We start from the raw sequence: 95279 nt of genomic DNA, 5'->3' as shown, positions 1-95279 counted from the left end.
TCGGTCCGCACGTCGGCGATGCCGGCACGGCGCAGCTCGGCCCCGAGGTCGTCCAGGCTCACGCTCATGCGCGCCATCCTCTCCCGGACCGCGGGGCCCGGCCCCCCCCCGCCCCCCCCCGGGGGCCCCCCCCCCCCCCCCCCCCCCCGGGGCGGGGGCCCCCCCCCCGGGGGGGGGGGGGGCCCCCCCCCCCCCCCCGCGCGCGGCTCGCGACGGGAGCGGTGGCGCGACGGATACCGTGACGCCCATGCGCCGACGCCCGCTGATCGCCCTGCTCCCGCTGGCCCTGCTCCTGCCCGCGTGCTCGGGCGGCGAGGAGGCGGCGGCGCCCGCGGACGCGATGCGCACGGCGCAGGAGCGCTTCGAGCAGGCCGGGGGAGTGCACATCGAGCTGAGCAGCTCTGGCCTGCCGCAGGGCCAGGACGGCGTCTCGAAGGCCAGCGGCGACGGCTCGGTCGACGCGAAGACCCCGGCCTTCTCGGGTGAGGTCACAGGGGTCATCGACGGCACCGCCGCGTCCGTCGAGATCATCGCCGTCGGGGCCAAGACGTGGATGTCCTTCTTCTCCTCCGACTTCAACCCCGTCGACATGAGCGACCTCGGCGCGCCCAACCCGGCGGAGTTCTTCCGCACCGGCTCCGGGGTCGGCCAGGTCGTCGCCGAGAGCACCGGCGTCACGGCCGGCGAGCGCACCCGGGACGGGGACGTCGTCCTGCAGTCCTACACCGGCAGCGTGCCCGCGAAGCCCGTCCAGGACCTCTTCCTCCTCGGCGAGGACGCCGACACCTTCGAGGTGACGTACGGCATCGAGCCGGGGTCGGGCGAGCTGCGCACCGCCGAGATCACCGGCGAGTTCTTCACGGGCGAGACCACGACGTACACCGTCGACCTCAGCGAGTACGGCAAGGACGTCGCCGTCGAGCCACCCGCGTGAGCGTCACCGCCGTGGGGCAGACCACCCGGCCCAGGGCGCTCCTCGCTCTCGCGTGCGCCGGCGTCGCCCTCGCGGCAGCCGACACCTACGTCGTCGTCCTCGCCCTCACCGACATGATGGCCGGCGTCGGCCTCACGCTCGACAGCCTGCAGCGGGCGACGCCGATCATCTCCGGCTTCCTCCTCGGCTACATCGCGGTGCTGCCGCTCATCGGACGCCTCGCCGACCTCGTGCCCCGCGGCCGGGTCCTCCTCGCCTGCCTCGTCCTCTTCGTCCTTGGCTCCGGCGTCACCGCGCTCGCCGTCGACCTCGACGTCCTCGTCGCCGGGCGGGTCGTCCAGGGGATCGGCGGCGGCGGTCTCGTCCCGGCGACCCTCGCGATCGTCGCCGACCTGTGGCCCGTGGGCCGCCGCGGCGTGCCGCTCGGGATGGTGGGCGCGGTCCAGGAGCTCGGCAGCGTCCTCGGGCCGGTCCTCGGCGCCGCCGTGCTCGCGGTCGCCGACTGGCGGGCGATCTTCTGGCTCAACGTCGTCCTCGCCCTCGTCCTCGCCGTCGCCCTGCGGGTCGTCGACCGGGAGGGGGCGAAGGGGGACCCGCTCACCCGCCCGGCCCGCCTGGGCCTCGCGCTCGGCGCGGTCGGGGTCGCCCTGCTGTGGCTGGCGCTCGCCGCGCCCCGACGGCTCGTCACCGACGTGACGCTCGGGCTCCCCTTCGTCCCCCTCGGGGATGCGGACCACCGCCTGGTCACGCCGGTGGGGGTGCTCGCGCTGGCACTCGGCGTGATCGCGCTCGCGGTCGCCCTGCGGCGGTGGTGGCCGACCCTGCGCGAGGGCGACCTCGTCGGGGCGCTGCTGCTCGGCACCGCCCTGGGCTGCGTCGTGCTCACCTTCGCCGCCGCCGACCCGGAGCGCGAGGTCGTCGGGCCGCTCGGCTACGCGCTGCTCCCGGTCGCGCTCGTCGCGGCAGGTCTCTTCGCGTGGCGTCAGCGCACCGCTCCGTCGCCGCTCGTGCCCCGCGGCACCCTCGGCGGACGGACCGGGTGGGCGCTCCTCGTCTCGGTGCTCGTCGGCGTCGCGCTCGTCTCCGTCGTCGTCGACGTGCCGCTGCTCGCGCGGCTGACGACCGACGGCGGCCAGACCCATGCGGCGATGGTGCTCCTGCGCTTCCTCGTCGCGGTGCCCGTCGGTGCGCTCGTCGGGGGCTGGCTGCTGCGCCACCTCGGAGCCGGACTTGTCGCGGGCACGGGCCTGGCGCTCATGGCCGCGGGGCTCGGGGCGATGTCGACGTGGGGGACCGGCTCGCTCGACGCGGTCGTCAGCTCGACCGCCGTCCTCGTCATGGCGGGTCTCGGCGCCGGCCTGGCCCTCGCGCCGGTCAACGACGCCGCCCTGGCCGACGCGCCGTCGTACGCCCACGGCACCGCGAGCTCGCTCGTCGTCGTCGCCCGGATGATCGGGATGGTGGTCGGCCTGGCCCTGCTGACAGGGGTCGGGCTGCACCGCTACTACGAGGCGGTCGCGGCGCTCAGCCCGGTCGACCGGACCTCGGCCGACGCGCTCGTCGGCGCGGCGATGGTGCAGGTCGAGACGGTCTTCGCCGGGGCCGCGCTGGCCGCGGGCCTGGGGGCCGTCGTCGCGGTGCTCACGCTGGGGCGCTCGCCCGAGCGGGTCAGGGCGTCGGCGAGCTCCTGAGCGGCCGGCCGAGGAGCAGGTCCTCGAGGTGCTCGACCACCCGGTCGGTGGCCTCGTAGGCGAGCATGTGCCCCGCGCGCGGCACGACGTCGAGCGCCGCCCCGGGGATGCGCTCGTGGTACATCCGGCTCCACCGCGCGGGGGTGAGCCGGTCGCGCTCACCCGCGAGGACGACGGTGGGGATGCCGGCGAAGACGCCCAGGGAGCCGATCTCGTCGTGGCCCTGCAGCGCGGAGAAGTACCGACCCGTCGCCCGCGCGCTCGTCGCCCGGCCCATGCTCACGACATGGGCGAGGTCGCGGGGGTCGGGCTCGTCCGCGCCGAAGGTGGCCCGGCGCACCATGTCGCGGGACATGGGCAGGGAGGGGACCGCCGAGGGCAGGACGGACTGCAGACCCATGACCACCCCTTCGCCCCGGATCGGGCGGCGCAGGGAGGCCAGCTCGGGGGTCGTCGCCATGAGCAGGACCCCGCGGGCGCGCTCGTGCAGCTCGTCGGGGTGCGCCCCGGCGTAGGCCATGACCGTCATGCCGCCCATCGAGTGGCCGCCGAGGACGAGAGGCCCGTCGGGGACCACCTCGCACAGGACCGCGCGCAGGGTCTCGCCGAGGTCGCGCACGGTGGCCCGACGCCCGCGCCCGAGCGTCGACAGCCCGTGGCCCGGCTGGTCGTAGGTGACGACGCGCACCGCGTGGCGCCGCTGCAGGGCGGAGACGACGCGCGCCCAGCTCGACTGGTCGAGCGTCCACCCGTGGGCGAGGACGAGCGTCGGCAGGTCGCCGTCGCCGGTCGTGCGGTGGTCGAGGACGTGGACCCGGGCGCCGTCCGGGCTGACGACCTCGCGGGTGACGACCTCGGAGGTGCCCGTCACGTCGGTCAGTCCTTCAGCTCGACGACGACGGGGGCGTGGTCGCTCGCGCCCTTGCCCTTGCGCTCCTCGCGGTCGATGGCCGCGCCGAGGACGCGGTCGGCGAGGGCGGGGGTGCCGAGGACGAAGTCGATGCGCATGCCGCGCTTCTTCGGGAAGGCGAGCTGCTGGTAGTCCCAGTAGGTGAAGGTGCCGGGGCCCGGTGCGTGCGGGCGCACGACGTCGACGAGGCCGTCGTCGAGGAAGGCCTGGAAGGCGGCCCGCTCGCGCGGGGAGACGTGGGTGCTGCCCTCGAAGGCCGACATGTCCCACACGTCCTCGTCGAAGGGGGCGATGTTGAAGTCGCCGCCGAGCGCGAGCGGCAGGTCGGGCTCGGCCGCCCGCCAGGCCGCGGTCTGGGCGCGCAGGGTCTCGAGCCACTGCAGCTTGTACTCGAGGTGCGGGTCGTCGAGGGTGCGCCCGTTGGGCACGTAGAGGCTCCACGCGCGCACGCCGCCGCACGTCGCGCCGATGGCGCGGGCCTCGGGGGCCGCGGGGTCGCCCCAGCCGGGGACGTCGGGGAAGCCGACCGAGACGTCGTCGAGCCCGACCCGCGAGGCAATGGCGACGCCGTTCCACTGGTTGAGGCCGTGGTGCGCGACCTCGTAGCCCAGCTCCTCGAAGCGGGCGAAGGGGAACTGCTCGTCCTTGGCCTTGGTCTCCTGCATGAGCAGGACGTCGGTCTCGGAGCGACCGAGCCAGTCGACCACCCGGTCGACACGAGAGCGGATGGAGTTGACGTTCCAGGTCGCGATGCGCACGGCCGCCACCCTACGCAGCCCTCCCGACAAGGGCCCGCCCCGTCGACGGTCGAGGGCGAAGGGGGAGCCGCTGCGCTGGTCGAGGTGCGACGAAGGGGCCGGTTGCTGGTCGAGGTGCGACGAAGGAGCCTCGAGACCACTGCACTCGCGCAGGTGGTCTCGAGGCTCGGGCGCTGCGCGCCCTTCGCACCTCGACCATCGAGGGCTCGACCATGACGACCTGACGTCGATCCGTGCACCTGGCACGGGACGTACCGCGTGCCAGGTGAGCACATCGCCGTCAGGCCGCCCGATCTTGCTGGTCGAGGCGCGACGAAGGAGCCTCGAGACCACTGCCCACGCGCCACTGGTCTCGAGGCTCGTGCGCTGCGCGCCCTTCGCACCTCGACCATCGAGGGCTCGACCGGCCACGACCCCTCGAGCGGAGACAGGGGCCGCCGCAGGCCGTAGCGTCGCTGTCATGCGACCCCTCATCGAGATCCCCGCCGCTGACGGCACCGCGGAGGCCGTCGTCGCCCGCCCGGACGCCGACGGCAGCTACCCGGGCGTCCTGCTGTGCATGGACGCCATCGGCCTGCGCCAGCAGATCGAGACCATGGCCGACCGCATCGCCTCCTGGGGCTACGTCGTCCTCGCGCCGAACACCTTCTACCGCTCCGGCACCGCCGCGCAGACGACGCCGACCGCTGACCTGCGCGACCCGGCCGAGCGCAAGGCCTACGGCCCGATCTCCATGGGCTACCTCGCCGAGCTGACGACCGAGCGCATCGAGGCCGACCTGCCCCACTACCTCGCCGCGCTGCGCGCCCTGCCCGGCGTCGCCGACGGCCCGGTCGGCGTCACCGGCTACTGCATGGGCGCCCGCCTGGCGACCATCGCCGCCGGCATCGACCAGGGCGTCGCGGCCGCGGCCGGCTTCCACGGCGCCCGCGTCGCCGTCGACGCGCCCGACAGCCCCCACCTGCGCCTGTCCGGTGCACGCGCCGACTTCGTCTACGGCCACGCCGACAACGACGGCGCCAACCCGCCCGAGGACGTGGCCCGTCTCGACGACGCGCTCGCCGAGCACGGCCTGTCCGCCCGCACCGCGGTCTACCCCGACGCCCCGCACGGCTTCACGATGGCCGACACGAGCAGCTATCAGGAGGCCGGCGCCGAGCGTCACTTCGACGAGCTGCGCGAGCTCTTCGCGCGCACCCTCGGCGGCCGATGAGCACCGCTCTCGTCACCGGCGCGACCGCCGGCATCGGGCACGAGTTCTGCGAGCAGCTCGCGGCGAAGGGGGACGACCTCGTCCTCGTCGCTCGCGACGCTGTCCGCCTCGAGCAGGTCGCCGACGAGCTGCGCGAGCGCCACGGCGTCGCCGTCGAGGTCCTCGTCGCGGACCTGTCCGACCGCGCCCAGCTGCAGCGGGTCGCCGACCGGCTGGGCGAGGCGGACCGGCCGGTCGACGTCCTCGTCAACAACGCGGGCTACGGGCTCGCCACCCCCTTCGCCCAGTCCGAGATCGCCGACGAGGAGCGTCTCCTCGACGTCCTCGTCCGCGCGGTCCTCGTCCTCTCGCACTCCGCCGCGCGGGCGATGACCACCCGCGGGCGCGGGCGCATCATCAACGTCTCGTCCGTCGCCGGCTACCTCGCCGGCGGGCCGTACTCCGCGGCCAAGGCGTACGTCACGACCCTCACCGAGTCGCTCTCGGGGCAGCTGCGCGGGACCGGTGTCACGGCTACGGCGGTGTGCCCGGGCTACGTCGTCACCGAGTTCCACGAGCGGGCCGGCATCGACCACGGCGCGCGGTCGGGGCCGTTGTGGCTGGACGCCGCCGACCTCGTGCGCGAGGCGCTCGCCGACGCCGAGCGCGGCCGCGCCGTGAGCGTCCCGAGCGTGCAGTACAAGGCGATCGCCACCGCGCTGCGCCACCTGCCGCGCGGCGTCGTGCGTCGCGCGACGACCCGCAGCCCGCGCGGCGGTCGCTGACGAAGGGGGACCCATCCCCCTTCGCCACCCCTCCTACAAAACCCTGCTGGCTGGGTCTTGACGAGCCACGACCCCTTCGAGAGGGTCCTGGCTCGTCGAAAGGCTGCTGGCAGGGTCTTGTAGGGGCGCCGCGGACCGGGCGACCCGGCCGGAGCGCGATCCCTAAACTCGACGACCATGACCGACATCGCTGCCGACCGCGCCCGCCTGCTCGAGATCGTCCGCGAGAAGGCGATCGTCCACGGACGGGTCACCCTCTCCTCGGGCAAGGAGGCCGACTACTACGTCGACCTGCGGCGGATCACCCTCGACGGCGAGGCCAGCCCGCTCGTCGGCCGGGTCATGCGTGACCTCGTCGCCGACCTCGACGTCGTCGCCGTCGGCGGCCTCACCCTCGGCGCCGACCCGGTCGCGACCTCGATGCTCCACGCCGCCGCGGCGGCGGGGGAGCGGCTCGACGCCTTCGTCGTTCGCAAGCAGGGCAAGGCGCACGGTCTCCAGCAGCGCATCGAGGGTCCCTCGGTCGCCGGCCGACGCGTCCTCGTCGTCGAGGACACGACGACGACGGGCGGCTCGCCCCTCGACGCCGTCGCCGCCGTGCGCGAGGCCGGCGGCGAGGTCGTCGCCGTCGCGACGATCGCCGATCGCGACACCGGGGCGGGGGCGCGCATCGAGGACGAGGCGGGCGTGCCCTACCGCTTCGTCTACTCGCTGGCGGACCTCGGTCTGGCCTGAGGGCGGGGCGCGGCGGGGACCAGCACGGTCCCGCTCCGCGGAACATCGGCGGACGAGACTTGCCTCGAGGGGTTAGGTCCTCCTAAGTTAGGCCTGCCTCACTGAGGCAGCGCTGACCTCGGCGCCCCGTCGTTCGTGAAGGAACCTCGCATGACCCGCCTCTCCCGCCGATCCTTCGTCGGTGCCGTCGCCCTCGCCCCCGTCGTCGCCCTCGGAGCCTGCTCGACCGGTCCGGGCGAGGACACCGCCGCTGCCGGCTCCGGCGCGAGCACCTCGGCCGCGGCCGACGCCTTCCCCGTGACCATCGAGCACGCCCTCGGCGAGACGACGATCGAGAAGGCCCCGACGAAGATCGCGACCGTCGGCTGGTCCGACCAGGACGTCGTCGCCTCCTTCGGCGTCGTGCCCGTCGGCGCGCCGGCCATCACCTGGGGCGGCAACAAGGACAAGTCGACCGACTGGTTCGACGCCGCCGTCGACGAGATCGACCCCGACGCCGAGATCGTGCGCTACGACGACGCGGACGGCGTCCCCGTCGACGAGATCGCCAAGCTCGCCCCCGACCTCGTCCTCGGCGTCAACTCCGGGATGTCGCAGGACGAGTACGACAAGCTGACGAAGATCGCCCCGACCGTCGCCTACCCGGGCGCCCCGTGGGGCACCTCGTGGGAGGACTCGGTCGAGCTCGTCGGCAAGGCCCTCGGCCAGGAGGACAAGGCGACGCAGATCACCGACGACCTCAACGCCGACATCGACGAGGCCGTCGCGAAGTACCCCGAGATCAAGGGCAAGTCCGCCGCCTGGATCTGGTTCACCCCCACCGACCTGTCGACGATCGGCGTCTACGCCAGCACCGACCTGCGCCCGCAGATGCTCGAGCGCTTCGGCATGACCGAGCCCGACTTCGTGGCGAAGGGGAGCAAGGACGGCGCCTTCAGCTTCGAGCTGTCCTCGGAGCGCTCGACCGACGTCGACGCCGACCTCGTCGTCTTCTACGTCGAGGAGGACGGCCAGGTCGAGAAGCTCAAGAAGGACCCGCTCCTCGGCAAGATCCCGGCCCTCAAGGACGACCACTACGTCGGCTCCGCCGACAACGCCACGGCGCTGTCGATGTCCTCGCCGACCCCGCTGTCGCTGCCGGTCGCGCTCGAGGACTTCCTGCCCAAGCTCGCGTCCGCGGCCGAGGGCAAGCCCGCGTCGTGACCTCGTCCGCGAAGACGACCGTCGTCGCGGCGAGCGGCCTCGTGCTGCTCGCCGCGACGGCGGCGCTCTCGCTGCTCGTCGGCTCCCAGGGGATCTCCCCGGCCGCCGTGCTCGGCGCCCTGCGCGGCGCCGGTGACGACCTCGCGAGCGGCATCGTCGCCGCCCGGGTCGACCGCACGCTCATCGCCGTCGTCGTCGGGGCGTGCATCGCCCTGGCCGGCGTCGTCCTGCAGGGCCTGACCCGCAACCCCATCGCCGAGCCCGGCATCCTCGGGCTCAACTCCGGCGCCGCCCTGCTCGTCGTCATCGGCATCCGGCTGGGCCTGCTCGACGACGTCGTCGACTACCTGTGGACCGCGCTCGTCGGCGTCGTCATCACCGGTCTCGTCGTGCACCTCATCACCCTCAGCGTGCCGGTGCAGCGTCAGCCGATGACGACCGCGCTCGCTGGCGCCGCGATCCTCGCGGCGACCTCGAGCATCATGGTCGGGCTGCTCGTCAGCGACGACGGGGCGCTCGACGTCTTCCGCTACTGGCAGGTGGGCTCGGTCGCCGGCAAGGACGCCTCGATCATCGGGCAGGTCCTGCCCTTCCTCCTCGTCGGCCTCGTGCTGACGCTCGCCTCGGGCCGCACGCTCAACACCATGGCCCTCGGCGACGACGTCGCCCGCGCGCTCGGCCAGCGGGTGCTGCTCGCCCGCGGCTCGGCCCTGGTCGGCGCGCTCCTGCTCACCGCCACCGCGTGCGCGCTCGCCGGCCCCATCGCCTTCGTCGGGCTCGCCGTGCCGCACGTCGTGCGCCTCCTCGGCGGCTCGGACAACCGCCGGGTGCTCCTCGGCTCCCTCCTGCTCGGCCCGAGCCTGCTCCTGCTCGCCGACAGCCTCGGCCGGGTCGTCAGCCCGCCCTCGGAGGTCCAGGTCGGCGTCATGACGGCGGTCATCGGCGCGCCGGCGCTCATCATCGTCGCCCGCCGGGCGGTGCGCGGATGAGCACCGCCCTCGCCCCCGCCGAGCAGGTCCGTCAGGTCCGCCGCTCGCGCTCGCGGCGGGCGCTGCGTCGCACCCTCGTGCTCCTCGTCCTCGTCGTCGCCGCCTTCGTCGTGCGCGTCACCCTCGGCGACTACACGGTGACGATCCCCGACACGCTGCGCATCATCGGCGGCGAGAGCATCCCCGGCGCGTCCTTCATCGTCATGGAGTCGAAGCTGCCGCGCGCGGTCCTCGCCCTCCTCGCCGGCGGCGCTCTCGCCGTCGCGGGCGCGCTCATGCAGGACCTCGTGCGCAACCCCCTCGCCAGCCCCGACATCCTCGGCGTGAGCGGCGGCGCGTCGACCGGCGCCCTCTTCGCGCTCGTCGTCCTCGGCTGGCAGGGCGGGGCGGTCAGCGCCGCAGGCTTCGCCGGGGCGGTCGTCGTCACCGCCCTCCTCCTCGTCCTCGGGCGGGGGGCGAAGGGGGGAGAGCAGGCGGTCATCGTCGTCGGCGTCGGCTGCGCCGCCCTCCTCGTCGCGCTCACCCACTGGGTGCTGCTCAAGGCCGACATCTACCGACTCACCGAGGCGATGTCGTGGCTGTCCGGCTCGGTGGCCCAGGGCACGTGGACCGACATCGGCCGTCTCGCCGTGGTCGTCGCGGTGCTGCTGCCCACCGTGCTGGTGCTCCACCGCGAGCTGCGCGTCGTCATGCTCGGCGACGACCTCGCCGCCGGGCTCGGCGTCCCGGTGGCCCGCCGCCGCGCCCTGGCCCTGCTGTGCATCGTGCTGCTCGTCGCGACGACGTGCGCGATCTGCGGGCCGATCGCCTTCGTCGCCCTGCTCGCCGGGCCGATCGGGCGGCGGCTGCACGGCGGCCGCACCCGGCTCGTCGACATCGCCCTCGTCGGCGCGCTCATGACGATCGTCGCCGACTACGTCGCCGCGTACCTCGTGCCCGGCGGCGCGAACCTGCCCGTGGGCGTCGTCACCGGTCTGGCCGGTGCGCCCTTCCTCCTGTGGCTCATCGCCACCCGATCCCGAGTGGAGCTGAGATGACGGTGACCGCTGCGCGACCGATCACGACCGAGCAGGCGGCCCCGACCGCCTCTCGTCTGCGTGCCGAAGGGGTGAGCCTGGGCTACCGCGACCGCACCGTGGTGCAGGGGCTCGACTTGTCGGTGCCCGACGGCCGGGTGAGCGCCATCGTCGGCCCCAACGGCTGCGGCAAGTCCACGCTGCTGCGCGGGCTCGTGCGTCTGCTCGCCCCGAGCGCGGGCCAGGTCGTGCTCGACGGCGAGGACATCTCTTCGATCCCGACGAAGGAGGTGGCGCGCCGCATCGGCCTGCTGCCGCAGGCGCCGCTGGCCCCGGAGGGCCTGAGCGTCGCCGAGCTCGTCGCCCACGGCCGGCACCCCCACCACTCGCTGCTGCGCCGCCCCGGCCCGCAGGACGACGCGATCGTCGCCGAGGCCCTCGAGCTCACCGACACCCTCTCGCTCGCCGACCGTGCGGTCGACGAGCTGAGCGGCGGCCAGCGCCAGCGCGTGTGGATCGCGCTCGCGCTCGCGCAGCAGCCGGGCATCCTCCTGCTCGACGAGCCGACGTCCTTCCTCGACATCGCCCACCAGGTCGAGGTGCTCGAGCTCGTGCGCCGGCTCAACGCCGAGCGCGGCACGACGTGCGTCATGGTCCTGCACGACCTCGCGATGGCCGCCCGCTACGCCGACCACGTCGTCGCCATGCGCGACGGCGAGGTCGTGGCGCAGGGCTCGCCGGTCGAGGTCGTCACCGAAGAGCTCGTCTCGAGCGTCTTCGACATCCGCTGCCGCATCCTCACCGACCCCGACACGGGGACCCCCGTCGTGCTCCCGCGCGGCATGCCGACCCCGACCGCGAAGGACCAGGAGATCTCATGACCGCGATCGTCACCAAGGCCGGCGCGAAGGTCCGCGACGCCCTGCTCGAGGGCGCCTCGAAGGCCTACGGCTCGGCGATGGCCCCGACCCGTGACCGGGACGGCCACGAGCAGCTCGAGATGACGGTGAGCCGGGTCGTCGACCTCAGCGCGTCGGTGCGGCGCCTGACCTTCACCTCCGAGGACCTGCGCCACTTCGAGCGGGTGGGTGCCGACGAGTACTTCGGGCTGCTCATGCCGCGCCGGGGCGTCCCGCTCGTCATGCCCGACCCGGAGCGCCGCGACTGCCGGGCCGCCGTCGCCGACATCGACGAGGACGTCCGCCCCGACCTGCGCTGGTACACGATCCGCGCCCACCGCCCCGAGCTCGGCGAGATCGACGTCGACGTCGTGACCCACGGCGACTCGGGCCCCGGGTCCTCCTGGGTGCGTCGGGCGACCGTCGGCGACCCGGCCGGCCTGCGCTCGGGTGGTGCCCTCTACCGCGGTGACGACGTCGCCGGGCCCCAGCTGCTCGTCGCCGACGAGACGGCGATCCCGGCCCTGCTCGCGATCCTCGACGATCGAGCCGCACGGGGGCTGACCGGCGAGGTCCGCATCCACGTCGAGGTGCCCGACGCCGAGACGGCGACCGCCATGGGCGTCCCCGCGGGGGTACACGTGCACGCGCGCGGCGAGGCGGCCCCCGGCACCGTCGTCCTCGAGGCGATCCGTGGCGAGCACGCCCGCGACACCCTCGACCTCGACTACGCCTGGCTGTGCGGCGAGTCCGGTCTCGTCACCTGCCTGCGTCGCCACCTCGTCAAGGAGCTCGGCGCCGAGCGACGCCGCGTCCTCTTCAGCGGCTACTGGAAGCTCGGGGCCGCCCGCCCCTGACCCGGGCTCGCCCCCCTTCGTGCCACCACTACCTCGAGCTACGGCGCAGTAGTGGTCGTGATCGCGACCAGTACTGCGCCGTAGCCGGAGGGGTAGCGGGGTGGGGGCACGAAGGGGGGTCAGCGCGCGGCGAGCGTGACGGCCGTCGCGAGCGCGGCGGTCACCGCCTCGTAGCCCTTGTCCTCGCTCGACCCCGGCAGGCCCGCGCGGTCGAGCGCCTGCTCGTCGGTGTCGCACGTGAGCACGCCGAAGCCGACGGGCACGCCGGTGCGCACGCTCACCTCGGTGAGCCCGACGGTCGCGGCCTGGCACACGTACTCGAAGTGGGGCGTGCCACCGCGCACGACGACCCCGAGCGCCACGAGCGCGTCGTGGTCCTGCGCCAGCCGCGCCGCGGCGACCGGCAGCTCGAAGGTCCCCGGCACCCGGACGACCTCGATCTCGGGCAGGCCGCAGTCGGCGGCACCGCGACGGGCCCCGTCGATCAGCCCGTCCATGACCTCCTCGTGCCAGCTCGCGGCGACGACGACGGCACGCAGGCCGCTCGCGTCGCAGGTGGTGCTGCTCGGTGCTCCGTGGCCGCTCATGCGGGCCTCCTGCTCGTCGTGCCGGCGGTGGGGTTGGTGCGGGGGGTCGCGGCGACCGGGCCGGCCCCGTCGGGTGGGGCGGTGTGCCCGAGCCGGTCCCGCTTCGTCGCGAGGTACCCGGCGTTGTCCGGGCCCTCGCCGACGTGGATCGGCACCCGGCGCACGGTGATCTCGCCGCGCTCGAGCGCCTCGACCTTCGCCGGGTTGTTCGTCATGAGCTCGACGTCGGTGAGCCCGAGGTCGTGCAGCACGGCGACGGCGGCGCCGTACTCACGGGCGTCGACGGGCAGGCCGAGCGCGATCTGCGCCTCGACCGTGTCGGCGCCGGCGTCCTGCTCGGCGTAGGCGCGCAGCTTGTCGAGCAGCCCGACGCCGCGGCCCTCGTGCCCGCGCAGGTAGACGACAGCACCGCCGTGCTCGGCGACCTCGGCGAGCGCGGCGTCGAGCTGGGGCCCGCAGTCGCAGCGTCGCGAGCCGAAGGCATCGCCGGTGAGGCACTCGGAGTGCACCCGGACCCGGGAGCCGCCCGGCCGCGTGAGCGCGACGTGCTCGGCGCCGGTGACGAGGTCGCGGTAGCCGTGGGCGACGAGCCGGCCGTGCCGGGTGGGCAGGGTCGTCGTCGTCACCCGCTCGACGCGGTCGTGCAGGTGGCGCCACGCGACGAGGTCGGCGATGGTGACGACCAGCAGGTCGTGCTCCGCGCCGAGCGCGAGCACCTCGGGGGTGCGCAGCATCGTCCCGTCGTCGGCCGTGAGCTCGCCGATGGCGCCGACCGGCTCGAGACCGGCGAGCCGGCACAGGTCGACCGTCGCCTCGGTGTGGCCACGGCGCACGAGGACGCCTCCGTCACGGGCGCGAAGGGGGACGACGTGCCCCGGGCGCACGAGGTCGCCGGGGGTGGCCGTGGGGTCGGCGAGCACGTGGAGGGTGCGGGTGCGGTCGGCGGCGCTGATGCCGGTCGTCACCTGGGCCGCGGCGTCGACGGTGATCGTGTACGCGGTGCGCAGCGAGTCCTCGTTGCGCGTCACCATGAGCGGCAGCTCGAGCCGGTCGGCGCGCTCCTCGGTCATCGGCGCGCAGATGTAGCCCGACGTGTACCGGATCGTCCACGCGAGCCACTCGGCGGTGGCCGTCTGCGCGGCGAGGACGACGTCGCCCTCGTCCTCGCGGTCGGCGTCGTCGAGCACGAGCACCGGGCGCCCGGCGCGCAGGGCCTCGAGGGCGTCGGGGATCGTCGCGAAGCCGCTCATGACGCGGCCTGACGGTCGCCGAGCAGCCCGGCCACGTACTTCGCGAGCACGTCGGTCTCGAGGTTGACCCGGTCGCCGACCGCCCGCCGGCCCAGCGTCGTCTCCGCGAGCGTCGTCGGTATGAGCGAGACCTCGAAGCCCGCGTCGGTCAGCCCGCTCACGGTGAGCGAGGTGCCGTCGACGGCGACCGAGCCCTTGCGCACGAGGTGGGGGCGCAGCTCCTCGGGCACGCTCACCTCGAGCACCTCCCAGCGCTCGTGCACGGTGCGCGCGACGACCTCGCCGACGCCGTCGACGTGGCCCTGGACGACGTGCCCGTCGAGCCGGCCGTCGGCGCGCAGCGCGCGCTCGAGGTTGACCGGGTCGCCCGGGGCGAGCCCGCCGAGGGTGGTCCAGCGCAGGGTCTCGCCCATGACGTCGGCGGTGAAGCGCTCGCCGTCGTGCTCGACGACGGTGAGGCACACCCCGCCGACGGCGATGGAGCACCCGGGACGGGCGTCGACGAGCACGCCCGGGCCCTCGATCGTCATCCGGGCGCTGCCGACGTCGGCCTCGCCCCCGTCACCGGGCTGCTCGTGCTCGACGGCGAGCACGGTCCCGACCTCCTCGATGATGCCGGTGAACATCAGTCCTCCTCGTGGTGCTGGTCGGAGCCGGCGGTGCCGACGCTCAGGTCGATGCGCACGTCGTCGCCGACGAGGCGCACGCCCTCGGTGCGCAGACGACGTGCCTGGGTGATGGTCGTGACGCCGAGATCGCCGAGCGCGGACGGGCCGGCGCCGAGCAGCGCGGGGGCGAGGTAGGCGATGACGTCGTCCACGCAGCCCGCGCGCCAGAAGGCCGCGGCGACGGTCGGCCCGCCCTCGAGCCACACCGAGCGCACGCCTCGGGCGTGCAGCTCGGCCAGCGCCGCCCGCACGTCATGGGTCGGCAGGTGCAGGGTCGGCGCGTCACCGTCGAGCACCCGCGCGCCGCGGGGGACGAGACGGTGCCCGAGCACGACCCGCAGCGGCTGCCGGGGGAGGAGCTCGCCGTCGGCGTCGCGCGCGGTGAGCTGGGGGTCGTCGGCGAGCACGGTGCCGACGCCGACGAGGACGGCGCCGTGCTGGGCCCGGGCCCGACCCACGTCGACCCGGGCCTCCCGCCCGGTGATCCACCGGCTCGTGCCGTCGGCGGCGGCCACGCGACCGTCGAGGGTCGACGCGTACTTCCACGTGACGCGGGGGCGGCCGTGCACGATCGCGAAGCGCCAGTCGCGCACGAGCGCGTCGGCCTCGTCGGCGAGCACGCCGCCGCGGACCTCGACCCCGGCGTCGCGCAGCACCTGCGCCCCGCCGCCGGACCGGGCCCCCGGGTCGCTGCTCGCGTGGACGACCCGCCCGACCCCGGCCGCCAACAGCGCCTCGGTGCACGGGCCGGTCCGGCCGGTGTGCGCGCACGGCTCGAGGCTCACGTAGGCGGTCGCGCCCCGTGCTCGCTCGCCGGCGGCCTCGAGCGCGACGACCTCGGCATGCGCGGTGCCCGCGCCGTGGTGCCAGCCCTCGCCGACCACCTGCGGGCCGTCGGGCCGGTCGGCCACGAGGACCGCGCCGACCCGGGGGTTGGGGTCGACGGCGGGGCCGCGCTCCGCCAGCTCGAGGGCGCGCCGCACCCACCGCTCGTCATCATCAGGCCCGGTCACCCTGGGTCCTCCTGCCGTCGCCGTCTCCAGGCTCCGGGGGGTCGCGCGAGGGTGCGCAGGCCACGGGTGCGCACAGCGCACCCGCCACCACGTGCTGCCTCCCATCCGGACTTTCACCGTCGGTCGAGGAATCTCACCTCGTCAACCGCTCGCTGGCTGCGAGCGGGTCGCGGACTGTCACCGCCGGCTCGGAATTGCACCGACCCCGGAGCACGTACCCCTCCACGGTAGCCCCCGCCGGGCGGGCCGGTCGAGACGTGTCAACGCCCGAGGGCGGTGAGCGGCGTCACGGCGGATAGGTTGCGGGCGTGGACGCGCACATGATCTGCCTCGACCTCGACGGCACGACGATCACGCACGAGGGGGTCCTGCGCCCCGCCGTCCGCGAGGCGGTGCGGGCGGTCCTCGCTGCCGGTCACCACGTCGTCGTCGCCACCGGTCGCGGCATCGTCGCGACGACCCCGATCCTCGACGCGCTCGGCCTGACGAAGGGGTGGGCGGTCTGCTCCAACGGCGCGGTGACGGTCCGTCTGGACCCCCGTGCCCCGCAGGGCTGGACGCTCGACGAGGACGACGTCGTCACCTTCGACCCCGCCCCGGTCCTCACCCGCCTGCGTCCCGTGCTGCCCGACGCGCTCGTCGCGGTCGAGGACCTCGGCGTCGGCTTTCGCCTCAGCGCCCCCTACCCGCCCGACGAGCTCGTCGGCGAGCAGACGGTCGTGCCGTGGGAGGAGCTCCTCGCGCACCCGACGACCCGTGTGACCCTGCGGATGCCGGAGGCGACGAGCGAGGAGTTCGCCGAGGCGGTCGACCGCGCCGGTCTGCACGGCGTCGCCTACTCGGTCGGCTTCTCGGCCTGGCTCGACATCAACCCCGAGGGCGTCTCGAAGGGGTCGGCGCTGGAGATCGTGCGCCGTCGCCTCCACGTCGAGCCGGGTCTGACCGTCGCCGTCGGCGACCAGCGCAACGACGTCGAGATGCTGCGCTGGGCCGCCCGGGGCGTCGCGATGGGCAACGCCCCCGCCGAGGTGCAGGATGTGGCCGACGAGGTCACCGGAGTCGTCGACGACGACGGGCTCGTCCCCGTCCTGAGGAGCCTGCTGTGAGCACGTCCGAGCACCGTCCCCGCCGCGCCTCCAGCCGCGCGGCCGACGCCGCCGACGAGGCCGTCGACGACGCGGTCGACGCGGTCGACGACGCGAGCTCGCACCCCGTCGTCATCGCGCTCGCCCGGGTCGGTCACGCCGTCAACGGCGTCCTCCACCTCGTCATCGCCGGCATCGCGCTCCAGCTCGCGTGGGGCGCGGCGGGCGGCGAGCAGGCCGACCAGTCCGGGGCTCTCGCCGCGCTCGCCGGCCAGCCCCTCGGGGCCGTGCTCCTGTGGGTCTTCGTCGTCGGCGGCACGGCGCTCGGCCTGTGGTACCTCGCCGAGGTCGTCGCGCCCTCGCCCGGCGACGGCGGCGCGTCCGAGCGCGCCAAGTCGGGTGCGAAGGGGGTCGTCTACCTCGCCATCGCGTGGTCGGCCTTCCGCTTCGCCACCGGGTCGGGCGAGTCCGGCTCGAGCGAGGACCAGACGCAGACCCTCACCCAGACGCTCATGCGCCAGCCCGCCGGTCAGTGGCTCGTCGCGGTCGTCGGCCTCGTCGTCGTCGCGGTCGGTGCGTACTACGTGCAGAAGGGCGTGCGTCAGCGCTTCATGAAGGACCTCACCCGTCACCCGGGGGTGTGGGCGGTGACCGCCGGCACCATCGGCTACCCGGCGAAGGGGGCCGTCCTCGCCCTCGTCGGCATCTTCTTCGTCGTCGCCGCCTGGCAGCACGACGCCGACGAGGCGCAGGGCCTCGACGGGGCGCTCAAGGCGGTTAAGGGCGCCGAGTACGGCCCCTACCTGCTCACCGCGATGGCGCTGGGCATCATCGCCTTCGGCATCTACTGCATCGCCCGCGCGCGCTACGCCCGGTTGGACTGAGGCGGGGCGGTCGGCCCCGGTCGGGGCCGCAGACCGATCGTCAGCGCGGCCGCGGTCATCGCGCTCCCCACGAGCACGCCGGCGAGGACGTCGGTCGGGTAGTGGACCCCGAGGTAGACGCGGTCGAGGCAGGTGAGCACGACGAGGGTCGCCGCGGCCACGACGAGCACCGTACGCGTCCACGTGCGGCGCGCGAGGGGCCACAGCAGGACGACGAGCAGGATCATCGCGATCGTGCTGCCCGTCGCGTGGCCGGAGGGGTAGCTGTAGCCGTCGGCGACGGTGATCGCCTCCGGCGGCACCGGGCGCGGGCGCCCGACGATGTACTTGCACGTGATCGACAGCCCCCAGCCGACGAGCCCCACGGGCACGACCCACAGGGCGCGGCGCCGAACGAGACCGCGCCAGTGCAGCACCCCCGCGAGCAGCGCGAGGACGAGGAAGAGCACCCACGGCTCGGTGAGATGGGCCCACAGCAGCAGGGCGTCGACGAGCCCGGGCCGCTCCAGTGCGTACCCGGTCGTCGCGTCGATGACCGAGGCGTCGCTGCGGCGGACCGAGCTCGACGCGAGGACGACCTGACGCCCGACGAAGGCGGTGACGAGCATCGCCGCCGCCATGACGAGCAGCGCGAGGAGCAGCCGCCCGGGCTCGGGCCTCCTGGGCTCGAGGTGCTGCGACGTCGACGTGTCCTCCAGCTGGCCGGGCATCGGCCCAGTGTGCGGCATCCTGGGTGGGCCATGGCTGATCTGCACATCACCTCCCCGTCCAACCCGCGCCTCAAGGAGCTCGTCGCGCTGCGCCGTCGGCGGGCTCGCGACGAGAGCGGCACGACCCTGCTCGAGGGCACCGAGGAGCTCCTCCTCGCGCTCGAGGCGGGGGTGACCCCCTTCGCCGTCTACCACTGCCCCGAGCTCATGCACGAGGCCGGACCGGGGGCCGTCGAGGCGGCCCGCGCCGCCGGCGCGGAGGTCGTCGAGCTCTCGCGGACCGCCTTCGACAAGGTCTCCTACCGCGAGGGGCCGGACGGCGTCCTCGCGAAGGTGCCCGCCCCCGGGCTGTCGTGGGACGACGTCGAGCTGGGGGACCACCCCTTCGTCCTGCTCGTCGAAGGGGTGGAGAAGCCGGGCAACCTCGGCGCGATGCTGCGCACGGCCGACGCCGCGGGTGTCGACCTCGTCGTCGCCGCCGACTGCGTCACCGACTGGGGCAACCCCAACGTCATCCGCGGGAGCAAGGGCACGGTCTTCTCGGTGCCGGTCGTCTCGACGACCCGCGCGCAGGCCTGGGCCCGTCTGACCGGGCACGGCGTGGCCGTCGTCGCGACGACGCCGGACACCGACGTCGTGCACACCGACGTCGACTACACCGGGGGCGTCGCGGTCGCCGTCGGCTCGGAGAAGTACGGGCTCACCGACGAGGCGCTCGCCGCCTCGACCCATCGCGTGCGCATCCCCATGGTCGGCCGGGCGAACTCGCTCAACGTCTCGACCTCCGCCGCGGTCGTCCTCTACGAGGCGGTGCGGCAGCGTACGCGGTGACCGGTCGGTACGCGACCGCTCGTCGGGGGTCGATTACGTCGTGAGACGCACCCCGTGCCACGATGCCCCTATGCGCGTCGACCACGTCTCTTTCGCCGCAGAGCCTGCAGGGCTGCAGGCCACCGCCAAGCGCCTCGCGGAGGCCATCGGGGTGGAACCGCTCGACGGCGGCATCCATCCTCGCTTCGGCACGCGCAACATGATCCTGCCGCTGGCTCACGAGCGCTACATCGAGGTCGTCGAGGTCCTCGACCACCCGAGCGCCGACAAGGCCCCCTTCGGCCAGGCCGTGCGCGCCCGCTCCGAGCAGGGCGGCGGCTGGATGGGCTGGGTCGTCGCGGTCGACGACCTCGGCGTCGTCGAGCAGCGCCTCGAGCGCGAGTCGGTCCCCGGGTCGCGCCGCATGCCCGACGGGCGTGAGTTCAGCTGGCGCCAGATCGGCGTCAAGGGCCTGATGTCGGACCCGCAGCTGCCCTTCTTCATCAAGTGGGACGAGGGCTCGGACCACCCGAGCGCCGACAACCACAGCGACGTCGTCATCGAGTCGCTCATGGTCGCGGGCGACCCCGAGCGGGTCCACGACTGGCTGGGCCTGCCCGCCACCGAGACCTCGTCGGTCATCACCTTCGAGTTCGTCGCCCCCCACGGTCAGCCGGGTCTGCTCTCGGTCACCCTGAGCACCCCCAAGGGCACCGTCACCATCTGAGGCATCACCCGCGACGACCTGCTGCCAGGTCGCACGACGAAGGGGGAGGGACCGGGTCACCCGGTCCCTCCCCCTTCGTCATGCCCGGGGCGAGCGCTACGCCCGGCGCAGCCGCAGGCTGCTGAGGACGACGCACACCGAGCTGAAGGCCATCGCCGCGCCCGCGATCATGGGGTTGAGCAGGCCCGCCATGGCGAGCGGGATCGCGAGCGTGTTGTAGCCGAAGGCCCACACGAGGTTCTGCTTGATGACCTGCAGCGTGCGTGCCGACAGCGCCATCGCCTCGGGCACGGAGGCGAGGTCGTCACGCACGAGGACGATGTCGGCGGACTCCATGGCGACGTCCGTGCCCGCCCCCATCGCCATGCCGAGATCTGCCTGCACCAGGGCGGCGGCGTCGTTGACGCCGTCGCCGACCATCGCGACGACCCGCCCGGACTCCTGCAGCTCGGCGATGCGGGCGTGCTTCTCGTGCGGCTTGACGCCGGCGACGACGTGCTCGGGCTCGATGCCGACCTTCGCCGCGACCGCCCGCGCGTTGATCTCGGTGTCGCCGCTGAGCAGCCAGGCCTCGAGCCCGGCGGCCCGCAGGTCGCGCACCGCCTGGGCGGAGGTCTCGCGGACGTCGTCGGCCACGGTGAGCGCGCCGCGGGCGCGGCCGTCCCACCCGACGAAGACGGTGGTCCCCGGCCGGTCCAGGGTCGCGAGCTCGGCGGGCACCTCGTCGAAGAGCTCGGGCAGGCCGACGGTCACCTCGGTGCCCCCGACGACGGCGCGGGCGCCTGAGCCGGGCAAGGCGACGAAGTCGCGGGCGTCGGGGATCTTCAGCCCCTTCTCCTCGGCGCGCGCGACGACCGCCCGGGCGACCGGGTGCTCGCTCCCGCGCTCGACGGCGGCCGCGGCGACGAGAGCGGCGAAGGGGTGCAGCCCGGGCTCGGCGGCCAGACCGGTGAGCCGGGTCCGGCCGGTCGTGATCGTGCCCGTCTTGTCCATGACGACGGTGTCGATGCTGCGGGTGTCCTCGAGGACCTGGGGGCCCTTGATGAGGATGCCCTTCTGCGCACCGCGCGAGGTGCCGACGAGCAGGGCGGTCGGCGTGGCGAGGCCGAGCGCGCAGGGGCAGGCGATGATGAGCACGGTGATGGCGACGCCGATCGCCGTCGTCGCGCTGCCGGACCCGATCCACCAGCCGACGAAGGTGAGCGCCGCCAGAGCGAGCACCACGGGCACGAAGACCGCGGAGACGCGGTCGGCGAGACGCTGAACGTCGGCCTTGCCGGTCTGGGCCTGCTCGACGAGCCGGGTGATCGCGGCGAGCGTCGTGTGCGCGCCGACCGCCGTCGCCTCGACGACGAGCCGGCCCGAGGTGTTGATCGTCCCCGCGTCGACCGTGCTGCCCGCTTCGACGTCGACGGGCACGGACTCGCCGGTGACGACGGAGGTGTCGATGGCCGAGACGCCGTCGACGACGATGCCGTCGGTCGCGACCTTCTCACCGGGTCGCACGACGAAGTGGTCGCCGACGCGCAGGTCGTCCACGGGGATGACGACCTCGGTCGTCGCTCGGGTGGTCGCCGAGATGCGCTGGACGGCGACCTCCTTGGCCCCGAGGTCCATGAGGGCGGTGAGCGCGGAGCGGCCCTGCGCCTTGGCCCGCGACTCGAGCCACCGGCCGAGGAGGAGGAAGGCGGTGACGACCGCTGCCGTCTCGAAGTAGTAGTGCCCCTCCTCGCGGGGGTGGTGGCCGGGGCCGACGACGAGCGCGACGCTCGACCACACGAAGGCGGCGGTGACGCCGAGGCTGACGAGCGTGTCCATCGTCGAGGTGCGGTGCCGGGCAGCGGCGACCGCCGCGCGGTGGAAGGGCCAGGCGCACCACACGACGACGGGGGCGGTGAGGACGAGCTGCAGCCACGGGTTGGCGGCGAAGGTCCACGGGCCCATGGCGAGCAGGACGACGACGAGCGCGAGCGGCCCGGCGACGAGCAGGCGGCGACGCAGGTCGTCCTCGCGCACGTGGGTGTGCTCGGGCGGCGTGAGCCGGGTGCCGGGGTCGAGGACGGTCGCGCCGTAGCCGCTGGCCTCGACGGCCCCGACGATCTCGTCGTGGGTGACGTGCCCCGGGTAGGTGACGTGCGCGCGCTCGGTCGCGAGGTTGACGCTCGCGCTCACGCCGTCGAGACGGCCCAGGCGCTTCTCGACGCGGGCGACGCACGACGCGCACGTCATGCCGGTGATGGCCAGGTCGACCTCGTGGACGTCTGCTGCGTCCGCCGTCGAGGGGTCGGCGTCGGTGGGGTGGGTGGTGCTCATCGCGGGGCGACCGTGTACCCGGCCTCGTCGACCGCGGCGGCGATGTCCTGCGGGCTCACGGGCCCCTCGCTCGTGAGGGTGACCGGCGAGCTGCCGCCGGCGACGAGCTCGACGGCCACGGCCGAGACCCCGGAGATCTCGCCGAGCTCCTCGGACACGTGCCGGACGCAGTTCTCGCAGGTCATGCCGTCGACGTAGATGGTGGTCTGCTCGCTCATGGTGGTGCTCCTTCGTCGATGGTGGGTGGTCTGGGGGAGGGGCGTCAGGAGCGCACGAGGCGCGCGATCGCCGCGCTGGCCTCGCGCACCTTCTCCTGGGCGGCCTCGTCGCTCTCGCGGGCGGCGTCGACGACGCAGTGCCCGACGTGGTCCTCGAGCAGGCCGAGGCTCACGGCCTGCAACGCCTTCGTCGCGGCGCTCACCTGGGTGAGGATGTCGATGCAGTACTCGTCGTCGTCGACCATGCGGGCGATGCCGCGCACCTGCCCCTCGATCCGCTTGAGACGCTTGAGGTAGGCGTCCTTGTCGGCGGCGTATCCGGCCACGGCGGTCTCCCTTCGTCCCCTCGAAGATACCCCCAAGGGGTATGAAGGGACAAGCCCCGGGCGGCTACTGGATGAAGCGGAAGAGCGGGCTCGAGGGGCGGATGCGCTCGATGCGCACCGGCGAGGCCTCCATCCGGCGCAGGAGGGGGTCGAGGTCCTCCGGGGCGCCGAGCTCGACGCCGACGAGGGCCGGCCCGGTCTCGCGGTTGCTGCGCTTGACGTACTCGAAGAGCGCGATGTCGTCGTCGGGCCCGAGGACCTCGTCGAGGAAGCGGCGCAGCGCCCCGGGCTCCTGAGGGAAGTCGACGAGGAAGTAGTGCTTGCGCCCCTGGTGCACGAGCGCCTTCTCGACGACCTCGGCGTAGCGGGAGACGTCGTTGTTGCCCCCGGAGACGACGGCGACGACGGTGCTGCCCGGCGTGACCCCGAGCTCGTCGAGGTCGATCGCGGCGAGGGCCGCGGTGGCCAGCGACCCCGCGGGCTCGGTGACGATGCCCTCGGTCTGGTAGAGCGCGAGCATCTCGACGGCGACCGCGCCCTCGGCGATCGAGTGCACGGGCGCGTCCGTGGCCGACACGGCTGCGTAGGTGAGCGCGCCGACCTCGCGCACCGCGGCGCCGTCGACGAAGGGGTCGACGTCACCGATCGCGACCGGTCGGCCCGCCTCGAGGGCGGCCGACATCGACGCCGCCCCGGAGGGCTCGATGCCGACGACCCTCGTCGCGGGGTGGTGCGCGGCGAACCACGTCGCCATCCCGCCGAGCAGCCCGCCCCCGCCGACGGGGACGAGGACGACGTCGGGGGCCCTGCCGAGCTGCTCGACGACCTCGAGGGCGACCGTGCCCTGACCGGCCATCGTGTCGACGTGGTCGAAGGCGGGCACGACCGTCGCCCCGCTCTCGCGGGCATGACGAAGGGCGGAGGCCGCCGCGTCGTCGTAGACGTCGCCGCCGACGACGACCTCGACGTGCTCGCCACCGAGGGCGGCGACGCGGTCGCGCTTCTGGCGGGGGGTGGTGCGCGGCAGGTAGATCCGGGCCTGCACGCCGAGGCGGGCGCAGGCGTACGCGACGCCCTGGGCGTGGTTGCCCGCGGAGGCTGCGACGACCCCCTTCGTCCGCTGCTCGGGGGAGAGGCGCGCGATGAGGGTGTAGGCGCCGCGGAGCTTGTAGCTGCGCACCGGCTGGAGGTCCTCGCGCTTGAGGAGCACGTGCGCGCCGGTGGCGGCGCTGTGTCGGGCGGAGGGCTGGAGGGGGGTGGGGTCGAGGAGGTCGTGCAGCAGGCCCGCGGCCGCCTCGACGTCCTCCGCGCGGATCGGAGAGCTCACGCTCGCAGGCTAGACCTCGTCGCCGGCGCCGTGCTGCGAGGTCCGCGCTGCGTCGCGTAGTGTCGGCACCGAGTCAGACGCACACCAGTGCAGAGGGAATCCGGTGAGAGTCCGGAGCTGTCGCGCAGCGGTATGGGTGACTGACGGGGTGAGATCCACTGGGCCACGAGGCCTGGGAAGGGACCCCGTCGGGACGACCCCGAGTCCGAAGACCTGCTGACTCGCTGGACCCCGACAGGGCCTCGCGATCCGGGCCCCCGACGCACCTGGAGACCCCCGTGTCCCACGACCGCCCCGGCGGCCGGCGGCTGCCCGTCGTGCCGCTGCTGCTCGTCCTGCTCGTCCTCACCGTCGTCAGCGGCGTCGTCTCGCTCGGCCTGGGCTCCGAGCCGCTGCCGCTGCGCGGGGTCGTCGACGTCCTGCGCGCCCGGGTCGGCGGCGCTGCGGGCCCGGACCCCGCCCTCGACACCATCGTGTGGGAGCTGCGCGCACCGCGTGCCGTCATGGCGATGGTCGTCGGCGCCGGCCTGGCCGTCGCCGGCGCGTGCATGCAGACCCTCGTGCGCAACCCGCTCGCCGACCCCTACCTCCTCGGGGTCTCGGCCGGGGCCGGCGTCGGCGCCACCCTCGTCATCCTCCTCGGCGCGCTCGCCGGGCTCGGGGTGTGGGCGCTCTCCCTCGGCGCCCTCGGCGGGGCTCTCGTCGCGACCGCCCTCGTCCTCGGCATCTCGCTGGCCCAGGGCGGGATCACCCCCCTTCGCCTCGTGCTCACCGGTGTCGTCATGTCGGCGGCCTTCTCCTCCGTCTCGAGCCTGCTCGTCTTCCTCAGCGCCGACCCGCGGGCGACGCAGTCGGTGCTCTTCTGGCTGCTCGGCAGCCTCTCCGGGTCGGTGTGGCAGCAGGTGCTCCCGCCCGTGCTCGTCGTCGTCGTGTCCGGCGTCGTCCTCCTCGCGCTGCACCGCTGGCTCGACGCGCTGGCGGCCGGCCCCGACGTCGCGGGCGGTCTCGGCGTCCCGGTCCGCGAGCTGCGGCTCGCGCTCTTCGTCCTCGTCTCGGTCCTCGTGGGGGTGCTCGTCGCGGTCTCCGGCGGCATCGGCTTCGTCGGGCTCGTCGTCCCGCACATCGCCCGCATCCTCGTCGGCGCACGGCACCGCTACGTGCTGCCCGTCGCGGCCGTCGGCGGCGCGCTCTTCCTGCTGTGGGTCGACGTCGCGGCGCGGACCGTCGTGCGCCCGCAGGAGATCCCGCTGAGCGTCGTCACCGGGCTCGTCGGGGCGCCGATCTTCCTCGTCCTGCTCGGCAGACGGCACTACTCGTACTCGGGGGGCGCCGGATGACCCACCTGTCCACGACCGGGCTCGCCGTCGAGATCGGCGGGCGCACGATCGTCTCCGGTGTCGACCTCGACGTCCCGCCCGGGTCGATGCTCGCCCTCGTCGGCCGCAACGGCAGCGGCAAGTCCACCCTCATCAGGTCGCTCGTCGGCCTGCGACCCCCGGCCGCCGGCAGGGTGCGCGTCGACGGGGTCGACCTCGCGCGCCTGTCGTCGCGGCGGCGGGCCACCCGGGTGGCCTACGTCGCACAGGAGGACGGGCCGCCCGAGGACCTCCTCGTCGGCGAGATGGTCGCGATGGGGCGCACCCCGCACCGACCGCCGTGGGCCGTCGACGAGCGCTCCGAGCGCGAGCTCGTGCTCGAGGCGCTGCGTCATGTCGGCATGGCCGCGAAGGTCGACCGCCCCTGCCAGCACCTCTCCGGGGGCGAGCGCCGCCGGGTGATGCTCGCCCGTGGCATCGCCCAGGGGTGCGACCTGCTCGTCCTCGACGAACCGACGAACCACCTCGACGTGCACCACCAGGACCAGCTGCTCCAGACGGTGCGTCGCCTCGGGTGCACGGTCGTCGCCGCGGTCCACGACCTCTCGCTCGCGGCCGCCCACTTCGACGCCGTCGCCGTGCTCCACGACGGCGCCGTCCACGCCCTCGGTCGTCCCCGCGACGTCCTCACCCCCGAGCTCGTGCGCGACGTCTTCGACGTCGGCGCCCGTCATCTCACCGACCCGGTCACCGGCCGGGTCCACCTCGTCCTCGGTGCCGGCGCCCCGCCGGTGCCCGCTCCTCGAGAGGCAGTCCTGTGACCCCCCTTCGCCCCGCCCGAGCCGCCCAGGCCCTATCCGCTGCCGTCCTGCTCGGCTCTCTCCTCGTCGGGTGCGGATCCGCGACGTCGACGGCCCGCAGCAGCGCGGACGACGCCGGCGAGGTGACGGTGTCGACGTGCGGTGAGGACGTGCGCTTCCCCTCGCCCGCGCAGCGGATGTACGTCGCCGGCGACGGCAACCTGCTCGCGATGGTGCTCGCCGTCGGGGCACAGGACCAGGTCGCCGGGGCGAGCGGCACGACGGACACGGCGCAGGCCCTCTCGCGGGTCTACGGGTCCGACGTCGTCGACAGCATCCCCGTCGCCACCCGCGACCAGCCGACGATGGAGAACGTCCTCGCCCAGCGGCCCGACGTCATGCTCGCCGGGTGGAGCTACGGCTACACCGAGGAGCGCCGGCTCACGCCCGAGCTGCTGAGCGGCCGGGGGATCGCGCCGTACGTGCTGTCGGAGAGCTGCCGGCAGGAGGACGGCGCGCGCGGCACGATGCCGCCGTGGGAGGCCCTGTCGGCCGACATCGAGGCGGTCGGGGCGATCACCGGGCACGTCGACGAGGCGGCCGAGGTCGACGCCGACATCACGCGCCGCCGGGAGGCGCTGGAGGCGGCGCCCCAGGCGGCCGAGCGCCCCACGGTCTTCCTCTTCGACTCGGGCACGAAGGAGATCTTCACCTCAGGAGCCTTCGGCGGGCCGCAGGCGATCATCGAGGCAGCGGGGGCGAAGAACGCCACGGCCGACGTCGACGACACGTGGACGACGGTGTCGTGGGAGCGGCTCGTGCGCTCGTCGCCGGACTTCATCGCCTTCGTCGACTACGACGGGCAGACCTTCGAGCAGAAGGTCGAGGTGCTGCGGACCAACCCGGCGACGAAGGACCTCCCCGCGGTGCGCGAGGAGCGCTTCCTCAACCTGCCGATCCCGGCGTGGACGAGCAGCCCGCTCAACATCGACGCGGCGGAGGCGCTGCGCGCCGAGCTCGAGGAGCACGACCTCGTGCCGGCGAGCGGGATCACGCCCGAGCACGACCTCGAGCCGTGACGCGTCCGACGCCCCGTGACCACGTGGTCCACGGGGCGTCGGCCGCCTGGGGGGAGGTTCTTACAGCAGGCCGTGCTCGACGAGCTCTTCTTGCGACATCAGCCGGGAGCGGATGAGGAAGCGCACCCCCTCGGGGGCCTCGACGGAGAAGCCGGACCCCCGTCCCGGCACGACGTCTACGGTGAGATGGGTGTGCTTCCAGTACTCGTACTGGCTCACGCTCATCCAGAACTCGACCGGTGTCGCCGACCCCACCTCGAGCGTGCCGAGGAGGATGTCGGCCTCGCTGGTGATGAAGTCACCCGCGGGGTAGCACATCGGCGATGACCCGTCGCAGCAGCCGCCGGACTGGTGGAACATCAGCGGCCCGTGGGTGCGCTCGAGGCGCTCGATGAGCTCGACCGCGGCGGGCGTGATGTCGACCTTGTCCGAGGGCATGGCTTAGAAGAAGCCGAGCTTGTCGGGGCTGTAGCTGACGAGGAGGTTCTTCGTCTGCTGGTAGTGGTCGAGCATCATCTTGTGGTTCTCGCGCCCGATGCCGGACTGCTTGTAGCCACCGAAGGCGGCGTGCGCCGGGTACTGGTGGTAGCAGTTCGTCCACACGCGGCCGGCCTTGATCGCCCGGCCCATCTCGAAGGTCGTGTGCGCGCTGCGCGACCACACCCCGGCGCCGAGGCCGTAGAGGGTGTCGTTGGCGATCTGCAGCGCCTCGGCCTGGTCGGCGAAGGAGGTGAGCGAGACGACGGGGCCGAAGATCTCCTCCTGGAAGACGCGCATCGAGTTCTTGCCCTCGAAGACGGTCGGCTGGATGTAGTAGCCGCCCGCGAGATCGCCCTCGAGCTCGAGCTTGTCGCCACCGGTGAGGACCTTCGCGCCCTCCTGCTTGCCGATGTCGAGATAGCTCATGATCTTCTCGAACTGGTCGTTGCTCGCCTGGGCGCCCATCATCGTGTCGGTGTCGAGCGGGTTGCCCTGCTTGACCGCCTTGACCCGCTCGAGGGCGTCGCCGACGAACTGGTCGTAGATCGAGCCCTGGACGAGCGCGCGCGACGGGCAGGTGCAGACCTCGCCCTGGTTGAGGGCGAACATCGCGAAGCCCTCGAGCGCCTTGTCGTAGAAGGCGTCCTTGCTGCTCGCGACGTCCTCGAAGAAGACGTTGGGGCTCTTGCCGCCGAGCTCGAGGGTCACCGGGATGATGTTCTGGCTCGCGTACTGCATGATCAGGCGGCCGGTCGTCGTCTCGCCGGTGAAGGCGATCTTGGCGATGCGGGGGCTGGAGGCCAGCGGCTTGCCGGCCTCGACGCCGAAGCCGTTGACGATGTTGAGCACGCCCTCGGGCAGCAGGTCGCCGATGAGCTCGGCGAGCTTGAGGATCGACCAGGGCGTCTGCTCGGCCGGCTTGAGGACGACGCAGTTGCCCGCGGCGAGGGCCGGCGCGAGCTTCCACACCGCCATGAGGATGGGGAAGTTCCACGGGATGATCTGCCCGACGACGCCGAGCGGCTCGTGGAAGTGGTAGGCCATCGTCGTCTCGTCGATCTCCGAGATGCCGCCCTCCTGGGCGCGGATCGCGCCGGCGAAGTAGCGGAAGTGGTCGACGGCGAGCGGGAGGTCGGCGGCGAGGGTCTCGCGGACCGCCTTGCCGTTGTCCCACGTCTCGATGACCGCGAGGTCCTCGAGGTTGTCCTCCATGCGCTGGGCGATCTTCAGCAGGATGTTCGAGCGCTCGGTGGTGCTCGTGCGGCCCCAGGCGCCCGCGGCGGAGTGCGCGGCGTCGAGGGCGGCGTCGATGTCCTCCGCGGTGCCGCGGGCGATGGACGTGAAGACCTGGCCGGTGACCGGCGTCGGGTTCTCGAAGTACTGACCACCCTTGGGTGCGACCCACGTGCCGCAGATGTAGTGGTCGTACTTCTCCTTGACCTCGATCGCGCTGTCGGCGCTCCCGGGCTGTGCGTAGACGGTCATGCGTGCCTCCGGCAACTCGTCGGCAGTGCCTCGTCGCGCTGCCGTTGCCCGGACCGTAGGTCGCCCCGGGTTGGTCGAAGGTTGGTCGGCTTGGTCCCCCTTCGCCCGGCGATGACCGGTAAACCCGACGCTGACCGGGCAACTCGCTGCTGACGCAGACATAACCCGGTCCGTCCTGGGTCTCTCGGACCGCCCGAGGCAACTCGGCCCACAGGCCGAGGCCGCGCGGACGCCCCCTTCGCCAGGTGACGAAGGGGGCGTCGTGGGCGCTGCACAGGTCAGTAGCGGATGACCACGCGCCCGTCGATCGCGCCGGCGCGCATCTCCTCGAAGACCGTGTTGATCTCGTCGAGCTCGCGCGCCTGCCAGGTGGGCTTGACGAGCCCCCGCGCGTAGAAGTCGATCGCCTCGACCATGTCCTGGCGGGTGCCGACGATGGAGCCGCGCACGGTGAGCGCCTTGAGGACGATGTCGAAGATCGGGGCGGGGAAGTCACCCGGCGGGAGCCCGTTGAAGACGATCGTGCCGCCGCGGCGCGTCATGCCGATGGCCTGCCCGAAGGCGGAGGGGTGCACGGCGGTGACGAGCACGCCGTGGGCGCCACCGGTGGCCTCCTGGATCGCCTCGACCGGGTCGGTGGTGCTGGCGTCGACGACGACCTCGGCGCCCAGGCGGGTGGCGAGGTCGAGCTTCGCCTGGGAGACGTCGACGGCGGCGACGCGCAGGCCCATCGCCACGGCGTACTGCACGGCGACGTGACCGAGCCCGCCGATGCCGGAGATGACGACCCACTGGCCGGGACGGGTGTCGGTGACCTTGAGGCCCTTGTAGACGGTGACGCCGGCGCACAGGATCGGCGCGACCTCGAGCGGGTCGACACCGGCGGGGATCCGCGCGGCGAAGCGCTCGTCGACGAGCATGTACTGCCCGAAGCTGCCGTCGACGGAGTAGCCGCCGTTGGTCTGCTCCTCGCACAGCGTCTCCCAGCCGGTGCGGCAGTGCTCGCACGTGCCGCACGCCGACCACAGCCAGGCGTTGCCGACCATGTCACCGACGGCGAGCGTGGTCACCCCGTCGCCGAGCTCGACGACCTCACCCACACCCTCGTGGCCCGGGACGAAGGGGGGCTGCGGCTTGACCGGCCAGTCGCCCTCGGCCGCGTGGAGGTCGGTGTGGCACACCCCGCTCGCGACGAGCCGGACGAGCGCCTGGCCCGGCCCGGGCCGGGGGACGTCGATCTGCGACACATCGAGCTTCTCGCCGAACTCACGGACCACTGCTGCCTGCATCGTGCTCATGCTGCGTCTCCTCATCTGGGTGAGGGGACTGACGGCTGCGGCCGGTGGCCGGACGCACCGTCGCGCCCCTGTCGTGGCGCAGACGCTAGGGAGCAGCGGGTAGGTCAGTGGTTGGGCGGTGCGTCACCGGTCGAGGGTGGTCTCGAGGCTTCGCTGGTCGAGGTGGTCTCGAGGCACCTGCGTCGCACCTCGACCATCCCGTGTCGCTGGTCGAGGTGCGAACGCCCGCCAGGGCGCGAGCCTCGAGACCACGTCGTCAAGATCGGACAGGCCGCCCCCGACGATGCCCCACCGCCAGCGAGACCACCTCGAACCTCGTGCTCACGTCAGGAGCGATCGCGCCCTGCCGCGTCGTTGCCTCCAGGCGCGCCCGGTCGCGCGACGCGTGCGCAGCCATGCCGTGCACCTCGCCGGCCGAGACCTGCAGCACGAGGTGCACCCGGCCGTCATCGGTGGTGTCGTCCGAGGACGCGGGCCGGAGCGGGTGGTGCTCGACCCGCGCCGTGCCGACGCCGGCTGTCGCGTCCTCGGCCTCCCGGTCGGACCCGACGACGGCGACGACATGTCCTGCCGCACGCCCGCCCCCGGCTCCGTCCAGCACGAGACGCACGACACCGTCGGGGAGGTCCCGATCAGGTCTGCCCGGCCAGGGCGCGAAGGGCCACCCGGCTCGGCGGTAGCCGATCTGCAGCGAGACGACGCTGAGGTCGCCCGAGGACGTGCCCCGGTCGCGCACGACGCGCTCGGCCGCCCCGCGGGTCGATCGCACGGCGATCCCGATCGGGCCCGCCAGCTCGTCCGGTGCGTCGGGCATCCCCAGCTCTGGAGCACCCAGGAGCACGACGTGCACGACGCCCTCGGTGGGCACGGGCCCGTCGGTGTCGTGCGTCTCCCACGACATCGAGGACGTGGGGTGCCGGGCGACGACGGAGCGCTCGAGGCCTGCTGCCTCGCTCTCGTCGGTGACGACAGCGACGAGAGGCTCCACGACGTCCTCGCCGTCGCCGGGCCCGGAACGGGCGAAGACGAGGTAGACCGTCGTGACCGGCGGTGCCTGGGAGGGCCGCCTCACCCCCCGAGCACGTCGTCCACGAGCGCCTTCGCGTCCGCCTGCACCTGCGCGAGGTGCTCAGGCCCGCGGAAGGACTCGGCGTAGATCTTGTAGACGTCCTCGGTGCCGCTCGGGCGGGCGGCGAACCACGCCGACTCCGTCGTCACCTTGAGCCCGCCGACGGCGGCTCCGTTGCCCGGGGCCTCGGTGAGCTTGGCGGTGATCGGCTCGCCGGCGACGGAGTCAGCGGTCACGGCGTCCGGGCTGAGCGAGGACAGCCGCGCCTTCTGCTCGCGGTCGGCGGGTGCGTCGATGCGGGCGTACGCCGGGTCGCCGTGCGCCGCGACGAGGTCGGCGTAGTGCTCCGACGGCGAGCGCCCCGTCTTCGCCTGGATCTCCGAGGCGAGGAGGGCGAGGATGATGCCGTCCTTGTCGGTCGTCCACACCGTGCCGTCGGTGCGCAGGAAGGACGCACCGGCCGACTCCTCGCCGCCGAAGCCGACGGACCCGTCGAGCAGCCCGGGGACGAACCACTTGAAGCCGACGGGCACCTCCCACAGCTCCTTGCCGAGGTCGGCGGCGACGCGGTCGATCATCGAGCTCGACACGAGCGTCTTGCCGATCCGCTCGCTGCGCCAGCCCGGTCGGGCCCCGCCGTAGAGGTACTGGATCGCCACCGCGAGGTAGTGGTTGGGGTTCATCAGCCCGCCGTCGGGCGTGACGATGCCGTGCCGGTCGGAGTCGGCGTCGTTGCCCGTCGCGATGTCGTACTCGTCCTTGCGCGCGACGAGCGAGGCCATCGCCGACGGCGAGGAGCAGTCCATCCGGATCTTGCCGTCCCAGTCGAGCGTCATGAAGCGCCACGTCGGGTCGACGACCGGGTTGACGACGGTGAGGTCGAGGCGGTGCCGCTCGGCGATCGCCTCCCAGTAGTGCACAGCAGCGCCACCGAGCGGGTCGGCGCCGATGCGCACCCCCGCGTCACGGATCGCGTCGATGTCGAGCACCGACGGCAGGTCGTCGACGTACGTGCCGAGGAAGTCGTAACGACCCACCTGCGTGATCGCCCGGGCGAAGGGGGTGCGCCCCACCCCGTCGAGACCCCGCCGGAGGTAGTCGTTGGCCGCGGCCGCGATGACCTTCGTCGCGTCCGAGTCGGCCGGCCCGCCGTGCGGAGGGTTGTACTTGAAGCCGCCGTCTCCCGGCGGGTTGTGCGACGGGGTGACGACGATCCCGTCGGCGAGACCCGCCCCCTTCGCGCCGAGGTCCTTGCCACGGTTCGCCCGGAGGATCGCGTGCGAGACGGCCGGGGTGGGTACGACCCCGTCCTGGCTGTCGACGAGCACGGTGACCCCGGCGGCGACGAGGACCTCGATCGCCGTCGTCCAGGCCGGCCCGGACAGCGCGTGCGTGTCGGCGCCGAGGAAGAGCGGTCCGTCGACCCCCTGCTCACGGCGGTAGTCGACGATCGCCTGCGTCGTCGCGAGGATGTGCTGCTCGTTGAAGGAGGTCTTCAGCGAGCTGCCGCGGTGCCCGGAGGTGCCGAAGGCGACCTGCTGGTCGACGTCCTCGGGGTCAGGGGTGAGCACGTAGTACGACGACACCAGCTGCGGCACGTCGACGAGGTCGGAGAGCTGCGCCGGCTGACCGGCCCGATCGGAGGTCATGGCCCGACGCTACCGAAGCTCACCCCGCCGCGGGCCCTCGACCCGAGCTCAGGCGACCGGGGCCGACGCCGCTCAGTGAGCCATCGGCAGGGGCGCGCTCTCGTCGGTCTCGGGCCGGCGCACGAGCAGGCTCGCCGCGACCCCGACGAGGCTGATGCTCGCGCCGACGAGGAAGGCGAGGTGCACGCCGGCGGCCGTCGTGGCCCGCTCGTCGGCACCGCCCGCCGCGGCGGTGTGCTCCGCCGCCGCCATGACGGTGATGAAGAGCGCCGTGCCCACCGCACCCATGACCTGCTGCACCGTGTTGAGCACCGCGCTGCCGTGCGAGTACAGCGCCGGCTCGAGCGAGCCGAGGCTCGCGCTGAAGAGCGGGGTGAAGGTGAAGGACAGCCCGATGTTGAGCAGCACGTGCACGACGACGATCATCGCGATGCTCGTGTCCTCGTGCAGCAGCAGCGACATCAGCCAGAGGGCCACGCTGATGAGTGTCGCGCCGACGGGCAGCAGAGGTCGCGGGCCGAGGGCGTCGTACAGGCGCCCGACGACGGGGGAGAGCAGACCCATCGCGAGACCGCCCGGCAGGAGCAGCAGCCCGGTCTCCAGGGTGCCGAGACCGAGGACGTTCTGCGTGTAGATGGGCAGCAGGACGAGGCTGCCGAAGAGGACGAGGCTGGCCAGCGCGATGAGCACGATCGAGAAGGTGAAGTTCTTCGTCGCGAAGGTGCGCAGGTCGAGCAGGGGGCTGCCCGTGCGCGCCAGGCGCACCTGGCGCAGGACGAAGAGGACGAGCGCGACGACGCCGACGCCGGCCGGGAGCGCGGGGTCGACGGCCTGACCCTCCGACGCGCCCTCGCCGAGGGCCGACAGCCCGTAGACGAGCCCGCCGAAGCCGAGCACGGACAGGACCACGGACGGGACGTCGAGGTCGACCTCGCGCGGGGTGGTGACGTCGACCATCTTCTTCGCCCCGACGACCAGCGCCACCACCGCGACGGGCAGGACGACGACGAACATGAAGCGCCAGCTGAGCACGCTGAGCACGAGCCCGGAGATCGTCGGGCCGATGGCGGGCGCGACGGCGATGACGACGGAGATCGTGCCCATCGTGCGGCCGCGGGAGTGCGCCGGCACGAGGCTCATCGCGGTCGTCATGAGCAGCGGGATCATGATCGCGGTCCCGCTGGCCTGCACCACACGGGCGAGCAGCAGCACCCCGAAGCCCGGGGCGAGGGCCGCGAGCAGCGTGCCGGCGGTGAAGAGCGACATCGCGAGCAGGTAGATCGGCCGGGTGTGGAAGCGCTGCATGAGGTAGCCGGTCACCGGGATGACGACCGCCATCGTCAGCAGGAAGCCCGTGGTGAGCCACTGGGCCGTGGCCGCGGTGATGCCGAGGTCGACCATGAGGGTCGGCAGGGCGACGCTCATGACCGTCTCGTTGAGCACGACGACGAAGGTCGACACCACGAGGATGCCGATGACGAGGCGGTTGCGTGCGGTGTCGTCGGCGTCGAGCCGAGGGGGCGCCGCGGGGTCGTGCGGCGAGATCGCCACGGAGTCGGTCACTGGTGCTCCTCGTGAGGTCTGGCGGGGCCAGGGGTGGGGCCGGGCGGGCTCGGCTCTGAGCGCCGCGGCGGTGTGCGCGCCGGTCGGGGGCGATCGGCGAAGGGGTGTCGTGCGGGGGTGGTGCGGGGCCGGCCTAGCGCCGGCTGATCGCCGCGGCCGCCGAGGAGACCGCGGCCACCGTGGCCGGGTCCTCCAGGCACGTGCGCAGCGCTGCGTCGTGCACCGGGCGGGCGGCGGCGAGCAGGTCCCGCCCGTCGTCGGTGAGCTCGGTGTAGATGCCCCGGCGGTCGGACGCGCAGATGACCCGTCGCAGCAGACCGCGCGACTCGAGCCGCCCGACGAGACGCGTCGCCGCCCCGGTGGTGAGCGCGGCGACGCAGGCGACGTCCTGCATCCGCAGGTGGGCGTCGACCTGCTCCTCGAGGATGTCGAGGACGGTGAACTCGACGAGCGAGAGCCCGACCTGCGCGACTGCCGTCGACAGCGCGTGGTCGACATGGCAGTGCGCCGACCTCATCGCGCGCCAGTCGGCGACGAGGTCACGGCGCGGGTCGGCCCCGGCGGACCAGCGCAGGGCCGCCGCGGCGTCGTCCACGGGGCGCTGGGTGATCTCGGTCGTCACCGGGCGAGCATACATCTGCAGGCGTCGATAGACGTCGCGTGCAGATATCCGCTCGTGCAGAGACCCCGGGAGGCGGGCAGGACTGCATTCACTCGCCGCGTGCGGCGCGCAGCGCGAGCAGCTCGGCGCGAAGGGGGTGCCCCCCGGGCGTCGCGTCGACCCGGTCGAGGGCGAGGTCGACGACCTCGGTGTCATAGGGCGCGGCCTCGGCGTAGCGCACGACGGCGGCCGGGTCGGGGTCGGCGATGAGGCTCTCGCGCACCGCGACCGCGAGGTACTCGGCCGTCTCGGTGAGGCCGGGGGAGTCGGTGCCCGGCACGAGGTCCCCGCCATACGCCTCGACGGCCGCGCGCACGTCACCCCGGCGCACGGCCTCGCGCACCGTCGCGACGTCGGAGGTGACGGGCAGGTCGAGACGGTAGGGCCGCGAGGCGAGGCGACCGCCCAGCGCCGACCGCAGGTGCGAGACCTCCGCCTTGAGGGTGCCGAGCGAGACGGCCCGGTCGCCGTAGAGCTGGGCGTGCAGCTGATCGAGCGAGAGGCCGTCGGGGTGCAGGACGAGCAGCGCGAGGATCTCGCCCTGCCGCCGGGTGAGGAGCAGGCGGCTGCCGTCGAGCCAGCCCTCGACCCGGCCGAGCAGACGCAGGTGCAGGCCGTCGAGCGGCGTCTCCTGCCGGTAGGCACCCGGCTCGGTGCCGAGCCGCAGCCGGCTCTCGACGAGCCGGGCGAGGGCCTGCGCCGTCGTGCCGCCGAGCGGGTGCGCGCGGTCCCACGTCGTCGACAGGTCGAGCACGCCGAGCTGCGCGCCGGTCACCGGGTCGTGGACCGGGGCGGCCCAGCACACCCACGAGTGGACGATCGGGGCGTAGTGCTCGGCGGAGAAGACCGTCGTCGTGCGGTCGGTGCGCAGCGCGAGGTTGAGCGCGTTGGTGCCGATGCTCTCCTCGTCCCACCGGCCGCCGGCGACGAAGTTCACCGACTCGGCCCGGCGCCGCATGACCCGCCCGCCGTAGGTCCACAGGATGCGGGTCTGCGGGTCTGTCACCGCGACGACGAGGTCGCCGTCGTCGGCGACCGACCGCAGCTCCGCCTCGAGGTCGGACACGGCTCGTCCGAGCGTCGACTGGGTGAGGTAGGCCGAGGTCTCCGCCTCGTCGGACATCGGCGCGCTGCTCGGCGCGCTGCTCAAGGTGGCCTCGCTGCGACGCCACGAGTCGAGGATCTCCGGGCGCACCGGGGCCGGCTCGTCGGGGCGGTCGTCGTCCGTGCGCTCGACCCAGCCCTCCCACGCGCGCTCGACCGCGCGGCGCTGCCCGTGCAGGCCGTCGCCGGTGGATCGGGTCATGGCTCCCCCTTCGCGTCGTCGCGGGGCACCTAACCTATCGCCAACTCCGGGGCGGCGGGAGTGCTTCGGTCAGCGGCGGGCGGGCCGCAGACGCACGCCCTGGCCGGGCACGAGCTGCGCGAGCAACGGCAACGAGGCCGGGACGACCACGGCGCACACCGGGTAGCCCCCGGTCGTGGGGTGGTCGGCGAGGAAGACGACCGGCTCGCCGGACGGGGGGACCTGCACGGCTCCGGGGACGACCCCTTCGCTCGGCAGCTCCGCGTGCACCGCGCGCTCGACGGCCGGCCCGCTGAGGCGCACCCCGACCCGGTCGCTGCGGCTGCTCACCTCGTAGACGGCGCTCGTCAGGGTGCGCCACGCCTCGTCGCTCACCCAGTCGCGCCGCGGCCCGGGATCGATCTCGAGCACCGGGTCGCCCGACCACGTGCGCACGGGTGCGACGTCGACCGGCACGACGGGCACCTCGTCCACCCTCCCGAGCGCCACCCTCGTGCCCGCGCCGAGCGGCAGCGGGGCGATGCCCGAGAGCACGTCCTGGCTGGCCGAGCCGAGCACCGGCGCGACTGCCAGCCCACCCCGGACGGCGAGGTAGGAGCGCAGGCCGTGCGCCGGAGACCCCAGGCGCAGCTGCGCGCCCGCCCTCAGGGCGAAGGGGGAGCCCACCCCGACCGGGGTGCCGTCGACCTCGACGGGGGCGTCGGCGCCCGTGACGACGCACCACCGCGTCGCCGTGAGCCCCACCTCGAGCCCGCCGAGGGTCGCCTCGACCACCGGGGCCCCCTCGGGGTTGCCGAGCAGGCGGTTGGCCAGGCGCAGCGAGGCCCGGTCGGCGCCACCGGACCGGGGCACGCCGAGACCGGCCAGACCCGGCCGGCCGAGGTCCTGCACGGTGCTCAGCAGGCCGGTCGCGTGCACGACGAGCTCGGCGGGGCGCTCGCTCACGACACCTCCACGAAGCGCACCCGGTCGCCGGCCCGCAGCAGCGCGGGCTCCTCCCGGTCGAGGTCCCACAGGACGAGGTCGGTGGAGCCGATGAGCTGCCAGCCGCCGGGCGATGACCGCGGGTAGACCGCGGTGAGCCCTCCGGCCAGCGCCACCGCGCCCGGCGGCACGGCCGTGCGGGCCTCGTCCCGGCGGGGCACGTGGAGGCGCTCGTCGACGCCGCGCAGGTAGGCGAAGCCGGGCGCGAAGCCGACGAAGCCGACCGTGCACTCGACGCCGGTGTGGGCCGCGACGACCTCCTCTCGGCTCAGCCCGGTGAGCCGCGCGACGTCGTCGAGGTCGGGGCCGTCGTAGCGGGTCGGCACCTCGACGAGCCGACCGGCGACCTCGTCCCCGTCGACGGGGACGAGCGTGCGCAGCCGCTCCTGGGCGGCCGCCCGGCTCACCTCGTCGACGAAGGTCACGAGCACCGTCCGGGCTGCAGGGACGGCCTCGAGGACTCCCGGCAGCGCGGCGGCGACCACGGCGCGGTGCAGCGCGAGGGTCTGCGCGTCGTCGGCCGCCTCGAGCAGGGTCGCGCGGCGGCCGTAGGGCAGGAGGCTCGTCATCGGCTCAGGCGAAGGGGGCGACGCGCACCCCGGCGTCGACGAGGGTGTCGCGGACCCGGCGCGCGATGTCGACGGCGCCGGGGGTGTCGCCGTGCACGCACACCGAGGCGGCGTCGACGGCGACGCTCGAGCCGTCGACCGCGACGACGCTGCCCTCGAGCACCATCTGCAGCGCCCGCCGGACGACCTCGCCGGTGTCGTGGACGACGGCGCCGGGCTCGTCGCGGGGCACGAGGGTGCCCTCGGCCGTGTACGCGCGGTCGGCGAAGACCTCGTGCACCGGGCGCAGCCCGGCCGCCGCGGCCTGCTCTAGCCAGACCGCCCCGGGCAGCCCGAGGACGGCGGTGCCGGGGGCGCCCGCGACGACGGCGGCGACGACGGCGGCCGCCTGCGCCTCGTGGGTGACGACGGCGTTGTAGAGCGCCCCGTGCGGCTTGACGTAGCGCACCTGCGTCCCCTCCGCCCGGGCGACGCCCTGCAGCGCGGACAGCTGGTAGAGGACGCTGTCCTCGAGCTCGGCGGGGTCGATGTCGACGAAGCGACGCCCGAAGCCCAGCAGGTCCGGGTAGGAGACCTGGGCGCCGACCGCGACCCCCCGCTCCGCGGCGCGGCGGCACACCCGCCGCATGTGCGTGGGGTCGCCGGCGTGGGCCCCGCACGCGACGTTCGCGCTGCTCACGACCTCGAGCAGGCCGTCGTCGTCGGTGAGCCGCCAGACGCCGAGCCCCTCGCCGAGGTCGGCGTTGAGGTCGACCGTGCGGCCGGCGGGCTGCGCCGGGGTCGCGGTGCTCATCGCCCGAGGTGCTCTCGCACGAGCCGGGCCGGTGCCCGGCTGGCCCAGGCGTCGGTGAGGACCTCCTCGAGCTCGGCGCGGGTCAGCCGGGGCAGGTCACGCTCGCGGAGCAGGACGGTGCGCGGGCTGCGGTCGAAGTGGGGCGTGGTGAAGAAGGGGGAGCCGTCGGCGACGAGCGCCTCCTTGTCCTCCGGCCCGGGCACCGAGATGGCCATGACGTCGTCCATGAGCGCGCCGGTGTCGGGGTCGACGGCGTCGCGCTGCTCACCGCGCCAGATGACGAAGCCCTTGTCGCGCACCTTGTACGTCGGCTTGTCGCCCCACGACGTGCCGAGGGTGACCTCGGGCAGCGCGCTCGCGATGTCGTGCACGTCCTGCACGCCGGCCGGCTCGTCCCCGCTCATGCGCTCGACGCTACCGCTCGGGACCGACGCCCTCACCGCGGCAGACGGACCCGCACGAAGTGCGGGCGGTAGCGCAGCGGGTCGGCGAGCACGCGCTCGCTGTCGGTGTCGTTCGTGCTGTACGACGCGACGGCGCTGCCCGGCGCGGGGAAGAGCGTCGGGTGGGCCAGCGGCATGTAGCGCACCTGGCCGGTCTCGCCCTGCGCGACCGGGGCGACCGCGGTGCCCGACGACCACGGGCCGGTGGGCGCGTCGGCGGTCCACACGGTGATGTCGCTGCCGAGCAGGTCGTTGCGCTTGCTCAGCGCGTACCAGCGCTCGTCCTGGGTGAAGACGCTCAGCGTCTGCGAGACGCCGTCGCGCGCCGGGATCATCTCGCGGGCGTCGTCCTCGCGTGCCGACCACCCCGAGCCGTCCCAGTAGCGCCAGCGCGCCTGGTGGAGCAGGTCGTCGGGTCGGACCCGGGCGACGCGGAGGGAGTACCCCCAGGCCTGCTCGGCGCCCGGGTTCGCCGTGCCGAAGACGTAGAGCCACCGGTCGTCACCGCTGCCCACGAGCGTCGTGGCGGCGCCCCACGTCGGGTGCTCGCGGCCGGCGCGGTCCGGCCCGATGTCGCGCTGCTCGAGCAGCTGCGGGGTCCCGCCGAGCGGCACGACGAAGACGGCGACGGACAGGCCGAGGTTCTCGAAGTCGAAGGCATCCGATCCCGTCGTGCGCACCCGCTGGGTCGTCACGTAGAGCAGGTCGTACCCGGTGCGATGGTCCACGACCGTCGACATCGGCCAGTAGCCGACCGGGCTCTCGCCGGGTCGGGCGCGGTCGGGGACGAGCGCGCCGCCGGCCTCGGGCACGATCGCCCGGATGCAGCGCTCGTCGGTGACGAGCATCGAGTTGCGTACGTACCTCGGCCCCGCCGGGCCCTCGCGCAGCGTGTCGCCGAAGAGCCACGCCCGTCGGCCGTCCTGCAGCAGCGCGTCGGCCCCGACGTCCCCGCCGCGGAAGTCGTCGGTGCCGCGCAGCCCGGCGATCCGGTTGAGGTCGGCCACCGACGTCACCGGTCCCGAGCGCACGCAGTCCGCGCTCGCGGCGAGCGAGGCGAGGCGGGGCGCGGCGGCGACCTCGGAGGGCGGCACGACGACGGCGAGCGCGAGCATCGCGGCGGTGAGCGGCACGACGACGCCGAGGACGCGCACCCGCCACCCGCGGACCCCGCCGACCTGGCGCAGCCCCTCACCGCCGACCGGCGCCGGCACGTCATGACGTCGCCGGACCACCCGGGCGAGGGTGATGACGAGCAGCGACGCGACGAGCCAGACGAAGACGACCGTCACGGGGACGACCGCGAGCTCGCGGTGCAGGCTCACCGCGGTCGCCGCCTCGACCCCGGCCCCGGGCACGCCGAGGGCGGCGAGGTCCGACCACGGCCGGCCGACGAGGGTCGGGTCGACACGGGCGAGCACCGGGGCGCCGGTGGCGAAGAAGGCGACGACGGCCAGCCCGAGCCCCGCCCACCCGAAGAGCGCCTCGAGGGCAAAGGTGAAGGCCGCACCCGTCCCGGCGACCGCGGCCGGCACGAGGACCTCGGCCCACGTCCCGCCGCGCAGCGTGAGCAGGCCGATGACCGCGCCGCCGACGACGGACAGCGCCCCGACGAGGAGCGTGCGCCGCAGCCCGTGCCGCAGGTCGCGGGCGACGGGCCCGTCGCGCAGGCTGGTGCCGACCGCGAGCAGGAAGCCCAGGAGCAGGGCGAGCGCCACGGCCAGGCGCGCGGCCCCCTGGCGCTCGTCCGCGTCGGCGGGGCCGACGACGTCGACGACGACGAGGCGGTCGATGCGCCGCTCGACCTCCTCGACCCGGTCGCGGATCGCGGCGTCGAGGAGGTCGTCGTTGCTCGACGCGAGGAGCAGGCGGTCGGTCGACCCGTCGAGGTCGACGACGAGGGCCGCGCGGGCGGACCCGTCGGCCAGGGCCGCCCGGGCGCTCTCCTCGTCGGCCACGGCGCGCAGGTCGAAGGGGTCGCCCGGCAGGTCGTCGTACTGGCGGGCGACGCTCTCGGCGACGACCGGGTCGCCGACGACGACGGCGGGCACGGCGTGGGGGACGAGGTCGTCGGACCCGGCGAGGACGAGCGCGGCCCAGGCCACCTCGGCGACGACGACGAGCGCGAGGAGCGCGGAGACGACGGGCGGCGAGATCTGCCGCCAGCGCGGGCGGTCAGGTGCCGTGCTCGCGATCGTCGTCACCCCCTTCGCCCTCGTCCGGTCCCGCGAAGCCTAGGCGGGACACGGCTTTGACCAGGCCCCCGCTGCTGGGGGAGGCTCGCGCCATGACGCAGACCCCCCTGGCAGCATCGAGCGACCCCACCCCGATGATCGCCAGGGTCGGTGCGAAGTTCGCCTACGCGACGACGTCCGTCGACGCCGCGCTCATGTCCTTCGCCGTCTCCGACGCCCACGTCGTGCTCGACGAGACGATCCTCGTCCACGCGGCCGGCGAGCAGGTCGAGCCGGTCGAGCTGCGCGGCGACCACGGCACACGCCTGCACCTCGTCGAGGGCGTGGGCACCGGCTGGCTCGAGGTCACCTACGAGGCGACCGTCGACATCACCCGTCCGACCGACGCGCCCACCGGCCTCGGTGTCGAGCAGGACCGCTGGCTGTACACGCGGCCGAGCCGGTACGCCGAGTCCGACCGCCTCGGGGCGGTCGCCGCCCGGAGCTTCACCGGTGTGCGGGGTCGTGACCTCGTCGATGCCGTCGCGGCGTACGTCTACGACAACTTCGCCTACGTGTCGGGCAGCTCGCGGGGCACCGACGGCGCGGTCGACACCCTCCTCGCCGGTCGCGGTGTGTGCCGCGACTTCGCCCACGTCGTCGTCGCCCTGCTGCGCGCCCGCGGCGTGCCCGCCCGCCTGGTCTCGGTCTACGCACCGGGACTGGAGCCGATGGACTTCCACGCGGTGGCCGAGGCCTGGGTCGAGGGCGCGTGGCACGTCGTCGACGCGACCCGCCTCGCCCCCCGTCAGTCGCTCGTGCGCATCGCGACCGGTCGCGACGCCGCGGACACGGCCTTCCTCACGACGAGCAACGGCACGATGCGCTTCAACCGCCAGGAGGTCACCGCCGCGCTCGTCGAGGGTGAGCTGCCCACGGACGACCACACCACGGGCGTGCGCCTGGCCTGAGCCGCGCCCGCCGGGAGCGCCCGGTGGCCCGGTCAGACCCAGATCGCCGCGGCGATCCCGTCGCTCGCCGTCTCCGGCGGGTCCGGCAGGCTGTGCGCCGCGCCGGTCGCGTACCGGTGGGCGGTCCAGGCGACGGCGACCGCGTCGAGGACGTCGTCGGTGCCGTACCCGCTGCCCGAGAGCACGCTCGGGGGGAGCAGACCGACCTGGCGGAGCACGTCGAGCCGGGCGGCGACGCCCTCCTCGGTGCGCTTGCCCGGCTGCACGGGCGCGCCCGCCATCGCCGCGAAGCTCACCTCGGGGTGCACCTCGAGCACGCGCACGGTGGGGCGCGAGCGCACGTAGCGGTCGGCCTCGAGCACCTTGGGTGCGAGGGCGAAGGACTGGGCCGAGACGCCCTGCCCGGTGAGCGGGCGGTTGATCGCGTCGGCGGCGGCCCGGTCCGGCGCCGACCAGGCGGGCCGGGTCATCGTCGTGAAGACGCTCGACGCCTTGCCCGGCAGCGCCTGGCGCGCGAGGCGGTCGGCGGCGCGCAGCCCGGAGTCCGGCAGCCCGATGGGGATGTCGACACCGACGACGACGAGCTCGGGGTGCTGCTCGCGGACGGTCTCGACGAGCGCCTCGAGCGAGCCCGCGACGACGACGGAGGGCCGGGGGCGGCCCGGTGCGAGGACGGCGCCGACCCACCCCGTGCGGCAGCCGTCGATGCCGAGGACCGCCGTCGTCACCTCGAGCGGGGCGAAGGGGGGCTCGACGTCGGCGTCCTCGAGGGCCGCAACGGCCCCGGCGTCGCCCCCGTCGTCCGGCGCGTCCGCGAAGACCGGGCGCAGGTCGACGCCCAGGGCGTCGGCGAGCCGGCGCAGGGCGCGGGCGGCCTCGACGAGCTCGGCCGCCGGGTCGCCCGCCGCCATCAGCGCAGGTGGTCGACGAGCTCGGGGGCCAGGCCGACGTAGGTCGCCGGGGTCATCGCCGCGATGCGCTCCTCGACCTCGGGCGGCAGGCCGAGCCCGCGGACGAAGGTCACGAGGTCCTCCTGGCCGATCCGACGGCCGCGCGTCAGCTCCTTGAGGCGCTCGTACGGCTCGTCCATGCCGGGCACGCCCTGGGCGCCGAGGGCCCGCATCGCCGACTGGACCGGCTCGCCGAGCACCTCCCAGTTCGCGTCGAGGTCGGCGGCCATCGCCTCGGGCACGGCGTCGAGCCCGGCGAGCCCGCGGGCGACGTTGTCGAGGGCGAGGATCGAGTGGCCGAGCGCGGTGCCGATGTTGCGCTGCATCGAGGAGTCGGTGAGGTCGCGCTGGAGGCGGCTCTGCACGAGCGTCGTCGCGAGGACGTCGAGCAGGGCGTTGCTCACCTCGAGGTTGGCCTCGGCGTTCTCGAAGCGGATGGGGTTGACCTTGTGCGGCATCGTCGAGGAGCCGACCGTGCCCTGGCCGCGCACCTGGGCGAAGTAGCCCATGGAGATGTAGGTCCAGACGTCGGTGCAGAGGTTGTGCAGGATGCGGTTGAAGCGGGCGATGTCGGCGTAGAGCTCGGCCTGCCAGTCGTGGCTCTCGATCTGCGTCGTCAGCGGGTTCCACGTCAGGCCCAGGCCCTCGACGAAGGTCCGGCTGATGTCCTGCCAGTCGGCCTCGGGCACGGCTGCGAGGTGCGCGCCGTAGGTGCCCGTCGCGCCGTTGATCTTGCCGAGGTGCTCGGCGCCGGCGACCCGGGTGACCTGACGGCGCAGGCGGTGGGCGAGGACGGCGAGCTCCTTGCCCATCGTCGTCGGGGTCGCGGGCTGGCCGTGGGTGTGCGCGAGCAGCGGCACGTCGCGCAGGTCCTGGGCCATCGTCGTCAGCGCAGCGAGGAGCGACTCGGCGCGGGGGAGCCAGACCTGCTCGACGGCGCCCTTGACCATGAGGGCGTAGGAGAGGTTGTTGACGTCCTCGCTCGTGCAGCAGAAGTGGATGAGCTCGGCAAGGCCGCGGTCGGCCTCGGCGGGCGTGATCTGACGCAGCCGTGCCTTGAGGAAGTACTCGACGGCCTTGACGTCGTGCTGCGTGACCTTCTCGGTCGCGGCCATCTCGTCGATCTCGTCGGGCCCGAAGGTCTGCACGACCTCGCGCAGCGCCGTGACCTCGTCGTCGGTCAGGCGGCGCACGCCGGGCACGACCTGGCGCTCGGTGAGGTGGATGAGCCACTCGACCTCGACGTGCGTGCGCATCCGGTTGAGCGCGGGCTCCGAGAGGTGGTCGACGAGGGGGGCGACGACGGGGCGGTAGCGCCCGTCGAGGGCTCCGAGGGCGATCGGCGGGGTCGCTGCGGCGAGGCTCTGCATGGGGTCATCCTCCCAGGACGTCGCGGTGGGGGCGACGCGGTGTCCGCGCTAGCGGTCGAGCTCGCGGCGCACGTGCTCGACGACGCCGCGCGCGGCCGGGACGACCTCGGCGTACGTCCGCTCGAAGCCGGCGTCGTCGCCGTACCAGGGGTCGGCCATCTCCTGCTCGGCCTCGGCGAGCCCGGCGGCGTCGAAGGAGCGCAGCATCCTCACCTTCGCCTTGTCCCGGGGCGTCGGCGCGAGGCGGCGCAGCGTCGAGTAGTGGCCGTGGTCGGCGGCGAGGACGAGGTCGAGCTCGGCGAACCACCGCCGCTCGAAGGCCCGGGCGCGGTGCAGCGCGTGGCTCGGGTGGTCGTGGCCGTTGCGGCGCAGCACCTCCAGGGTGCGGGGGTCGGCGGGGTTGCCGACCTCCCAGGCGGTCGTGCCGGCGGAGTCGACGACGACCGCCTCGCCCAGGCCCTCGTCCTCGAGCAGCTCGCGCAGCACGAGCTCGGCCATCGGCGAGCGGCAGATGTTGCCGGTGCACACGACGCAGATGCGGTAGGCCCGGCTCACAGCCCGACCGCCGCGCGCAGCTCGCCACCGGTGTACGTGCGGTGATCGCCGTCGGAGATCGACTGGCCCTCCGCGGCGACGACGAGCTCGACGAGCCGCTCGCTCACGGGGGTGGCGATCCCGTAGCGCTCGCCGAGCGCGACGACCATGCCCTGCAGCTCGTCGATCTCTGTGCGCCGGTGGCGGCCGAGGTCGTCGGCCATCGAGCTGCGCGCCTGCGGCGTCACGGCGAGCGAGGTGCGGGCCAGCCCGGCGAAGACGGGGGTCGGGCTGCGCAGCACCGCGGGCATGAGGGCGGCGGGCAGGGGCCCCATCCGTGAGGGGGTCACCCCGGCGGCCTTGCTCACGGCGAGCGCCTCGGCCTGGCAGGCGGCGAGCACGCGGCGGTAGTCGGGGTCGCGCAGCTCGTCGCGCAGGGGCCGTCCGGACAGGGCGTTGACCGCGTTGTTGAGGTTGAGCAGCAGCTTGTTCATGAGCACCGGGCGCATGTCCGGCTCGACGGCGACGGACAGCCCGCCGCGTCGCGCGGTCCGCACGAAGGGGTCGACCCTCGGGTGGTCCTTGACGGTGATGCCGCCGCTCGTCGTCGCGAGGTAGACGGCGTCGTCCGTCGCGACGACGTTGTGGTGCACGACCGCCGAGAGCACGAGCGGACGGCTGGCCCGCGAGGGGAAGGCGCGCTGCAGGCCCTCGTCGAGGACCTGGGCGTTGCGCACGCCGTTCTGCAGCGAGATGACGACCGTGTCGGTCGTGAGGTACGGCCCGATCTGGGCCGCGATGTCGTGGTTGGTCACCGTCTTCGTCGTCACGAGGACGACCTCGGCGCCGGAGACGGCGCTCACCTCGGTGTCGAGGTGCAGCCGGTCGGCGGGCACGTGCCAGGCGGTGCCGCGCATCGTCGTCGCCGTGAGCCCCTGCTCGCAGATCGCGTCGACGACCCGGGCCCGGCCGACGAGGGTGACGTCGGCGACCGACGCCAGGTGGGCCCCGATGTAGCAGCCGATGCTGCCGGCGCCGACGACCGCGATGCGCACCCGCGCTCACCCCCTGCCGTCGGCGTCATGACGCCGTGCGGCGCCGCGGCCGATCCTAGCCGCGGCGCCGCACCGCACCGGTGAGGCGGGGTCTCAGCGCGTGCGCTGCAGCCCGCGCTGCCCGTCGTGCAGCTCGAAGGACGCCTGCGTGTACGCGGCGGCGTCCGTCGTCGTCACGCTCGGCAGCGAGCGGTAGTCGACGCTCATCTTCTCCTTGGTGATGGCGGTGCGCACGTACCCGCGCTGGTCGGCGGAGAAGCGCAGGTGCGGGTTGAGCGCCATGTTCGGGCTCTGCCACGTCGGGCTGCCGTTTCCCGTCGAGGTGATCGAGCTGCACACGAGCTCGGAGCCGACGACCGGCGAGTCGGTGTCCTGGTAGTCCAGGCGCAGGTCGTTGGCCCAGTGCTTGTGCACGTCACCGGTGAGCACGACGGGGTTGCGCACCCCGGCGTCGACCCAGCCCTGGGTGATCCGCCGGCGGGAGGGCACGTAGCCGTCCCACCCGTCCATCGAGGTGCGGTACGACGGGCCGGCGAGAGCGTCCTGCTCGGCGAAGAAGACCTGCTGGCCGAGCACGTCCCAGCGGGCCCGCGAGCGCTCGAAGCCGTCGAGCAGCCAGCGCTCCTGCGCCATGCCGGGCAGCGACCGGGTCTCGTCGAGGCGCTCGTCGCAGTCGATCTTCCAGCCGTCGCCGCAGGCCTGGTCGTCGCGGTACTGGCGCGTGTCCATCATGTGGAAGGTCGCCAGACGGCCCCAGTGCAGCCGGCGGTAGATCTTCATGTCCGCGCCGCGCGGCACGGAGGCCCGGCGCAGCGGCATGTTCTCGTAGTACGCCTGGAAGGCCTGGGCGCGGCGCCGCACGAAGCGGGCGGTCGTGTCGTTCCACTGCGCGGCGTCGGAGTTCTCCGGCACGTCGTCGGCCCAGTTGTTGTCGACCTCGTGGTCGTCCCACACGACGAGCCACGGCGCGGTGGCGTGGGCGAGCTGCAGGTCGGGGTCGGACTTGTACTGGGCGTGGCGCTGGCGGTAGCTCGCGAGGTCGACCGTCTCGGGGCCGTCGTGGTCACGGACGTTGCCCGTGGGGGAGAGGTAGGACTGCTTCGTGTACTCGTACTGGTAGTCGCCGAGGTGGAGCACGAGGTCGGGCTGGTCCTGCGCCAGACGGCGGTACGCGGTGAAGTACCCGTGCTCGTACTGGCTGCAGCTGGCGAAGGACATCGCGAGCACGGCCGGCATCTCGTGCCGGGCGGGCGCGGTCATGGTGCGCCCGACGGGGCTGAGGTGGCCGCCGACCCGGAAGCGGTACCAGTACTCGCGACCGGCCTGCAGCCCCCGCGGCTCGACGTGCACCGCGTAGCCGCTCTCGGCGCGCGCCTCGACGACGCCGCGCTCGACGACGCGGCGCATCTGCGGGTCGCGGGCGATCTCCCACCGCACCGCGTACGGGCGGCGGGCCATCCCGCCCAGCCCGTCCTCGGCGGTCGGGTCGACGGCGAGCCGGGTCCACAGGACGACGCTGTCGGGGAGGGGGTCGCCGGAGGCGACGCCGAGCTCGAAGGGGGACACCCGCGGGCTCGCCGAGCGGGTGAGCGGGCGGGTGCCGGGGGCGCCGACGGCGCTGCCGGGGGCGGCGAGGACGGTGAGGGCTCCGGCGGCGGCGCCACCGGACAGGACGGTGCGGCGGGTGATCTCCATGACCGCGATGCTCGTGCGCCGGGGTGCACCCCCGGCGCCCTGCTGATGACCACCGCGTGAGCGGCTGGTCAGGGTTTCGTCAACCGCGGCTCAGGCCGCGACGCTCCCGCTGCTCTCGCCGTGCTTCTTGCACGTGGCGGTCCACTGCTGCCCCTCGCTGGTCACCGCGAGCTCGCGGCGGCAGGTCGTGCAGTACGTGGGCGGTGTGGTGGCCAGGGCCTGGGTGCAGGCGGCGTGGCCGGACTTGTTCGCGCTGCGGCCGCAGTGGGCGCAGTACGTGGCGGCGACGACCGGGGGGATGGCCCCGAGGGTGTCGGGGTCGGAGTAGCCGGAGTCGGCCGCGTACGGGATGTCGGACATCTCGTCCTCTCGTGTGTCGGTAGGGCCCGGCCAGGGTACGTCGCGCCTCGGGCGGCGCCTACCCGCGTGCTGCGGGGGCGCCGCCCGGGGCGGCCCGACCAGGTCAGCCGCCGAGGATGTCCCCGAGCGAGCTGCTGCTGCTCTTGTGCCCGCCGTCGACGACGGACTCGGCCGGCTGCACGAGGACGTAGCCCTGGCCGCCGAAGGCCATCTGGAAGGTCTCCCCGGTGCCGCCGCGCACCATCGACTTGAAGCCGCCGGTGTCGACGCGGATGTCCATCGACACCCCGGCCGTCCACAGGACGACCGCCTGGGCGTCGCCGAAGGTCGGCGCCGTCGCGACGTCGAGGGCGACGGGCTCCCCCTTCGTCGTGATCGCGACGTACCCGGTGCCGCGCAGGGTGACGTTGTACAGACCGCCCGTCATCGCCGCGCCGCGGGCCTGGATGCGGTGGATGTCCCACTGGATCGAGTCGGAGAAGGCGAGGATGTTCGAGCCGTTGACGGAGATCATGTCGTTCTCGAGGTACATGACCTGGACCTCGGAGGCGGTGTCGGCGACGAAGAGCTCGCCGGCGCCGGTGGCCCGCATCATCTTCACGCCCTCGCCGGTGGCGGCGGCCTTGAACATCTTGCCCAGCCCGCCGGAGCCGGTGTTCTCGAAGCGGATGTCGCCCTGGTAGGCGACCATCGAGCCGGTCTTGGCCCAGACCGGCCCGTAGCCCATCTGGATCTTCAGCAGCTTCTTGTTCTGCAGCGAGAACTGGTCCTGCGTCTTCTGCTCTTCGAAGTCCGTGAAGAGCGAGCCGTGGATGGGCATGAGGGCGACCCCTTGTGTGCGTGCGAGAGGCGGCCCCTGCGGCCGCCGGAGGTCAGCCTAGGACCCCCTTCGGTCCCCCGGTAGGGGGAGCGCTGCCCGGTCGAAGGGGTGGCTGCCCCCACCCCTTCGACCGGTCGGCTCAGTCGCCGTGGCGGGGGGTGTAGCCCACGCCCGCGGTCTCCGGCTCGTTCTCGTCCTCGGCGGCCACCGGGCCGGCGTGCCGACCGCCCTCACGGGCGAGCGACTCGCCCTCGACGTCGACGTTCGGCAGGACCTTGTCGAGCCAGCGCGGCAGCCACCACGCCTTGTCGCCGAGGATGAACATCGTCGCGGGGATGAGGACCTGGCGCACGAGGAAGGCGTCGAGCAGGACCGCGACCGCGAGCGCGAAGCCGATGGACTTCACGAGGGTGTCGTCCTGCAGGACGAAGGCCGCGAAGACCGAGATCATGATCGCCGCCGCGGCGGTGACCACCCGGGCGCCGAAGCGGAAGCCCTCGACGACCGCGGCCGGGGCCGTCTCGCCGTGCACGTAGGCCTCGCGCATCCGGGTGACGAGGAAGACCTGGTAGTCCATCGCCAGCCCGAAGACGATGCCGACGACGAGCATCGGCAAGAAGCTCATGAGCGGCGCCGGGTCGACGAGCCCGAAGAGGCCCTCCTGGAAGACGAGGACGGTCGCGCCGAGGGTGCCGAGCACCGAGAGCAGGAAGCCCAGCGTCGCGGTGAGCGGCACGAGGACCGAGCGGAAGACCATCATGAGCAGGACGAAGGCGAGGCCGACGACGACCGCGAGGTAGGGCACGAGCGCGTCGAGCAGGCGCTCGGAGACGTCGACCTGGATCGCGGTGAGGCCGGTGACGCCGACGGTCGCGCCCGTCTGGTCCTCGATGCCGCCCTGGCCGTCGCGCAGCGAGTGCAGCAGGTCCTCGGTGGCGACGTCGTCGCCGCTCGTCGTCGGGGTGACGAGCACCATCGCGCCGGTGCCGTCCTCGTTGACCTGGGCGACCTGGGCGTTCTCGACGCCCTCCTGGCCGGCGGCCCACTGGGTGACGGCGCCGAAGGACTCCTGCGCCGCCTTCGGGTCGGCGACGTCACGCGCGTCGACGACGACGAGCAGCGGCGACTGGCGACCGGCGCCGAAGCCCTCGGTGACGAGGTCGGCGGCCTTGCGCTGGGTCGTGTCCGTCGGGGCCGTCGAGTCGGTCGGTAGGCCGAGGTGGATGTCCTTCATCGGCACCGCGAGGGCGACGAGGAGGGCGACGACGGCCAGCGCCATGACGACCGGCTTGCGCTGGACGACGTGCGCCCAGCGGGTGCCGTTGTTGATGATCTCGCCCTCGGTGACCATGTGGTCCTGGCGGACGCGGCCGGCGAAGGCCTTGCCCTTGAGGGCGCCCATGAGGGCGGGGATGAAGGTCAGCGAGACGAGCACGGCGACGAGCACGGTCCCGGCCGCGGCCAGACCCATCGAGGTGAGGAAGGGGATGCCGACGACCGAGAAGGCGGCCAGCGCGATGATCACCGTGAGACCGGCGAAGACGACGGCGGAGCCGGCGCGGCCGACGGCCAGGCCGATGGCCTCCTCGCGGTCGGCGTGCCGCAGCTCGGCGCGGTAGCGCGAGAGGATGAAGAGCGAGTAGTCGATGCCGACGGCCAGGCCGAGCATCGTGGCCAGGATCGGGGTCGTCGTGCCGATCTCGGTGAAGACCGTGGCGATCGAGACGCCGAGGACGCCGATGCCGACGCCGACGAGGGCCGAGAGGATCGGCATGCCCGCGGCGACGATCGAGCCGAAGGTCAGCACGAGGACGACGAGCGCGAAGGCGATGCCGATGAGCTCGCTCGTGCCGCCGGTCTCGGGGATGCCCTGCATCGCCGAGCCGTTGACCTCGGCCTGCAGGCCCGCGTCGCGGGCGGTCTGCAGGTCGGCCTCGATGGCGTCGCGGGTGGACTGCTCGACGTCGCCGACGGAGTCGACGTCGAGGTCCCACGACAGGGTGCCGATCCGGCCGTCCTCGCTGAGCGGCGAGACCGCCTTGAGGTTGGCGTCGGTGACGGCCTGCGGGGTCTGGTTCTGCTTGCCGGCGTCGGTGAGCTGCTTCTCGATGCCCGCGGCGGCGTCGACGGGGGAGACGATCGCCTCCTTCGCGGTCTGCGCGTCGGTCTGCGGGGTCTCGCGCAGGTCGGCGAGGAGGGCGTCGAGCGCCTTCGCGTTCGCCGGGTCGGTGAGCTTCTCGCCCTCCGGGGCGGCGACGACGACGGTGACCGTGGCCTCGTCCAGGGCGTCCCCGGAGCCGGGGAAGAGCTCGTTCTGCAGGTCCATGGCCTGCTCGGAGGGGATGCCGGGGATCGAGAAGGTGTCGACCATCGGCTTGCTCTGGGTCGCGGCGACGGCGCCGAGGGCGACGACGAGCGCGATCCAGATCGCGAAGACGGCGGGCCAGCGGCGATAGGCCGCCTTGCCGAGCCGGTAGAGGGCGTGGGCCATGGGTGGGTCTCCTGATGTCGGGCGGTGGACTGAGGTCCGTGGCGGCGACGTCGGCGCTACGGCGGGGGGCGAAGGGGGTTACGAGCCCGCGGTCTGCGGGTGCGGGGCGACGATCTCGTCGACGAGGGGGAGCAGCTCGCGCAGGCGGGTGTTGAGCGTCGTCGTCGAGCTCTCGCCCGTCGTCTCCTCACCGGCGTGCCGGACGAGGCCGAGGGTGAGGTCGAAGGCGAGGCGGGCGGTCTCGGGGGTGATCCCCGGACGGTCGGCGCTGCGCAGGACGAGGTCTTCGAGGACCTCGACGAGACCGCGCATGGCGGCCTCGGCGAGAGCCGGGTCCGAGAGCAGGACGCGCTGGAAGCGACGCAGGTCGGCCGGGCCGGGCTCGTTGGCGGAGATGAGCGACATGGCGAGGTGCACCGCGTCGTGGAGGAGGCGGCCGGTGGGACCGCCCTGGCGGAAGAGGACGAGCGCGTCCTCGTCGACGACCGGGCGCGGGCCGAGGACGGCCTGCTCCTTGGACTCGACGTGGTTGAAGAGGGTGCGTCGCGAGACGCCGACCCGTTCGGCGAGGTCGGCGAGCGTCCACCCGTGGTACCCGTGCTCGAGGGTCAGCTCCTGCGCCACGTCGTGGATCTGACGCGCCCGTGCCGACCGCCGGCTGCTTGCACTCTCACTCACAAGGTGCAATTTTGCACCCTCACCCCCGAAGTGCAAAATCCTGTCCACCCCCCTCTTGCTGGTCGAGGCGCGAAGGGCGCCCCGCGCCCGAGCCTCGAGACCACCCCCTGTCGCTGGTCGAGGCGCGAAGGGCGCCCCCGCGCCCGAGCCTCGAGACCACCACCCCGAGACGTTGGCAGCTGCCCTGGTTGCAACCCACGCGCCCGTCGAGATCTCGGGCGAAGGGGGAAGCCTCCTGTTGCTGGTCGAGGCGCGAAGGGGGACCCGCGCCCGAGCCTCGAGACCGCCGACCGGACGTTCAGAGCGTCGTGACGAGCACCACGAGCGGCAGCAGGTACACGAGCGTGACCAGCGCGTAGACCCCGGCGGCGTGCCACTGCGGGGCGGGGTCGTCAGCGAGCAGCTCCATCCGGGCCTGCACGAGCCCGTGCTCGGCGACCCCGAGCATCGCCTCGGGGGTGCGCGACCCGGCGAGGCGCACGAGCGCCCGGGCGAGCGGCACGTCTCCGACGTGCTGACGGGCGGCGCGGTCGGCGAGCACCTCGACGAGCAGCCGCACCTCGGTGAGCGCCCGGCTCGAGCGCAGCCAGCGAGGGGCCGTGCTGTGGGTGACGGTGAAGTACTCCAGCAGCAGGTCGTGCCGCTCGGCGAGGTGCGCCCGCTCGTGCGCGAGCACCGCCTCGAGCTCGTCCTGGGGCAGCTCGCGCAGGGTCGCGCTCGACAGCACGACGCGGCGGTGGCGGCCGGGCACGCAGTAGGCCGTCGGCGTGTGGTGCTCGACGACCGTCACCCGGCGGTCGAGCTCGTCGCCGACGAGGTCGAGCAGGTCCTCGTGCCGGCGTCGCGCGGCACGCAGCGTCGTGCCCACGACGTGGCCGTTGACGAGGAGCATGCTCAGGGTCAGCGCGCTCGCGACGAGCGCCAGCAGGGCGGCCGCCGTGTCCAGGCCGTGCCGGGTGAGCGGCCACAGCGTGACCGCGGCGATCGGCCCGGCGGCGACGACGCAGATGACACCGGCGAGCGCGGTGGCCTGCCACAGCATGAGGGCCGGCCGAGGCGAGCGGCGCAGCCCGGGGTGGGCGCTGAGCACCCGGGGGGCGGCGGTGACGAGCAGCACCCCCAGCGCGACGAGCAGGATCGCGGTCATCGCCCTCGTCGAGGCCCCTTCGTCGCCCGCTCCTCGACGGCGTCGAGCGCGGCCCGCAGGCTCGCGAGCTCGCCCGGCGAGGCCTCCTCGATGAAGTGCAGGATCGCGGTCGTCCGCTCCTCGTGGGGCAGCCCGTCGAGCGGGCCGCGCATCGCGTCGGCGGTCATCTGCTCGCGGCTCGACGCCGCGCGGTAGCGCCAGGCGCGGCCGTCCTGCTCGCGCTCGAGCGCCCCCTTCTCGGTGAGCCGGGTGAGCACGGTCATCACGGTCGTGTACGCGAGGGTCTTGCCGGTCTCGACCCGGTCGAGGACCTCTCGCACGGTGAGCCCGTGCTCGCCGTCGTGCGCCCAGAGGACGTCCATGACCGATCGCTCCAGCGATCCCAACGAGCTGCGCGAGCTAGGCATGTGCAGCCACCTTCTCTCTCGTCGTGGGGCGGTCGAGCTCGACCACCCGGCCGGCGAGGTCGACGCCGGTCCCGTGGTGCGAGACGAGCACCACGGTACGTCCTGCGGCTGCGCTCATGAGATCGGCCAGGACCGCCCGGGCCGTGGGGTGGTCGAGGTGAGCGCCGGGCTCGTCGAGGAGCAGCACGGGCCGCTCGGACAGCAGGGCCCGCGCGATCGCCAGGCGGGTGCGCTCGCCGCCGGAGATCCCGTGCCCGGAGGTGCCGAGGCGGGTGTCGAGCCCGTCGGTCAGGGCGGCGACCCAGTCGCCGAGACCGGCGGAGCGAAGGGCGAGCAGCAGCTCCTCGTCGTCGGAGGCGGGCTCGTCGGGGCGGCGGGCCAGCCGCAGGTTCTCGCGCAGCGTCGTCGCGAAGACGTGGGGCTCGTCGTCGACGACCGCGACGAGCGAGCGCACGGCGGCCGCGGGCAGCTCGGCGACGTCGCGGCCGTCGACGAGGTAGCGCCCCTGCACCGGGTCGAGGTGCCGGGCGAGGACGGCGAGGAGCGTGGACTTGCCGCTGCCGTTGGCGCCGACGAGGGCGACGTGCTCGCCGGGCTCGACGACGAGGTCGACCGGCCCGAGATGGGTCCGGCCCGCCGCCCACGACGCCGCGACGCCGCGCAGCTCGAGACGGGGTGCCCGTCCTGCGTCGGCGAGCGCGGCGCCCGCGGCGGCGTCTGCGTCGTCGGCGTCGCGCACGGCGGGGGCCTGGTCGAGCACCGCGTCGAGCCGGCGCTCGGCGGCGCGCGAGCGGGCCAGCGCGCGGACGGCGTCCGCGAGCACGCCGAGCGCCTCCCCGGTCGCGATGGGGGTGAGCACGAGCAGCGCCTGCACCGGCGGGGGGACGTCGCTCGCCGCGGCGACGAGCGCGCAGCCCACGGTGCCCGCGGCCGTGACGAGCAGGACGGCTCCCGTGACGAGACCGCGCCCCCGCGCCTGGCGCACGACGACCCGTCGCAGGGTGCCGTGCGCGTCGCGCAGCCACTGCGCGGCGTCGCCCTCGCCCCCGACGGCACGCAGCTCGTCGGCATGCCGGGTCGCGAGGTGCGCAACCCGAGCCACCTCGGCGCGGGCCTGCAGCACCTCGTCCTGCGAGGCGGCCTCGAGGCGGTGCCCGAGGGGCACGAGGGCGGCGCACGCGAGCAGCATGGCGACGAGGACGAGCCCTGCGGCCGGCTCCAGCGCGGCGGTGAGCACGCTCGCGAGCCCGCCCGCGGCCAGCGCCCCGAGCAGGGGCACGGTGACCCGGACCGGGGCCTCCGTGACGTCGGTGAGGTCGTCGACGACCCCGGTGAGCAGGTCGGCTCGTCCTCGGCGGCCGAGCCGGGCGGGGGTGAGCGGCACGAGCCGCGCGTACGTCTCGGCGCGCCTGCGCGCGAGGTCGTCGAGGGCGGCGTCGTGGCTGCGCAGCCGCTCGAGGTAGCGGAAGACGGGTCGCCCCAGCCCGAAGGTGCGCACGGCGACGACGGCGGTGAGCAGCAGCATGATCTGCGGCCGCTCGTCGGCCCGCACGACGAGCCAGCCCGACGTCGCGGTGAGGGCGACCCCGCAGGCGGAGGCCGCGCCGCCGAGCAGCCCGGCGACGACGAGTCGCCGGTCGACACGGACGCTGCGGTTGGTGCGGTTGGTGCGGATGATGCCGCTCACGTGAGCGCACCCCCCTTCGCCGAGGTATGGGCATCTGTCTCCCGAGCCCCCTCCTGGGGCACCGATTGCCATACCTCGGCGGGAGGGCGAAGGGGGGAGAGCTCGACGTGGTGGTCGGCGAGGGCCAGCAGCTCGGGTCGGTGGGTCACGGCGACGACGGTGCGCTCCTGCGCGAGGACGGTGATCGCGGCGTGCACCGCGGCGGTCGCCTCGTCGTCGAGGTGGGCGGTCGGCTCGTCGAGCAGGACGACGCCGGCGGGAGAGAGCAGCGCCCGGGCGAGGACGAGCCGGGCCCGCTGGCCCGCCGACAGCCCGAAGCCGTCGTCGCCCACGGGGGTGTCGAGCCCGTCGGGCAGCGCGGCTACGACACCCTCCATCCCGACGGCCCGCAGCGCCGCCCATGCCTCGGCATCGCTCGCGTCGCTGCCGAGCACGAGGTTGCCGCGCACCGTCGGGGCCGCGAAGAACGGCCGTTGGGTGACGAGGTGGCTCGAGAGCGCGTCCACGGAGCCCGAGGTCGGGGTGCGCAGCCCGGCGAGCAGCTCGAGCAGGGTCGTCTTGCCCGTGCCCGACGGGCCGGTGACCACCGTGAGCCCGCGGCCCGCGTCGAGATCCAGGCCCCGCAGCACGTCGCGCTCGCTGCCGGGGTAGCGGTAGCCGAGCCCACGGGCCCGTACGTCGCCCCCGGTCGTGAGCGCCGGCGTGGCGGTGGTGGCCGACCCGCCCTCGAGCTGGTCGACGACGTCGCGCAGCGCCTCGGCCCCGTCGGCCGCGCTGTGGTACTCCGTGCCGACGCGGCGCACCGGCCAGTACGCCTCGGGCGCGAGGAGGATCGCGAGCAGGCCGGCGGACAGCTCGATGCTGCCGTGCGTGAGCCTCAGCCCGACGAGGACGGCGACGATCGCCACGGAGATCGTCGCGAGGAGCTCGAGCGCGGCGGAGGAGAGGAAGGCGAGCCGCAGGGTCTGCATCGTCGCCAGGCGGTGGCGTCGGCTCACCTGCTCGATGCTCGCGACCTGGCGCTCGCCGCGTCCGTATCCCACGAGGGTCGGCAGGCCCGACATGACGTCGAGGAAGTGGCCCGACAGGTCGCTCAGCGCCCGCCACCGGCGCTGCGTGTCCTCGGCGGTCGTCATCCCGATGAGGGCGGCGAAGAGCGGGAGCAGCGGGAGCGTGAGCACGACGACGAGGGCGCTCGGCCAGTCGGTGAGGACGAGCGCGACGAGCGCCATCGGCGGCACGACCGCGGCGCTCACGAGCGTCGGCAGGTACCTCGCGACGTACGGCTCGACGCTCGCCGCCCCCTGCGCGGCGAGCGTGAGCGCGGTGCCCGGGGCCGGGCGCTGCTCGGCCGGACGGGTCAGCCAGACCTCGACGAGCTGCTCGCGCAGCGCGGTGCTCACCGTGGCCCCTGCCCGGGCGGCGACCCGCTCGCCGACGGCGGCCAGCCCCGCGCGGGTCGCCAGGGTCACCCCCACGGCGAGGGTCGGCGCACCGAGCGGCTGGTCGCGCACGACGGCGACGACGAGCGCGGTGACCGCCCAGGCCGTCCCGATCGTCGCGAGCCCGGTGAGCACGCCGATGCCCGCGAGCAGGGCGACCGGGCCGCGTGCCCGGGGCACGAGACGCAGGAGACGGGGGTCGAAGGGGGCCATCGTCGCCTCAGTGCACCGACGCCGCGGCGGCCGGGATGTGGTGGGTGCTGATCCGCTTGCGGAAGACCCAGTACGTCCATGCCGTGTACGCGAGGACGACGGGGGTGAAGATCAGTGCCGCCCACGTCATGATCTGCAGCGTCAGCGGCGAGCTGGCGGCTGCGTCGAGCGTCAGGGCCGGGTCGTCGCCGCGGCCGTTGATGGCGTTGGGGAAGAGCATGAGGAAGTACGTCGCGACCGTGAGCACGATCGTCGTGGCGGTCCCGACGAAGGCCCAGCCCTCCCGGCCGCGGGCGTTGGCGGCCAGGGCCGCGAGCAGCGCGACCGCGGCGACCACGGTCGTCACCCATGAGACGGTCGAGCCGCGCTCGGCGCCGAGCCAGCCGAGCAGCACGACCGCGAGCACCGCGGCGAGGACCCCGGCGCGAGCGGCGACGGCGCGGGCGCCCTCGCGCACCTCTCCCTGCGTCTTCAGCGCGAGGAAGTGCGCGCCGTGGGTGAGGCAGAGGACGGTGATGGTGATGCCGCCGAGGAGGCTGACGGGGTTGAGCAGGCTGAGGAGGGTGCCCGAGAACTCGGTGTAGGTCGTCGAGCCGGCCAGGTGGGCGGTCATCGGCAGGCCGTGGACGAGGTTCGTCAGGCCGGTGCCCAGGAGCAGCGGCGCGGCCACCGAGCCGCCGACGATGCAGGCGTCCCACCCCCTTCGCCAGGCCTCCGAGTCCCGCTTGTGCCGGTACTCGAAGCCCATGTTGCGCACGATGAGGCCGACGAGGACGAGGAGGAGGGCGAGGTACATGCCCGAGAACATCGTCGCGTACCAGTGGGGGAAGGCGGCGAAGGTGGCGCCGCCGGCGGTGAGCAGCCACACCTCGTTGCCGTCCCAGAAGGGGCCGATCGAGGTGAGCAGGACGCGGCGGCGCTTCTCCTGCTCGGGGGCGCCCGGCGCGTCGCCGCGCGCGGTCCCGCCGAGGACGGGCACGAGCATGCCGACGCCGAAGTCGAAGCCCTCGAGGACGAAGTAGCCCGTCCACAGGACGCCGAGGAGGATGAACCAGAAGGTCGTGAGTTCCATGGTGAGAGTCCCTGGGTGCGATCAGTAGGCGAAGGCGAGCTCGTCGTCGTCCTCGAGCTGTCGTGGCTCCTCGAAGGGCTCGGCGCCCTTCGCGATGTAGGCGAGGAGGAGCTTGACCTCGATGACGGCGAGGGCGCCGTAGAGGAGGGTGAAGACGGTCATCGAGATCCACACGTCCGCGGTCCCGACGGAGGGCGAGACGCCCTGGGCGGTCGTCATCTCGCCGTGGACGACCCACGGCTGCCGGCCGACCTCGGTGAAGATCCAGCCGAAGCTGTGCCCGACGACGGTGGCGACCGGGGCGAGCACGAGGAGCGGCTTCCACCAGCGCTGCATCGGCACGCCGGGCGCCCGCCGACGGGTCGCGACGAGGACGAGCGCGGCGACCCCGGCGGCGAAGAGCCCGGCGCCGATCATGAGGCGGAAGTTCCAGTAGGACATGGCGATCGGCGGGATGTAGGTGTCGGCCTGGGTGAGCTCGCCGTCGGCGAAACGGGCCCGGTACTCCTGCTCGAGCTCGGTCATGCCCTGCACCTGGCCGTCCCAGCTGCCCGTGCCGAGGTAGGACAGCAGGCAGGGGATCTCGATGACGTGCTTCGGGTTCTCACCGCCGAGCCCGGCGATCGTCAGCACCGAGAAGGGGGCGCACTGACCGTCCGGCGGGGTCTCGTAGAGCGCTTCCGCGGCGGCCATCTTCATCGGCTGCACCTCGGTCATCACCTTGCCCTGGAGGTCGCCGGACACGGCGACGCCGAGACCGGCGACGAGGGTGACGATCGCGCCGAGACGGGTGGCGCGGCGCCACATCGGGATCTCGCCGGGGCCGCCGACGCCGGGCAGGGTCGAGGCCTCGCCGCGGTGCGCCTGGCGCATCTTGTGCAGCGCGACGGCCATGACGACGGCGCCGCCGACCATGTAGCTGGCCGCGATGACGTGGGGGAATGTGACGAGCTGCACCTCGTTGGTGAGCACCGCGACGAAGTCGGCCATCTCGGCCCGCCCGGTCTGCGGGTTGTAGCGGTAGCCCACGGGGTTCTGCATGAAGGAGTTCGCCGCGAGGATGAAGTACGCGGAGAGCAGCGTGCCGATGTGCACGAGCCAGACGCACGCGACGTGGAGGCGCTCGGGGATCTTGCCCCAGCCGAAGATCCACAGCCCGAGGAAGGTCGACTCGAGGAAGAAGGCGAGCAGCGCCTCGAGCGCGAGCGGGGCGCCGAAGATGTCGCCGACGAAGCGGCTGTAGCTGCTCCAGTTCATCCCGAACTGGAACTCCTGGACGATGCCGGTGACCAGACCGAGCGCGAAGTTGATGGTGAAGAGCTTGCCGAAGAACTTCGCCAGTCTCATGTCGTCCTCGTCGCGCCTGCGCAGCCATCGGCTGTGGAACCACGCGACGAGTGCGGAGAGACCGATGGTGATCGGCACGAAGAAGAAGTGGTAGACGGTCGTGATGGCGAACTGCCACCGCGCGAGGTCCACGGTGTCCACGGGCTCCCCTTGTCCTACGACGAAGTAGTACTACATGTCGTCGTACACACTACGACATCGCGTAGTAGTCACCCAATCGACCCGGCTACCACGCCGTACGTGGGGTGATCACGACCCGTACGGCGTGGTAGCCCGCGGCGAAGGGGGAGGGGCAGCCGGGTCGGCCGGGTCGAGGTGCGAAGGGGGCTGCGACGGTCGAGGTGCGACGCGCCCTCAGGGCGCGAGCCTCGAGACCACCACCCCCCACGCCCCTACGCCCGAGGCGCGACGTACCGCACGAAGGCCGAGCCCGGCCGCGCGAGCACCATCGTCAGCACGACGACGAGCCCGCCGCCGAGCGCGGTCGTCGCACCCGCCCCCAGCGCCGGCGACACCGCCCCGTGCAGCACGTCGGCGACCCGCGGCCCGCCCGCGACGACGACGAGGAAGACCCCCTGGATCCGGCCGCGCATCGCGTCCGTCGCCGCGCTCTGCATCATCGCGGTGCGGAAGGCCGCCGAGACGACATCCGCAGCACCGCCGAGCGCGAAGAACCCCGCGGCGACCCACAGCATCGGCCCCAGGCTCCCGCCGGCGGCCATGACCGCCACCCCCATCCCGACCATGGCGCCGCCCCACACGACGACCGCGGCCGCGACCGCCACGCCGTGCCGCTCGACCCGCGAGACCCATCCGGAGAAGACCCCGCCGAGGAAGGCCCCGACGGGCATCGCGGCGAAGAGGACGGCGAAGGCGAGCCCCCCTTCGCTCGGTCCGCCGAAGTCGAGGTGCGCCATCTCGGGCACGAGCGCGCGGGGCATCCCGAAGACCATCGCGACGAGGTCGAGGACGAAGGACATGAGCAGCACCGGGTGCCCGCGCAGGTAGACCAGGCCGTCCCACACAGAGCGCAGCCCCGGGCTGGACGGCAGCGCGTCGGCCTCGCGCTCGACCGGCAGCGGCGGCAGCCCGACGACCGCCCACAGCGTCGCGAAGAGTGTGATCGTGTCGAGCAGGTAGAGCCACGCGTAGCCGATGAGGGGGATGAGCGCGCCGCCCATGAGCGGCCCGGCGATGGCCCCGGCCATGAAGACCGTCATCGACAGCGAGCTGGCGGCCGGGCGAAGGGGGGCCGGCACGAGCCGCGCAATCGCGGCCCCGCGGGTCGGCTGGTTGACGGCGAAGAAGGACTGCTGCAGCGCGTAGATCGTGAGGAGCAGCCACACGTTCGTGCTCCCCGCGAGCGCCTGGAGCCACAGCGCGGCGGAGGTGAGGATGAGCCCCCACGTCGTGATCGTCAGCAGCAGCCGGCGGTCCATGTGGTCGGCGAGCGAGCCGCCCCAGAGCCCGAAGACCAGCAGCGGGACGAGCCCGAAGAGGCCGGTGAGCCCGACGTAGGCCGAGCTGCCGGTCATCCCGTAGATCTGCGCCGGCACCGCGACGACGGTCAGCTGGGCCCCCACGACGGTGACCGCCTGCCCGACGAAGAGCCGCCGGTACTCCGGGATCTGCAACGGCCGCGTGTCCGCCAGCAGCCCCCGCACCCGTCGCACCGCAGCACCCTACGTCCGCCCTCTCGGTGGTCGAGGTGCGAAGGGCGCACAGCGCCCGAGCCTCGAGGCCACGGACTGCGCAGGAGAGGGTCTGGTGAGCGCGAATCGCCGTCACCCCCGTCGCGTAGCGGCGATTCGCGCTCACGGCCGCGGCAGACGCGAGTCGCCGCCACCCACGGCGGGGTGACGGCGACTCGGGTCGGTGGGTGACAGGTCAGACGACGAGGTCGCGGGCGGCTGCCGCCACCTGCTCGTGCTCGCTGCGCAGCCGGGACAAGAAGGCCTTGGTCCGGTTGTGCTGGGGGTTGTTGATGACCGTCTTCGGGTCGCCCTGCTCGACGACGACGCCACCGTCCATGAAGACGACGCGGTCGGCGACGTCGCGCGCGAAGGCCATCTCGTGGGTGACGACGATCATCGTCATGCCCTGGGCGGCGAGGTCGCGCATGACCTGCAGCACCTCACCGACGAGCTCGGGGTCGAGCGCCGAGGTCGGCTCGTCGAAGAGCATGAGCTTGGGCTTCATCGCGAGCGCCCGGGCGATGGCGACGCGCTGCTGCTGGCCGCCGGAGAGCTGGGCGGGGTAGGCCGACTCCTTGTCGGAGAGGCCGACCTTGTCGAGCAGCTCGATCGCCTCGGCCCGCACCTCCGCCTTCTTGCGGCCCTGCACCTTGACCGGCGCCTCCATGACGTTCTCGATCGCCGTCATGTGCGGGAAGAGGTTGAAGCGCTGGAAGACCATGCCGATCTCCCGGCGCTGCGCCGCGATCTGCTTGTCCTTGAGCCGGTGGAGCTTCTCGCCCTTCTGCACGTATCCCGCGAGGTCCCCGTCGACCCAGATGCGACCGGCCTGGATGTCCTCGAGCTGGTTGATGCACCGCAGGAAGGTCGTCTTGCCCGAGCCGGACGGTCCGAGCAGGCAGACGACCTCGCCCTCGTCGACGTCGATGTCGATGCCCTTGAGCACCTCGTTGCGACCGAAGGCCTTGTGCACGTTCACCGCGTGGACGAGAGGCATGGTGCGTGCGCTGCTGGTCATCAGGCGCCCTTCCCGAGGATCCGGTTCTTCTTCGTGTGGGCCGTGGACTGCTCGCGCGTCGCGCCGTAGCCGCGGCCGAAGTGCCGCTCGAGGTAGTACTGGCCGATCATGAGCACGGTCGTGATGACGAGGTACCACATGGTCGCGGCCATGAGCGAGGGCATGATCTTGTACGTCCGGTTGCTCACCGCCTGGGCCTGGAAGAACAGCTCGGTGCCCAGTGGCAGGTAGGCGAGCAGCGAGGTGTCCTTGACCATGGCGATCGTCTCGTTGCCGGTCGGGGGGATGATGACGCGCATCGCCTGCGGGAGGACGACGCGACGCATCGACAGGCTCGGGCCCATGCCGAGCGCGGCCGCGGCCTCTCGCTGCCCGTCGTCGACGGAGAGGATGCCCGCGCGGGCGATCTCGGCCATGTAGGCCGCCTCGGACAGGCCCATCGCGATGATGCCCCAGATGAGGGTCGAGGAGATCTCGTTGACGTTGAGCGTGAGGATCGTCAGGTCGCTCGACAGCCCGAGCCAGCCCGCGATCTGCTGGCTGAAGGGGAAGGGCCCGATGTCGAAGCGCGGGTAGAGGTAGCCGATGCCCGCGCCGAAGAGGAAGACGAGCACCAGGCGTGGGACGCCGCGGAAGAACCACGTGTACGCGAGCCCGACGACGCGCAGGACCGGGTTGCTCGACAGCCGCATGATGCCGACGACGACGCCGAGCGAGATGCCGATGATCATCGAGCCGACCGTCGCGATGATCGTGCCCTTCAGCAGACCCTCGAGGATCGGGTTGAAGTTCATCACCTGGAAGGCGAAGGGCCAGTCCCAGCGTGCGTTGGTGACGAAGCTCGAGACGATCATCGCCGCGACGACCGCGAGCAGGACGATGGCGACCCAGCGGCCCGGGTGCCGCACGGGCACCGCGTCGATCGTGCCAGGCCGACCGTCGTCGCTCGCGGCGACGCCGCCCCCTTCGGGCGAAGGGGGCGGCGTGCTGCTCGAGGTCGTGGTCATCAGGGGTTGACGGCGAAGTCGTCGATGGCGCCGGACTCGTTGCCCCAGTTCTTGAGGATCGTCTCGTAGGTGCCGTCCTCGTCGATGGCCTTGAGCGCCTCGGCGATGGCGTCGGCGAGCTCGGTCTGGTCCTTCGGGACGACGATGCCGTAGGGGGCGGAGTCGTAGACGTCGCCGAGCGCCTCGAAGGTGTCGCCCTGCTGCTTGACCGCGTAGAGCGCGATCGGCGAGTCGGCGAGCATGGCCTCGACCTTGCCCGAGGCCAGGCTCGTCGTGACCTTGCTCTGCTCCTGCTCGACGACGGCCTTGATCGCGTCCTTGCCGTCGGCCTCGCACTTCTTGCTGCGCGCCTCGAGGTCGTCGACCTGCACGGTGCCCTTCTGGACGCCGATGCTCTTGCCGCAGGCGTCCTCGGGGTCGATGCCGTTGGGGTTGCCCTTCGTCGTCACCCACTGGGTGCCGGCGTCGAAGTAGCTGATCATGTTGACCTCCTTCTTGCGCTCGTCGTTGATCGTGAAGGAGCTCACCGAGACGTCGTACTTGCCCGACCCGATGCCGGCGATGAGGCCGTCGAAGCCGCCGTTGGTCCACTTCGTCTTCAGCCCGAGCTTGGCGGCGACGGCGTCGAAGAGGTCGACGTCCATGCCCTCGATCGTCTTGCCGTCGTCGGCGAGGAACTCGTTGGGCGCGTAGGACGCGTCGGAGCCGACGGAGATCGTGCCCTTCTCCTTGATCTCTGCGGGGACCATGGCGGCGAGCTCGTCGTCGGTCTTGACGTCCACGGACTCGGTGGCCGAGCTCGACGAGCCGCTGGCGCCCGGGTCCTCGAGGGAGTCCGACCCGCACGCGGCGAGCGAGGTGGTCAGGGCGAAGCAGGCCGCCAGGGCGAGGGGGGCACGACGCATGAGGGTTCCTCCGTGTATCCGAGGGCGCGGGTGGCGCCCGGTGGGGTCATGGTGCCACCAGCGGGCACGGGGGGTCAGGCATGCTCCCGCGGTCGAGACCCATCCGCAACCTGTGGCGGCCCACCCGTGCGGACGGTAGGTCGTGGACCGGCTCGCACGACGTCGGCGTGTCGACGACCCACGACCGGGTGATCCCCCCTTCGCTCACTGCCACACTGACCCCATGGCCAACTTCCTCATCAAGGTCGTCGTCAACGGCATCGCGCTGTGGGTCGCGGCGTTCCTCGTCGACGGCATCACGCTCGGCGAGGACGGCTCGACCTTCGCCTCGAAGTTCACGACGGTCCTGCTCGTCGCCCTCCTCTTCGGCGTCATCAACGCCGTCGTCAAGCCGATCGCGAAGGTCCTGTCCTTCCCGGCGATCGTCCTCACGCTCGGGCTCTTCACCTTCGTCGTCAACGCCTTCATGCTGCAGATCACCGAGTGGATCAGCGAGCCGCTCGGCCTGTCCTTCGCCATCCGCGACTTCTGGTGGGACGCCGTGCTCGGCGCGGTCATCATCACCGTCGTCTCGATGGTCCTCGGCTGGGTCCTGCCCGACGGGGACGACGACCGATGACCGACACCCCGGTGCGCCTGCGCGGCGCGCTCGACGCCGTGCCCGCGTACGTCGCCGGCAAGCCCCCGGTGGCCCGTGAGGGCCTCACGGTCTACAAGGTCTCGTCGAACGAGAACCCCTACCCGCCGCTGCCGTCGGTCCTCGACGTCGTGCGCGACGCCGCCGCGACGATGAACCGCTACCCCGACATGGGTGTCAGCGCGCTCACCGACGCCCTCGCCGCCCATCTCGACGTGCCCCGCGAGCGCATCGCGACCGGCACCGGGTCGGTCGGCGTGCTCGGCCAGATCATGCAGGCGACGTGCGACGCCGGCGACGAGGTCGTCTACGCGTGGCGCTCCTTCGAGGCCTACCCGATCGTCGTCGCGCTCTCCGGCGCCACCTCGGTGCAGGTGCCGCTCACCGCCGAGCACCGCCACGACCTCCCGGCGATGCTCGCCGCGATCACCGAGCGCACCAAGGTCGTCATGGTGTGCACGCCCAACAACCCGACCGGGCCGAGCGTCGGGCACGACGAGCTCGTCGGCTTCGTCGACGCCGTGCCCTCCGACGTCCTCGTCGTCGTCGACGAGGCCTACCTGGAGTTCGTGCAGGACGAGGACCCGGTGCGAGCGCTCGAGATCCTGCGCGACCGGCCGAACGTCGTCGTGCTGCGCACCTTCTCCAAGGCGTACGGCCTCGCCGGTCTGCGGGTCGGCTACGCCGTGGCGCACGAACCGGTCGCCGAGGCGCTGCGCAAGACCGCAACCCCCTTCGGCGTCAACACCCTCGCCCAGGTCGCCGCCGTCGCCTCCCTCCAGGCCGCCGACGAGCTCGAGGTGCGCGTCGAGGAGCTCGTCGCCGAGCGCTCGCGCGTCGTCGCCGGTCTCGTCGAGGCCGGGTGGGACGTGCCGCAGAGCGGGGCGAACTTCGTGTGGTTCCCGGTCGGGGAGCGCACGCCCGAGCTCGTCGCGGCGTGCACCGAGGCCGGGCTGTCCGTGCGGCCCTACGGCACCGACGGCGTGCGGGTGACGATCGGCGAGACCGAGGCCAACGACCGTCTGCTGCAGGTGGCCCGGGACTTCCGGGCCTGACCCGCACGGCGGCGTTGGGCCCCCTGCCGGGGAGGCGCTAGCGTGTGGCCCGCACCTACGTGCGCCACCGCTCACCCCGCGGTGGCCACGCCCGTCGCGCGCCATGGCGGCGCGTCAGCAGCCCCGGTGGGTCACCCCCAGCGCCAGGGCCGAAGGAGTAGCAGATGAGCGACAACGACGTCGTGCCGGAGCGCAGCGCCGGCGCCGACATGGCCGGGGCCTTCGAGCCCTCGCCGGAGCACGGGCCGACCCCGCCGTCGATGATCACCGGGCACTTCTCGGACGACAACCCCGAGATGGTCCAGTTCGTCGACGCGAACGGCACCCGGCTGGGCATCACCCCCGCCAACGAGCCGTACGCCTCGATCGTCGAGGAGATGACGAGCGAGGACGCGCGGATGATCTACCGCGACCTCGTCCTCGTGCGCCGCATCGACGCCGAGGGCCACGCGCTCCAGCGCCAGGGCGAGCTCGGGCTGTGGCCCTCGCTCCTCGGCCAGGAGGCCGCGCAGGTCGGCGCCGGTCGCGCGCTGCGCGACCAGGACTACGCCTTCCCCGGCTACCGCGAGCACGGCGTCGCCTGGTGCCGCGGGGTCCCGCCGGAGAACCTCCTCGGCATGTTCCGCGGGGTCAACAACGGCGGCTGGGACTCCAACGCCAACAACTTCCACCTCTACACGATCGTCATCGGCAACCAGATGCTCCACGCGGCGGGCTACGCCATGGGCGTCAAGGCCGACGGCGCGGTCGGCACCGGTGACCCGGAGCGGGACACCGCGGTCATGGCCTTCACCGGCGACGGCGGCACCGCCCAGGGCGACTACAACGAGGCGCTCGTCTTCGCCTCGGTCACCTCCGCCCCCCTCGTGTTCTTCATCCAGAACAACCAGTGGGCGATCTCGGAGCCGAACGACAAGCAGTTCACCATCCCGCCCTACCAGCGCTCGCGCGGCTTCGGCATCCCCGGTGTGCTCGTCGACGGCAACGACCCGCTCGCGACCTACGCCGTGTGCCGCAAGGCGCTCGACGACGCCCGCTCGGGCCAGGGCCCGACGCTCATCGAGGCCTACACCTACCGGATGGGCGCGCACACGACGTCTGACGACCCGACGAAGTACCGCAGCTCGGCTGAGGTCGAGATCTGGCGCGACAAGGACCCGATCAAGCGCATGCGCGGCTTCATGGAGGAGCACGGGCACGGCGACGACGAGTTCTTCGCGGCCGTCGACGCGGAGGCCGACGAGGTCGCCGCCCGCATCCGCCACGCCTGCCAGACGATGCCCGACCCGGAGCTGCCCACGATGTTCGACGACATCTACGTCGACGACCACCCGGTCGTCGCCGCCGAGAAGGCGGAGTTCGTCGCCTACCACAAGTCCTTCGTCGGGGAGGGTGGTCACTGATGGCCGGCACCAAGCTCACCCTCGCGAAGGGGCTCAACGCGGGCCTGCGCAAGGCGATGGAGGACGACCCGAAGGTCGTTCTCATGGGAGAGGACGTCGGCAAGCTCGGCGGCGTCTTCCGCATCACCGAGGGCCTGCAGAAGGACTTCGGCGAGGACCGGGTCATCGACACCCCGCTCGCCGAGTCCGGCATCGTCGGCTCCGCGATCGGCCTGGCCCTGCGCGGCTACCGCCCGGTCGTCGAGATCCAGTTCGACGGCTTCGTCTACCCGGCCTTCGACCAGATCGTCAGCCAGGTCGCGAAGATGCACGCCCGCTCGCTGGGCCACCTGCGCCTGCCGATGGTCATCCGCATCCCCTGCGGCGGCGGCATCGGCGCGGTCGAGCACCACAGCGAGTCCAACGAGGCCTACTTCGCGCACACCGCAGGTCTGCGCGTCGTCACCTGCTCCGACGCCGCCGACGGCTACTGGATGATGCAGCAGGCCATCGCCAGCGACGACCCGGTGATCTTCTTCGAGCCCAAGCGGCGCTACCACGAGCGCGGCGCCGTCGAGATCGACGAGGCCGCCGGTCCCGTCCTCGGCCTGCACGACGCCCGCGTCCTGCGCGAGGGCACCGACGCGACGCTGCTCTGCTACGGCCCGATGGTCAAGGTCTGCCTGGCCGCGGCCGAGGCCGCCGAGCAGGAGGGGCGCAGCCTCGAGGTGCTCGACCTGCGCAGCCTCAGCCCGCTGGACCTGCCGCGCATCCTCGAGTCGGTGCGCAAGACCGGCCGGGCCGTCGTCGTCCACGAGGCGTCGACCTTCCTCGGGCTCGGCGCGGAGATCGCCGCGCTCGTGCAGCAGGAGGCCTTCTACCACCTCGAGGCGCCCGTCCTGCGGGTCGGCGGTTACAACATCCCCTACCCGCCGAGCCGCTTCGAGGAGCACTTCCTGCCCGACCTCGACCGCGTCCTCGACGCCGTCGACCGATCGCTGGGGTACTGACATGGCGCTGCAGCAGTTCATCCTCCCCGACCCCGGCGAGGGCCTGACCGAGGCCGACCTCGTCACCTGGCGGGTCTCCGTCGGCGACGTCGTCAAGGTCAACGACATGGTCGTCGAGGTCGAGACCGCGAAGTCGCTCGTCGAGCTGCCCATCCCCTTCGCCGGCACCGTCGTCGAGCTGCTCGCCGCCGAGGGCGACACCGTCGACGTCGGCGCGCCGATCATCGTCGTCGACACCGGCGGCGAGGCGGCCCCGGCCGCCGCGCCCTCGGCCGGTGCGGCCACGGCCGACGAGCCGGACGAGGCGAGCGGCCCCAACCTCGTCGGCTACGGCGCGAAGGCGGGGTCCACCCGTCGTCGGGCGCGCCGCGGGGAGCCCGCCCAGGCCTTGCTGCCGACCGAGCAGCCGGTCGCCTACTCACTGGCACCGCCGGTCGAGGCGACCCCGCAGCCCGAGCCCGCCCCGGCGGCCCCGGCCGCCCCGGTCACCGGTGAGCGCGCCCGCGCGCTCGCCAAGCCGCCGGTGCGCAAGATGGCCAAGGACCTCGGCATCGACCTCGCGTCCCTGACCCCGAGCGGTCCCGGGGGCGTCGTCACCCGTGAGGACGTCCAGGCCGCGGCCTCGGGTGCCTCCACCTCGGGTGCCTCGGCCTCCTCGGACCGTGGTCTCGAGGCTCGTGCCTCGCACCTCGACCAGCAGGCCGGCCCCGCCGAGCGTCGCGTCCCCATCAGGGGTGTGCGCAAGGTGACCGCCCAGGCGATGGTCGACTCGGCCTTCACCGCGCCGCACGTCACCGAGTTCGTGACGATCGATGTCACGGCGACGATGGACCTCGTCGACCGGCTCAAGAAGGACCGGGCCTTCCGCGACGTCAAGGTCACCCCGCTGCTCGTCGTCGCCAAGGCGCTGTGCCTGGCGATCCGGCGCAACCCCGACGTCAACGCCAGCTGGGACGAGGCCGCGCAGGAGATCGTCTACCGGCGCGACGTCAACCTCGGCATCGCCGCGGCGACCCCCCGCGGGCTCGTCGTGCCGAACATCAAGGGCGCGGACTCGATGCCGATGCGCGAGCTCGCCGACGCGATGGCCCAGCTCGTCGCGACGGCGCGCGAGGGCCGCACCCAGCCGGCGGACTTCGCCGGCGGTACGGTGACGATCACCAACGTCGGCGTCTTCGGCGTCGACACCGGCACCCCGATCCTCAACCCCGGCGAGGCGGCGATCCTCGCCTTCGGCGCGGTGCGGCGGATGCCGTGGGTCGTCGAGCGCGACGGCGTCGAGAGCATCGAGCCGCGCTGGGTCACCCAGCTCGCGCTCTCCTTCGACCACCGCATGGTCGACGGCGAGCTCGGCAGCAAGGTCCTCGCCGACGTCGCCGCCCTCCTGCACGACCCCGGCCAGGCCCTCGTCTGGGCCTAGGTCACCGACGCGAAGGGGGAGCCCGCGGGCTCCCCCTTCGCTCGTCCTCACGGCGGAGAGCGGGTCATCCGGCAGAGGGAGGTGCGCCTCCCTGCCCCCTCGCTAACGTCGAGGTCATGAGGACGACAGACGAGCTCTTCTTGCTGCTCACCACCGACGACGGCCGTCTCGAGGGCATGTCCCAGCGCGGCTTCGGTCTCACCGCCTCCCTCCTCGCCGATCTCGTCGAGGCGGGCCGGCTCCACCTCAGCGACGACCGCGACCCGAAGGCGCACCTCGTCGACTCCGCTCCGACGGGCGACCCGGTCCTCGACCACGGGGTCCTGCGGCTCGTCCAGAAGCGGCCCGGGACCCGGCTGTCCAGCCTCGTCGCCGACCGCAAGCTCAACCCCGAGCCCCTCGTCGTCGTCCGCCTGCAGGGAGCCGGAGTCATCGGCCACGAGCCGAAGCGGATGCTCGGCCTCGTCCCGGACCGCTACCCGACCCTCGACCCCGGTCCCGAGGCGCACGTGCGCAGCCGGCTGGCTGCGGTGCTCGCCGGCGCGCAGGCGCCCTCGCGTGGTGACGCGACGATCCTCTCCGTGCTCCAGGGCCTCGGGGTCGCCCACCGCGTGCTGAAGGCCGAGGCGGCCGGGCGCAGCTCGCGCGAGCTGAAGAAGCGCGTCGAGGAGGTCGTCGCCAGCACCCCGGCCGGCGACGCCGTCGGCCGGGCCGTGAGCGCGCTCAACACCGCGATGATCACCGCGGTCGTCATCCCCGTCGTCGTCGCCGGCGGGTCGAGCTGACCTCGACGGCACGACGAAGGGGGAGGGACCGGCGAGCCGGCCCTCCCCCTTCGCGGTGGTGGTGCTGTGCGACGGCGATCAGAAGCCGCGGGCCCCGTCGAGCAGCTCGCGCAGCTCGCGGTTCTTGATCCCGACGGACTTCTCGGTCGGCTGACCGCTCTTGCGGGCGGCCGCGGTGACGCTCGGCTCGGGAGCCGGGACGGGCGCGCACTTGACGTCGGACAGGACGCCCGAGCGACGCGTCGGCAGCGTGCCCGACTTCAGGTACGCGGCGATCTTGTCGTCGGTGCAGGCGACACCGGACAGCGAGCCCGAGTGGGTGCTGCCGCCGACGCCCTCGATGAGGACCGACTTCGGGAAGCGACGACGGACCTCGATGGCGCCGGAGAAGGGCGTCGCCGCGTCGTTGGTCTCGCCGATGAGGAGCATCGCCGGGGCCTTGCTGCCGTTGATGTACGGGTCCTGCTGGGACTGCGCCGGCCACCAGTGGCACGGGGCGTTGAACCACGTGTTGCCCCACGTCTCGAAGGGCGCGGACTTGTTGAGCTGCCACGCGTCCTCACGCCATGTCGACCACTTCGCGGGCCAGATGGCGTCGGTGCACTGCACCGCCGCGTAGACCGCGTAGCCGTTGTCGGCGCCCGGACCGGTCGGGTTGCCCTCGACGTAGGTCTGCTCGGCGGGGGAGAAGTTGCCCTCCTGCGCCGCGGCGAAGACCTGGGCGAGGTAGTCCCAGTCGTAGACGTAGTAGCCCGCGGAGAGGAAGACGTCGGTGAACTCCGACGGCCCGAGCTTGCCCTGCGGGTTGTAGTAGAGCTTCGAGCGCAGCTTGTACCACGTCGCGCGGACGTCCTGGCCGTCCGTGCCGAGGCCGTACGAGGCGTCGTTGTCGGCCACCCAGTTGAAGAACTGGCGCATCGACTTCTCGAAGGCGATGTTCTGGTCGAGGTTGGCCTTGTACCAGACGCGACGCGGGTCGACGACGCCGTCGAGCACGAAGCGGCGCACCTGGTTCGGGTACTTGCTGGCGTACATCTGGCCGAGGTAGGTGCCGTAGGAGAAGCCGTAGAGGTTGATCTGGTGCCGGCCGAGGGCACGGCGCAGCGACTCCATGTCGGCCACCGTCGCCGACGTGCGCATGTGCTTGAGGATCGACCCGTTCTTCGCGCACTTGTTGGCGTAGTCCTTCGAGCGGTTGATCCACTGCGTGTAGATCGTGCTCTTGAAGGGCGTGTAGTACGGGCGCGGGGCGGCCGTGACGTTGCCGTCGCAGGTGAGGGCGGGCTGGGAGCTGCCGACCCCACGGGGGTCGAAGCCGATCCAGTCGTACCCGGCACCGGCGCCGTCGGGGACGAACTCGCCGAGGACCGCGAGGCCGAGACCGGAGCCGCCGGGGCCGCCGGGGTTGACGAGCATGGCCCCCTGGTAGCGCACGGACGGGTCGGCCTTGACCCGCGAGACGGCGAGCTTGATCTTCGTCCCGGTGGGGCGGGTGTAGTCCATGGGGACGGTGAGCATGCCGCACTGAGCACCGGCACCCTGGAGGCGCTCGCTCTCGCACGAGCCCCAGCGGATCGGCGGCGGGGTGTAGCGGTGGACCTGCGTGGCGGTTGCGTCCGGCACGACCGGCGCGGTGGCGACGGACGGTGCGGCGACGGTCGACGGCGCTGCCGCGACCTCAGGCGTGGCGTTCGCCGCACCCGTGGCGTACGACCCGAGTCCGGCGGCCAGGGCCACCGTCGTCAGTGCCGTGAGAGTTCTCCTCATGCGAAATGTCCTCCCTCGGGGATGCGCCTCGGGCGAGGCGCAGGAGACACCTTCCTCCTCCGGGGCGGATTGCGCACCCCCTTGGGGTGACCACTTCGCGGCGATCTGGGGAAGGGGGGTCGCCCCAGGTCAGCCCCCCAGCTCGGCGCCGGAGGGGGCCGGTCGGCGCAGGGGGTGCACGGCGGTGCGTGCGATGACGCCGATCGCGGTGTCGACCCGCGGCTGGTGGGACTCCGGTCGCAGCGACCGGGTGAGCACGCCGACGGCGACGGGCACCTCGCCCGGGATCTCCACGACGGCGATCTCGTGACGCAGCCGGCCGAGAGTGCCGGTCTTGCCCGCGACGACGACGTCGTCGTGCGGGAAGCCCGAGGCCACCCGGTGACGCCACACCTGCCGGCGCATCGCCTCGCGGACCGGCAGCGCCGACTCCTCGCGCCACAGGTGGGCGAGCATCGTCGTGAGGTCGCGTGCCGTCGAGCTGCTCGTGAGGGCGGGGTCGTACTCGCTCGTCGTCCGGTCCGCGGCCGGGTCGGCGAGCAGGGCGAGGGCCTGGCCGAGGTCGCGGCCTCCGGTCTCGGCGACGACCGCCCGCATGGCGTCGGCGGTCCCGCGTCGCGCGTCGGTGGAGCGGCACCCGGCCCCCACGAGCCAGGTCTGGACCGCGTCGGCACCGACGAGCGACAGGACGGCCGCGGCGCAGGCGTTGTCCGACGCCGCCAGGGCGAGGCGCACGCAGTCGCGCTGCGTGAGCACGACGCGGTCCTGCAGCGCGCTGACCCCCGTCGGGCCGGCGGTGCGGTCCGTGGGGTCGAGGACGACCTCCGCGAGGGGGTCGAGCTCTCCCGCGGTGACGAGCGCCGCCCACGTCCCGGCGACCGCCACCTTGTACAGCGAGGCCATCGGCACGGCGACGTCGGCCCCGACGGCGATCTCGTCCTCGACGTCGTCGACCCGACGGGCATGGACGTGCGCGGTGATGCCGGCGTCCTCGGCCGTCCGCTCGACGGCCCGGGCGGCCTGGGTGAGACGAGTCATCGCAGGGCCTCGTGCAGGGCCGAGACGACCGCTGCGTGGTCGAGGTCGGGCCGCTGCTCGGAGATCACCGGCACCGCGGCGCGGTACCTCAGCGGCACCATGTCTGCGCTCCCGTCCTGGACGTCCTGCTCCTGCGTCGGCCGCAGCCCGGAGGCCAGACCGGCCTCGACCCGGACGGACCGCTCCTGCGCGGAGGCGATCTCGTGCACCGGAGCCAGGCGACCGAGCCTGAGCAGTGCGTCGACGACCTGGTCGTGGGCCGCCGGGTGGTGGCTGCGTGGCGGGAGCACGAGCGGCAGGTCGTCATGGTCGGGGACGACGGCGGCCGAGACGGTGATGACGTCTCCGGTGAGCAGGCCGTCGAGGGCCACGGGGTGCCGCACGAGGACGACGTCGAGGTCGCCGTCGCGCAGCCGCCCGACGAGCTCGGTGCTGCCGGTGAGCACGGGCTCGACGTCGATGCCGGTGCCGACGAGGTGCGCGAGGACCGGCCCGGCGAGGGTGTCGAGGTCGGCCGCGAGCCCAAGGCGGACGCAGCGCCGCTCGGACCACCGGCGTGAGCTCTCGACGAGGGCGTCGGCGTCGGCGAGCAGCTGGCGGGCCGCGGGGAGCAGGGCGGACCCGGGAGCGGTGAGCGCGACCCGACGGGCATCTCGGTCGAAGAGCCGCTGGCCGAGGTGGCGCTCGAGGCGCTGGACCCCCTGCGAGAGCGGGGGCTGGGCCATCGACAGGCTGGCGGCCGCACGACCGAAGTGGCGGTGCTCCGCGACGGCGACGAAGAGCCGGAGGTGGCGCACGAGGTCCATGAGGGCACCGTAGCCCCCGCCCGATATCTGTCCGATATCGAATGCCGCCTTCCATAGTCTTTGACTCTCGACCGCCGTCAGGTGACGGTGGACCCATGCGCAGGGGCGAGGACGAGACGACGACCGGTCGCACCGGTCACGGGCGGCACCGACGGGGCACGGCGGTGGCCGTCGTGCTGGCTCTGGTCCTCGCCGCCGGGACGGGGTGGTGGTGGCAGGACAGGCGCCGCAGCGCTGCAGCCGTCGGCGCGGCCCAGGAGCACGCCGAGCAGGTCGCGCAGGACCTCGCCGCCGGGCGACCCCCGTCGCTCGACGGCGCACCGTCCGAGGACGAGATGGGCGAGGTGCTCGAGGGGATGGGCGAGATCGCCCACACCGTGACCGCGGGCGAGGTCAGCCTCGACGACGACGCCCGACGAGGCACCGTCACCATCGAGCACACGTGGCGCATCCACGAGGACAAGCAGCCGTGGACCTACGAGACGACGCTGGCCGTGCGGCGTGACGGCGAGCGCTGGTCGGGCACCTGGGAGCCGGGTCTCCTCGCACCGGACCTCGAAGCAGGAGAGGGGCTGCAGGCGCGCCGGCTGAGCGCCGAGCGGGGCGAGGTCCTCGGCGACGGCGGACGGGCCCTGGTCGCCGACCGTGCGGTCGTACGCGTGGGTGTCGACCGCTCGCAGACGTCGTCCCTCGGCCAGGCGCGGCGCAGCGCACGCGAGGTCGCCGAGCTCGTCGACGTCGAGGTCGGACCCTTCGTCGACGCCGTCGAGGCCGCCGGACCGCAGGCCTTCGTCGAGGCGATCGTCCTGCGCGCCCAGGCTCCCGAGCTCGACGAGGTCTCGCGCGGCATCGCCGAGATCCCGGGCGCGCGGGGCGTCGAGGACACGATGCCGCTCGCGCCGACGAGCACCTTCGCCCGTGCGGTGCTCGGCAGCGTCGGTCCGGCGACGGCGGAGCAGGTGGAGGGGTCGAAGGGGGCGATCCGCGCCGGTGACGTCGTCGGCACGAGCGGGCTGCAGCTCGCCCAGGACGACCGCCTGCGCGGGACGGCCGGCTACGTCGTCGAGGCGGTCGACCTCGAGGGGTCGGCGGAGCCGCGCGAGCTGCGCTCGGTGCCGGCCGTCGACGGCCGGTCCGTGCGCACGACGCTGAGCCAGACCCATCAGGGGCAGGCCGAGGCGGTGCTCGAGGACATCGGGCCGCCGAGCGCGGTCGTCGCGATCCGTCCGTCGGACGGCCATGTCCTCGCCGCGGCGAGCGGGCCGGGCAGCGAGGGGACCTCGACGGCGACCCTCGGCCAGTACGCGCCCGGCTCGACCTTCAAGACCGTCACCGCGCTCGCGCTCCTGCGCAGCGGGATCACCCCGCAGACCCGCGTGCCCTGCACGACGACCACGACGGTCGAGGGGCGCTCCTTCACCAACTACGACGACTACCCGAGCAGCGCGACGGGTGACGTCCCCTTGGCCACGGCCTTCGCCAGCTCGTGCAACACGGCGCTCATCTCGCAGCGCGACCGTCTCGGCGACGGAGCGCTCGACGAGGCCGCCGAGGCGCTGGGTCTCACCCTCGACCCCTCCCTCGGCGTGCCGGCGGAGCTCGGTGACGTGCCCGACCCGAAGGCCGACGTCGACCTGGCTGCCGCGACCATCGGGCAGGGCACGGTCCTGGCGACCCCCACGGGCATGGCGACCGTCGCCGCCAGCGTGGCGAAGGGGGCAGCGGTCTCGCCGGTCCTCGTGCTCGACGGCGGGTCGCGCCGGCCCGCGAGTCCCGCGCGACCGCTCACGGCGGCCGAGAGCAAGCAGCTGAGGAGCCTCATGCGGGGCGTGGTCACGGACGGGTCGGCGCGCTTCCTCGCCGACGTGCCGGGCGGGCCCGTGCGAGCGAAGACCGGCACGGCCGAGTACGGCAGCGACGAGCCCCCGCGCACCCACGCGTGGATGATCGGCACCCAGGGCGACCTCGCGGTCGCGGTCTTCGTCGCGGACGGCCCCGGTGGCGCGTCGACAGCCGGCCCGGTCCTCGAGGACTACCTGCGCCGCCTCCAGCGGTGAGCGGGCGGCGGAGCGGTCTCCTCGCGCTGGCCGCCCCGGTGCTCGGCGTCGCGCTCGTCGCCGGGTGCTCGGCCCGGCAGGCCGAGGCGGACGCGAGGGCCGAGGAGGGTGTGGCCCAGGTCGTCGCGCTGCTCGAGAGGGTGCCGAGGCAGCAGTGGGCGCGCCCGTCGGCGACGGTCCGCGAACAGCTCGCCGCGAACGCTGTCTCCTACCGGGTGCTGGAGCTGGAGGCCGACGGGACGGTCGACCTCGCCGTGTGGCGCTTCGACTCCGGGGCGGACCCCTTCACGGACGACACCGTGCGCACGGGGGTGGCCTGCGCGCAGGTCGAGCCGGACGGCGTCTCCCGCACCACCGCCTGCCCGCCGCGCCTGGCGCCCGAGGCACCGGCGACCTCCGTCGACTGGTCCGACGCCTCGGCTGCGCACGACGCAGCGCTCGTCGACATCTCTGGTGCGCTGGACCGCACCCAGGAGGAGGTCCGGCGGGGGCGGGTCGTGGACCGCCGTCAGGCGGAGGAAGAGCTCACGCGCAGAGGTCTCGTCGTGCGGGTCCTGCCGAGCGACGACCCGACGACCCTGCGCGCGACGGTGCAGCGCACCGCGCGCTCCGAGCGGATGGGCGACACGAGCCGCTCGGTCTCGGCGACGTCCTGCACGACCGTCACCGTGTCCGTCGACCCGGCGGCGCCGTACTACAGCAGCGTCGACGGGCGGGCGTGCTCGCCCCGCTGAGGGGCACGCCCGTCCGCCGAGCCGTCGCGTCAGAAGAGGTGGACCATCCCGTAGCCGCTCGGGCCGAGGCGGACGGGCCCGGAGGTGTCGCCGTCGGAGGTGCCCCACCACGCGTGCAGCTCGCGACCCTCGAGACCGATGACGTCGGCCTGCCCGGTGGACGAGCCGTTGACGTCGCCCGGTGACGCGACGACCGAGTAGCGCTCCCAGCCCAGCGAGGTCCCCGAGAGCTGGCTCCACGTCGAGCCGGTCGAGCGCCACGCGCGCATCCGACCGCCGGTGGCGACCCCACGGATGTCGCCGCGTCCGTCGCCGTCGAGATCGGTCGTCGCGAGGATCGTCGGGTACCAGACGAAGGGCTTGCCCATCGTGCGGACCGTCGTGAGCCGACCGGAGTCGCTGATCGAGTGCAGGGTCGCACCGCCCCCGACGCTGCGCGTCACGACGTCGAGCGAGCCGTTGCCGTCGACGTCGGTGCCGCTCGCGATGCTCGTGTACGAGCCCCAGGACGTCGCGATCGTGCGGGGCGAGGCGTACCCGGTGCTGCCCGAGCTCATCGACAGCTGGAGGCGGCCGTCGCTGCGGCGCACGAGCAGGTCGGCGCGCTTGTCGCGGTTGAGGTCGCCCGCGCTGCCGTACCAGGTGGCGTCCTTCGGCCCGGTCTTGAGCCGGACCTTGTCGGCGAACGAGCCCCGCCCGTCGCCCCGGTAGAGGTACATCGTGCCGCTGGCGCTCGTGCCGACGAGATCGGCCCGCCCGTCGCCGTCGACGTCGCCGAAGGTCCCGCGGGCCGGGGGAGCCGGCGGCGGGGTCGAGGGGACGAGCCGGTCCTTGTACCTGTGGATGATCCGCGACACCCCCTCGATCGTCGTGATCTGGGTACCGAAGGCTCCCGGGTCGTCGTGCGTGAGCACGCCGATCGTGTAGTCCTGCCCGCTCGTGCTGTAGCCGATGCTGTTCACGTGCCAGCCGTCGGTGCGCGGGAGCCAGCCGTTCTTCAGCGCGACCGTCCCGGCCGGCGCGCCGGCGGTGACGCCCCAGTCCTGGTCGGAGGAGATGCTGCGCATCTGGGTCAGCCCGTAGTCGCGGTTGGTCTGCGACAGCACACCCGTCGCCCGGGCGAAGTGCTCCATGAGCCGGGCCTGGTCCTGCGGCACGGTCGAGGTCAGGCCCCACCGGCCGCCCGAGTCGGCGTAGGTCGCCGTCATCCCGAGCCGGGCCGAGGCGCGGTCGAGGGCGGCGCGGCCGCCGATGCTGTTGAAAAGATCCGTCGTCGCGCCGTTGTCGCTGTAGCGGATCATCGGGACGATCTTGCTCTTCTCCCAGTCGGTGAGGCCCCGCCCGGCGTCCTGCGCGCGCATCATCACCGCCGCCATGATCTCGGTCTTGACGATGCTCGCCGTGACGTTGCGGGCGTTCGTCTTCGTGTACGTGTAGACGCGCGACGTGCCGGGGATGCGCACGGCGACGCCGACCGCGCCCGGACGTCCCGCGAGGTAGGTGCGCAGCGTGTACTCGAAGGGGAAGTCGCCCGCCGCGGCCGTCGTCGTCTCGCCCGAGGCCTCGGCGCGGCGCGCCGCCGCCGTGTTCACCGAGTCCGCGTCGACGGTCACGGTGAAGGTCAGCCGGCCGGTCACGGAGGAGGAGGTCGCCCCCTTCGCCGCCTGGGTGGAGGGCAGGACCTGGCGAAGGGAGCCCGCGCTCACCGTCGAGCGGGCGGTGCAGGTGACCCCGTCGCCTGTGGGGGCGACGCTCACGGCGCGACCCGCGGCGTCGGTGCCGGTGAAGCCGGGACGACCGACGACGGTCAGCGGGCCCGAGGCGATCGCCGCGGTACCGCCGGAGGCGAGGTCACCGGTCACGGTGACCGTGTCCTCGCCGACGCCGTCGCAGACGACCTGGACGTCGACGGGGCCGGAGTCGGCGGCGCTCGCCGGTCCGGCGGTGCTCAGCGCGGTGGCGGCGACGGCCGCCCCCGCCACGGTCAGGCCGGCGCGGGACCGCCAGGTGCTTCGGACGGACATGGCGGATCTCCCTGCGCTCGCGACGTGGTCGGGCCCATCCTGGCACCGTCGTCGATCCCCGTCTCGGCGACCGCCCAGCCGCGCTCATTACAGTTGAGCCCATGTCCACCGCCCCGGGGCGCTCCCTCGCCCGGACGACGCTGACCCTCGGTCCCGCCCTCGTCCTCGCGCTCGCCGTCGTCGTGACGACCGTCATCGGCGTCCTCGTCGGCCGGGCCGCCGTGCCCTACGCCGCCGGCGACCCCGGTGCGCTGGTGCGCTGGGGGCTCCCGGTGCTCCAGGGCGTGCACGACCTCGCCGCCGCCGTCACCGTCGGCTTCCTGCTCCTCGGGGCCTTCGTGCTGCCCGAGACGACGCGCACCCGGCGCCGGTGGACCGCCGGCCGGGTCGCCGCGACCTCCGGCACGCTGTGGCTCGTCAGCCTCCTGCTGCTCATCGTCCTCACCTTCGCCGACCTCGCCGGGGTGCCGGTGGGCCAGCCCGGTTTCGCCACCCAGCTCGCGGCCGTCCTGTGGGACCTGCCCACGCTGCGGATGAACCTCATCAGCGCCGTCGTCGTGCTCGTCGTCGTCATGGCGTGCGCCGGGTCGGAGAGCAAGGCGGTCCTCGCGTGGGGCTGGGCCGGGTCGCTGCTCGCCCTGCTGCCGCTCGCGCTCACCGGCCACTCCTCGGCGGCGCTCGACCACATGAGCGGGGTCAACGCCCTGGCGATCCACCTCGTCTCGGCTACCGTGTGGGTCGGCGGGCTCGTCGCCCTCGCCTGCTTCCAGCGCGGGCTCGGAGCCCACCTCGGGCCGACCATCCGGCGCTACTCCGTCGTCGCCGGGTGGGGCTTCGCGGGGGTCATGGCCTCGGGCCTGCTCCTCGCGTGGACCAACATCGGGGCGCTGGAGAACCTCCTCAGCCGCTACGGCGCGCTCCTCGGGGTCAAGCTCGCGCTCGGCGTCGTCCTCGGCGGGTTCGGCTGGTGGCACCGACGGCGCTTCGTCCAGCAGCTCGACGAGGGCGGCACCCCGTCCTTCGCGCGCTTCGTGCTCGCCGAGCTCGTCGTCATGGGCTCCGCCTTCGGCATCGGTGCGGCGATCAGCCGCACCCCGTCGCCGACCAACGTCATCGTCACCCCGCCCGACACCGTCGTCTACGCGCTGTCGGGCTACCCCGACCCCGGCGCGCCGACGTCGTCGAGCTGGTTCACCGCGTGGCAGACCGAGTGGCTCTGGCTCACCGTCGCGCTCGTCGCGTGCGTCGTCTACGTGCGGTGGGTGCTGAGGCTGCGTCGTCGCGGCGACAGCTGGTCGCTGCTGCGCACGCTCTCGTGGGTCCTCGGCTGGGCGGTCTTCGTCTACGCGACGAGCGGGGCGCCCGGCGTCTACGGACGCGTCTCCTTCAGCTGGCACATGATCGAGCACATGACGGTGGCGATGGTCGTGCCGCTGCTCCTCGTGCCGGCCGCCCCGATCACCCTCGCCCTGCGGGCCCTGCCCGCCCGGCGGGACCGCACGCTCGGGCCGCGCGAGCTCGTCCTCGCGTCCGTGCACACGCCCTACCTGCGCGTCGTCGCCAACCCCGCCGTCGCCGCCGCGATCTTCTTCTTCAGCCTGGCGATCTTCTACTACAGCCCGCTCTTCGGGCTGTCGATGAGCACCCACACCGGGCACGTGCTGATGATGGTGCACTTCCTGCTCAGCGGGTACCTCTTCGTCTGGGTCCTCATCGGCGTCGACCCGGGCCCGACGCGCTGGTCGCCCCTCGCGCTGCTCGTCATCCTCTTCACGACGATCAGCTTCCACGCGTTCTTCGGCGTCATCCTCACCCAGAGCACGACGCTGCTCGCTCCGGACTTCTTCGGGGTGCTCGACCTGCCGTGGGTGCCCGACCCGGTCGCCGACCAGCGCACCGGCGGCGAGATCGCGTGGGGCGTCGGCGAGGCCCCGACCCTCGTCCTCGCCGTGGCGGTCGCCGTGCAGTGGATGCGCTCGGACGAGCGGGAGTCCCGTCGCCGCGACCGCTCGGCGGAGCGCGACGGTGACCGCGAGCTCGAGGCCTACAACGCCCACCTCGCCTCGCTCGGGCAGGGCGGCGCCGCGTCGGGTGCGGACCGCGAGCAGGTCCGCACCACGACGGAGCGCTAGGCGCCGATCAGGTGCAGCTGCTCCAGCTCGCGAGCGTGCTCTTGGGCGCCCACGTGCTGTTGCCCTTGTAGATCGCGCGGTAGCGGTAGCACTGCTTCGGCGAGACCGAGGTCTTCCACGTGTAGTACCCGTGGCGGTTGGTCTTCGCGGTGCCGGCCGGGGCGAAGGAGTTCGAGTAGGCCTTCGCCGACTCGATGGTGATGTTGGCCCCCCACAGCGGGCGGGTCGTGCTGCTCCACAGCTTCGTCGCACGCCCGTTGACCCGGGCCCCGGTGCCGTCGGCCTTGAGCGTCGCGCTGACCCGGACCTTCGTGCCGGCCTTCGCGGTCTGGCCGACCCAGTTGCTCTGGTCGGGGTAGTACCAGGAGTTGCCGGCGTACACGGCCCGGTAGGTCCGCGAGCGGTCGGCGGTGCGCACGAGGCGGAAGCTGCCCGACGAGCCGGTCTCGACGTTGGCCAGTCGGGTCCACGTCGTGGTGCCGGCCGGCTTGGACTCGAGCCGGATGACGCGGTTGGGCAGCGCGCGGTAGGTGTCGCGGTCGTACGCCTCCCCGCTCAGCTCGATCTGCTCGCCGGTGCCGGACCACAGGGGTTCGGCCCGCAGGATGACCTCGGAGTACTTCTTCGCGGCGGCGGGCGCGCTCGGCCCGCCGGGTGCAGCGCTCGCGGGGGCGGCGAGCGGCAGGGCGAGGGCCGAGGTGACGAGGGCGGTCAGGGGGAGTGCGGCGGTGCGTCGCATGATCGCGTCCATCTGCTCAGGGGGTGTGACGGGTGGGTCCAGTGTGACGTAGACCGATCGGCGCCTCAACGTCCGCCGCGGTGCGTCGGCGCGTCGGTAGAGTCGTCGCCGAAGACCTGAGTCGAAGGGGGAGCCATGCTCCAGGAGTCGTTGAGCACCACCGAGCTCGTCGTGTGGGGGCTCGTCATCCTCGCCCTCGCCGTGGTCATCCTCGTCGCCTTCGTCCTCGTCGAGCGCCCGCCCCGTCGGGGTCAGGTGCGGGTGCACCGCCGTCCCGAGGGCGACGTCCGCGACCCCCGTGGACGCTGGGACCGGGCCGAGCGCGTCGACCGCGAGCGCGACCGCACACGGCGCTGACCAGCCACGACGAAGGGGTACCCCGTAGCCCCCGCTGGACCTCGCGCAGCCCTACTGTCTGACTCCGAGACGCGGACCCTGCCGCGTCAGCACAGGAGGTACGCCATGTACATCGGACTCGGCATCGCGCTGCTCGTCATCGGGGCGATCCTCTCCTTCGCCATCGGGCCGGACGCCGTCGAGGGAGTCAACCTCGAGATGATCGGCTACATCTTCATGGCCGGTGGCGTCCTCGCCATCCTGCTCAGCCTCGTCCTGGGTCGTCCCCGCGGCCCGCGGGGCTACACCTCGCGTCGCGTGAGCCACACCGACCCGCGTACCGGCGAGGCCTACGACGAGGTCCAGGTGGACCCCGACCGCCGCTGAGCGACGGCACGGCGAAGGGGGCGTGGCCGGGCACCGGCCACGCCCCCTTCGCCGTGCCTGGGCTGGGCTGGGCTGACAAAACCCTGCCAGCAGGGTCTTGACGAGCCAGGACCCTCTCGAGACCCGGCTGGCTCGTCGAAGGGCAGCCAGCAGGGTTTTGTCGGCGATCGGTCAGGGGGTGCCGAGCAGGGCGCCGATCTGCGGGCTGCGGCGGCGGAAGCCGTCGAGCATCTCGCGGGCGGTCGTGACCGACGGCACGAGGGGGTGCAGGGCGAGCGCCTCGAGGGCGAGGGCGGGGGAGCGCTCGAGCGAGGCCCGGATCGTCAGCTGCTCGACCTCCTTGACCTGGGCCATGAGGCCGAGGCGGTGGCCGGTCGGCGCGGTGACGCGAAGGGGGTGCGGCCCGTCCGCGTCGACGCGGCAGGGGATCTCGACGACGGCCCCGACGGGCAGGCCGGGCACGGTGCCGTCGTTGCGCACGCCGAGGATGAGGTCGGCCGCCTCGCCGCGGCTGATCGCGGCCATGATCGCCAGGGCCACCCCTTCGTACCCGCCGCCCTCGATGTCGGCGGCGTCGCGGGCCTCGTCCTCCTCTCGGGCCTCGCGCATGTACGTCGCGTCGCGCTCCTCGCGCACCCGCCGCCACGTCGCGAGCGCGTCGTCGGGTCGCGCCGCGAGCTCGGCGTAGAAGGCGTCCTGCTGCTGCAGGAGGAACTCGCCGCGGGTCTGCTCGGCGTCGAGGATCGAGGCCACCGCGTCCCGGGTGAAGTAGTAGTAGTAGAGGTACTCGTTGGGGATCGTGCCGAGCGCGCCGAGCCACTCCGGCCCGAAGAGCCGGCCCTCCTCGATGGTCGCGAGCCGCTGCGGGTCGGCGACGAGGTCGGGCAGCAGGTCGGTGCCGTCGGTGCGCAGGCCCTGCAGCCAGCCGAGGTGGTTGAGCCCGACGTAGTCGACGTCGAGCGCCGTCGTCGTCGGGTCGACGCCGCACGCGCGGGCGGCGCGACGGGCGAGGGCGATGGGCGAGTCGCAGATGCCGACGACCCGGTCGCCGAGCACCGCCGACATCGCCTCGGTGACGATGCCAGCGGGGTTGGTGAAGTTGATCGTCCACGCGTCGGGCGCGAGCTCGCGGATGCGCTCGGCGATGTGCACGGCGACGGGGACGGTGCGCAGCGCGTAGGCGAGACCGCCCGGTCCGGTCGTCTCCTGGCCGAGCACCCCGCACGACAGCGGCACCCGCTCGTCGACAGTGCGCCCCTGCGTGCCCCCGACCCGGATCGCGGAGAAGACGAAGTCGGCCCCCGCGACCGCCTCGTCGAGGTCGGTGCTCGCCCGCACGCGCGGCGGGTCGTCGTGGTCGGCGCCCATCTGCTGCAGCACGCGCTCGATGCTCGCCAGCCGGGTCGCGTCGGTGTCGTGGAGGACGACCTCGCGCACCCGGTCGGGGTGGTCGTCGGTGAGGAGCGCCCCGTAGACGAGAGGGACGCGGAAGCCACCACCCCCGAGGATCGTCAGCTGCATGCCTGGCACCTTCCTCGCACGGACGTCACGACGAGCAGGCTAGTCGCGCCCCCTCGCGCGCCGGGCGGGGCCCGGCCCGGGGGCGCCGGTGCACAATGCACGGGTGACCGCACCTCCCTTCGACCCGCTCTCGCACCTGCGCGAGCCCGCCGACGCCCCGGCGGTCGAGCCCGAGGCCGACGTCCTGCTCTACGGGACCGTCTTCCTCGACCTCGTCCTCACCGGCATCGACGGGGGCGTGACGCCGGGTACCGAGGTGTGGGCGTCGGGGATGGGCTCCTCTCCCGGCGGCATCGCCAACCTCGCCGTCGCGACGTCACGGCTCGGCCTGCGCACGACGCTGGCCGCGGCCTTCGGCGACGACGCGTACGGCGACTTCTGCTGGCGCACCCTCGAGGAGCAGGAGGGCGTGGCCCTCACCCGCTCCCGCCGCTACCCGGACTGGCACACCCCGGTGACCGTCTCGCTCGCCGTCGACGGCGACCGCTCGATGATCAGCCATGGCCACCCGAGCCCCGAGCCCGCGAGCGCGCTCATCGGTGACCCGCCACGCACCCGGATCGCGCTGCTCGACCTGCACGCCGACGACCTCACCTGGACGACGAAGGCCCGTCAGCAGGGGGCGCTCCTCTTCGCCGACGCCGGGTGGGACGCGACCGGTGAGTGGTCGACCGAGCTGCTCGACCGGCTCGACGGCATCCACGCCTTCACCCCCAACGCCGTCGAGGCGATGGCGTACACGCGCTCGCGGACCCCGCACGAGGCGATGTACGCGCTCGCCGACCGCGTGCCGCTCGTCGTCGTCACGAACGGCGCCGAGGGCGCGCTGGCGATCGACTCCTCGACGGGCGAGGAGGAGCACGTCCCGGCGCTGCACGTCGAGGCCGTCGACGCGACCGGTGCGGGCGACGTCTTCCACGCCGCGATCGCCCTCGGCACCCTCGCCGGCTGGCCGCTGCGCGACCGGCTCGCCTTCGCCACGCTGTGCTCCGGGCTGGCCGTCCAGCACGTCGGCGGCTCGCTCGCCGCTCCCGGCTGGGGCGACATCGTCGACTGGTGGCGCCGGGTCAAGGCCGACCCCTCCGGCACCGCACGGTGCGCCTCGGTGCGCCGTCGCTTCGCCTTCCTCGACGAGATCGTCCCCGACGTCCCGCAGCACGCCGTGCGTCGCGCGCAGGCAACGATCGCGCGACAGTCCGATGTCTGAGGCACTCCGCCGGCCCGCACGAGGCAGGCTCCAGCTCAGCAGCACCGCACTCATCGAGGAGACACCATGACCCGCAGGTACACCACGGTCGCCGTCCTGGTCGGCGCCAGCCTGACCGCCGTCGCGTGCGCCCCTGGCGGCGGCTCCGGCGGCGAGGAGTCGGCGACGAGCAAGGCCGCCTCGGAGGTCGAGACCGACCCCGCCGCGATGGGCGACATCACCCTCACCGTCTGGGACCAGGAGGTCCGCGGCGGTCAGGACAAGCAGATGAAGGCGCTCAACGCAGCCTTCGAGAAGAAGTACCCGAACATCACCATCAAGCGGGTCTCGCGCTCCTTCGACGACCTGACGAAGACGCTGCGCCTGGCCCTCACCGGTGACGACGCCCCCGACGTCGTCCAGGCCAACAACACGCGCTCGCAGATGGGCCAGTTCGTGGGGGCCAAGCAGATCATCAACCTCGACCCCTACGCCGAGGCGTACGGCTGGCGCGACCGCTACCCGGAGTCGGTGCAGTCCGTCGTCTCCTACTCCCCGGACGCGAAGACCTTCGGCGAGGGCAGCATCTTCGGCCTGCCGCAGGTCGGCGAGGTCGTCGGCATCTTCTACGACAAGAAGATGATGGAGGACCTCGGCATCGAGCAGCCGAAGACCTGGGCGCAGTTCGAGGAGGCGCTCGCGACGGCCAAGGAGGCCGGCGAGACCCCGCTCGTGCTCGGCAACATCGAGAAGTGGCCGGCGGTGCACGTCTTCGGCGCGCTCCAGGGTCGCTACACCGACGCCGAGACCATCCGCACGCTCGGCTACGGCCGGCCCGGCGCGAGCTGGACCGACGAGGGCAACGAGCAGACCGGCGCCACGCTCGTCGACTGGGTCGACAAGGGCTACTTCAACGAGGGCTTCAACGGCGAGGGCTACGACGCCGCCTGGCAGTCCTTCAGCAAGGGCGACGGCCTCTTCCTCATCGCCGGCTCCTGGCTGCAGTCCGACCTCTACGCCGCGATGAAGGACGACGTCGGCTTCATGCTCCCGCCGGTGGAGAAGGAGGGCGACACCCCCGTGACGACCGGTGGCTCCGGGCTCCCCTTCGCCGTCACCTCGAAGGCCGAGAACCCCGACGCCGCTGCCGCGTACATCGACTTCATCACCAACGACGACGCGATGGACGTCCTCGCCGAGAACGGCAACATGCCGGTCGTCGGGACCGCCGAGCGCAAGGCGGCCGACCCTCTCGGCGACGAGATCTTCGCCGCCTTCGGCGAGGTCAGCGAGAAGGACGGGCTCACCCCCTACCTCGACTGGGCCACCCCGACGATGGGCGACACCATGGGCGCCGGGCTGCAGGACATGCTCGCCGGCAAGAAGGACCCCAAGGCCGCGATGGAGACCATCGAGGCCGACTACGCCGAGTTCACCAAGGAGTAGGCGGCAGGTGGCGGCGCAGAAGGTACGGCAGCACGGCCCTCCCGGTGAGCCCCGGAGGGTGGCCTGGCTGTACCTCCTGCCCGCCCTGCTCGTCTACGGGGCCTTCGCCCTCTACCCGCTGCTGCGGGCCGGCTGGATCTCGCTCTACGACTGGGACGGGCTGTCCGTCGGGTCGTGGGCGGGCCTGTCGAACTACACCGAGGTCCTCACCGACGAGCGGCTGCGCGCGGCTCTGCTCCACGCGCTCGTGCTCATGGTCTTCTACGCCGTGCTGCCGCTGCTCATCGGCCTCGTGCTCGCGGGCATCATGCACCGCTCGCGGGTGCGGGGGCTGGGCTTCTTCCGCACCGTGGTCTTCCTGCCGCAGGTCGTCGCGATGGTCGTCATCGCGGTCGCGTGGCGCCGGGTCTACGCCTCCGAGGGCTCGCTGAACTCGTTGCTCTCGGCGATCGGCCTGGACTCGCTGACCCGCGGCTGGCTCGGCGACTACACCTTCGCCCTGCCCTCGGTCGGCGTCATCGGCACGTGGTTCGAGACGGGTCTGGTCACCGTGCTCCTCCTCGCGGGGCTGAGCCAGGTGCCCAAGGACCTCTACGAGGCCGCGCGCCTCGACGGCGCCGGCCCGATCCGCGAGTTCCTGGCGGTGTCGCTGCCCTCGATCCGCGGCGAGATCGCCGTCGCCCTCACCCTCACCGTCATCGCGTCGCTGAAGACCTTCGACCTCATCTTCATGACGACGAAGGGGGGACCGGGCCACTCGACGACGGTGCCGAGCTACGAGGTCTACCGGCAGGGCTTCGAGCAGGGGGCGGTCGGGCTGGCGAGCGCGGTCGGCGTCGTGCTCACCCTCATCATCTTCGCCATCAGCTTCGTCATCACCCGGCTCGGTGACCGCGCATGAGGGTGCGGGCCCGCGAGACCCTCGGCAGCTACGTCGTCCTCGTCGTCTTCGCGCTCTTCGCGATCGCGCCGCTCGCCGGCATCGTCGGGGCGGCGCTGCAGACCGACTCCGGGGCGCCGGGCGGTCTGGCCAACTTCGGCGAGGCGTGGCGGGTGGGGCGCTTCGGCACCTACCTGCGCAACTCGGTGCTCGTCTCGGTCTTCGTCGTCTCCGTGAGCACGGTCCTGTCGATCCTCGCCGGGTACGCGCTGGGGACGATGCGCTTCCGCGGCTCGACAGTGATCTTCTACGTCATGCTCGTCGGCATCATGATGCCGGCGGAGGCGATCGTCGTGCCGCTCTTCTACGACCTGCGCACGATCGGTCTCACCGACACCTTCTGGGCCGTGACCCTGCCCCAGGTCGCGCAGTCGGTGGCCTTCGGCACCTTCTGGATGCGCTCGTTCTTCCGCTCCACCAACCGCTCGCTCATCGAGGCGGCCCGCCTCGACGGGGCGGGGCACATGCGCATCCTGTGGCAGGTGCTGGTGCCGCTCGCCCGTCCGGCGATCATCACCCTCGTCGTGCTCACCTTCATGTGGACGTGGAACGAGTTCCTCATCCCGCTCGTCATGGCCCCGACGAACGAGGCGATCCGAACCGCACCGCTGGGCCTGGGCTTCTTCTCCGGGCAGTACACGCAGGGCTTCGCGCTGCTCGCGGCGGGCGCGACGATCATCGCCGTGCCGGTCGTCGTCGTGTACCTCTTCCTGCAGCGGCACTTCATCGCCGGGATGCTCGAGGGCGCCGTCAAGGACTGAGGGGTCGAGGACGCAGCAGAGCCCGGCGGCCAGGCCGCCGGGCTCGTGTCTTCCCCGGACCGAAGGGGGCCGGGGTCCCCCTTCGCTCAGTCCTGCGGTCGCAGCGCCCGGTGCACGGCCTCGACGCGGAGCAGCTCGATGCGCTCCTCCTGGTCGAGCGCCCGCTCGAGTAGCGTCGTGACGTGCCGCTGGTCGAGGCGGGGGTCGGAGAGCTCCTGCAGCGTGCGGAAGCCGAGGATGCGGGCGTTCGTCGCGGCCTTCATCGCCTCGAGCTCGATGACGTCGGTGAGCGGCGAGCGTCTGAGCAGGGTGCCGGCGGGGTGGAGCCGGCCGAGCTGCTGACCGATGCGGGTGATCGTCTCCTGCACCTGCGGCTGGGTGACGCCGACACTCTTGGCGATGTCGAGCAGGCCGCGGCGGTCGGCGGCGACGTCGTCGGCGAGGCGGACGACCTCGTCTCGGGCGAAGGCGGGGATGCTGCCGGCGACGCGGCGGAAGAGGTCGACACCGCCGGCCGACGCGGCGAGGTGCCGGCGCAGGTAGACCTTCAGCAGCTCGTCGGGGTCGGGACGGGCCTCGGACGTGTCGTCGGTGCTCATCGCCCCACTCTGCCGCGCGCACCTGCGCCCGTCACCACCCCCGAGGGTGCGCTCAGCCGGTGACGTCGTCCCCGGCGAGGATGGGACGGGCGATATGCGGGTCGGCGAGCAGCTCGCCCATCGTGCGCGCCGGGCCGGACTCGACGGCGGCGTCCAGCCGGTCGGGGTCGACGAGGTGGGCCCGCAGGAGCTGGTCGTCGAAGAGCTGGACCATCGTCCCGACGGGCAGCGCGAGGTAGGGCGCGAGCCACCGGGCGTAGGAGTGCACCTCTCCGGCGTCGACGTTCAGCACTGCTCGCTGGTCTTCGGTGAGCTCCGTGCTGGCGTTGGCCCACACGAACCACCCCGAGCGCCGGGTGCCGTCGTCGAGCCGGTCGGCGTCGCCGAGGGCCATGCGGTCGAGGACGACCCCGATGCGCTGCCCGTCGGCGAGGGCGTCGACGACCGCACGCTGGATGCCGATGGTGTCGTCGACGTGGGTGGGCTCTGCCGCGACGCCCGCCCGGCCGACGAGGGTCTGCTGCTGCACGTGGGCGAAGACGGCCTCGGTGAGGTCGACGGTCGTGCCGGAGCGATAGGCCAGCGGGTGCGAGAAGTCCGGTGACGTCACGTCGAGCACGTCCGGCTCGGCCTGCTCGAGCCGGTAGGTGACGTAGTCGGTCTGCAGGGCGGCGCCAGGCACGAGACGCTCGCGGCCGCCCGCGGCCGCGGTCCTCAGCAGGGTGCGGGCGACCTCGACGAGAGCAGGGGCGATGGTGGCCCGCACCGTGAGCCCGTCGACGTGCTCCTCGACGGTCACCCGCTCGCCGGCGGCGAAGGGGGTGCCCCCCGTCGTCGTGCGACGCGGAGCCTCTCCGGCGGTGACCTCGAGGACGCGGGTGGTCGTGAGGCGGGCGGTGGTGCCGACGGGCAGGGGGAGGAGGGCGACGACCGCGGGGGCTCCACGGACGAGGAGCCCGGCGAGGACGTCGCTCTCGCGCCGGCCGATGAGGCCGGCCTTCGTGGCGGTGCTCAGGTGCCAGCCCGAGCTGCTCTTCGAGGTCGGCGCGCGACGGGTGAGGACGAGCTCGTCGTCGCCGCCGGACTCGACGACCTTGAGCGCGGCACGGGTGCACATGACGCCTGAGGAGAGGTCGACGACGTCGCCGTCGACGTCGAGCTGGCGCAGGACGTCGTCGTGCATGGCCTCGACCCACAGCGCGGTGGTGAGGTCGTCGGTCGTGTCCTCGGTGAGGTCGGGGTCAGGGCTGAGATAGCTCGGGGCCTGGATCGTCATCCGGCCGGGGGAGGACTGCCGCAGCTGCCACATGCTGAAGCCCACCATCGTGCGCAGGCCGTCGTGGTGCTGGCCGTCCTCGTGGTAGCGCATGAAGCGCTCGACGACCGGGGCCGCGTACGACGCGACGCTCGGCGCGCAGCAGAGGTCGAGGGCGAAGCCCCCGAGGTCGACCGGTGCCTGCAGGACGGGAGCGTCGACGGGGTGGGGCGGCAGCTCGAGCTCAGTCATGCGGCGACGCTAGTGACGGGTCCGACGCCGGCGACACCCACGGAATCCGTGGAATCGACCGGTGCCGAAGGGGGATCCGCTCACCCCGCCGGGTCGGCCTGCAGCCTGTTCTTCGCCTCGACGACCTCGTAGGTCGCGGCCGGCTCGTCCTGGAGGTCGGCGACGGTCTCGATGTCCTGCCAGGCCCCGCCGTCGACCCGGTAGCTGCCGGTGAGCCGGGCGTCGACCCTCACGTCGACCGACCCGGTGTCGCGGTAGGCGTGGGTGATGTCGCCGTCGGGGTAGCCACCCCCGGTCGACGTCGTCCACCCGCTCGACGCGCCGTCGCCGTAGCTGAAGCGGTAGTCGCGAGCCTCGACCGCGAACTCGACGCTCCACGACAGGAGCTGGACCTTCGCGCTCGTCTCGCCGGGGGAGAGGCAGGCGCCATCGGGCCAGCCGGCCTCGTAGTAGGTGGCGAGGTTGACCACCGTCTTGCCCCCGACGGGCTGCATGCTCGGGCTGGGCTTGCAGAAGGGCAGCTCGCGGAAGGCCTGCTGGATCTGCCCGAAGGTGGGCACGGGTGGAGCGGCTGGCGCGGCAGCAGGCGCGGGCCCAACTCCTGCAGAGGGAGGACCTCCCCCGCACACGTAACCCACGAAAGCGCCACCGTTATCGGTAATCACCGCAGCCGTGGCGCCTGAGCAGGCTGCTTGCGCCACTCTGCAGCGCTCGTCGCTGGCACTCGACGAACACGACGTTGTTTGAGATTTTCGTTCTGTCGCGCCTGTCCCAACTGGCGATGTGTCAGATGTCGTCGCCGAGTCCCGTCCCTTAGCCGTCCCCGGACTGGTGTTTGGTCCCCGCGAGATCTCGGCTCCGGCCCCGAAGAAGTCCTCGGTGAACTCAGGAATGACCGGGTCGGGTGGCCCCGACTCGGTGTGCGCGCTCGTGACCCCTGTCGCACTTCCGGGTGACCCCAGCGCCGCTCCGCGAGTAGGGGAGACGGAGGCGTCAGCCTCCGCAACTGTTGCAAGCGTCAGGAGCGCAGCGACGACTAGTGACCAGATCGTCCGCGCACGCACCCGCTTCATCATCGGAGCAGCGTCCACTTCTGGGCTTTCCACGTTTCGCCGTCATGGCGAACTTCCAAGATCAGTTTCGAGGCGTCGCCCTTGATGCGTGCCCGTGGCTCGCCATTCTTCTCAAGTGTGTAGTCGTCGAAGGCAACATCGAGCTTGACGAAACTTCTGCCCTTAGCGAACTCTGAGCTCTCCATCTTGACGGTGTAGGGATTGCTGGCTGGCACTCCGTATTTGTCTGCCTTCGCCTGGACGGCGTCCAACGAGTCGCGGCACATAGAACAAGCTCTCGTCGAGTACTTCCGGGGTACCGTGGTGTCACCGACGGTGACCGATTCAGCCAGTGCCTCCCAGTACCACTTGGCGAATGCCTCAGCGCCGGCCTGCGAGTCTGGGCGCGCTTGTACGGGGGGTGCAGTCGACTGCACCGTGCGGGCCGTGGGTCTCCCCGAGCTCGTCGTCGACCCGCCGCTGCTCGAGGGAGTCGACGGGGTCGAGGACGACGCGCTCGTCGGGGTGGCGATGCTCGTCGACGACGTCTCGGGGTCATTCCCGCCCCCGGTGCAACCGGCGAGCGTGACGGCCCCCGCCGCCAGCAGTCCCAGGGTGCGTGTGCCCATGCGTCCGAGCCCCTCCCTCGCGGCGACCGACCCGCCCGGACGCCTCATCGCTGCCGTCCAAGTTAGCGAAGCAGCGGCCCGGCGCCACCGGACGATCCACAGGCGGCTCAGCCGACGAGGTCGCGCAGGATCCGCTCGAGGTGAGCTCGGTCCCCCTTCGACAGGCCGGCGAAGATCTCCCGGCTGGCCGCCCGCCTCACCTGCTCGACCTCGGCGGCCATCGTCCGACCCGCGGCGGTGACGTCGATGACGGTGGCGCGGCGGTCTGCGGGGTCGGGGGAGCGCTCGACCCAGCCGGACTCCGTGAGGTGGTCGACGACGTCGGTCACCGTGCGCGGCGCGACGTGCAAGGCCTCGGCGAGCTGACCGAGCCGCATGGGGCCGTCCCGCTCGACGACCCTCAGCGCTCGTGCGTGGTGAGGCGTGATGCCCAGCGGTGTGAGCGCATGAGCCGTGCCCCTGCGCAGCCGCCGGGTGACGGCGAGCATGAGCTCGCCGAGCCCGTCCGCCGCGGGGGGTGTCATCGCCATGCGGGAATGCTATCGACACCCCTGTGGTTACCTCATACTGAGTCAACCTCAGCAATCGAAGGAGGGCGCCCATGACAGACGCACCCACCCCCCACGTCGGCGGCCGCGGCCCCGGCGGTCCGCGCCGCATCTCGAAGGAAGACCGCGCTCAGCTCGAGGCGCGCCCCGTCCCCTTCGCCCGGGTCGCCGCGCTCTTCGGCCCCCACCGACGCACGCTCGGCGTCGTCGTCGCGATCATCGTCGCGACCTCCGTCGTCTCCATGGCCTCGCCCTTCCTCGTGCGCGAGGTCGTCGACGTCGCCATCCCGCAGCAGGACGTCTCGCTCCTGCTCTGGGTCGTCGGCGGCATGGTCGCCGTCGCCGTCGTCACCTCGCTGCTCGGTGTCGTCCAGACGTGGATGTCGGCCCAGGTGGGCCAACGCGTCATGCACGGGCTGCGCACCCAGCTCTTCGGCCATCTCCAGCGCCAGTCGCTCGGCTTCTTCACGCGCTCTCGGGCCGGCGAGGTCCAGTCGCGCCTCATCAACGACGTCGGGGGCATGCAGGGCGTCGTCACGACGACGGCCACCTCGATCGCCAGCAACCTCACGACAGCCGTGGCGACCGCGGTGGCGATGGTCGCCCTGTCGTGGCGGCTCTCCCTCATCTCGCTCGTCGTCGTCCCACCGGCCATCTGGCTCACGCGCAAGGTCGCGCTGCTGCGCCGCGAGATCACGGCCCGCCAGCAGTCCGCGCTGGCGGACCTGCACGTGCGCATCGAGGAAGGGCTGTCGATCAGCGGCATCCGTCTCGCGAAGACGATGGGGACGACCCGTCGCGACTCGCAGCGCTTCGCCCAGGTGAGCCACGACCTCATCGACCTCGAGCTGCGCAGCCAGCTCGCCGGACGCTGGCGGATGGCGACGACGCAGGTCGTCTTCGCTGCGGTCCCGGCCGCCATCTACCTCGCCGCCGGCCTCCCGGCCACCTCCGGGGGGATGACGATCGGCACCCTCATCGCCTTCACCACGCTGCAGGCCGGGATCTTCCGTCCGCTCATGGGTCTGCTCAACGTGGGCGCCCAGTGGGTCAGCTCGATGGCGCTCTTCAGCCGGGTCTTCGAGTACCTCGACCTCGAGCCGGAGATCACGGCACCGGAGCACCCGGTTCGCCTCGACCTCGAGGCGGTCCGTGGTGAGGTCCGGCTCGAAGGGGTGAGCTTCCGCTACACGGGGGCGGAGAGGGACGCGCTGCACGAGGTGTCTCTCGACGTGCCGGCCGGCACCTCGCTCGCCCTCGTCGGGCACACCGGGTCGGGCAAGTCCACGCTCGCCGCGCTCGTCTCGCGTCTGTACGACCCCACGCAGGGGCGGGTGACCGTCGACGGGGTGGACATCAGGGACCTCGACCCCGAGGACCTCGCGTCGGTGGTCGGGGTCGTCAGCCAGGAGACCTACCTCGTCCACGCGTCGATCCGCGAGAACCTCCTGCTCGCCCGACCCGACGCCGACGAGGCCTGGCTGTGGCAGTCGCTCGCTGCGGCCCAGGTGGCCGACCTCGTCGCGAGCCTCCCCGACGGGCTGGACACCGTGGTGGGCTCACGGGGCTACCGCTTCTCCGGGGGAGAGCAGCAGCGCATCGCCATCGCACGCACTCTCCTGCGCGACCCGAGGGTCCTCGTGCTCGACGAGGCGACCAGTGCGCTCGACAACGAGACCGAGCGCGAGCTGCAGGCGGCGATCGAGACCCTGGCGAAGGGGCGCACGACGATCACCATCGCCCACAGGCTCTCGACGGTCGAGGGAGCCGACCAGATCGTCGTCCTCGACGGCGGGGTGGTGGCCGAGCAGGGGACGCACGACGAGCTCCTCCAGCAGGCCGGCGCCTACGCAGGACTGGCCCTCGCGGCCTGACCTGGCGGGGCCGAAGGGGGCGGGCGGCCCTGCGCCGCAGCCGAGTTGGAGGTTGCCCAGATCGGGTGCTACCTTTGCGGAGCACACCGCAGAGATCCAAGCGCGATGCAGTTCGGCCGCTCCAAGAGCGGATCACGGATTTGTCGCCCAAGCTGAGATGCGGTAGGCTGGAGAAGTTGCCCCGGAGCTTCGCACGAGAGTGTTGAGTGATGGTGCGCGTCCGAACCTTGAGAACTCAACAGCGTGTCAAAAATCGATGCCAATACCTCGTCTTCTGAGGTGCGGCACATCCTCCTTCTGTTGGGTGTGTGGTGCTGATGAAACGATATTTTAATCCTTTGGTTGACAATGATCATCTAGTATTTTTGCTAGTTGTTCTTGCTCAGCTGGGACGACAACCCTTTGTGGGTATCAGTATTTCACCGCGGTCCTTTTGGGGTTGTGGTGGGAGTTGAACATCAACGGAGAGTTTGATCCTGGCTCAGGAC

Annotated in this window: 88 protein-coding genes and 2 riboswitches; of the genes, 34 read left to right on the top strand and 54 right to left on the bottom strand. The window is 73.1% G+C overall.

Annotated features, from left to right (window positions below; translation table 11 throughout):
- Positions 1-247 precede the first annotated feature (247 nt).
- Both ABIB53_RS15890 and ABIB53_RS15885 read left to right on the top strand, forming a co-directional pair.
- Positions 248-934, top strand: a complete 687-nt coding sequence (locus tag ABIB53_RS15890; RefSeq protein WP_354588883.1) for an LppX_LprAFG lipoprotein — start codon at positions 248-250, stop codon at positions 932-934.
- The gene (locus tag ABIB53_RS15885; protein ID WP_354588882.1) at positions 931-2625 is read left to right on the top strand and encodes an MFS transporter; all 1695 of its coding nucleotides are present in this window, start codon (positions 931-933) and stop codon (positions 2623-2625) included. Before ABIB53_RS15890 ends, ABIB53_RS15885 begins: the two co-directional genes overlap by 4 nt.
- On the opposite strand, the gene ABIB53_RS15880 is transcribed toward ABIB53_RS15885, so the two are convergent.
- Together ABIB53_RS15880 and ABIB53_RS15875 are read right to left on the bottom strand one after the other, a co-directional pair.
- Complete coding sequence (locus ABIB53_RS15880) at positions 2603-3496, bottom strand: alpha/beta fold hydrolase (protein WP_354588881.1); 894 nt, start codon at positions 3494-3496, stop codon at positions 2603-2605. The genes ABIB53_RS15885 and ABIB53_RS15880 overlap by 23 nt on opposite strands.
- Positions 3497-3501: 5 nt before the next feature.
- On the bottom strand, positions 3502-4293 hold the full coding sequence (locus ABIB53_RS15875) for an exodeoxyribonuclease III (protein ID WP_191563505.1): 792 nt from the start codon (positions 4291-4293) through the stop codon (positions 3502-3504).
- A gap of 460 nt (positions 4294-4753) precedes the next feature.
- Here ABIB53_RS15875 and ABIB53_RS15870 point away from each other — a divergent pair, with 460 nt between their 5' ends.
- The 8 genes from ABIB53_RS15870 (at position 4754) to ABIB53_RS15835 (ending at position 11969) form a co-directional block, all read left to right on the top strand.
- Positions 4754-5506, top strand: a complete 753-nt coding sequence (locus ABIB53_RS15870; RefSeq protein WP_191680800.1) for a dienelactone hydrolase family protein — start codon at positions 4754-4756, stop codon at positions 5504-5506.
- The gene (locus tag ABIB53_RS15865) at positions 5503-6270 is read left to right on the top strand and encodes an SDR family NAD(P)-dependent oxidoreductase (RefSeq protein ID WP_354588880.1); all 768 of its coding nucleotides are present in this window, start codon (positions 5503-5505) and stop codon (positions 6268-6270) included. The genes ABIB53_RS15870 and ABIB53_RS15865 overlap by 4 nt, the downstream gene beginning before the upstream one ends.
- Before the next feature lie 177 nt (positions 6271-6447).
- Positions 6448-7005, top strand: a complete 558-nt coding sequence (pyrE, locus tag ABIB53_RS15860) for an orotate phosphoribosyltransferase (RefSeq protein WP_123092464.1) — start codon at positions 6448-6450, stop codon at positions 7003-7005.
- A gap of 150 nt (positions 7006-7155) precedes the next feature.
- On the top strand, positions 7156-8208 hold the full coding sequence (locus tag ABIB53_RS15855) for an ABC transporter substrate-binding protein (protein WP_354588879.1): 1053 nt from the start codon (positions 7156-7158) through the stop codon (positions 8206-8208).
- Complete coding sequence (locus ABIB53_RS15850; RefSeq protein WP_354588878.1) at positions 8205-9197, top strand: FecCD family ABC transporter permease; 993 nt, start codon at positions 8205-8207, stop codon at positions 9195-9197. The genes ABIB53_RS15855 and ABIB53_RS15850 overlap by 4 nt, the downstream gene beginning before the upstream one ends.
- Complete coding sequence (locus ABIB53_RS15845) at positions 9194-10234, top strand: FecCD family ABC transporter permease (protein WP_201465039.1); 1041 nt, start codon at positions 9194-9196, stop codon at positions 10232-10234. Before ABIB53_RS15850 ends, ABIB53_RS15845 begins: the two co-directional genes overlap by 4 nt.
- The gene (locus ABIB53_RS15840) at positions 10231-11094 is read left to right on the top strand and encodes an ABC transporter ATP-binding protein (protein ID WP_068271951.1); all 864 of its coding nucleotides are present in this window, start codon (positions 10231-10233) and stop codon (positions 11092-11094) included. The genes ABIB53_RS15845 and ABIB53_RS15840 overlap by 4 nt, the downstream gene beginning before the upstream one ends.
- A complete protein-coding gene (locus ABIB53_RS15835; protein ID WP_123092460.1) occupies positions 11091-11969 on the top strand; it encodes a siderophore-interacting protein in 879 nt (292 codons plus the stop codon). The genes ABIB53_RS15840 and ABIB53_RS15835 overlap by 4 nt, the downstream gene beginning before the upstream one ends.
- A gap of 119 nt (positions 11970-12088) precedes the next feature.
- On the opposite strand, the gene ribH is transcribed toward ABIB53_RS15835, so the two are convergent.
- The 4 genes from ribH to ribD are packed head-to-tail and all read right to left on the bottom strand — an operon-like array spanning position 12089 to position 15487.
- Positions 12089-12556, bottom strand: coding sequence for a 6,7-dimethyl-8-ribityllumazine synthase (gene ribH, locus ABIB53_RS15830; protein ID WP_229300301.1), 468 nt, complete (start codon positions 12554-12556; stop codon positions 12089-12091).
- On the bottom strand, positions 12553-13806 hold the full coding sequence (ribB, locus tag ABIB53_RS15825) for a 3,4-dihydroxy-2-butanone-4-phosphate synthase (RefSeq protein WP_354588877.1): 1254 nt from the start codon (positions 13804-13806) through the stop codon (positions 12553-12555). The genes ribH and ribB overlap by 4 nt, the downstream gene beginning before the upstream one ends.
- A complete protein-coding gene (locus ABIB53_RS15820; RefSeq protein WP_354588876.1) occupies positions 13803-14432 on the bottom strand; it encodes a riboflavin synthase in 630 nt (209 codons plus the stop codon). The genes ribB and ABIB53_RS15820 overlap by 4 nt, the downstream gene beginning before the upstream one ends.
- A complete protein-coding gene (gene ribD, locus ABIB53_RS15815) occupies positions 14432-15487 on the bottom strand; it encodes a bifunctional diaminohydroxyphosphoribosylaminopyrimidine deaminase/5-amino-6-(5-phosphoribosylamino)uracil reductase RibD (RefSeq protein WP_354588875.1) in 1056 nt (351 codons plus the stop codon). Before ribD ends, ABIB53_RS15820 begins: the two co-directional genes overlap by 1 nt.
- A gap of 87 nt (positions 15488-15574) precedes the next feature.
- Positions 15575-15705: riboswitch (FMN riboswitch) on the bottom strand.
- Positions 15706-15807: 102 nt separating this feature from the next.
- On the opposite strand from ribD, the gene ABIB53_RS15810 reads away from it, so the two are divergent.
- On the top strand, positions 15808-16593 hold the full coding sequence (locus ABIB53_RS15810; RefSeq protein WP_502914660.1) for an HAD family hydrolase: 786 nt from the start codon (positions 15808-15810) through the stop codon (positions 16591-16593).
- Entirely contained in the window at positions 16590-17456 is an 867-nt protein-coding gene (locus tag ABIB53_RS15805; protein WP_354588873.1) for a DUF1206 domain-containing protein, read from the top strand. Before ABIB53_RS15810 ends, ABIB53_RS15805 begins: the two co-directional genes overlap by 4 nt.
- Here the strand turns inward: ABIB53_RS15805 and ABIB53_RS15800 are convergent.
- Positions 17438-18166, bottom strand: coding sequence for a phosphatase PAP2 family protein (locus ABIB53_RS15800; protein WP_201465051.1), 729 nt, complete (start codon positions 18164-18166; stop codon positions 17438-17440). The genes ABIB53_RS15805 and ABIB53_RS15800 overlap by 19 nt on opposite strands.
- Before the next feature lie 30 nt (positions 18167-18196).
- Here ABIB53_RS15800 and ABIB53_RS15795 point away from each other — a divergent pair, with 30 nt between their 5' ends.
- Complete coding sequence (locus ABIB53_RS15795; RefSeq protein WP_354588872.1) at positions 18197-18997, top strand: RNA methyltransferase; 801 nt, start codon at positions 18197-18199, stop codon at positions 18995-18997.
- Between the two features lie 70 nt (positions 18998-19067).
- Positions 19068-19703 (top strand): VOC family protein, encoded by a 636-nt coding sequence (locus tag ABIB53_RS15790; RefSeq protein ID WP_068271975.1) that lies wholly within the window; start codon positions 19068-19070, stop codon positions 19701-19703.
- Between the two features lie 96 nt (positions 19704-19799).
- On the opposite strand, the gene ABIB53_RS15785 is transcribed toward ABIB53_RS15790, so the two are convergent.
- The 4 genes from ABIB53_RS15785 to ilvA all read right to left on the bottom strand — a co-directional run bounded on the left by ABIB53_RS15785 (position 19800) and on the right by ilvA (position 23887).
- On the bottom strand, positions 19800-22016 hold the full coding sequence (locus ABIB53_RS15785) for a heavy metal translocating P-type ATPase (RefSeq protein WP_354588871.1): 2217 nt from the start codon (positions 22014-22016) through the stop codon (positions 19800-19802).
- Entirely contained in the window at positions 22013-22234 is a 222-nt protein-coding gene (locus tag ABIB53_RS15780) for a heavy-metal-associated domain-containing protein (protein WP_201465057.1), read from the bottom strand. Before ABIB53_RS15780 ends, ABIB53_RS15785 begins: the two co-directional genes overlap by 4 nt.
- A 44-nt stretch (positions 22235-22278) precedes the next feature.
- On the bottom strand, positions 22279-22560 hold the full coding sequence (locus ABIB53_RS15775) for a metal-sensitive transcriptional regulator (protein WP_068271984.1): 282 nt from the start codon (positions 22558-22560) through the stop codon (positions 22279-22281).
- Between the two features lie 64 nt (positions 22561-22624).
- Positions 22625-23887 (bottom strand): threonine ammonia-lyase IlvA, encoded by a 1263-nt coding sequence (gene ilvA / locus ABIB53_RS15770; protein WP_354588870.1) that lies wholly within the window; start codon positions 23885-23887, stop codon positions 22625-22627.
- 57 nt (positions 23888-23944) lie between these two features.
- Positions 23945-24122: riboswitch (cobalamin riboswitch) on the top strand.
- A 43-nt stretch (positions 24123-24165) separates the two neighbouring features.
- On the opposite strand from ilvA, the gene ABIB53_RS15765 reads away from it, so the two are divergent.
- The 3 genes from ABIB53_RS15765 to ABIB53_RS15755 are packed head-to-tail and all read left to right on the top strand — an operon-like array spanning position 24166 to position 27082.
- Positions 24166-25224 carry a FecCD family ABC transporter permease gene (locus ABIB53_RS15765; RefSeq protein ID WP_354588869.1) on the top strand — a complete coding sequence of 353 codons (1059 nt, stop codon included), beginning with the start codon at positions 24166-24168 and terminating at the stop codon, positions 25222-25224.
- Positions 25221-26024, top strand: a complete 804-nt coding sequence (locus tag ABIB53_RS15760; protein WP_354588868.1) for an ABC transporter ATP-binding protein — start codon at positions 25221-25223, stop codon at positions 26022-26024. Before ABIB53_RS15765 ends, ABIB53_RS15760 begins: the two co-directional genes overlap by 4 nt.
- Positions 26021-27082, top strand: a complete 1062-nt coding sequence (locus ABIB53_RS15755) for an ABC transporter substrate-binding protein (RefSeq protein ID WP_354588867.1) — start codon at positions 26021-26023, stop codon at positions 27080-27082. Before ABIB53_RS15760 ends, ABIB53_RS15755 begins: the two co-directional genes overlap by 4 nt.
- A 60-nt stretch (positions 27083-27142) precedes the next feature.
- Here the strand turns inward: ABIB53_RS15755 and ABIB53_RS15750 are convergent, their stop codons facing one another.
- The 13 genes from ABIB53_RS15750 to ABIB53_RS15690 all read right to left on the bottom strand — a co-directional run bounded on the left by ABIB53_RS15750 (position 27143) and on the right by ABIB53_RS15690 (position 41586).
- On the bottom strand, positions 27143-27520 hold the full coding sequence (locus ABIB53_RS15750; RefSeq protein WP_354588866.1) for a DUF779 domain-containing protein: 378 nt from the start codon (positions 27518-27520) through the stop codon (positions 27143-27145).
- Positions 27521-27523: 3 nt separating this feature from the next.
- A complete protein-coding gene (gene adh / locus ABIB53_RS15745; protein ID WP_123092448.1) occupies positions 27524-29047 on the bottom strand; it encodes an aldehyde dehydrogenase in 1524 nt (507 codons plus the stop codon).
- Positions 29048-29325: 278 nt separating this feature from the next.
- A complete protein-coding gene (gene adhP, locus ABIB53_RS15740) occupies positions 29326-30345 on the bottom strand; it encodes an alcohol dehydrogenase AdhP (RefSeq protein WP_201465073.1) in 1020 nt (339 codons plus the stop codon).
- Between the two features lie 256 nt (positions 30346-30601).
- Entirely contained in the window at positions 30602-31417 is an 816-nt protein-coding gene (locus tag ABIB53_RS15735) for a hypothetical protein (protein WP_354588865.1), read from the bottom strand.
- Positions 31414-33063, bottom strand: a complete 1650-nt coding sequence (pgm, locus tag ABIB53_RS15730; protein WP_354588864.1) for a phosphoglucomutase (alpha-D-glucose-1,6-bisphosphate-dependent) — start codon at positions 33061-33063, stop codon at positions 31414-31416. The genes ABIB53_RS15735 and pgm overlap by 4 nt, the downstream gene beginning before the upstream one ends.
- A 72-nt stretch (positions 33064-33135) precedes the next feature.
- Entirely contained in the window at positions 33136-34626 is a 1491-nt protein-coding gene (locus ABIB53_RS15725) for an MDR family MFS transporter (RefSeq protein ID WP_354588863.1), read from the bottom strand.
- Positions 34627-34759: 133 nt separating this feature from the next.
- Positions 34760-35248, bottom strand: coding sequence for a MarR family winged helix-turn-helix transcriptional regulator (locus ABIB53_RS15720; protein ID WP_354588862.1), 489 nt, complete (start codon positions 35246-35248; stop codon positions 34760-34762).
- Between the two features lie 88 nt (positions 35249-35336).
- The gene (locus ABIB53_RS15715; RefSeq protein WP_354588861.1) at positions 35337-36593 is read right to left on the bottom strand and encodes a sigma-54-dependent transcriptional regulator family protein; all 1257 of its coding nucleotides are present in this window, start codon (positions 36591-36593) and stop codon (positions 35337-35339) included.
- A 69-nt stretch (positions 36594-36662) separates the two neighbouring features.
- Positions 36663-37538, bottom strand: coding sequence for a 5-oxoprolinase subunit C family protein (locus ABIB53_RS15710; RefSeq protein ID WP_354588860.1), 876 nt, complete (start codon positions 37536-37538; stop codon positions 36663-36665).
- Positions 37535-38146, bottom strand: coding sequence for a 5-oxoprolinase subunit PxpB (gene pxpB / locus ABIB53_RS15705; RefSeq protein ID WP_354588859.1), 612 nt, complete (start codon positions 38144-38146; stop codon positions 37535-37537). Before pxpB ends, ABIB53_RS15710 begins: the two co-directional genes overlap by 4 nt.
- A gap of 4 nt (positions 38147-38150) precedes the next feature.
- Positions 38151-38939, bottom strand: a complete 789-nt coding sequence (locus ABIB53_RS15700) for a LamB/YcsF family protein (RefSeq protein WP_354588858.1) — start codon at positions 38937-38939, stop codon at positions 38151-38153.
- On the bottom strand, positions 38936-39343 hold the full coding sequence (locus tag ABIB53_RS15695) for an MmcQ/YjbR family DNA-binding protein (RefSeq protein ID WP_354588857.1): 408 nt from the start codon (positions 39341-39343) through the stop codon (positions 38936-38938). The genes ABIB53_RS15700 and ABIB53_RS15695 overlap by 4 nt, the downstream gene beginning before the upstream one ends.
- Before the next feature lie 32 nt (positions 39344-39375).
- Positions 39376-41586 carry a DUF5005 domain-containing protein gene (locus ABIB53_RS15690; RefSeq protein WP_354588856.1) on the bottom strand — a complete coding sequence of 737 codons (2211 nt, stop codon included), beginning with the start codon at positions 41584-41586 and terminating at the stop codon, positions 39376-39378.
- A gap of 125 nt (positions 41587-41711) precedes the next feature.
- Here ABIB53_RS15690 and ABIB53_RS15685 point away from each other — a divergent pair, with 125 nt between their 5' ends.
- Positions 41712-42527 carry a transglutaminase-like domain-containing protein gene (locus tag ABIB53_RS15685; protein WP_502914659.1) on the top strand — a complete coding sequence of 272 codons (816 nt, stop codon included), beginning with the start codon at positions 41712-41714 and terminating at the stop codon, positions 42525-42527.
- Positions 42528-42559: 32 nt separating this feature from the next.
- On the opposite strand, the gene ABIB53_RS15680 is transcribed toward ABIB53_RS15685, so the two are convergent.
- The 19 genes from ABIB53_RS15680 to ABIB53_RS15590 form a co-directional block, all read right to left on the bottom strand.
- Positions 42560-43438 carry a DUF429 domain-containing protein gene (locus tag ABIB53_RS15680; protein WP_354588854.1) on the bottom strand — a complete coding sequence of 293 codons (879 nt, stop codon included), beginning with the start codon at positions 43436-43438 and terminating at the stop codon, positions 42560-42562.
- Entirely contained in the window at positions 43438-44847 is a 1410-nt protein-coding gene (gene purB, locus ABIB53_RS15675; protein ID WP_123092438.1) for an adenylosuccinate lyase, read from the bottom strand. The genes ABIB53_RS15680 and purB overlap by 1 nt, the downstream gene beginning before the upstream one ends.
- 48 nt (positions 44848-44895) lie before the next feature.
- Complete coding sequence (locus ABIB53_RS15670) at positions 44896-45402, bottom strand: low molecular weight protein-tyrosine-phosphatase (protein ID WP_354588853.1); 507 nt, start codon at positions 45400-45402, stop codon at positions 44896-44898.
- A complete protein-coding gene (locus ABIB53_RS15665; protein ID WP_354588852.1) occupies positions 45399-46436 on the bottom strand; it encodes a 2-dehydropantoate 2-reductase in 1038 nt (345 codons plus the stop codon). The genes ABIB53_RS15670 and ABIB53_RS15665 overlap by 4 nt, the downstream gene beginning before the upstream one ends.
- Positions 46437-46529: 93 nt before the next feature.
- The gene (locus ABIB53_RS15660) at positions 46530-48131 is read right to left on the bottom strand and encodes an alkaline phosphatase D family protein (RefSeq protein WP_354588851.1); all 1602 of its coding nucleotides are present in this window, start codon (positions 48129-48131) and stop codon (positions 46530-46532) included.
- A gap of 90 nt (positions 48132-48221) precedes the next feature.
- Positions 48222-48491 carry a biotin synthase auxiliary protein BsaP gene (gene bsaP / locus ABIB53_RS15655; RefSeq protein WP_354588850.1) on the bottom strand — a complete coding sequence of 90 codons (270 nt, stop codon included), beginning with the start codon at positions 48489-48491 and terminating at the stop codon, positions 48222-48224.
- Between the two features lie 103 nt (positions 48492-48594).
- Complete coding sequence (locus ABIB53_RS15650) at positions 48595-49311, bottom strand: AIM24 family protein (RefSeq protein WP_123092434.1); 717 nt, start codon at positions 49309-49311, stop codon at positions 48595-48597.
- Positions 49312-49450: 139 nt separating this feature from the next.
- Positions 49451-51802 carry an MMPL family transporter gene (locus tag ABIB53_RS15645; protein ID WP_354588849.1) on the bottom strand — a complete coding sequence of 784 codons (2352 nt, stop codon included), beginning with the start codon at positions 51800-51802 and terminating at the stop codon, positions 49451-49453.
- Between the two features lie 78 nt (positions 51803-51880).
- Positions 51881-52426 carry a TetR/AcrR family transcriptional regulator gene (locus tag ABIB53_RS15640; protein WP_163562465.1) on the bottom strand — a complete coding sequence of 182 codons (546 nt, stop codon included), beginning with the start codon at positions 52424-52426 and terminating at the stop codon, positions 51881-51883.
- Between the two features lie 352 nt (positions 52427-52778).
- Complete coding sequence (locus tag ABIB53_RS15635; protein ID WP_201465107.1) at positions 52779-53627, bottom strand: M56 family metallopeptidase; 849 nt, start codon at positions 53625-53627, stop codon at positions 52779-52781.
- Complete coding sequence (locus tag ABIB53_RS15630; RefSeq protein ID WP_068272040.1) at positions 53624-54034, bottom strand: BlaI/MecI/CopY family transcriptional regulator; 411 nt, start codon at positions 54032-54034, stop codon at positions 53624-53626. Before ABIB53_RS15630 ends, ABIB53_RS15635 begins: the two co-directional genes overlap by 4 nt.
- The gene (cydC, locus tag ABIB53_RS15625; RefSeq protein WP_354588848.1) at positions 54027-55721 is read right to left on the bottom strand and encodes a thiol reductant ABC exporter subunit CydC; all 1695 of its coding nucleotides are present in this window, start codon (positions 55719-55721) and stop codon (positions 54027-54029) included. Before cydC ends, ABIB53_RS15630 begins: the two co-directional genes overlap by 8 nt.
- The gene (cydD, locus tag ABIB53_RS15620; protein WP_354588847.1) at positions 55718-57376 is read right to left on the bottom strand and encodes a thiol reductant ABC exporter subunit CydD; all 1659 of its coding nucleotides are present in this window, start codon (positions 57374-57376) and stop codon (positions 55718-55720) included. The genes cydC and cydD overlap by 4 nt, the downstream gene beginning before the upstream one ends.
- A 7-nt stretch (positions 57377-57383) precedes the next feature.
- Positions 57384-58448 carry a cytochrome d ubiquinol oxidase subunit II gene (gene cydB, locus ABIB53_RS15615; RefSeq protein WP_191564346.1) on the bottom strand — a complete coding sequence of 355 codons (1065 nt, stop codon included), beginning with the start codon at positions 58446-58448 and terminating at the stop codon, positions 57384-57386.
- A gap of 21 nt (positions 58449-58469) precedes the next feature.
- The gene (locus ABIB53_RS15610; protein ID WP_354588846.1) at positions 58470-59936 is read right to left on the bottom strand and encodes a cytochrome ubiquinol oxidase subunit I; all 1467 of its coding nucleotides are present in this window, start codon (positions 59934-59936) and stop codon (positions 58470-58472) included.
- A 251-nt stretch (positions 59937-60187) separates the two neighbouring features.
- On the bottom strand, positions 60188-61468 hold the full coding sequence (locus ABIB53_RS15605; RefSeq protein ID WP_354588845.1) for an MFS transporter: 1281 nt from the start codon (positions 61466-61468) through the stop codon (positions 60188-60190).
- Positions 61469-61682: 214 nt separating this feature from the next.
- A complete protein-coding gene (locus tag ABIB53_RS15600) occupies positions 61683-62507 on the bottom strand; it encodes an amino acid ABC transporter ATP-binding protein (RefSeq protein ID WP_201465126.1) in 825 nt (274 codons plus the stop codon).
- Entirely contained in the window at positions 62507-63514 is a 1008-nt protein-coding gene (locus ABIB53_RS15595; protein WP_354588844.1) for an amino acid ABC transporter permease, read from the bottom strand. The genes ABIB53_RS15600 and ABIB53_RS15595 overlap by 1 nt, the downstream gene beginning before the upstream one ends.
- Positions 63514-64419: an ABC transporter substrate-binding protein gene (locus ABIB53_RS15590; RefSeq protein ID WP_123092423.1), complete on the bottom strand. Its 906-nt coding sequence runs from the start codon at positions 64417-64419 to the stop codon at positions 63514-63516. Before ABIB53_RS15590 ends, ABIB53_RS15595 begins: the two co-directional genes overlap by 1 nt.
- Positions 64420-64642: 223 nt before the next feature.
- Here ABIB53_RS15590 and ABIB53_RS15585 point away from each other — a divergent pair, with 223 nt between their 5' ends.
- The 6 genes from ABIB53_RS15585 (at position 64643) to ABIB53_RS15560 (ending at position 70708) form a co-directional block, all read left to right on the top strand.
- Entirely contained in the window at positions 64643-65038 is a 396-nt protein-coding gene (locus ABIB53_RS15585; protein ID WP_201465132.1) for a phage holin family protein, read from the top strand.
- Complete coding sequence (hisC, locus tag ABIB53_RS15580; protein WP_354588843.1) at positions 65035-66111, top strand: histidinol-phosphate transaminase; 1077 nt, start codon at positions 65035-65037, stop codon at positions 66109-66111. Before ABIB53_RS15585 ends, hisC begins: the two co-directional genes overlap by 4 nt.
- 164 nt (positions 66112-66275) lie before the next feature.
- Positions 66276-67514: a thiamine pyrophosphate-dependent dehydrogenase E1 component subunit alpha gene (locus ABIB53_RS15575; RefSeq protein ID WP_354588842.1), complete on the top strand. Its 1239-nt coding sequence runs from the start codon at positions 66276-66278 to the stop codon at positions 67512-67514.
- Complete coding sequence (locus tag ABIB53_RS15570) at positions 67514-68503, top strand: alpha-ketoacid dehydrogenase subunit beta (RefSeq protein ID WP_354588841.1); 990 nt, start codon at positions 67514-67516, stop codon at positions 68501-68503. The genes ABIB53_RS15575 and ABIB53_RS15570 overlap by 1 nt, the downstream gene beginning before the upstream one ends.
- A 1-nt stretch (position 68504) precedes the next feature.
- The gene (locus tag ABIB53_RS15565; RefSeq protein WP_354588840.1) at positions 68505-69923 is read left to right on the top strand and encodes a dihydrolipoamide acetyltransferase family protein; all 1419 of its coding nucleotides are present in this window, start codon (positions 68505-68507) and stop codon (positions 69921-69923) included.
- Positions 69924-70039: 116 nt separating this feature from the next.
- Complete coding sequence (locus tag ABIB53_RS15560; protein ID WP_354588839.1) at positions 70040-70708, top strand: GOLPH3/VPS74 family protein; 669 nt, start codon at positions 70040-70042, stop codon at positions 70706-70708.
- Positions 70709-70786: 78 nt separating this feature from the next.
- Here ABIB53_RS15560 and ABIB53_RS15555 read toward each other — a convergent pair whose 3' ends face one another.
- From ABIB53_RS15555 to ABIB53_RS15545, 3 genes are all read right to left on the bottom strand, one after another.
- Entirely contained in the window at positions 70787-72475 is a 1689-nt protein-coding gene (locus ABIB53_RS15555; protein ID WP_354588838.1) for an alpha/beta hydrolase, read from the bottom strand.
- Between the two features lie 129 nt (positions 72476-72604).
- A complete protein-coding gene (locus ABIB53_RS15550; protein WP_354588837.1) occupies positions 72605-73513 on the bottom strand; it encodes a serine hydrolase in 909 nt (302 codons plus the stop codon).
- Positions 73510-74319: a LysR family transcriptional regulator gene (locus ABIB53_RS15545; protein ID WP_354588836.1), complete on the bottom strand. Its 810-nt coding sequence runs from the start codon at positions 74317-74319 to the stop codon at positions 73510-73512. Before ABIB53_RS15545 ends, ABIB53_RS15550 begins: the two co-directional genes overlap by 4 nt.
- A 95-nt stretch (positions 74320-74414) precedes the next feature.
- On the opposite strand from ABIB53_RS15545, the gene ABIB53_RS15540 reads away from it, so the two are divergent.
- Positions 74415-76376 (top strand): penicillin-binding transpeptidase domain-containing protein, encoded by a 1962-nt coding sequence (locus ABIB53_RS15540; protein ID WP_354588835.1) that lies wholly within the window; start codon positions 74415-74417, stop codon positions 76374-76376.
- Positions 76373-77110, top strand: a complete 738-nt coding sequence (locus ABIB53_RS15535; RefSeq protein ID WP_354588834.1) for a hypothetical protein — start codon at positions 76373-76375, stop codon at positions 77108-77110. The genes ABIB53_RS15540 and ABIB53_RS15535 overlap by 4 nt, the downstream gene beginning before the upstream one ends.
- Positions 77111-77139: 29 nt before the next feature.
- Here the strand turns inward: ABIB53_RS15535 and ABIB53_RS15530 are convergent, their stop codons facing one another.
- Positions 77140-79134, bottom strand: coding sequence for an FG-GAP-like repeat-containing protein (locus ABIB53_RS15530; RefSeq protein WP_354588833.1), 1995 nt, complete (start codon positions 79132-79134; stop codon positions 77140-77142).
- Positions 79135-79235: 101 nt separating this feature from the next.
- Here ABIB53_RS15530 and ABIB53_RS15525 point away from each other — a divergent pair, with 101 nt between their 5' ends.
- Positions 79236-81266, top strand: coding sequence for a bifunctional copper resistance protein CopD/cytochrome c oxidase assembly protein (locus ABIB53_RS15525; protein ID WP_354588832.1), 2031 nt, complete (start codon positions 79236-79238; stop codon positions 81264-81266).
- Positions 81267-81273: 7 nt separating this feature from the next.
- Here the strand turns inward: ABIB53_RS15525 and ABIB53_RS15520 are convergent, their stop codons facing one another.
- Positions 81274-82005, bottom strand: a complete 732-nt coding sequence (locus ABIB53_RS15520; RefSeq protein WP_354588831.1) for a hypothetical protein — start codon at positions 82003-82005, stop codon at positions 81274-81276.
- Positions 82006-82140: 135 nt separating this feature from the next.
- Here ABIB53_RS15520 and ABIB53_RS15515 point away from each other — a divergent pair, with 135 nt between their 5' ends.
- Positions 82141-82362, top strand: a complete 222-nt coding sequence (locus ABIB53_RS15515; protein WP_123092410.1) for a hypothetical protein — start codon at positions 82141-82143, stop codon at positions 82360-82362.
- Positions 82363-82467: 105 nt separating this feature from the next.
- Positions 82468-82728: a DUF6458 family protein gene (locus ABIB53_RS15510; RefSeq protein ID WP_354588830.1), complete on the top strand. Its 261-nt coding sequence runs from the start codon at positions 82468-82470 to the stop codon at positions 82726-82728.
- Between the two features lie 171 nt (positions 82729-82899).
- On the opposite strand, the gene ABIB53_RS15505 is transcribed toward ABIB53_RS15510, so the two are convergent.
- Positions 82900-84249 carry a 6-phospho-beta-glucosidase gene (locus tag ABIB53_RS15505; RefSeq protein ID WP_354588829.1) on the bottom strand — a complete coding sequence of 450 codons (1350 nt, stop codon included), beginning with the start codon at positions 84247-84249 and terminating at the stop codon, positions 82900-82902.
- Positions 84250-84352: 103 nt separating this feature from the next.
- Between ABIB53_RS15505 and ABIB53_RS15500 the strand changes: the two genes are divergently transcribed.
- The 4 genes from ABIB53_RS15500 (at position 84353) to ABIB53_RS15485 (ending at position 88582) form a co-directional block, all read left to right on the top strand.
- Positions 84353-85456 (top strand): carbohydrate kinase family protein, encoded by a 1104-nt coding sequence (locus ABIB53_RS15500; RefSeq protein ID WP_354588828.1) that lies wholly within the window; start codon positions 84353-84355, stop codon positions 85454-85456.
- A 66-nt stretch (positions 85457-85522) separates the two neighbouring features.
- Positions 85523-86881: an extracellular solute-binding protein gene (locus tag ABIB53_RS15495; protein WP_354588827.1), complete on the top strand. Its 1359-nt coding sequence runs from the start codon at positions 85523-85525 to the stop codon at positions 86879-86881.
- A gap of 58 nt (positions 86882-86939) precedes the next feature.
- Positions 86940-87782: a carbohydrate ABC transporter permease gene (locus ABIB53_RS15490; protein ID WP_191681497.1), complete on the top strand. Its 843-nt coding sequence runs from the start codon at positions 86940-86942 to the stop codon at positions 87780-87782.
- Complete coding sequence (locus ABIB53_RS15485) at positions 87779-88582, top strand: carbohydrate ABC transporter permease (RefSeq protein ID WP_354588826.1); 804 nt, start codon at positions 87779-87781, stop codon at positions 88580-88582. Before ABIB53_RS15490 ends, ABIB53_RS15485 begins: the two co-directional genes overlap by 4 nt.
- 86 nt (positions 88583-88668) lie before the next feature.
- On the opposite strand, the gene ABIB53_RS15480 is transcribed toward ABIB53_RS15485, so the two are convergent.
- The 5 genes from ABIB53_RS15480 to ABIB53_RS15460 all read right to left on the bottom strand — a co-directional run bounded on the left by ABIB53_RS15480 (position 88669) and on the right by ABIB53_RS15460 (position 92899).
- The gene (locus tag ABIB53_RS15480; protein WP_354588825.1) at positions 88669-89181 is read right to left on the bottom strand and encodes a hypothetical protein; all 513 of its coding nucleotides are present in this window, start codon (positions 89179-89181) and stop codon (positions 88669-88671) included.
- Between the two features lie 52 nt (positions 89182-89233).
- Positions 89234-90688, bottom strand: a complete 1455-nt coding sequence (locus ABIB53_RS15475) for a hypothetical protein (RefSeq protein WP_354588824.1) — start codon at positions 90686-90688, stop codon at positions 89234-89236.
- A gap of 80 nt (positions 90689-90768) precedes the next feature.
- Positions 90769-91248: a hypothetical protein gene (locus tag ABIB53_RS15470; RefSeq protein ID WP_354588823.1), complete on the bottom strand. Its 480-nt coding sequence runs from the start codon at positions 91246-91248 to the stop codon at positions 90769-90771.
- A gap of 512 nt (positions 91249-91760) precedes the next feature.
- Positions 91761-92369 carry a hypothetical protein gene (locus ABIB53_RS15465; RefSeq protein ID WP_354588822.1) on the bottom strand — a complete coding sequence of 203 codons (609 nt, stop codon included), beginning with the start codon at positions 92367-92369 and terminating at the stop codon, positions 91761-91763.
- Between the two features lie 107 nt (positions 92370-92476).
- Entirely contained in the window at positions 92477-92899 is a 423-nt protein-coding gene (locus ABIB53_RS15460) for a MarR family winged helix-turn-helix transcriptional regulator (protein WP_354588821.1), read from the bottom strand.
- Positions 92900-92970: 71 nt separating this feature from the next.
- Between ABIB53_RS15460 and ABIB53_RS15455 the strand changes: the two genes are divergently transcribed.
- Positions 92971-94791: an ABC transporter ATP-binding protein gene (locus ABIB53_RS15455; protein WP_354588820.1), complete on the top strand. Its 1821-nt coding sequence runs from the start codon at positions 92971-92973 to the stop codon at positions 94789-94791.
- The last annotated feature ends 488 nt before the right edge of the window (positions 94792-95279 follow it).

Origin of the sequence: Janibacter sp. UYMM211 (assembly GCF_040547045.1) — a bacterium.
In the GTDB taxonomy this organism is placed as follows: domain Bacteria; phylum Actinomycetota; class Actinomycetes; order Actinomycetales; family Dermatophilaceae; genus Marihabitans; species Marihabitans melonis.
This window is presented reverse-complemented; position numbering and strand designations above follow the sequence as displayed.

Excerpts from the sequence above, each read along its gene's own strand:
- cydB (WP_191564346.1), bottom strand. The coding sequence starts at position 58,448 with ATGGAACTCACGACCTTCTGGTTCATCCTCCTCGGCGTCCTGTGGACG.
- ABIB53_RS15465 (WP_354588822.1), bottom strand. The coding sequence starts at position 92,369 with ATGGGCACACGCACCCTGGGACTGCTGGCGGCGGGGGCCGTCACGCTC.
- cydD (WP_354588847.1), bottom strand. The coding sequence starts at position 57,376 with ATGGCCCCCTTCGACCCCCGTCTCCTGCGTCTCGTGCCCCGGGCACGC.
- ABIB53_RS15475 (WP_354588824.1), bottom strand. The coding sequence starts at position 90,688 with ATGACTGAGCTCGAGCTGCCGCCCCACCCCGTCGACGCTCCCGTCCTG.
- ABIB53_RS15540 (WP_354588835.1), top strand. The coding sequence starts at position 74,415 with ATGCGCAGGGGCGAGGACGAGACGACGACCGGTCGCACCGGTCACGGG.
- ABIB53_RS15630 (WP_068272040.1), bottom strand. The coding sequence starts at position 54,034 with ATGCCTAGCTCGCGCAGCTCGTTGGGATCGCTGGAGCGATCGGTCATG.
- ABIB53_RS15550 (WP_354588837.1), bottom strand. The coding sequence starts at position 73,513 with ATGACTCGTCTCACCCAGGCCGCCCGGGCCGTCGAGCGGACGGCCGAG.
- ABIB53_RS15820 (WP_354588876.1), bottom strand. The coding sequence starts at position 14,432 with ATGTTCACCGGCATCATCGAGGAGGTCGGGACCGTGCTCGCCGTCGAG.
- ABIB53_RS15555 (WP_354588838.1), bottom strand. The coding sequence starts at position 72,475 with ATGAGGAGAACTCTCACGGCACTGACGACGGTGGCCCTGGCCGCCGGA.
- ABIB53_RS15590 (WP_123092423.1), bottom strand. The coding sequence starts at position 64,419 with ATGCGTCGTGCCCCCCTCGCCCTGGCGGCCTGCTTCGCCCTGACCACC.
- ABIB53_RS15570 (WP_354588841.1), top strand. The coding sequence starts at position 67,514 with ATGGCCGGCACCAAGCTCACCCTCGCGAAGGGGCTCAACGCGGGCCTG.
- ABIB53_RS15645 (WP_354588849.1), bottom strand. The coding sequence starts at position 51,802 with ATGGCCCACGCCCTCTACCGGCTCGGCAAGGCGGCCTATCGCCGCTGG.
- ribB (WP_354588877.1), bottom strand. The coding sequence starts at position 13,806 with ATGAGCGGCTTCGCGACGATCCCCGACGCCCTCGAGGCCCTGCGCGCC.
- ABIB53_RS15795 (WP_354588872.1), top strand. The coding sequence starts at position 18,197 with ATGGCTGATCTGCACATCACCTCCCCGTCCAACCCGCGCCTCAAGGAG.
- ABIB53_RS15790 (WP_068271975.1), top strand. The coding sequence starts at position 19,068 with ATGCGCGTCGACCACGTCTCTTTCGCCGCAGAGCCTGCAGGGCTGCAG.
- ABIB53_RS15575 (WP_354588842.1), top strand. The coding sequence starts at position 66,276 with ATGAGCGACAACGACGTCGTGCCGGAGCGCAGCGCCGGCGCCGACATG.
- ABIB53_RS15585 (WP_201465132.1), top strand. The coding sequence starts at position 64,643 with ATGGCCAACTTCCTCATCAAGGTCGTCGTCAACGGCATCGCGCTGTGG.
- ABIB53_RS15890 (WP_354588883.1), top strand. The coding sequence starts at position 248 with ATGCGCCGACGCCCGCTGATCGCCCTGCTCCCGCTGGCCCTGCTCCTG.
- ABIB53_RS15870 (WP_191680800.1), top strand. The coding sequence starts at position 4,754 with ATGCGACCCCTCATCGAGATCCCCGCCGCTGACGGCACCGCGGAGGCC.
- ABIB53_RS15505 (WP_354588829.1), bottom strand. The coding sequence starts at position 84,249 with ATGCAGCTGACGATCCTCGGGGGTGGTGGCTTCCGCGTCCCTCTCGTC.
- ABIB53_RS15525 (WP_354588832.1), top strand. The coding sequence starts at position 79,236 with ATGTCCACCGCCCCGGGGCGCTCCCTCGCCCGGACGACGCTGACCCTC.
- ABIB53_RS15835 (WP_123092460.1), top strand. The coding sequence starts at position 11,091 with ATGACCGCGATCGTCACCAAGGCCGGCGCGAAGGTCCGCGACGCCCTG.
- adh (WP_123092448.1), bottom strand. The coding sequence starts at position 29,047 with ATGACCGTCTACGCACAGCCCGGGAGCGCCGACAGCGCGATCGAGGTC.
- ABIB53_RS15600 (WP_201465126.1), bottom strand. The coding sequence starts at position 62,507 with ATGACCAGCAGCGCACGCACCATGCCTCTCGTCCACGCGGTGAACGTG.
- pxpB (WP_354588859.1), bottom strand. The coding sequence starts at position 38,146 with ATGACGAGCCTCCTGCCCTACGGCCGCCGCGCGACCCTGCTCGAGGCG.
- ABIB53_RS15700 (WP_354588858.1), bottom strand. The coding sequence starts at position 38,939 with ATGAGCACCGCGACCCCGGCGCAGCCCGCCGGCCGCACGGTCGACCTC.
- ABIB53_RS15480 (WP_354588825.1), bottom strand. The coding sequence starts at position 89,181 with ATGAGCACCGACGACACGTCCGAGGCCCGTCCCGACCCCGACGAGCTG.
- ABIB53_RS15460 (WP_354588821.1), bottom strand. The coding sequence starts at position 92,899 with ATGGCGATGACACCCCCCGCGGCGGACGGGCTCGGCGAGCTCATGCTC.
- ABIB53_RS15785 (WP_354588871.1), bottom strand. The coding sequence starts at position 22,016 with ATGAGCACCACCCACCCCACCGACGCCGACCCCTCGACGGCGGACGCA.
- ABIB53_RS15810 (WP_502914660.1), top strand. The coding sequence starts at position 15,808 with ATGATCTGCCTCGACCTCGACGGCACGACGATCACGCACGAGGGGGTC.
- ABIB53_RS15650 (WP_123092434.1), bottom strand. The coding sequence starts at position 49,311 with ATGCCCATCCACGGCTCGCTCTTCACGGACTTCGAAGAGCAGAAGACG.
- ribH (WP_229300301.1), bottom strand. The coding sequence starts at position 12,556 with ATGAGCGGCCACGGAGCACCGAGCAGCACCACCTGCGACGCGAGCGGC.
- ABIB53_RS15715 (WP_354588861.1), bottom strand. The coding sequence starts at position 36,593 with ATGACCCGATCCACCGGCGACGGCCTGCACGGGCAGCGCCGCGCGGTC.
- ABIB53_RS15660 (WP_354588851.1), bottom strand. The coding sequence starts at position 48,131 with ATGGAGATCACCCGCCGCACCGTCCTGTCCGGTGGCGCCGCCGCCGGA.
- ABIB53_RS15510 (WP_354588830.1), top strand. The coding sequence starts at position 82,468 with ATGTACATCGGACTCGGCATCGCGCTGCTCGTCATCGGGGCGATCCTC.
- ABIB53_RS15455 (WP_354588820.1), top strand. The coding sequence starts at position 92,971 with ATGACAGACGCACCCACCCCCCACGTCGGCGGCCGCGGCCCCGGCGGT.
- ABIB53_RS15760 (WP_354588868.1), top strand. The coding sequence starts at position 25,221 with ATGACCCACCTGTCCACGACCGGGCTCGCCGTCGAGATCGGCGGGCGC.
- ABIB53_RS15515 (WP_123092410.1), top strand. The coding sequence starts at position 82,141 with ATGCTCCAGGAGTCGTTGAGCACCACCGAGCTCGTCGTGTGGGGGCTC.
- bsaP (WP_354588850.1), bottom strand. The coding sequence starts at position 48,491 with ATGTCCGACATCCCGTACGCGGCCGACTCCGGCTACTCCGACCCCGAC.
- adhP (WP_201465073.1), bottom strand. The coding sequence starts at position 30,345 with ATGAGCACGATGCAGGCAGCAGTGGTCCGTGAGTTCGGCGAGAAGCTC.
- ABIB53_RS15560 (WP_354588839.1), top strand. The coding sequence starts at position 70,040 with ATGAGGACGACAGACGAGCTCTTCTTGCTGCTCACCACCGACGACGGC.
- hisC (WP_354588843.1), top strand. The coding sequence starts at position 65,035 with ATGACCGACACCCCGGTGCGCCTGCGCGGCGCGCTCGACGCCGTGCCC.
- ABIB53_RS15840 (WP_068271951.1), top strand. The coding sequence starts at position 10,231 with ATGACGGTGACCGCTGCGCGACCGATCACGACCGAGCAGGCGGCCCCG.
- ABIB53_RS15485 (WP_354588826.1), top strand. The coding sequence starts at position 87,779 with ATGAGGGTGCGGGCCCGCGAGACCCTCGGCAGCTACGTCGTCCTCGTC.
- ABIB53_RS15865 (WP_354588880.1), top strand. The coding sequence starts at position 5,503 with ATGAGCACCGCTCTCGTCACCGGCGCGACCGCCGGCATCGGGCACGAG.
- ABIB53_RS15845 (WP_201465039.1), top strand. The coding sequence starts at position 9,194 with ATGAGCACCGCCCTCGCCCCCGCCGAGCAGGTCCGTCAGGTCCGCCGC.
- ABIB53_RS15855 (WP_354588879.1), top strand. The coding sequence starts at position 7,156 with ATGACCCGCCTCTCCCGCCGATCCTTCGTCGGTGCCGTCGCCCTCGCC.
- pgm (WP_354588864.1), bottom strand. The coding sequence starts at position 33,063 with ATGACCTCCGATCGGGCCGGTCAGCCGGCGCAGCTCTCCGACCTCGTC.
- ABIB53_RS15680 (WP_354588854.1), bottom strand. The coding sequence starts at position 43,438 with ATGGCGGCGGGCGACCCGGCGGCCGAGCTCGTCGAGGCCGCCCGCGCC.
- ABIB53_RS15800 (WP_201465051.1), bottom strand. The coding sequence starts at position 18,166 with ATGCCCGGCCAGCTGGAGGACACGTCGACGTCGCAGCACCTCGAGCCC.
- ABIB53_RS15520 (WP_354588831.1), bottom strand. The coding sequence starts at position 82,005 with ATGCGACGCACCGCCGCACTCCCCCTGACCGCCCTCGTCACCTCGGCC.
- ABIB53_RS15635 (WP_201465107.1), bottom strand. The coding sequence starts at position 53,627 with ATGACCGCGATCCTGCTCGTCGCGCTGGGGGTGCTGCTCGTCACCGCC.
- purB (WP_123092438.1), bottom strand. The coding sequence starts at position 44,847 with ATGCAGAGCCTCGCCGCAGCGACCCCGCCGATCGCCCTCGGAGCCCTC.
- pyrE (WP_123092464.1), top strand. The coding sequence starts at position 6,448 with ATGACCGACATCGCTGCCGACCGCGCCCGCCTGCTCGAGATCGTCCGC.
- ABIB53_RS15685 (WP_502914659.1), top strand. The coding sequence starts at position 41,712 with ATGATCGCCAGGGTCGGTGCGAAGTTCGCCTACGCGACGACGTCCGTC.
- ABIB53_RS15695 (WP_354588857.1), bottom strand. The coding sequence starts at position 39,343 with ATGAGCGGGGACGAGCCGGCCGGCGTGCAGGACGTGCACGACATCGCG.
- ABIB53_RS15530 (WP_354588833.1), bottom strand. The coding sequence starts at position 79,134 with ATGTCCGTCCGAAGCACCTGGCGGTCCCGCGCCGGCCTGACCGTGGCG.
- ABIB53_RS15495 (WP_354588827.1), top strand. The coding sequence starts at position 85,523 with ATGACCCGCAGGTACACCACGGTCGCCGTCCTGGTCGGCGCCAGCCTG.
- ABIB53_RS15565 (WP_354588840.1), top strand. The coding sequence starts at position 68,505 with ATGGCGCTGCAGCAGTTCATCCTCCCCGACCCCGGCGAGGGCCTGACC.
- ABIB53_RS15750 (WP_354588866.1), bottom strand. The coding sequence starts at position 27,520 with ATGCCCTCGGACAAGGTCGACATCACGCCCGCCGCGGTCGAGCTCATC.
- ABIB53_RS15545 (WP_354588836.1), bottom strand. The coding sequence starts at position 74,319 with ATGGACCTCGTGCGCCACCTCCGGCTCTTCGTCGCCGTCGCGGAGCAC.
- ABIB53_RS15595 (WP_354588844.1), bottom strand. The coding sequence starts at position 63,514 with ATGACCACGACCTCGAGCAGCACGCCGCCCCCTTCGCCCGAAGGGGGC.
- ABIB53_RS15780 (WP_201465057.1), bottom strand. The coding sequence starts at position 22,234 with ATGAGCGAGCAGACCACCATCTACGTCGACGGCATGACCTGCGAGAAC.